The sequence below is a fragment of the Methylotetracoccus oryzae genome (assembly GCF_006175985.1).
Lineage (GTDB): Bacteria > Pseudomonadota > Gammaproteobacteria > Methylococcales > Methylococcaceae > Methylotetracoccus > Methylotetracoccus oryzae.
Genome location: NZ_SRSH01000004.1, coordinates 57,672 through 173,014, shown reverse-complemented (window position 1 = coordinate 173,014; position 115,343 = coordinate 57,672). Strand labels below are relative to the sequence as shown.

Sequence of the window (115,343 nt, the reverse complement as noted above, 5' to 3'; positions counted from 1 at the left end):
GGTCAAGGCCAATTTCGAATCCGCACAGCTTCATGAGGGTTGACCTGTCTGGGAAAGGAACGCTTCGACGGCGGGGGTCCGCTGCTCCGCCTGGTCCGCCGCAGCGCGGACGAAGCCCGAGAACAGCGGGTGGCCGCCACGCGGCGTCGAAGTGAATTCCGGATGAAATTGGCAGGCGAGAAACCACGGGTGCTCGGGAATCTCGATGAACTCCGCTAGGCGCCCGTCGAGCGACTTGCCGCAGATGGTCAGGCCGGCGGCCTCCAGCGTCTTGAGATAGTGGTTATTCAGCTCGTAGCGGTGGCGATGCCGTTCCGTGATGACGTCCTTGCCATAGAGTTTGTGCGCCAGACTGCCGGGACTCAGGCGGCACTTCTGGCCGCCTAGGCGCATCGATCCGCCGAGCTCCGATTCCGCGCTGCGATGCTCGATCGCACCCGAGTCGTCCTGCCATTCGGTGATCAGCGCGATCACCGGGTGGGGTGTCTTGGGCAGGAACTCGGTGCTGTGCGCGCCTTCGAGCCCGGCGACATTGCGTGCGAATTCGATCACGGCGACCTGCATGCCGAGGCAAATGCCGAGATAGGGGATACGGTTTTCGCGGGCATATTTCACGGTCGCGATCTTGCCCTCGATGCCGCGTTCGCCGAACCCGCCGGGCACGAGAATCGCGTCGACACCCTCCAGGGCTCCGGTGCCGTGGTCCTCGATCTGTTCGGAATCGATGCAGCGGATCGTGACTTTCGTTTTGGTATGAATCCCGGCGTGCACCAGCGCTTCCGTCAGCGACTTGTAGGCGTCGGAATGATTGACGTACTTGCCGACCATGGCAATGGTCGCCCGGCGCAGTGGATGTTCCAGCGCGAATACCACGCGTTCCCACTCATACAGGTCCGCCGGCGGCGCATCGAGCCGGAGCTTCCGCACGACGATGTCGTCGAAGCCCTGGGCATGGAACAGCAAGGGAATACGATAGATCGTGTCGGCATCGATCGCCGAGATGACGGCGTCTTCAGTCACATTGGTAAAGAGCGCGATCTTGCGCCGCTCGCTCTTGGGGATCGGGCGTTCGGACCGGCAGATCAGGATGTCCGGCTGGATACCGATGGAGCGCAATTCCTTGACCGAATGCTGCGTGGGTTTGGTCTTTACCTCGCCGGCGGTGGCGATATACGGCACCAGCGTCAGATGCACGAACAAGGACCGGTCCTCGCCGAGTTCGATCCGCATCTGACGGATTGCCTCCAGAAAGGGAAGGGACTCGATGTCGCCGACGGTCCCGCCGATCTCGATCAGCGCAACGTCATAGCCTTCGGCACTGAGGCGGATGCCGCGCTTGATCTCGTCGGTGATATGGGGGATGACCTGCACGGTGGCGCCGAGGTATTCGCCCCTGCGCTCGCGGCGGATCACGTTCTCGTAGATCTGGCCGGTGGTGAAGTTGTTGCGCTTCCCCATCGTCGTGCGCAGGAAGCGCTCGTAGTGGCCGAGGTCCAGATCCGTCTCCGCACCGTCTTCGGTAACGAACACCTCGCCATGCTGGAATGGGCTCATCGTGCCCGGGTCCACGTTGATGTAGGGGTCGAGCTTGGTCAGCGTGACCTTCAGACCGCGCGCTTCGAGAATGGCCGCGAGCGACGAGGCTGCAATGCCCTTGCCGAGCGACGAAACCACACCGCCGGTGATGAAAATGAACTTGGTCATGGAATCTAAGGCTTGGTCGTGCGGGGGCATGGGGGTCTGGAGGGCATCGTATGCCGCGCGCTTTCGGGCTCTTCGTGCTGCTAAGCCGCGAATTTTACTCGAAAGCTGGCGCCACGTCACGGCGGTTGCGCCATCACCGGCTATGCAATTGCCGTAGTCAGCCGAGTCGGTTCGCAGCGTGCCTCCGCAGTGATGGCCTGCCGGACGCCGGTCTTTCCCTCATCTGGTGCGCACGCCTTCGGGTGGTGCGTGCCCGTGCCTTGGTGCTCGCGCCGCGCTCGATTCAGGGAATCGGTGCACCGACTTTGGGAGGGTGCAGGAAGCCGACTTCGCCGGCCCAGTTGCGATGGGCAGGAAAGCTATCCCGATGCCGAGCGATCCCACCGGATGCGGATGCTTTCCGTCGCCGGATTCCCGGCAAACGTTTCGTCGACCCAGCGGTCTGCCACCGCCGCCAATGCCGCGTCGATGTAGATGAGCGGGATCCGGTTTCTCTCCCAGTAGGGAACGCCGGCCTCATTGAGTAGCTTCTTGAGTTCGCGCGAGCCGCCGCGGTCAGGCAGGCGCAGACTTTCGCCGCCTCGTCGGTAGCGGACGGTGATGCGGCCTTCATGCCACTGGGCAGGATCCAGCCCCGGCCCCAGCCATCGCTCCGCGAGCAGTCGGCCGTTGTTCGGCGGTAGAAGCAAGGGGCTCCGGCCATCCCACTCGGTTTCCCATGACGGGTCTGGGTTGGGCGTCGCCTGGCAGAGGTGAAGCTGTCCCCGGAATCGCCGGACTTCCACATCGCTCCAGGCCACGACGGGCTGCCGGTCGCGACCTGCTCGGCAGACCTCGGTCCTGATACGTTCCAGAAGCACTGTCGAGGGTAGGGTGCAGCCTCTCGCACTCAACCAATGGCGCAGAACCAGTCGTTGTTGCGCAGGCGCAAGCTCCGCGAGGCGCGCCACGACGAGTGTGTCGCGGCTATCGTCGGCGATGCGATGCAGGAGTTCGGCAGCAAGCTCATCCAGCAAATCCTTTGTCTCGGCGCAGTGCGCCGAGCTACGCGCCAGCGCCTGGTCGGCGCCCGGCCAGCGCGCGCGCAGCATGGGCATGATCTCCCGGCGCAGATAGTTGCGGGCAAACCGAATATCGCTGTTGCTCGGATCCTCGACCCAGCGCAGCTGGTGTTCCTCGGCGTAGGCGGTCAGCTCGGCTCGACCGACCTGAAGCAGGGGCCGAGCCAGAAATCCGGGTCCGAATGCCGCTCGCTCGGGCATGGCGGCCAGGCCGGCAACGCCCGCACCGCGCAGCAATTGCAGCAGCAGCGTCTCTGCCTGGTCGTCCCGGTGTTGGGCGGTCAGCAGCGTGTCGCCGGTCCCGAGCAAGCCGCTGAGTGCGGTATAGCGCGCGTCGCGTGCCGCGGCTTCAGGACTTTCCCCGCGCTTCGGTCGCGCGTCCACGTGGCAAATCGTGAGCGGGATGTCCAGTGCGCGGCAGGCTTCCGCGCAGGATGCGACCCAGTCATCGGCATGGTGCTGGAGGCCATGATGGATGTGGGCCGCGGTCAATGGCAGATCGGGTTGCGTGCTTCTCAGCGCATGGCAGAGATGCAGCAGTACGGTCGAGTCCAGGCCGCCGCTGAGCGCCACCCAATACCGCGGGCTGGACGGGTGACGGTTCAGAAACGCGGCCAGCGAGGCGGAGGAGACCGGGTTCCGCACCGCGGGTCGCGCTTCAGTTCGCCCCTTCCTCGTACACGCCGTAGCGCATGAGTCGGTCGTAGCGTTGATCCATCAGGCAGTCGATCGATTCGCGTTCGACATCATACAAGTGCCGTAACAGGGCATCGCGCAACAGTGTCGCCATCTGCGGCGGATTGCGATGGGCGCCGCCCAGGGGCTCCGGAATGAGTTCGTCGATCAGGCCGAGTTCAAGCAGGCGAGGTGCGGTAATGCCCATGGCTTCGGCCGCCAATTCCGCCTTTTCCGCGCTCTTCCACAGAATGGATGCGCAACCCTCGGGAGAGATTACGGAGTAGGTACTGTATTGCAGCATCAACAGGCGATCGCCTACGCCTATCGCGAGTGCGCCGCCCGAGCCGCCCTCACCGATCACCGTACAAATGATCGGAACGCGGAGTCGCGACATCTCGAACAGGTTGCGCGCGATGGCCTCGCTTTGGCCCCTTTCCTCGGCGCCGATACCGGGGTAGGCCCCCGGCGTGTCGATGAAGCAGAAAATTGGCAAGCGGAACCGCTCGGCCAAGCGCATCAGGCGAAGTGCCTTGCGATAACCCTCGGGACGCGGCATGCCGAAGTTACGCAGGATCTTTTCTTTGGTGTCGCGGCCCTTCTGATGGCCGAGGATCAATACCGGTCGGTCGTCTATGCGCGCCACGCCGCCGACGATCGCCGGGTCGTCGGCGAAGCTGCGGTCGCCGTGTAGTTCCTCGAAATCGTCGAACAGCATCTCGACGTAGTCCAGTGTGAACGGCCGCAACGGGTGCCGGGACAGACGCGAGATCTGCCAGGCGGTCAGCGACGTGAACACGGATTCGGTCAGCTTACGGCTCTTCTCCTCGAGCCGCGCGATTTCCTCGGAAATATTGATCTCGTTGTCGAAACCGACGCGCTTCAATTCCTCGATCTTGGCGACGAGTTCGGCGATTGGCTGCTCGAAATCCAGGAAGTTCAGGTCCATGCCGTTTTATTCTTGACGTAGCGGGAAGGTGGCGAAAAACAGCCTATGTTAACACCTCGCGCAGGAAGCTCTGCAGGCTTTGCCATGACCGTTCGTCCGCCGTTGCGTCGTACACCGTGCCAAAGGCCGGGTCGTTGGCCGCCGGGTTGGTGAAGGCATGAGCGGTGTGACCGTACATGTGGATCTGCCAGTCGGCGCCGGCCTCGGTCAATTCCTGCGCCAGTGCCGTGACCTGGTCCGGCGGAACCATCGGGTCGTCGTAACCGTGCAGCGCAAGCACCTTGGCGCGAATCGGCTGGTTCGGAACCTCGGTCGGCGGCATGAACAGGCCATGAAAGCTGATGACGCCGCGAAGGTCGGCCCCGCTCCGCGCGAGATCGAGCACGCACAGGCCGCCGAAACAGAACCCCATGGCCGCGACGCGCTCCGGATCGACCTGCGGCAGGGCCTTGACGGTTTCCAGCGCCTGCTTCATGCGTCCCTGCAGTAGTGCCCGGTCGGCCATGAAGGGCTGCATCAGTTGCGCGTTCTGCTCCGGGCCAGTGCCGAGTACCCCCTTGCCATACATGTCCAGTGCGAACGCGGCATAGCCGAGCTCCGCGAGCCGGCGCGCTTTGCCGCAGACGAATTCATCGCGACCGCCCCAGGCGTGGGCAATCAGTACAGCCGGCAGCGGGCCGGGCACGCTTTCGTCGTAGGCGAGAAAGCCTTCGAGTGGCTGCGTGCCATGGCGGTAGTCGATGGTTCGGGTCACGTGCGGCATGGGGTCTGCTCTCCTGCGGGGGCTCATTCATCATGGCGCATTTTCGATGATGAGCCGTGATGCTCTCAAGCCTCGAATGGGCGCAGGTTCGAGCTTTCCTGACGCGGTCCTGGCGCCCACCTCTGGAGGGGCCGGTTTAGTCTTGCGATAATCCGGGGCGAGTACCACCGCAAGCGCGCCGCGTCAGAGCGGCGTCGCATCAGTCCAAACATAAGGAACCGAGCACCGTGAGTGAGCGCCTGGAAAAGGCTCTGGCCCTGATCGATGAAGCGAACCGAGAAGATCCGAACCGGGATGCCGTCAGTCCCGATCTGCCGAAAGCGCTCGTTTACGGGTGGCGCATGAGCGAATGGCTGGCCCGTATTTGTGACCAGCCCTCCGAAGCCCTCGCACTGGCCGTACGCGGTCAGCACATCCGGCGTTGGCAGGTGCCGCGCGACCGCTATGCGGCCGATCGGGCGGGTTACCTTGCCTGGCGAACCTATCTGTATGGGTTTCACGCGGAACAACTGGCTGGGATCCTGCGCCGCGTGGATTATGACCCCGAGACGATTGCACGCGCCACCGACATCGTCGCCAAGCGGCGCCTGAAGCGGGATGCCGAGGCGCAGGCCCTCGAGGATGCCGCCTGCCTCGTGTTCCTCAATTACGAATTCGCTGACTTCGCCGATAGCCACGACGCGGAGAAGCTCGTCGCTATCGTGCGCAAGACCTGGGGCAAGATGTCGGAGCGCGCTCACACCGCAGCGCTGGCTCTGGAACTGCCGGAACGCCTGGCCGGGTTGGTAGCGGCGGCGCTCGCGCCCGTCGAAGCCGATGGCGTCAGTGGCTAGAGCCGGGCGGCTCGGGTGCGGGGATCCTCCTTACTGATGACCAACCGTTTTGGCGCGTATGACTGATGGGCCATTTTCGGCCGGCCGCAAGGACTGGCTTGCGACGCTGGTGCCCTGGCTGATGCTGCTTGCCGGCACGGCCGCGAGCTTTCTGCTGCCCGGCCTTGTGGCCGAGGTGGGCATGCTCATGGCACTGATTGGCTTCATCATGGTGCTGATCCGACTGCATCGGGCGGGTGACGCATGAGTTCCCGGCATCGATCGAAGAACAGGCCGCTCGCGTCGATCTGCTGCTGAGCTAGCCGAACGCGTCGCGTGCGAAGTGGCGTTGCCAGGCCCGCGCGCTCCTGGCTTCCAGCCGTCGGTCGGCGTCCATCGGCGTTTCGCCCGTGGCAGTGGCCGTAAGGCCGTGTTCGCTTTCCGAGTAGCGATAAACGCCCGTAACGGAGATCGCATAATCGGGTGCCAGGAAGCTGTAGCAATGATTGATCAGTGTGGGGGTCCCGGCATCGCGGCCCTCGGCTGCGTCCGCGATCGCCGCGGCCGCAACCTTGGCTTGCGTGTTCGCGGCAAAGGCCGATTTCGGCATCGGCGGTGCCGAGCATGCGTCTCCGATGACGTGGATGAACGGATCCCGGCTCGAAAGAAAGTGTCGCGCATCGATGGGGCACCAGCCGGATTCATCCGTGAGTCCGGACCGCTCCGCGAGAGTGCCCGCCTTTTGCGGAGGAATCACGTTGAGAACGTCGGCAACGTGCTGACCGAAGTCGAGATGAACGGTGCGCCGGGTTACGTCAATGCGGTCGATTGCGCCTTCGGCCGACATCGGCACCCACTCGATCATGCCCGGGTAAAGGTCTTCCCATCCCTTGAGAAACAAGGCCTGCTTGGAGAACTGGGTTTTCGGATCGATGATCAGAATCTTGGCGCGCGGATTGCGCTGTTTCAGATAGTAGGCAGCCAGGCTGGCGCGTTCATAGGGCCCTGGCGGGCAGCGATACGGGTTGGGAGGGGCTACGATGACCATCACGCCACCGCGCCGCATGGCGGCCAGTTCCTCCCGCAACTCCAGTGTCTGTGGGCCGCCTTGCCAGGCATGAGGGATCCGTCGCGAAGCGGCCTCGTCATAGCCAGCCCAGGCGTCCCAGCGAAAGGCGACACCCGGCGACAGAACCACGCGGTCGTAGGGCAGGCGGGTGCCGGTATCGAGGATGACCTGACGCCGCGATCGTTCCAACTCCTTCACCTCATCGCAAACGATGCGGATGCCGGAGTTTCGTCTGAGGTTTTCGTAGCGGCGCTCGAGCCAGCTTGCCGGGTGCAGGCCGCCAATCACTTCATTCGACCCCGGGCATGAAACGTACCGCTGTGTCCTTTCGACCAGCGTGACGTCCAGATCGGGCTTGATCAGTTTCAAGTAGCGGGCGGCGGTGGCACCTCCGTATCCGCCCCCGATTACGACCACCCTGAAGGGCGCGCCGGCGGGCTTCGCCGCCGCTAAGGACCCCGGGCTGAGTGTGGTCGCCCCGAGTGCCGCGGCGTGAAGCAGGAATCGTCGGCGGTCCATCCCGCTCATTTCCCGCGCGTGCCGGAGTGCGCCAGAAAACGGGCCATGTCCCGGATCTCTTCCTCCGTGAAGCCGGCCGCGATCCGGTTCATTACCGAGCCCCGTCGCTGCCCGCTCCGGAACGCTCCCATCGCAGCCACAAACCGGGACTCAGGCATGGTCAGTGCGGGCGGGCCGTCGCCGGGCTTCCCGGTCAGCAGATGGCAGGCCAGGCAAGCACGCACCGAGATTTCGGCCCGTGGCAGTTCCTTTTCGGCGGCGGCGCTCAGCGTGGTGGTTACCAGCAATGGGATGACCTGCCAGAGCGAGCGTTCCATGGTGGCGAGTCGACGTGTGTCGGGCCGGCCGCCCGCTTCTTGACCACTTCGTATCGGGTCCTGCGGCGCGCGTTGCGGAGGGAGCCAGGAAGAATGCACGTCTGGATCAGGCCCCTTGGGCGAGAGCGAACGACACTGGGTGGAAGGATAGCGTTGGAGGGGGCGCCCCGTGAAGCCGGGGAAGGCGCGTGATTGGCCCCCCGTGCGCGAGTCTGTCGTGTTCACGACCCGGACGCTGCGCCCACGCGCGACGCGGTAGCGACGGTGTCGCGCGTTCCCAGGGCCGACCTGCGTGCCCGCTGCCGGGAACTTCCGCAGGGCTTTCGGGGTCTCGACATCCGTGTGCAGTCAACGGCTTCTCTGTGTTCGCAAGGGGAGTGCGACTTTTTGTCGCAGTTTTTCTTGACACCCACGGGGGTGCTGACTAGACTGCGCTCCACCCGAAGGATCGGGGGGCCTTGGGAATGGCGCGAGCCGGACCTGAGCACACAAGAAGCAGGAGGCTGAGGTAAGGGTGGCCTGGTGCGAGCCGGGCGACTTTGAAACATCCATTTGGAGGTAAATCAATGGCAGCAACAACTCTTGGCGGCGTCGCAGAGCGCGATCGTCCGTTGTTGGACATGAAGTGGCTGACGTTTGCGTTGGCTATTTACACGGTGTTTTACATGTGGGTTCGCTGGTACGAAGGCGTCTACGGCTGGTCGGCCGGTCTGGACTCTTTTGCACCGGAGTTCGAGACGTACTGGATGAACTTCCTGTACACCGAGATCGTGTTGGAGATCACCACGGCGTCGATCCTGTGGGGTTACCTGTGGAAGACGCGTGACCGCAATTTGGCGGCACTGGCGCCGCGCGAAGAGCTGCGTCGCAACTTCACCCACCTGGTGTGGCTGGTTGCTTACGCATGGGCGATCTACTGGGGTGCTTCCTACTTCACCGAGCAGGACGGCACGTGGCATCAGACGATCGTGCGCGACACCGACTTCACGCCGTCGCACATCATCGAGTTCTACCTGAGCTACCCGATCTACATCATCACCGGTTTTGCGGCGTTCCTGTACGCGAAGACCCGTCTGCCGTACTTCAGCGAAGGTGTTTCGCTGCCGTACCTGATTCTGGTCGTCGGTCCGTTCATGATTCTGCCGAACGTCGGTCTGAACGAGTGGGGTCACACCTTCTGGTTCATGGAAGAGCTGTTCGTCGCGCCGTTGCACTACGGCTTCGTGATCTTCGGCTGGTTGGCGCTGGCGGTGATGGGTACGTTGACCCAGACCTTCTACAGCTTCACCAAGCTGATTGGTCGTGACATCTGCGAAGCGGTTGATCAGGGCTTGATCGCCAAATAAGTGGAGCGGTCGGGGCGGGTGGTGCGCGCGAGCGGACCACCTGCCGCCGGCTAGCGCAGGGAAGCGGGAGCGGTGGGCTGGCCTGGGAGGTCGAGCCACCGGGGGAACGAAAAGAAAATGTTCACTCTTTGGAGGTAACGTATGAGCGCTGCGAGTGGTGCAGTTCATTCTCACGCCGAGGCCGTCAAGGTTTCGCGTACGGTCGACTTGATGGCGTTGTTTGTCGTCTTTTTCGTGATCGTGGGTTCCTACCACATTCACGCGATGTTGACGATGGGCGACTGGGACTTCTGGTCGGATTGGAAAGATCGTCGACTGTGGGTCACGGTGACCCCGATCGTGTTGATCACGTTCCCGGCGGCGGTACAGTCGTACCTGTGGGAGCGGTATCGTCAACCGTGGGGCGCGACGGTGTGCGTGCTGGGCCTGTTGCTGGGTGAGTGGATCAACCGCTACTTCAACTTCTGGGGCTGGACCTACTTCCCGGTCAACTTCGTCTTCCCGGCGATTCTGACCCCGGGCGCGATCCTGCTCGACACGATGCTGATGCTGAGCGGCAGCTACCTGTTCACGGCGATCGTGGGCGCGATGGGCTGGGGCCTGATTTTCTATCCGGGCAACTGGCCGATCATTGCACCGATTCACGTGCCGGTGGAATACAGCGGCATGCTGATGTCGATTGCGGACATTCAGGGTTACAACTACGTCCGTACCGGTACGCCGGAATACATCCGTATGGTGGAGAAGGGCACGCTGCGTACGTTCGGTAAGGACGTGGCGCCGGTGTCGGCTTTCTTCTCTGCGTTCATGTCGATCCTGATCTACTTCATGTGGCACTTTGTGGGTCGCTGGTTCGCGACCGAGCGGTTCCTGAAGCAGACCTAATCGGTTTGTTGAGAGTAGCTGAGACAGAGCGCTAGTCCACGGGTTCTGAGAAAACGGAAGCCCGGGACACACCCATCATGCAAAGACTCGAAAGAGGAGGACTCATGAAAAAAATAAAAGACCGGATTGCCAAGTGGTCGGTACTCGGCCTGTTGGCCGGTGTTGCGGCGACGAGCCTGTACGCGCCGACGGCGTCGGCTCATGGTGAGAAGTCGCAGGCGGCCTTCATGCGTATGCGGACGATTCACTGGTTCGACCTGACCTGGTCGAAAGAGAAAGTGAACGTCAACGATTTCGTGGAAATCAAAGGCAAGTTCCACGTGTTCGAAGGTTGGCCGGAATCGGTCGCCGAGCCGGACGTATCGTTCCTGAACATTGGTATTCCGGGCCCGGTCTTCATTCGTAAGGAATCGTACATCGGTGGACAGCTGGTGCCGCGTTCCGTGCGTTTGGAAATCGGCAAGACGTACGAGTTCAAAGTGGTGTTGAAGGCCCGTCGTCCTGGCGACTGGCACGTTCACACGATGATGAACGTACAGGGCGGTGGTCCGATCATCGGACCGGGTAAGTGGATCACGATCGAAGGTTCGATGGGTGATTTCAAGAACCCGATCACCACGTTGACCGGCCAGACGATCGATCTGGAAGACTACAACCTGAGCAACATCTACTTCTGGCACTTCTTCTGGTATGCCATTGGTGCAGCGTGGATGTTGTACTGGTGCCGTCGTCCGATCTTCATGCCGCGTTTGTTGATGACGGATGCGGGTCGTGCGGACGAGCTGATCTCGTCGGGTGACCGCAAGGTGGCGATGGGCTTCACGGCGGCGACGATCCTGATCGTCATCTTCGCGATGTCGAGCGCCAACAGCAAGTACCCGATCACCATTCCGCTGCAGGCTGGTACGATGCGTGGCATCAAGCCGATCGAAGACCACAAGGCGACGGTGGCGGTGAAGGTGGAAGACGCTTCCTACCGCGTGCCGGGTCGTGCGATGCGCATGAAGCTGACGATCACCAACAACGGCAGCTCCGCTGTGCGTCTGGGTGAGTTCTACACCGCTTCGGTGCGGTTCCTGGACAGCGACGTGCTGACCGACAAGACCGGGTATCCGGAAGACTTGTTGGCGGAAGACGGCCTGAGCGTGAGCGACAACAGCGCGATCGCACCGGGTGAGACGCGCACGGTGGAAGTGCAAGCTTCCGACGCGGCGTGGGAAGTGTATCGTCTGTCCGACATCATCTACGATCCGGACAGCCGTTTCGCGGGTCTGCTGTTCTTCTTTGACGCAGCTGGCAACCGTGAGATGGTGCAGATCGACGCACCGTTGATCCCGTCGTTCATGTAAGAACGGCGCACACCGCCCGGCGACGGGCGGGGTGACCTGAACCCCCGGTGGGCGCAAGCCCCCCGGGGGTTTTTTATTGCCGAAAACACGGGGAAGATCCCTCAGTCGGCCGCTAAAGGCTCTGCCGTCCTCTCCCTTGAGGGGCAAGAGTTCTGAAATTACGTGGAAGTACGTATGTAACGCCCATCCTGCGCACAGTACTATCCGCCGTCAGGGTTAGAACGAAGTCGTTCAGCCCATTATGGTTGTGGTAACCCAGGCCGAACCGTCACGCTCTTCTTTCCCTGCGGAACGCATCATGTGAGCTGTTCGGTCGGCAGCCGCCTTCGATACGATCTATCCGGAGAAGACGATGAAACTGTTCAGGAATTTGCTGGTACCCGCACTCAGCCTGGCCGCAGTCGCGTCCGTACGCGCCGCTCCCTTGGATCAGTGGGCAGGCTCCGTTCTCGGCTTCACTTCCGAGTTCAGTGCGACGAATTGGGGATCTATCCAGGCGTTGGGTGCGCCTGACGTCCCGGCGTATGGTGACAATCCCAAGGCGTGGGCGCCCAGCAGCCCAAGCGGCACTAAGGAATCGATCAGTCTCGGCTATGCGACGTCGGTATACGCCTACGGCGCGACCATTCGTGAAACCTTGGGGACCGGATTCGTCTACAAGGTGGATGTGAGGGATACGGGAGGGGTGTGGCACACGGTGTGGACCGGTACGGATCCGAGCAAGCCGGGCACCCTGGCCAACTTCTTTCTTGCTTGGCCAAGCACTACCTATCGGGTAAACGGGGTGCGCGTGCATGTGGATACCGACGCCACTCCTTCCGCTTGGGATGAGATAGACGCGGTACAGCTACACGGCTACGACGTGAATCAGCCAGCGGTCAAGATTTCCGCCCCGGACAATGTGGCTTCCGAGAGCTTCTCCTCGACTGCCGTGTTCGAGATCACCCGGGAACTCGGAGCTATCACTGGCCCCTTGGCGGTGAACTACCAAATAACCGGAACCGCAGGAAACGGCGTCGACTATAACGAAAGTCTGCCCCTGAGCGGATCGGTGACTATTCCGTCGGGGAAAAGATCAGTCGCGCTGGTCATTACGCCGGTTGACGATGCCGTAAAGGAGAAGTCTGAGACCGTCATTGCGACCTTGGTCGCCGGCCCGGGATATCAGATTGCCGGCAAGCTCAAGGCGGCGACTGTGACGATCAACAGTAACGAGTAGCCGTTCAGCGCAGCTCGCAAGTCCCGGCAGCGCGGGGCATGCTCTTGATGCATGCCCCGCGCCTGGAACCCCGCAGTCCCCTATTCAGAGCCATCCGCTCGTTCTGCCACTCCAGGCGGTTCAGCCCTCGGCGGCCGCAGCGCTACGCGAAGCTTTCTTGCGCTCGTGTTCGAGCAGCAGCTTTTTACGGAGACGAATGGTTTTAGGGGTTACCTCGACCAACTCGTCCTCATCGATGAATTCCAGTGCCTGCTCCAGGCTGAAGCGGATCGGCGGAGTTAACAGAATATTCTCGTCGCTGCCCGCGGCGCGGATATTCGTCAGCTGCTTGGCCTTCGTCGGGTTCACGACCAGATCGTTGGATCGCGAGTGAATGCCCACCAGCATCCCTTCATAGACATCCACGCCATGTTCCACGAACAGGCGCCCCCGTTCCTGTAGATTGAACAGCGCGAAAGCCAGGGCCTTGCCTTCGACGTTCGAGATGAGCACGCCGTTCGTCCGGCTGCCGAGGTCGCCCTTCTTCATCGGACCGTAGTGGTCGAAGACGTGATAGAAGAGCCCGCTGCCTGAAGTGGTGCTGAGGAACTCGGTCTGAAAGCCGATGAGTCCGCGTGACGGCACCATATACTCGAGGCGCACGCGGCCTTGGCCGTCGGGAAGCATGCTCAGGAGGTCCGCCTTGCGCGAGCCCAGTTTCTCCATGACGGCGCCCTGATGGGTTTCTTCCACCTCGAGGGTCACGAACTCGTAGGGCTCGCAGGTCTCACCATCGACCTCCTTGAGGATGACCTCGGGACGCGATACGCCGAGTTCATAGCCTTCTCGCCGCATGTTCTCGATCAGGATCGACAGGTGCAGCTCCCCCCGGCCGGAGACCTTGAATTTGTCTGGATCCTCCGTTTCCTCGACCCGCAATGCGACGTTGTGCTTCAACTCGCGCAGGAGGCGCTCCCGAATCTGTCGGGAGGTGAGGAACTTGCCTTCGCGGCCGGCGAAAGGCGACTTGTTGACTTGGAAAGTCATGCTGACTGTGGGCTCGTCGACGGCCAGCGCCGGCAGCGCCTCGGGCGTGTCGGGTGCACACAGCGTGTCGGAGATGTCGAGCGTCTCCACGCCGGTGATCGCGATGATGTCGCCCGCTCCGGCCTCGCCGACCTCGACCCGTTGCAAGCCGCGGAAGGAAAGGATCTGGAGGATCCGGGCATTGCGGGTGCTGCCATCCCGGCTGATCACCGTGATCGGCGTGTTCGACTGAATGCGGCCGCGCTGTACACGGCCGATACCAATGACGCCGACGTAGGTGTTGTAGTCCAGGCTGCTGATCTGCATCTGGAAGGCGCCCTCAGGGTTGACGGCGGGCGGATGGACCTTGTCCACGATGGTCTGGAACAGCGGCGTCAGGTCGCCCTCGCGGATGTCGGGGCTGAAGCCCGCGTAGCCGTGTAATGCCGAGGCGTAGACGATCGGAAAGTCCAGCTGTTCCTCGGTCGCGCCCAGGCGGTCGAACAGGTCGAAGGTCTGGTCCACGACCCAATCGGGGCGCGCGCCCGGGCGGTCGATCTTGTTGATCACGACGATAGGCTTGAGGCCGAGTGAGAAGGCCTTCTGTGTGACGAAGCGGGTCTGCGGCATTGGTCCATCGACCGCGTCGACCAGCAAGAGCACACAATCGACCATCGACAGCACCCGTTCCACTTCGCCGCCAAAGTCGGCATGGCCCGGGGTGTCTACGATATTGATCCGGTAATCCCCCCAGTTAAGCGAGGTGTTCTTGGCCAGAATCGTGATGCCGCGCTCCTTTTCGAGAGCGTTCGAGTCCATGACCCGTTCCTCGAGTCGCTCGTGAGCCGCAAAGGTGCCGGATTGCTGCAGGAGCTTGTCGACCAGCGTAGTCTTGCCGTGATCGACATGTGCGATGATCGCGATATTGCGTAAGTGTTCCAACATGAGGAGGGGTGCCGGGTAGGGAGTCAGGAAAAACTGCTAATCATAACAGCGAGCGTGGGTCAAGAACAAATGCGGGGACGGTCGAGTGTGCGACGGGCGTCTGTTGGGGGAGGTGCTGGGCGCTATCACCCTCAGTACGCCTGACCGCTTGGGTCGCCTCCACGCTTTCGGTTCAGTCGGTCCGCTGGCGCGACCAGTAGCCCCAGTCGCTGGCCCGCCAGGCCGGCGGGAGTAGATCGGCATACAGCAGCATGCAACGCAGGAGCGAGTGGGCGGTCTTGCGCAAACGACCGCGCCGCAGGCGCCGATGGTCCGTCGCATAAACCGGCGTGTCTGCGGCGAAACGGGTCCGGAACCCGGCCCGCTTCACGCGCCACACCAGTTCCGAGTCCTCGTTGCATACCAGTTGCCGATCGAAGCCGCCAACGTGCAGCAGTACGCGCCGGCGCAATGCGAGATTCGAGCCGGTGGCCGAGGGAATCCCGAGGGAGTCCAACAGCCGCTGACCCTGACTGAAGGCACGGTAATAACGCCGATACGTGTCCCTAGAGAGTTTGCTGCCGTAGACGCAATCAGCGTCTCGCAGCTGGCGCGCCAGGCGCAAGAAAAACGTGGGCGGGAACACGACATCGGCGTCGGTGAACAACACCCACTCGGTACGTGCCGCCTCGGCCCCAATCTGCCGGGCTTCCGCGATGGCGCAGCCGCATCTGATCACCAGGGTATGGTCGGGCCGCCGTGCGACCGCAAGCTCCGCCGTCCGGTCGGTGCTCGCGTCGACGACGATCAAGGGCAGTTCCCGCGGCAGCGATGCGAGAAAACGAGGTAGGTTGCGCTCCTCGTTGCGGGTTGGGACGACGACAGTGAGAGCGGCAGCTTGCATCGGGTTTTCCGGGAGTTGTTGGTTTCCCGGATTGATACCCGCCTACCGTTACAGCCGTTCGATGGAGCCCCTCGAATCGACACGATTCCTGAATGTCGGGGCTCAGCTCTGCTCCCAGGGCAGGCCGGCACAGCGCCAGCCTCCCAGTGTACCCCGGTGTCCGTTGGCATCCAGCGGACCTTCGAAGCCTTCCTCGATATTGGTCAGGTTGCGGTAGCCCGACTCGGCCAGTGCCTTCGCGGCGTCCAGCGAGCGCTGACCGCTGCGGCACAGCAGGAACAGGGGCGTATCCGCGCCGCCCAGTTGGCGCACGCGCTCGATGAACTGAGGATTGGGGCGCCAGTCGGGCGCCATTTTCCACGGAACATTGACCGCACCCACAGGGTGACCCACAAAGGCGAATTCCACCGGGTCACGAACGTCGATCAAAACACTGCCGGCTTCGGCCTGAATCTGTCGCCAGGCGCTTCCGGGATTCAGGGAACGAATCGTGGTCATGCATCCTCCGCAGGCGCGGCACGGTCCGCCGCCGCCTTTTGTCCAACGAAATAGGCTTCGTTGCGGAGCCCGACCGCCAGGTCTCCGCAGCGACTGTCCTCCCGGTAATACCGCACTTTCAGACTCCCGAACAGCGCCAACAGTTCGTTGTCGTCCAGCAGGAAAGCCGGGTTCCGCGGTCCGGCTGCGTCCAGCTTGGCCGCCGTGAAGGTCTGGTAGAACAGCAGCCCGCCAGGCCGGAGGCTGTCGCACAAGTGCGGCGCCAGCGCCCGGTCCAGATAACGGGAGACCACGATGACGTCGAAGCGGTCAGCTGACCAGGCCACCGTATCGATATCGCAGGCCTGGGCATGGATCGCCGACGCCTCGAGCCTGGCTGCGCTGCGCAATGCGTTCACCGCATTCAGTGCAAGGTCCCAGGCATACACCGTCAGACCGCGTCGCGCGAGGAACAGCGCGTTGCCCCCGGTCCCGCAGGCCAGATCGAGCGCCTCACCGCCAGGCGGGAGCAAATGCGCATTGTCCACCAACACGCGGCAGGCTTCCGAAGGGGAGCCCCCTCGTGCCCGGTAGCGCTCGTTCCACGCGTCGAGCAGCGCTTCGCTCACGCAGTCCGGGCCTGAGCCGAAAGATCGTCGACCTGGAACAGCTGTTCGATGACCGGGATGAGCTTCTTGTCGAGCAGGAAGATGATGACGTGGTCGCCATCCTGTATCACGGTGTCGTGATGCACCTGGATGACTTCATCCCCGCGCACCAGTGCGCCCATCACGACGCCGGGCGGGATCTTGATCCGGTCAATCGGGATGCCGACGACCTTGGAGATGCCCGGTGTGCCGTGGGCGATGGCTTCGATCGCTTCCGCTGCGCCATGGCGCAGCGAGTAGACCCGGGCCGCATCGCAGCGCCGAATGTGGCGCAGCAGGGCGCCGATCGTCGATTGCTGCGGCGAGATCACCAGATCGACCAGTTGCGAATCGATGATGTCGGCATACGCCGTCTTGTTGATCAGCGCGATCACCCGCCGCGCCCCCAGCCGCTTGGCCAGCATCGCGGACAGGATGTTCGCCTCGTCGTCGTTTGTGATCGCGCAGAAGACATCGGTATTCTCGATGTTCTCACTGAGGAGCAACTCCTTGTCCGACGCGTCACCCAGCAGTACCACGGTGTTGGTCAGCTCGCTGGCGATCTTCTTCGCGCGTTTGGGATCCTTCTCGATGACCTTGACCTGATAGTCGTTCTCCAGCGCCAGCGCCACGCGCTTTCCGATATGACCGCCGCCGGCGAACATCAGTCGCTTGTAAGGCTTCTCCAATTCGCGCAGTTCGCTCATGACGTCCTTGATCTCTTCGCTCGATGCGATGAAGAACACCTCGTCATTGACTTCGATCGTGACGCGTCCGTTGGGAATGATCGGCTTTCCTTGGCGGAAGATGGCCGTGATCCGCGCATGCACGTTCGGCATATGCTGGTGCAGCTCGCGGATTTCGCGCCCCACCAATGGCCCACCGCGCAGGGCCCGCACCGAGCCGAGGCGCACCTTGCCGTCGGCGAAATCGAGAATTTGGGACGCGCCGGGATATTCCAGAAGACGTTCGATGAACTCCGTGATGATCTTTTCGGGACTGATGACAACGTCGATGGGGATCGCGTCGCCGGCGAACAGCTCCGGATAGCTCAGGTACTCGATGGCACGGACGCGCGCGATCTTCTTCGGGATCTTGAACAGCGCGTCGGCGATCTGGCAGGCGAGCATGTTGGTTTCGTCGTCGCTGGTGACGGCGATCAGCATGTCGGTTTCCTCGCCGCCCGCGCGTTTGAGCACCGTCGGATGCGCGGCATTGCCCTGGACGATGCCGATGTCGTAGCGGTCCTGGAGATCGCGCAGCAGATGCGACTGGGTGTCGACCACCGTAATGTCGTTGCGTTCGCTGGCCAGGCTGGCGAGCACGCTGGTGCCGACCTGGCCGGCACCCAAGATTATGATTTTCATGAATGAGTGATGAAGGCCAGCGGCCCCTGGCAAGGTGCCGGATGCCGGGTCATCGCCGATCCTTGAAGTTGACGCCGAGCGAGTTCAGTTTACGGTACAGATGCGTCCGTTCGAGACCGATCGCCTGAGACAGGCGCGCTACATTGCCGCTGTATTTCTCGAGATGGTATTCCAGATAGGCCTTCTCGAATTTGTCGCGTGCCTCCTTGAGCGGCAGTCCGAAAAAGTCCGGTTGCCCCTGGATGTTGGCGACGTTCAGGGATTCGCCCAGCGCAGAGCGGACTTCGTCGAGAGAGACTTCCTCGCCTGCCCCGAGGATCATGAGCCGCTGCACCAGATTCTTGAGTTCCCGGATGTTGCCGGGCCAGGGGTAGTTGCGCAGGAAGTTCTGCACCGCCACCGGAAAGCGCCGAAAGGGAATCTTTTCGCGGCTGACAAAGTAGTCGACATACCAGCTCAGCAGTTCCGGGATATCCTCGGTGTGCTCCCGCAGCGGCGGGATCTTCAGCGTGACCACATTCAACTGATACAGCAGGTCGCGCCGGAACACGCCATTCCGCACCTCTTCCTCAAGCATTTTCCGCGTCGAGGCGATCACGCGCACGTCGACGTTGATCGGGTCGCTCCCGCCGATGCGCGAAAATGCGCGCGATTCGAGTGCGCTCAGAAGCCGCAACTGGGTGTCGCCATCCATGTCGGCCACTTCGTCGAGGAACAGCGAGCCGCCGTGCGCCTGTTCCAGCAAGCCGCGGTGGATATGCCCGCCGGATTCCCGCCCGAAGAACTCGACGGCCGAATGATCCGGGGCGAAGGCACCCACGCCGACATCGATGAAGGGCCCTTCGCGCCGTGGACTCATCTGGTGGAGATACCGGGCAAAGGTTTCCTTGCCGCTGCCGGGCTCCCCGACCAACAAGACCCGCGCATCGTGCTGCGCCAGTTTCTTGATCTGCTCCCTCAAGCGTTCCATCGCGGCGCTCTTGCCGATCGGTTCCAGGACCGGTTCGACGCGTCGCTTCAGGCCGATGTTTTCCTTGCGCAGCCGCGCGGCCTCCAGTGCCCGCTCCACCGTCACGAGCAGTTTTGCCATGGACAGCGGCTTCTCGAGGAAATCGTGCGCACCCAGGCGCGTGGCCTCGACCGCGGTCTCGATCGTCGCATGCCCCGACATCATGATGACCGGGCAGTCGAGGTAGCCATTCTTAAGCCAGTCCTTCAGCAGGCTGATGCCGTCCTCGTCAGGCATCCAGATGTCGAGCAGGATCAGATCCGGGCGCTGTTCGTTGAGTCGCTTGCGCGCCTCGCTGCCGCTCTCCGCGATGCTGACGAGATAACCCTCGTCTTCGAGGATTTCCGATAGCAACTGACGGATATCCGGTTCGTCGTCGACGATCAGAATCTTCGATTTAATCATGGCGGGCCTCAAGGGCAGAGCGCGGTGGATGGGGCGGAGCGGGAGCGGCGGAGGGCAGCCGAATCAGGAAGGCGGCACCGCCGGCTTCGGCGCTTTCGAGCCGGATCTGGCCGCCATGCTCTTCGATGATCTTCTTGACTATGGCTAGACCCAAACCGGTTCCCTTCGATTTCGTAGTGACATACGGTTCAAAAATGCGGTCGGCCTGATCCGGCGGTATACCCGGGCCGTTGTCGCCGATCAGCAGTTCCGCATAACGGTTGCCGTCGCCCTCCACGCTGCGGGTGGCGATCGTGATCAGACCGGGCTTCCCGGAACTGGCTTCCTGTGCATTCTTGATCAAATTGTGCAGCACCTGCCGGATGCGTCCCGGGTCAGCGAGCGTTGCCGGGAGCCGCGATTCCAGTTCAAGATGAAATTCTAAACCACTCTGCGGCGGATACAGTGCAACGACCTCTTCGATCAGTGCATTCAGCTCGACACGCTGGATCTGGGCGACGGCCGGTCGGGCGTACTCCGCGAAGGCATTCACCATCGTCTTCATGGCCTCCACCTGTTGCACGATAGTGCGTGTCGAACGTTCGAGAAATGCCGCTTCCGCTTCGCCGAGCGTGGGACCGAGCTTCAGTTTCAGCCGTTCGGCGGACAACTGGATCGGCGTCAGCGGATTCTTGATCTCGTGCGCCAGGCGCCGGGCCACCTCGCTCCAGGCGGCTTGCCGCTGTGCCTGGATCAGGGCAGTCACGTCGTCGAGTACGACGACCGCGCCCTGCCAGGCCCCATCCGGGCTGAACAGCTGCGTGCCCCGGCACAGCAGTTCCTGCGCTCCCTGCGGTCCCGGCAGGCTGACCTCGACTTGCCAGACCCCGCTGCGGGTGGCTTGCAGGTGCTTCTCGATCACCCGCAGCAGGTCGGCCAGATGCGGGTGGTGACGCTCGATCGAGCCCATCGACAGGCCGACGGAACGGCTCAGCGTGGCGTGCAGTATCGAATCGGTCGCGTGATTGGCGGTCAGGATGCGCAGGCGTGCATCGAAGCTCATGACCCCGGACGACAGATTTGCCAAGACGGTTTCCAGATAGGCGCGCTGCCGTTCGACCTCCATGCGCGAGCGGTGCGCTTCGTCGCGGGCCTGGGACAGCGAGGCCGTCATGCTGTTGAACGATTCCACCAGGAAACCGAGTTCGTCGCGCTGTTTGACCGGCAGGCGCTGTTCGTAACGCCCTTCGGCCACCGCGCGCGTGCCTTGCGCGAGATGACGGACCGGCGCGACGAGACGGCGGATGCTGATGAAGGCCACCCAGATCGCGGCGAGCAGACTCAGCAGCAGTACCAGCGACAAGGTCAGCGAAAAACTCCGCTTGAGCGAATTGCGCAGGAACCCCAGTTCCTTGATCTGGATGTAGGCCGACTCGACCGTCTCGGCCAGTTGCGACAGGCGCAGCGGAAGAGGGTGCACGGCCTGCAGGTAGTAAGCGGAATCGTCGGCCAGCAGGGCGAGTGCCCGCACCTGAAGGTGTCCGTCAGGCCCCGGCTCCAGCGCGGTGAAGGTCTTGCCGGGCTTGACCTGGAGCAGTACGACGGCGTCGGGCAGGTCGGGAATCATCAGGCTGGGCTGAGGGCTGCTCGAGGCGATGATGCGGCCCTGTTTCGAGAAGATCGTCAGGTCGCTCTCCTCGCTGCTGCGGATCTCGTCGAGCAGCAGTGCCATCTCCGGCAAGGGGGCGTGCTCCAGTTGCTTGGCACCCTGTTCGGTCTGCTTGGCAATGGCGCGGATGCGCTCGTCGACGGCGGCCTGCCCCAGTTTCAGTGCATCGTCCATGGCCTGGTCGATGCGCACGTCGAACCAGCTGTCGATGCTGCGTTGCAGGAACATCATCGAGTAGTAGAAGACGATCGATGCCGGCGTCAGCGTCAGCAGCAGGAACAGGAACACCATCCGTGCGGTCAGCGCCGAACCCGCCGCGCGCCGCCGCAACTGCTTGACCAGCCAGACGACATTCGCCACGACGAGCGCCAGCAGCAGGATCGAGCCGAGCGTATTGATCAGCAGCAGCTTCGAGTAGATCTCGCCGAGCTGCGACGAGTCCTGGGTCGCGTTGCTCATCAGGTGCAGCGACGCGAGTATCGCGCCAAACAGCACGACGACGATCAGGCTCAGCGGGGGCTTCAGTCGGATTTTGCGAAAGACCATCGGTATGTCGGGCTACTGAGGTACCAGCTCGGTGACAGGTAGGCCGTCGGACGGAGTGGCAGCGGTAATGTCTCGATGTCCAGACGGACCGACAGTTCGGCCACGTAACGCTCGCCGGCCAGAATCCGGTCGGTGGCGATGACCGGGAGACGACGGATCGAGCCCATGGCGTCCAGCAGTGATGCCAGGGTCGTGAAACTCTGCCGGTTGCCTCTATCGTCGACGTTCAGCTGGAACAGCTGTCCCAGCGGGTGATAGCGGATCTCGAGCTGGTGGCGACGGTCCAGAATCGTTTCATTCCACCAGTGCGGACGCACGCGCTCCACGCGCAGATTCATGGCCAGCGTCAGCGGTACGCTGTTGTCCAGCGCTTCGAGTGCGCTGGCGGAGAAGGCGTAGTGGATGTCGGCGTTCAAAACGTAGTCGGACCCGACCGGCACCAGTTCTGCGCTCCGGATCACAAAGCTTTCCGCGGCGGGCGCCGGGCCGCTCAGCAAGGCGCACCCCAGCACGAATCCCGCGAGCCGGAGCGCGGATGTCATCAACCGAGCTTGAGGAGGCAGGCGTAATAGAACCCGTCCATGCCGCGATCGCCCGGCAGGATCTGGGCTCCATGGATCACCGGGCGATCGCTCAGCCCGGACAGCGGGAGTTCCCGCACGTCGGTGTGTTCTTGCAGGAAGGCAGCGACATTCTGTTCGTTCTCCTCCCGCAACACCGAGCAGGTGGCATACAGCAGACGGCCGCCAACGGTGAGCATCGGCCAGACGCGCTGCAGGATGCGGCGCTGCCGCGCGGCAGCTTGGGCCACGTCGTCCGGCTTACGGAGAAGCTTGATGTCCGGATGGCGCCGGATCACACCGGTGGCGGTGCACGGTGCGTCGAGCAGGATCCTGTCGAATGCCTGGCCGTCCCACCAGGCAGGTTTCGTTTCGGCGTCGGCAACGACGACGCGCGCTTCGCAGCGGCTGCGTGACAGATTTTCCCGGATCAGCGTCGCACGCTCGGCCGAAACATCGAGCGCGACGACCTCGGCCAGCCCCGGGCAGGTTTCCAGCATGTGCACGGTCTTGCCGCCGGGCGCCGCGCAGACGTCGAGCACTCGCTGGCCGGGCTGCAGGTCCATCAGGCCGGCGACGAGCTGGGGCGCTTCGTCCTGCACCGATACCCGGCCATCGGCAAAACCCGGCAGTCGTTCGACGGGGACCGGTCTTTCCAGGATGATGGCATCGGGAGCCGCCAAACCCGCTTCGCAACCGATCTCCGCGCTCCGCAACGCCTCGCAGTAGTCCTCGCGGGTCGTGAGGCGCCGATCGGCCCTCAGCGTCATCGGCGCCGGCAGGTTGTTTTGACGCAGGATTTCGGCACAGTCCTGCGGCCAGTCGCGTTCCAGGCGCTCGATCAACCAGTGGGGATGCGCGGTGCGTGCGAGCAGGTTCTCGGCGACGGCCGCATCCAGCGCCGCTTGCTGCCGCAGGTAATTGCGGAGCACCGCATTCAGCAGCGGCTTGGCCCAAGCGGCCCGCCGCTGCGCTCCCGCAACGGTCTCGGCGACCGCGGCGTGGGGCTTGATCCGCATGTGGCGGAGTTGAAACAGTCCGGCCAGGGCCAAAGCGCGCACATAGGGTTCCCGGATCGGTCTGGAGACGAGCCGCTCCAGCAGGAAATCGAGTTGGCCGTACCAGCGGCAAACGCCGTAGGACACGGCCTGGACGAAGGCCCGGTCTTTCGGATCCGGAAGCCTGGGCAGGTGCTCGGCGAGGGCCGCGGACAGCGATTCGCCGTGGGCGAAAACCCGCAGCGTGACTTCGGCCGCCAGTGCGCGCGTATTCAACCGCGTCAGGTACCGAGCGGCGCCGGCTCGGGCGCCGCATTCAGGAAATCCGGCCCGGGGACGCGTCGGCGTCCGGCGAGCTGGACTTCGAGCAGGCGCAGCACGCCGTCCCCGGTTGCGACATCCCAGGTCTTGCGGTCGGTCAGCGTCGTGCCCGGGGCCGCGTCGGGTCGTTCGCCCAGTGCTTCGGCGCGCCAGATCCGCAAGACCTGGCCTTGGAGCCGGGTTTCGGCGACCGGCCAGGGATTGAACGCCCGCACCTGGCGCTCGAGCGTCAGCGCGGGTTGCTGCCAGTCGATCAGCGCCTCGTGCTTGCTGAGTTTCTCGGCATAGGTAACCAGCGCTTCGTCCTGGGGTTCCGGGACCGGCGGCGCGGCTTCGAATGTGGCCAGTGCCGCGGACAGCGCCTCGGCGCCGAGGCATGCCAGTCGCGGGTAGAGCTCGGCCGCGGTCTCCAGCGGCTCGATCGAGCAACTGCGCTTCAGCAGCATCGGGCCGCTGTCCAGCCGGGGTTCGATGACCATGATCGTGACGCCGGTCGTCGCGTCGCCGGCCAGTATCGCGCGCTGGATCGGAGCGGCCCCGCGCCAGCGCGGCAACAGCGAGGCATGCACGTTGATGCAGCCCAGGCGGGGTGTCGCCAGAACGGGCGTAGGCAGGATCAGGCCGTATGCGGCAACCACCATCAGGTCCGCGCCCAGCGCCGCGAGGGCTTCCTGTGCCTCCGCGGGTCGCAGGGATTCGGGCTGGAACACCGGGAGGCCATGCGCGAGCGCGAGCGTCTTGACCGGGCTGGGCGTCAGCTTCCGCCCGCGGCCGGCGGGCCGGTCGGGCTGGGTATACACGGCGCACACCGCGTGGCCGGAAGCGATGCAGGCCTCCAGGGACGGGACGGCGAATTCCGGCGTCCCGGCAAAAATGATCTTCATCGATTGAATCCCTGATCGCGGTAGCGGCCCGGCGCTGGCCTGGAACGTTTCGGCCAGTCCGGATCGGGCCGCGGCGGCTTACAGCGAGGCCGAGGTGGCCGCCAGCGGTTTCGTCGCGCGCTGCCGTTGTTCCTTCCTGATGCGTTTGCGGACCAATTGCCGCTTCAGCGGCGACAGGCGGTCGACGAACAGCCGGCCCTCCAGATGATCGATCTCGTGCTGGATGCAAACCGCGAGCAGGCCATCGGCGTCGAACTCGGTGATGCTGCCGCTGACGTCCGAGGTCCGTACGCGGATCCGTTCGGCACGCTGCACTTTCTCGTAGACGCCGGGGACGGACAGGCAGCCTTCTTCCATTTCCTCCTGACCGGTGCGCGCGACGATCTCAGGATTGATCAAGATCAGCGGACTATTCTTCTCTTCCGAGATGTCGATTACGATGACCTGCTGCTGTACATTGACCTGTGTGGCGGCCAGACCGATTCCCGGCGCCGCATACATCGTGGCCAGCATGTCTTCCACGAGCCGGGTAAGCGATTCATCGAACACGTCGACCGGCAACGCCTTCTTGCGAAGTCGTTCGTCGGGAAACTCCAAAATGGTCAGGATAGCCATGGTTTTGGTCTGGTGTCTGGAACAGTCGGGCGGTAGGCAGCGGAACACGCAGTTGACCTCGAACGTTAACCGCAAAGACTGCGGCGATCAAGAAAAGTTGCCGTCCGGGCCGCACTTCGGCCTGACCCGGGATTCCCGTGTTCCGGCCGGATGACTTAAACAAAGAGTCGAGACCCGTCGCAAGCCCGGGAGTTAAGGTATGAACTGGCATCGGATGTGGGTTCTGTGCGTGTCGCTGCTCGGGGCGGCCGGTGTATCGACGAGCGCGCGATCGGTTGAATTGCTGGCTTCGGCCCCGACACAGTATCGGGTCGTCGAGGGTGACACGGTATGGGACGTTGCGTCGCGCTTTCTGGTGCATCCCTGGGAATGGCCCGAACTCTGGCGGCGCAATCCCGCGCTGGCCGATCCTGATCTGATCTATCCGGGCGATGTACTCGAACTGACCCGGTTCGACGGTGAAGCCGAACTCCGCATTGCGGCGGCGTCCGAGGTCCGGCTGCAGCCGCAGGTGAGGGTGAGCGCTCCGCGCCGAGCGATTCCGACGATTCTCATCGAAACGATACGCCCGTTCCTGAGCAGTCCCCGCCCCCTGTCGGAGGACGAAAAGGACGCCGGTCCCTTCATCGTCGCGTTGCCGGACCGGCGGATCGCCGGCGGTGCGCAGGATCGCATCTATGTGCGCGGCCTGCCCCAGGCGCCGGCGCGGGATTTCACCGTGTTCCGCGTCGGTCAGCCGCTGACCGAGGGTGATACCGGCGAGACCCTGGGCTATGAAGGGATCTTCGTCGCGGATGCGACCCTGGTTGCCCCCGGCGATCCCGCAACCCTGGTGATGCTCCGGAACCAGCGCGAGGCGGTCATCGGCGATCGCATCCTGGCACGCAATGCGGGCGAGACCGGGCTTTACGTGCACCCGCATGCCATCAAGAAGCCGCTGCGCGGCCATATCATCGGCGTACTCGATGGCGTGTCACAGATCGGCCAGTACCAGGTCGTGACGCTGGATCGGGGGGCGCGCGACGGTATCGAGTCGGGTCATGTGTTCGAGATCGTGCAACGCGGTATCGAGTTGCGCGATCCCTATGCCGGATTCGGGACGCGGGTCTTCGCTCCGGAACAGTCGGCCGGTGCGCTGCTGGTCTTTCGCGTGTTCGAACGCGTCAGTTATGCGCTGATCCTGCGCGCTTCCCGACCGGTCCATGTGCTCGACATCATCCAGCCCCCCGGTTGATACGGTGTCCGACACCGATCCGAACAGCCTGCGCTACTGGCTCGCCCTGTTGCGGGCGCCACTGTCTGGGGCGCGCCAGTGGCGCCAACTGCTGGAGCTTCACGCCGGTCCGCGTTTCCTGTTCCAGGAATCGCGGGCGGCGCTGGCCGGGCTTGGATTCAAGGCGCCGCTGCTCGATTACCTGAAGGCGCCCGACTGGGGCGGCGTCGAGCGGGATCTCGCCTGGCTGTCCGCGCAGTCCGGGCGCAGTATCCTGACCTTGGCGGATCCCGGGTATCCGCCGTTGCTGCGGGAGATTCCGGCGCCGCCGCCCGTGCTGTTCGTGCTCGGGGACGTTGCGGCGCTGGGCTCGCTGCAGGTCGCCATCGTCGGTAGCCGGAACCCGACACCGCCGGGTCAGCGGACTTCCCGTGAGTTTGCCGCGGCGCTGGCGGCCAGCGGCATTACCGTTACCAGCGGACTCGCGCTCGGCATCGACGCCGCGAGTCATCGCGGCGCGATCGACGGCGGCGGGCGAACCGTCGCGGTGGTCGGTACCGGCCTGGACCAGGTCTATCCGCGGCGCCATGCCGACCTGATGGCCGAAGTGGTCGAGGCAGGGGCGGTAGTGTCCGAGTTTCCGGTCGGCACGCCGCCGCTGCCGGCCCACTTTCCGCGCCGGAACCGCATCATCAGCGGTCTGAGCACCGGCACGCTGGTCGTCGAGGCAAGCCTGCGCTCCGGTTCGCTGATCACGGCCAAGGCGGCCCTGGAGCAGGGGCGGGAGGTGTTCGCGATTCCCGGGTCCATCCACAATCCGATGGCGCGGGGCTGCCATGCGTTGATCAAGGATGGCGCCAAACTGGTCGAAAACGTCGCCGACATTCTGGAGGAACTGGCGGGCTTTGCGGTTGCATGGCAGCCCTCCGACGGCTCTCGTCCGGCTGCCGATCGTCCCGAATCTGCGGCCGCACTCCTGTTGAAATATGTTGCGTGGGAACCCACCTCTGTGGATACTCTAGTAACAGCTAGCGGGATGAGTGCCGAAGAAGTGGCCTATCTGCTGCTAGATCTCGAGCTGAAGGGATACGTCGCGTCAACGCCGACAGGCTGTTACTGCAGAATCACCTACGATGAGTAGGGAGACCCGCATCGCGTGGTCGTCCCCGCTCGAGGCCCGGAATGAAAGAAAACGTCTTCGATGTGCTGATCTATCTGTTTCAAAACTACATGGACGGAGACGAAGAGCATTCGCCAGATCCGGATGCACTTCGGGATGAGTTGCTGGAGGCGGGATTTCCCGGGAAGGAAGTGAGCAGGGCATTCGAGTGGCTCGAGTCATTGGCCGAGCAACCGCCCATTCGATCGCTCTCCTCGCCGTCGTTCCGCGTCTTCTCCCATCAGGAAAAGTCGAGGCTCGATACCGAATGCCGAGGCTTTTTGATGTTTCTCGAACAGTCGGGGATCCTGACGTCCACGAGCCGCGAGTTGGTCATCGACCGGCTGATGGCCTTGCACGAGGACCCCATCACTCTGGAGAACCTGAAATGGGTGGTCCTGATGATCCTGTTCAGTCAGCCGAGTGAGGAAGCGGCCTATGCCAGGATGGAAAACCTGGTCTACGACGCCGTTCCGGAATATCTTCACTGACCCCGCGTCGCCAGTCCTCCGTCCGCAGCGCAGTTGACCCTGCCGCCGCCTGAGGCGGTGGCGACGGCGCGGTGTGTGAATCGCCCCATCTTTCGGACTTCATCCTAAGGCTCCATGAACCAGAATCTGGTCATCGTCGAATCGCCGGCCAAGGCGCGGACCATCGAGAAATACCTGGGCAAGGATTTCCGCGTGTTCGCGTCGTACGGTCATGTCCGCGATCTCGTGCCCAAGGAAGGCGCGGTCGATACGGATCACGACTTCAAGATGAAGTACGACCTCATCGAGAAGAACGAGAAACACGTACAGGCCATCGTCAAGGCGCTGGCCAAGGCCGACGCTCTGTATCTCGCGACCGACCCGGATCGCGAGGGTGAGGCGATCTCCTGGCATCTCTATGAAATTCTGAAGGAAAAGAAGGCGCTGAAGGATCAGCCGGTGCACCGGGTGGTATTCCACGAGATCACGAAGCGCGCGATCACCGAGGCCATCGAGCACCCGAAGGCGCTGTCGCTCGACCTCATCAACGCGCAGCAGGCGCGCCGCGCGCTCGATTATCTGGTCGGTTTCAAGCTCTCCCCCCTGTTGTGGAAGAAAATCCGCCGCGGCTTGTCGGCGGGCCGCGTGCAGAGCCCGGCCTTGCGGATGATCGTCGAGCGCGAACTCGAGATCGAGGCGTTCAAGTCGCAGGAATACTGGACCATCGAGGCCGCGCTGTTGGCCGAGGCGCAGCCTCTCGGTGCGCGCCTCACGCATTACCGTGGCGAGAAGCAGGAACAATTCAGCATCACCAATGCCGAGCAGGCCGCTGCCGTACGCACCGATCTGCTGGCTCAGGCGCAGGGCTTCCTGACGGTCGCCAAGGTCGAAGAGCGGGAGCGCAAGCGTAACCCGGCAGCGCCGTTCACGACCTCGACCCTGCAGCAGGAGGCAGCCCGCAAGCTCGGTTTCACTACCCGGCGCACCATGACGGTTGCGCAGCAACTCTACGAGGGTATCGACCTCGGCGGGGAAAGCGTCGGCCTGATCAGCTACATGCGTACCGACTCGGTCACGCTCGCCGCCGAGGCGATCCAGGAGTTCCGCAAACTGATCGCCGAGCGCTACGGCGCCGACAACGTGCCCGATCAGCCACGCATCTACAAGACCAAGAGCAAGAACGCGCAGGAAGCCCACGAGGCAATCCGCCCGACCTCGGTCTACCGCACGCCGGAAGCCGTCAAGGCGCGTCTGACGCCCGACCAGTTCAAACTGTACAGCCTGATCTGGAAGCGCAGCGTCGCCTGTCAGATGGTCCATGCGACGATCAACACGGTGGCCGTCGATTTCGCCTGCGGCGAAGGCAACACCTTTCGCGCCACCGGTTCGACCGTGACCAATCCGGGCTTCATGGCCGTATACCTGGAAGGCAAGGACGACGCGCCCAGTGAAGAGGACGAGAATTTTCTGCCGGCCCTCAAGGTCGGGCAGACCTTGCCGCTGACCGACATCGTCAACGAGCAGCACTTTACCGAGCCACCGCCGCGGTACACCGAGGCGAGTCTGGTCAAGGCGCTGGAAGAGTACGGGATCGGCCGGCCCTCGACTTACGCCGCCATCATTTCGACCTTGCAACAGCGCCATTACGTGACGCTGGAGTCGAAGCGCTTCACGCCGACCGACGTCGGGCGCATCGTCAACAAGTTCCTGACCGAGCATTTCACCCAGTACGTCGACTACAACTTCACCGCCAATCTCGAGGACGCCCTCGACGCGGTGTCGCGCGGCGAAAAGAACTGGGTTCCGCTGATGCGGGAGTTCTGGGACCCGTTCAAGGCCCTGATCGAGGACAAGGACGAGAACCTGCGTCGGGCGGATGTGACGCATGAGTCGCTGGACGAGGCCTGTCCCGAATGCGGCGGCCAGTTGTCCATTCGGCTCGGCCGGAATGGCCGATTCATCGGTTGCAACAACTACCCGACCTGCAAGTACACGCGGAACATGCAGGGTGAGGAAACCGGGCCCGCGGCCGCCGAGGTCATCGAGGGCCGAACCTGCCCTAAATGTGATTCCGCGCTGATCGTCAAGTCCGGACGTTACGGCAAATTCATCGGTTGCAGCGCCTACCCGAAATGCAAGCACATCGAGCCGATCGAAAAGCCGGCCGACACCGGCGTGCAATGTCCGCAATGCAAGGTGGGTACGCTGAATACGCGCAAGTCGCGATTCGGCAAGTTGTTCTATTCGTGCTCGACGTATCCGACCTGCAGTTATGCCGTCTGGAATCCGCCGCTCGCCGAGCCCTGCCCGCAATGCGGCTGGCCGATACTGACCATCAAGACCGGCAAGCGCCGCGGCACCGAAAAAGTCTGTCCGCAAAAGGAATGCGGCTACGCCGCCCCCGTCGCGGAAGGCGAAGTGGCGGATTCGGCGGCCTAGCCCATCCGGGCTGGCGGCGACGCGCTGTTTCGATGCGGTTGGCTATCGGCGCAGCGCCCGCCCTCCGTTCCCTGGCCTCGGAAACGGCGTCCGGCATGGCCACGACGCGCTTTGTCCGTTAATCTACGCGGCTAAGTCCGGCTCCGACGGCCCGGTGTGGCCCTCCGGCATTTCGCCTTAAGGCGTTCTATCGTTTAACCCCTTAATCGGAAGACCTTGCCATGAACAAACCCAAGAAAGTCGCCATCCTGACCGCCGGCGGTCTGGCTCCGTGCCTCAGCTCCGCTGTCGGCAGCCTGATCGAGCGTTACAGCGAGATCGATCCGTCGATCGAGATCATCTGCTATCGCGGCGGGTACAAGGGCTTGTTGCTGGGCGATTCGTACAAAGTGACCCCGGAGATCCGTGAAAAGGCCGGCCTGTTGCACCGTTTCGGCGGCTCGCCGATCGGCAACAGCCGCGTCAAGCTAACTAACGTCAAGGACTGCATCAAGCGCGGCCTGGTCAAGGAAGGCGAGGATCCGCAGAAGGTCGCGGCCGATCAGCTGGTCAAGGACGGCGTCGACGTGCTGCACACCATCGGCGGCGACGACACCAACACCGCTGCGGCCGACCTCGCCGCTTTTCTCGGACGCAACAACTACGGCCTGACCGTAATCGGCCTGCCGAAGACCGTCGACAACGACGTGTTCCCGATCAAGCAGTCGCTGGGCGCCTGGACGGCGGCCGAGCAGGGTGCCCGCTACTTCTGGAACGTGGTTGCGGAAAACAACTCCAATCCGCGCATGCTGATCGTCCACGAAGTCATGGGCCGCAACTGCGGCTGGCTGACCGCGGCGACCGCGCTCGAATATCGCAAGCTGCTCGACCGCGCCGAATGGTTGCCGGGCATCGGCCTCGATCGTGCCGCCTTTGAAGTGCACGGGGTCTTCATCCCGGAGATGGAAATCAATCTGGCGGCCGAGGCCGACCGCTTGCGCGCCGTCATGGACAAGGTCGACTGCGTCAACATCTTCATTTCGGAAGGCGCCGGCGTCGAAGCGATCGTTGCCGAGATGCAGGCCAAGGGTCAGGAAGTGCCGCGCGATGCCTTCGGCCACATCAAGCTGGATGCGGTCAATCCGGGCAAATGGTTTGGCGAGCAGTTCGCCGCGATGATCGGCGCCGAGAAAACGCTGGTGCAGAAATCCGGTTACTTTGCGCGCGCTGCCGCTGCGAATGTCGAGGACATCCGGTTGATCAAGTCCTGTGCCGATCTCGCCGTCGAGTGCGCGTTCCGCCGCGAGTCCGGCGTGATGGGCCATGACGAGGACCACGGCAATGTGCTGCGCGCGATCGAGTTTCCGCGCATCAAGGGCGGCAAGCCGTTCGACATCGATACACCCTGGTTCACCGAGACTCTGTCGGCGATCGGCCAGACCAAGGGCGCCAAAGTCGCGGTCAGCCATTGACCGGAAGGCCCCTAGGGTAAGTGATGCGGGAGCTTCGGGCTCCCGCTTTCGCATTCACCTGCGTTCACAGCTATCCCGGGTCCTGCAGGATGTCCACCGGCTTCCCTTCGTTGGAGCCGCTCCGGCGGCGTATTCCGGGATGCCCGGTCACGGCCCGCCGGCGGGCTGTCGTGGTGGCCGTGGTCGGCACAATGTACGCCGTCTCCTTGCGGGCTGACGACGACTTTTCGCTGCAGTCGCTGGCTGCGGCATCGAAGTTCGGCGCGCTGGCGACCTTCACGACCAATTACTTCTACCGCGGTTATTCGAAGAGCGATAACCGGCCCACGCTGAGGGGCAATCTCGATTATGAGCACGACAGCGGCTTTTTCGGCGGTGCGTGGCTGTCCTGGGTGGACTTCGGTGATGGGGACTTTCCCGGTCACTCCGACCTGGAGTTTTACCCCTACCTCGGCTACAGCCACGAGATCGACGAGAGCTTTCGCGCGGAGCTCATGGTGTCGCGGTACATCTTCAACGACCGCATCTTCGGCCGCTACTCGGACTACAACGACTACAGCTTGGCCCTGCATTACCGCGATGTGGCCAGTGCCAGGGTCTACTACGCCGACAATGCCTATCATCGCGGCGCGCCGTTCACCACCGTCGAGGTATCGGGCCGCTATCCGGTCATGGAGTCCCTGGAGTTCTCGGCCGGGGCCGGGTACAACGCCGCGAGACAGGTTCTCGAATACGATTCAGCGTACTGGCACGCCGGCCTGACCTGGTACTGGAGCCACCTCGCTTTCGATTTCCGATACATTGATGGCAAGTGGACCAGCGACCTGCCATCCCCGGCAAGCATCGTTGAACACCACGAGTTCGAATTGCCGCTTCCGGATCCCAAGTTCATGTTTTCGCTGACGGCAGGCTACTGAGTACGAGCGTGCGCCCGACGCGCCTCGGCCGCGGCACGGCAGGTTGGCAGAGCGGTGCGGCGAAAGCGAAGCAGTCCGTGGGTTTCTTGGCGACAGATTGAACCTTTCCTGATTTCAGGGGAACCTATAGTCATAAGATGTAGCGGAGATGCTTTTTTGGCACGCTGCCGATTCAGGCAAGCGCCTCCCGCGCATCCATGAAGTTCGCGCCGAGTGACGATATGCTTGCTTGGTTCGAACGCTCCATGTGCACTGAATCTGGGGTGAAGCATGAGTCAGAACGACAGCTCTGTTCCTGAAGTTGACCGTCATGAGGAGGCCAGCATACTGCTGCCGTGGTACGCAAACGGCACGCTGGCTCCGTCCGAACACCGAAAGGTGTCATCCCACCTTGCCTCGTGCGCGGGATGTCGCAAGGCCCTGGCCGAGTTCCAGAAGGTGCAGACGCTCTGGCAGCACGAAAATTCGGCGCCGTTCGACGTGGAGTCGGGCCTGGCGCGGTTGCTGAGCACGATCGACCAGAACGAGCATTGCTAAGTCACCGCGGGGGAATGTCCGCCGGAATCGGTCCCGAATGGTCCCGCGAAACGGTCGCGACGTTCCGGACTCGGCACCCGGTTGCTCGTCTGGCTGCATGGCCACGGGGACCCTCACCATCGCGGCCTCACGCTGGCCTCGGTGGCCGGAGCGGCGCTCGTCGCGCTGGTTACCTTTCGGCCGTGGGGCGGGCTGGAAACCGGGGCATTTCGTACCCTGGGGTTTCCCGAGTCGGCCGACTCCCCTGCACGAAAGGATGTGCGGGTGGTGTTTGCGCCATCCACCAATATGCAGCGCGTCATTGAGAGCCTCGCCTCGGTGAATGGGCGCATCATCGACGGGCCGACACAACTCGGCGTGTTCACGGTAAGACTCGAAGCGACAACGGGCGACGAGGAGCCGCTTGCCGCACTGGTCGCACGCCTCCGCGAAGACGCGGCCATCGTGCTGGCCGAGCCCGCGGTGCCATACCCAGTGAAAGACCATTGATCCATGGTCCGATTCGGCTTCCCCAAGCGCTGCGATCCAGCGCCCGATCCCTACAGGAACTCACCGGATCATTGAGCGCACGCTGCGTCTCGCGCTGAACCGAGTGTCTGCCGGGCCCAGCGCGTAGCGAATCCCAGGTAGCCCCGGTCTTCCTCGCGGGCATTACCCACCCCGCGCACGCCCGCCTGATACGGTCTGGGGTGATCCACGCCCTGCCCTGGGCGACCGCATCAAGGCCTCGGTCGTGGCGATCCACTCGGGATTGGCGTGCCCGCAGCCCAAGGCGATGCGGTCGCTGAAGTCGGCTGCGGGCTGCCATGCGCGTTGTCATCGCACGAATGTTCTGTGCTTGCCCGGAAAGAGTCACCGCTACCGCCGGCCTCGCCACGCTCCCCGGCGGGAGACAGAATAATCGCGGATCTATGGCTACCGGCCATCCGCTCACAGGATGGCCAGCATGAACAGTACAGGGCGCTTGCCGCTCGCACGGCATCGAACGTGTCGTGATCTACGCCGAGACCGCCGGCAACAAGGCGATTGCCCTGGCACCGTGTCCTGGCGGGGCGTCCCGCGCCATTGGGGGGCAACCCTTCCTTGTCCTCGTCTCCCCGCCCGCCCAGTTCCGATCGGAATCGAAGTCGCCGGTCCGTAACCCCGGTGGAAGCGCTTTCTCTGGCGCCATGCGCCGGCACCTGAGACTCCTCGTCAGCTATGGTCGCTAACAGCGCCAAGGTCCTTCCATCAGTGGCCTCGCACGGTCCGCGCCGGTTCAGATATGTCGCGCTATCCGCTCGACATGAGTTCTGATTGGCCCCGTCGTCGAGCCGAGCGTTATCCCTCCGAGAGGGAGATCGGTGAGAGGATGAGAGGAGAGGACGGGCCCCGCAACGTGGAGGCATGCTTGGGGCCGGCGTGACGGACACCGATCAACCCACGCTTCGGTGATGTGAAAGTGTGCCTGTGCCGTGAGCTCCTTGCCACGCCACCGCATCGTCTCACGACATTTAGGTGCCGCTGGGGAGGGATCTGCTGCTATATGGATATATCGCTGTGCCTATCGAAACGTCTCGCCGCGATTGCTTTGTCTTCGTTCAAGAAAAAGCCCCGGGACCTTACGGCCTCGGGGCTTTGCAGTGCGCTACGCAGCGCGGATTGGATACACGGTGCTACCGAAGGGTGACCGTGAGGTTGTTCCGGCTCGTCCCCGTTGCCGAGGTGCGCAGGCTGATCGGCGTGACGCATGCCGGTCCGTTAGAGGTCGCATAACGCCAGGTGCCGTTGGTGCTCACGGTGCGCGGCGTGCCCAGCCGGTTGCTGGCAAGGTTGGCGGGTACGGTTGGCGTCGTGTAGAGCTGGACCGTATTGTTGGTTCTCATCGAGCTCGTGCCCGCAACCGTCCACTGCCCCTGCGTCGCGGAAACCCGAGTGCATACGGCCTGGGTAATGGCGATCGTCTCGGTCGCAGCGGCATTGACCGTTACCTGCTGTACGCAGGTGGCGCTCAAGCCGGCCTGGTCCGTTGCGCGCCAGTTTACCGTGGTCGTGCCGAGCGGCAGACTGGCCGGTGCCCCGGTTACGACCGGTGTCCCCAGATTGTCGCTCGCCGCCGGCTGCGGCAAGGCTTGGCCCTGCGTTAGCGTGACGGTTGCCGGGCAGCTCAGGAAGCTGGGAGACTGCAGGTCGACATTGACCGATACATTGGTCGTGGCCGTACCGCCAGCGCTGGTCGAGGAACACGAGAACGCTTGACCGAGGCCGCTGAGGCTGGTCGAGCCTGGTGCGCAGGCGGACGCGGTTGATTCTGCATCCGTTACTGTCCACGAAACCGTGACCGCTCCGACGTACCACCCGTTGGCGCCCAGGGTCCCGCTGATCACCGGAGTGATCACGGGCGGCGTGTTGTCGCCCACGCGGACGGTGAAGCTGGCCGTCGAGCGATTGCCGGCATTATCGGTGGCAGCGCAGTTGACGGTGGTCGTGCCGACCGGGAAGGTGGCACCCGACAGCGGGACGCAGCTCGCCGCTCCGGCCAGCCCGGAACCCGTGTCGCTGGCCGTCGGGCTGGCGTAGGTCACGACCGACCCGGCCGGGCTGGTGGCGGCGACGCTCAGTGGTGCGGGGACGCCGGCGAGTGTCGGTGCCACGGTATCAACATTGACGGGCGTGGATGTGCGTGTGGCCGTACCGCCGGCACTGGTCGCCGAGCAGCTCGCGGTCAGAGCCGTGCCGTTCCCCAGCGTGGTTGCCGTACACGCCGGCGAGGTGATCGCCGACTCGCCATCGGTGACGGTCCACGCGACGTTGACGGCGCTGCGGTACCAGCCATTGCTGCCCAGCGTGCCGGTCACGGCCGGGGTGATTACCGGCGCGCTCGTATCGGCCACCGTGACTGCAAAGCTGGCAGTCTGCGCGTTGCCCGCATTGTCGCTGGCGCTACAGGTGACGTTCGTCGTGCCCATCGGGAAGTTGGCTCCGGATGCCGGCAAACAGCTCACCGTGCCGGCCAGGCCGGAGGTCGCGTCGGTTGCGGTCGGTGCCGTGTAGCTCACGAATGCGCCGGTGCTGCCGGTCGCACTGACGGTCATCGCTGCCGGAACGCCGGTGAACACCGGTTTCACGGTATCGATCTTGACCGCCGTTGTCGTGCGGTTGGTGGTGCCGCCGGTGCTGGTCGCAGCACAGCTGGCCGTTTTCGCGGCCCCGTCCGTGAGCGTTGCGGCCGCACAGGCGGGACTGGTCACCGTCGTCTCCGGGTCGGAAACCTGCCAGGTGACCGCGACCGCGGTCGTGTACCAACCGGCGAGACCGTTCGGTGCGGCCGGCGACACCGTGTAGTTGACGACCGGCGGCGTGGTGTCTGCTTGGCCAATCTGTACGGTCTGCGCGCAGGTGGCGCGGTTGCCGTTGGCATCGGTGGCTGCCCAGGTCACGGTGTTCTTCCCGGCCGGAAAGGTCGCCGGGCGGTTGTTGGTGATGACCGGTGCCGAGTCCAGGTTGTCGATGGCGGTCGCCGTGCCGAGGCCCGCCGGCTGAGTGCCGTTGGTGGTCACATTGGCCGGGCACGTGATCGTCGGTAGCGTAGTGTCCGGGTTCAGCAGGAAGGCATGGCGTTCGACCGTGATAGTGTTGGCCAGGGTGTTGGTCCGGGTCAGCGTGCCGAGTCCGACGATTTGCCCGATATCGTTGATGCCGTAGGCTTCGGTCAGCACCCATCCGGTGTTGGGCAGCACCAGCCCGTTCAGGTCGGCCATCGCGGTCGCGGCGGCCTTGCGGATGATCGCGCGGCGCGCGCCGTCGCCAGCCGTGGTCGAGTAGCCGACCACGTCGCCGGCGAGGTTGATGTCGTAGCCTTCGCTGAAATTGCTGGTGGTGGTCAGGCGGCCCAGGTCGGTCATGCCCTGCCCGGCTCGCCACAGAAACGCGCGATGGCCGGTGTCGCCGGTGATGTTGGCGTAGCCGGTGACCTGGCCGTTGGCGTTGATGGCATAGGCCTCGCTATGGGTGCCGCCGAGCGTGCCGAGGTCGGTCGGCAGCGCGGTATAGGGCGGCGACCATAATGCGGCATGAAAACTTCGCGGGGCATTGTCGGCAAAACCGACGACCTGACCGGCCTCGTTGATGTCGCTGCCCTGGCTGCGGACGCCGGTGGCATTGAAGGTGCGCAGCGTCGCGAAGGTATCGACCGCCGGGGCGGGCAGATCCTGCCAGACAAAACCCAGTTCGTTGCCATTGGCCTGCGCTGAAGCGCCGGTCACGACCGCACTGTTGTTGATCGCTAGGGCGCGGCCGGTGCCGCCGCCCAAAGTGGGCAGGGCCAGCGGGGCCGCGCCCGCGCGCCAGACGAACCCGCGTGTCGCGGTCTCATCGGCCAGGAACGAGAGTCCGACCACCTGGCCGACGTCGTTCAAATTGATGGCCTGGGCGTGCGTGCCGCCGAGGGTCGGCAGTTCCTGCAAGCCGAGGCCGTCCTGCCACAGCAGCGGCTTCAGCGCGGTGGCGCCAGCGCTCGCCGAGAAACCGGCGACATCGCCGGCCTCGTTGATCCGGGGGGCCTGGCTAAGTTTGCCGCCGAAGGTGCCGAGATCGGTGATGGTGTACTGGGGCGCGGCCAGTGCCGCGCCGAAGGGCAGGGCGCAGGCTAGCGGAGCCGCCAGCAAGGCTCTGATGTTCATCCTTAGGTTCATGGTATGCGATGCCTCAGAAATTGCTCAGCGGAAGGACGGTGTAGCGATCGCCCTGGATGGAGCCGCCACCGGTCGCGATGACCGTCACTTCGGTAAAGCCGTGGGGGTCTTCGACCCCGACGAAGGGGGTGTTGCCGCGCAGTTCCTGGGTCAGATCATGGACGGGCGTGACCTGGCCATTGACGACGAACTGGACCCCATCGACCAGACGGCCTTCGGTCAGGTCGGGGGTGTCGGTCTGTATGTAGGGATCCACATGGAAGCCGAATTGCGCAACCCGTCGGTTGAACCGGACCTGGAACACGCGTGTACTCTCGGTCGGTTGACCCACTAGCGTGACGCTACGAGCATTTACGCCGTACTCCACCGTGGTCTTGTCCAGGCCGCTGTCGGCGTCGGCGGCCGTCCAGGGAAGAGTCGGGACCGGGTGATGGGTGATGTTGTGGTACGAGAAGTAGTCGGGACCCAGATTCATAAGGCCATTGCCGCAGTTGATATTGCTGGCGTTCAGGTCGGCGGTCAGGAAGCAGGCGGTGATGCCCTCGCCGGCAGCATTCAGACGGGTCTGCAGCGTGCTGCGGGCGGTGGCCGTGGCCAGGCTGACCTTGGCCGGGTCGATGTAGAAGAAGGAAAAGGTGGTCTTGCCGGCCTTCACGGCGTTCGCCGCGATCAGCCGCGGCGCTGCGTGCCCTGGCAATGCCAGGGTCACGCCCAACAACAGCGCGAGGGTTCCAGTGAGTCGTCTAATGGTCATTTTCATGCCTTGATTTTTGGTCGGTTGCTTTCTATGCCCGCCGCTCTCGGCAGGCCAAGGCTTGCAGGTACTAATCAGTGCGGTGCTTGGCTGGCAACATGGAAGGGGTCCAAATCGCTTGGAACACCCATGTGTCATGCCGTGGCAGTCTCGCGGCAAAAAAAAAAAGGGCTCCGGGCCGGCCGGTTATGGCTGGCCCCAAACCCTCGATAATCCCCTTAGGAAGACCGCCGGCATCCCGTGACGCCGGCGGAGCGCTTCGCTTTTCGAGAGGGGCTGCGTTACAGCGTGCCGGTGCGCGAGCCGCGACCGCCGCTGGTCGTGGTGCAACCCATGACCCAGGTGTTGCCGGCCGGAACCGGCGATCCACCCGTCACGACATAGGCATTGGTGCCTGCACCGGGCGTTGCGCTGCCGACGGTACCGAGCGGGGTGCCCGTGCCGTTGGCGTAGGCCGCGGTGCTGGCGTAGAGCCGGCAAGTTGCCGCGGGCGCCAGTGTCACTGCTCCTGCGGCGCCTGCGTAGGTGCTGGTGAAGCGGATATCCCAGGCGTTGCCGAAGCGGACGCGCTGGAAGGCGATCGCTTCAGTCGCGGACTTCAACACGATGGTTACAGTGGTCGGAGCCGACCGGCGGCCATTGCCGGAAGTGTTGCCCACGGTGTACTGCACGGTGAATGCCGTATTGTTGGCGGTCCCGCCCTGGCCTGCCGGCACGTAGCGCAGCGAGCCGTCAGACTGAACTGTCACAGTACCCCGTGGGCCAGTGAGCGATTTGCCGCCGGCGCCCAGCGTGTAGCCGGCGAGCGGGGCGAGTTCCACGCTGGTACGGTCGATCGGTGTCGTCGTCACGCCGGTGACGTCATTGTTGAGGATGTTGATCGTCGCGCCGGTGCTGGTGCGGAACACGCCCTGCGCATCGGCCACGCCGACCGGCGGTGCCACGCTCTGGGTCACGTTCAACAAGGCTTCGGCCACGTTCGATACGACGCCGCTCGAAGCGTCCTGAAACGCATAGAAGAACTTCTGTACCGACGTTTGCATGCCTTCCACGGCCGCATAGCTGACGACGCCGGTCGCGGGGTCGCGGTAGACGCTGCCAATCTCCGGCTGGCTGACGATGACCACGCGCTGGTTCGGATCGCCAGTCAACGGAAGGACGGTTGCCCCCGTGCCGAGGATATCGATCGCACTACCCGAAGCCGTCTGGGAAACTTGCGCTTCCGAGCTGTTGCCGGTGGCCAGGACGACCGGCTGGCTGCGCTCGCTGCCGCCCTTGCTGGACGAAACCAGAATGCCTTCCGGTGCGAAACGCTGGTCCGGAGCGAAATCGCTCAGGTTCCTCTCCAATACCACGTCGCCCGGTCCGCCGGCACAGGAGCCCGTCGCCGGTCCGAAGGCGCCATAGGCGGGTGCTTCCAGGCTCAGCGGATTCGGGCTCAGCGGGTTGGTGCTGTCTTCGTCACCGGAGTGGGCGGCGATGCATAGCGTGTTCGTTTGCGGATTGAACTCCGACTTGGTGACGACGACGGCATCGACGACGGCGGCGAGGTCGCGGGACTGGGGGTTGCTGGTCAGGTTTGTCACGGCGACCTGCGCGGGCAAGGTGCCGCCGCGCGGGAATTCCAGATGGGCATGGTAGGTGCCGGTCTTGGCCCCCGCCTTGGTTTCTTCCTTTAGCGTGATGCTGGGGACCTGCTGCGTCTGGTTGTCCGCCGCGGTGAGCACCAGATTCTGGTTCTTGGGGCCGGAGACCCAGACATCCAGACCCACGGCCGTCGGATTGCGCGTGTAGGCCGCCTTCGTGATCTGCACCGGATCCGCGATGGGAGCATCCCAGATTAGGCCTGAAACGGCCGCATTTTCCTCGAACATCGGCACGCCGACACCGGCGCCCAGGTCGCAGTAACTCGGCGGAATGACTTCGACGTAGTTGTTGAATCCCTTGTCCTCATGTCCCGGACCCGCCGGCAGGGTGCTTCCAACGAAGGTGTGCGGGATGTTGGGGTCGCCGACGTACTTGCGCGCCGGACCGGCCGGCTGAGGCATCGTGATGGCCGGGTTGGCCGCGCTGGCCGGGGCGTCGTTCGCGCCCACGTGATCCCAAACCAGGAACGGGCCCGTATGGCCCTTCAGCGCGCCTTCGAAATCACCCGAGATGGGCGCGATGTCGTCAGTGTAGAACAGGGCGCGGCGGCCGACGTCCAGATCGAACTCATGCACCTTGAAGGGCGTGCGGACGGTGTAGTGGCCCGCGCAGCCGGCCGGCACGTCGAATATCATGCGCTCGCGGGAGAAGACGACTTCATTGGCCGCGCTCGCCGCGGTGCGTGTGGCCGGCGGTGCGCCGTTGGCGGTCAGATAGGCCATTTCCAGATGGCCCATCCAGTGGAAATTGCCGCCGGTCAGCGGGATCGTGACGTCGGCGGTGGCGTAGAAGCCTTCCTCGCCAAAGTTGCCCGGAAACCCGTTCGGGTCGACGCCTGCCAGCAGGCACAGCGGCCCGTTGCCGGCATCGTCGGTGTTGATGCACTGACCCATCGCCAGGCCGTCGGCATCACGGTACCAGTCGGGGAAGAAATTGGTCCGGTTGACCGGGCCGTGATCGCGCAGTTCGGCGCAGGCCAGCCCGCTGGCCAGTGCCAGCGAGACCGACACGGCCAATTTGGACAATTCGAAGGTCTTCATGTATTCGTTCTCTCCGCTACATCAATTGCTGCTTGAACCGGCTCATCTGCTTGGCAGGTTCGGGTTGTTCACCTGACGATCATGGCCGCCACGGCCCCTCTCGTTCACTCATCCGCTCATCGATAATCCAGCGTTATCGAAACCATGTATTCGCGACTTGGCGCTTCAGGTTCATGGTTGCGAAAAATAATTTTTTCGAACGCCGGAAAACGCGGCGGCAGAGTGGCTGCGATAGGGGGAGGTGGTGGCTTGCACATCCGGAGCTGTAGGGCGGATAAGGCGTCAGCCGCATCCGCGCGTTGGGCTGTGCGCCCGGCCGCGATGGTGCTTGGTGGATGCGCTGCGCTTATCCACCCTACCGATTGGTGATTTGTAGGACGGATAAGGCGTTAGCCGCATCCGCGGCAAGCTCCGGCAGGCGGGGATGAATCCGCCCTAACGGGTGCTGTTCCATCAGAATGCGCTGCGCTTATCCACCCTACCGATTGGTGATTTGTAGGACGGATAAGGCGTTAGCCGCATCCGCGCGCTCGGGGTCGGGCTTACTCGCAATCGAGATCGGCGATGTCGGTCGGCTCGCTGGCGCCCCACGAGGGCTCATACCAGCCCTGTGCAACGGCCCGTTTGAAACTGGACCACCGCCAGTCGGCCGGCCGCGCGGCCAAACCATGCTTGACCGGGTTGTAATGGATGTAATCGAGGTGCCGGCGCCAGTCGGCTTCGTCACGGATCGCATGTTCCCAATAGCGTCGCTGCCAAACCTGACGTTCGCGGCGGGCGTCGGACACGGGATCGATGCGTGCCGATGCGGCTTTTTTGATTTCCCGCCAACGCGCGGGGTAGTCGGCGTCGCCATCGGGCAGGCGCCAGATGCAATGCAGGTGATCGGGCAACACGACGATGCCGTGGATAGCGAAGGGATGGGATTGGCGCACGCGCCGGAAGGCGTCACGCAGAGACGCAATGTGGATGTCATCCGCGAACCATGGGTGCCGCCCATGTGTCACGACGGTGAAGAAGTACGTGCCGCCCGGCACGAACACGCGGCGGTAACGGCTCATGGCGATCGCCCCGTTTTTCAAAGGTGGTGGATGCGCTGCGCTTATCCACCCTACGGCTCAATCGTAGGGCACTGTCGGTGGATGCGCTGCGCCCTTCGGCTTCGCCCAGGGCTGGCTTATCCACCCTACCGATGATGCAAATTTGTAGGGCGGATAAGGCGTCTGCCGCATCCGCGGTAAGCTACGGCAGGTGGGGATGAATCCGCCCTTATGGGTGCTGTTCCATCAGCGCGATCAGCGTGTCGATCTCGCGGTCGCTGAGCTTCAGATTCGGCATCGGCACCTGTCGATACTGATCGTACAAGGCCAGCGCGGTCGGGTCCTTCCCTGCGATCATCCGGTCCGGTTCCTTGAGCCAGCGTTTGAGCCAGCCGCGGTCGCGCCGCTGGACCACGCCGGCCAGGCCCGGCCCCAGGTTATCGTCGGCGCCGAGGCTGTGGCAGTTCGCGCACTGCGACTGGAACAGTTCTTCACCGGGAGAGGCGGGCATGACCGCCGCCGCGTGGGCCGTGACCTCCGACTTGCCGGACGTCCCGCGGCGGGCCAGCATGCGGGTGTCGAGGATGCGCGCCAGCGCCTCGGGGTTGTCGAACGGCGAGCGCTTGATCCATTGTCCGCCCCGCTCGTTGCCCATCAGGATCACGATGCTGTGCTCGCCGAGTTCCTTCTCGGGTTTGCCGTCTTCGCGGTACATACCAAGCTTTTCGCGGATCCGCGTCACGTCCTCCTTACGCCCAGTCAGGAAAGTCCAGCCCGGTCCGGTATTGAAGCGGCTCGCGTACTCCTTCAGCACCTGTGGGTTATCCCGGTTCCCGTCAATACTGATGGTGTAAAAGAAGATATCGCGACCCATCCGTTCGCCCAGCGCCTTCGCCACCTTGCGCAGCGCGGCGGTTTCTATCGGGCAACTGGCGGTGCACCGGGTGTAGATGAAGTTGATCGCGAACACCTTGTCCTTGATCAGGTCGTCGTAGAACCGCACGGTGTGGCCGTCCTGATCGACCAGTTCCACGTTCGGAAAATAGTTTGCGCCCCAGGGAGAGCCCGCAGGGACAGCCCAGACCGGGCTGCCCCCCAGGTTCGCCGCGAGACCCGCCAGCAGGATCAGGCCGGCTTTCGCCGCCCGACCCGCCGCCTTGATACGCGCGTTGATGGTCATGAGCGTGTGGCCCTTCCCATCACTTCGGCGCGACGCCGGTGTTGGCTCGCGGCTTGCCGAACGCGGCCGGCAGCGCGAAGTTCTTTGCTTCGGTCGTGGTCTTGCTGCCGGTGTCGGCCGTGGGCAGCTTGTAGGTCGACCCGGGCAGGCCGTTGTGCACCTCGTCGTAGTGCGGGCCGTCCCATTCCGGGTGAGGCGTGCGCACCCACGAGGCATGGTCGGCATTCTCGCTGTCCCAGCGCAGCAGCATCGCGTTGTCCTCATGCTGGGTGTTGTGACAGTGTTCCACGTAACTTCCGGTGAAGTCGCGGACCCGGATCGCAATATCGATGCGCCCCGCCGAGTTCACTTCGGCCCCCAAACGATACATGTCCTTGCGGCCGAAGCGCTCCCAACTCGGTACTGCAATGTTCCCCGTATCGGCCGCATTGCGCTTGTTGATGATCTGGCCTTCCTCGAAGTGGATGTGCGCCGGGTGCGACCAGCCGCCGGAGGTGCCTTTCAGATGCCAGATTTCGACCGAGTTCTTGACCGGCGCAGCCGATATTCGGGCCAGATCGGCGTTGAGGCCCACGCCGCCGTCGGTGGCCAGCGTCCACGGCTTCGTGCCGTCGTTGAGCGCGTCCGGCTTCTTGCCGTAGACGAAGGTCCGGTGCTTGGCCGCGGCCAGTTCCGCTGCCGTGAAGGTCGGCATCGGCAGCATGACCCTGCCCGGTACGGTTTTCTTGGTCACCGCGTCCACCACCGTCTCGGTGTACAGCGCCGGGTTCATGCTCTTGTCGGTAAGACCGGCCGGCATCGGGCGCAGGCGGAACTCCATGAACTTGCCGATCGCCAAGTCCGCGCCGTTGTAGCCCGTCTTGTTGTTGCCGTTGAAGGCATTCCAGGCCTGGGCGAGCGTGACCGGCGCCTTCGGCCCGTCGCCAACCGCGTGCTCCATCAGGTTGACCAGGTAGACTTTGCGGATGCCCTTGGCGTACAGCGGCGCGAAGTCGACGATGATGTCGTAGCGCTCGGCAATGGACTGCGTCGGCAAGCCGGTGCCGGCTTCGGTGTTCGGGAAGGCGACCGAATGCTCCATGATGTTGCCGTCGTTGGCGATCAGGTGGAACGGCACTTGCACGCCATTCTGGTCGACGACCGCGATCTTCTGGTAGCGCGACACACTGCCGTTCAGGATGCGGAAACGGTAACGCCGGGATCGCACGTCCATGTAGGGCTTGTAGACCATGTTCACGGTCATCACGTCGCCGAGGAAGCCGCCCTTGTTCAGCGGGTTGAACCAGAGCTGACCGTTGGCATCGAAGGCCTTGTCGGCAACTACCAGATTCACGTCGTAGTCGCGGTTGCCCCAGCTTTTCGCGGTACCGCTCGGCAAGCACAGGTTCAGATTGGTCTCACTGAGGGTCGGCTCGGCGGTCGTGCGGCAGTTGAAGTCCTCGTTCCCGCGATCGATACCGCTGTAGATGTTCATGACCGCGGCGTTGCCCTTATAGACGTTCTGCGCGGTGTAGTCCTCCATGTGGTCGTGGAACCACAGCGTGCTCTGGATCTCCCGGAAATCGCCGGGCACCTTAATGATGCCGGTCGCCGGGCAAGTCACGCCGTTGAAGGCTTCGCCCGGCGTGCACGGTGTCGATGCCCGTGGGTCGGTCGCGTCCGTGTTGATGGAGTCGTGACCGGCCAGAACCAGCGGCCAGTGGTAGTCGTAGAACTGACCGGGATAGAACCATGCCCCCGCGAAGCCGTCGCTCTCGGCCGGGTTGTGCATGTTGTGGGCATGGGTCGAAATGGTGTGGGTGCCGAAACCCATGTTCGAGCTAACATCGTTGACGATGGGCAGCGCGTTATGGTGGCGGAACAGGATCGGCTCGGCGTAGCGCGCCATCAACAGATGCAGCGGTATCGTCCCGTCGAAGGTCCAGACCGAGTTGGGGTCCTGGATCGGCCAGTTCGGATTCAAGGGATTGACTCTGACCGGAATGCCCTTGGTCGTGCCCTCGAAGGCCTTGATATAGGTGCCCTCGACGGTCGCCGGGGCATCCTTGGGTGTTGCCCAGAGAGGGCTGTCCACACCGGGCGCGTAGGGCGAGGTTACGGTGTTGTGGTACAAGCCATTCGGACCGAACTCGCTGAAGCCGATGAGGTCCTTGCCATACCCATGTGACTGATAGCGGTCGCGGGCACCACCGCTGGTGCGGGCGCCGGCCATGATGGCCTGAAAGAACTTCTTCGGTGCAAACTCGCTCCAGCGCTGATGTTTGAAGTCCTCACCCCAAGGACGGCCGTCCATCGGCATGTCCATTTCGGCGATGAGCGGGTCATCGCCGCCGAGGCAGTCCTTGATCAGAGCTTGCCAAGGGTTGCCATGTTTGAAGCCGCCCCCCGCCTGCAGTTCCTCGTTGGCCAGTTCTCCCGGCAGCGGGTACAACCCGGTCATCTTGATGATGTCGTCCAGGGCGCTGGGTCGCGGAGTACCATGACACGGGTCCAGGTCAAAGCCGAAGGTGGCCACGGCTTCCGGCAGGCCCAGCGTGGCGGGTGCGCCGCTTTTCGGGTCGATCGCCGGTGCCTCGATGCCGGTGTAGTCGCTGGTGCCGAACTCCTCGACTAGCACGATACGCGCCTTGAACGGTGTTGCCCCGAACAACGGGCTGCGCTGCTCCGCGCCGGTCGGCACACTGAGAATGGCGGCGTCCGTTGGGCCTGCCATCATCGTGAGCGCACCCGCCAGTCCCGCCAGCGCTGCCGACACGGCGCGCCTGTTTGCGGTTTTCAGGATGTATCCCTTGCCCAGCAAGCGTTCGGGCGCTTCATTGACGTCGCGCAGGACGTGTTCGGCGGGGGGTCGGTTGCTGGTAAGCAGCCCGACTCTGTTGATCTTCATTACTTACGTTCTCCAGGTTGCGTCTCAAAGGGATTGCGGCTTCCCCCTACACGCTCTCTATCCCGCTGGCATCAGTAATGGTTCAACACAGCCGAAAAAAAATCGGGTGCAGAGCGCCTATGGGGCGACCCGGTGCGGGCTGGTGCGGCCACGTGGCGTCCTGGCTTCGGGCGACTTTAGGCGCCCACATTGCCGCCTGTGCCCATGGAACTCTCGAGCGGCCTGGCTTTGGCGGAGCCACGGTGCCTTTTCAGCGGGTTTTCGTTCGCCCAGGGCGCTGATGAACTCCAGATGCGCACGCCCGCTCTGACTCGAGCGAGGTGTCTGATCGCTTTACACGCGGGGGCCGTTCCGATCCGATAATATGAATTAAAGATATTGAAAGGTAACGAAAAATTTCTTATATGGTCGGTATGGCGCACCATTTGCTTTCTGCGTCCCAGAGGTGTTGAAAGGCGGTATGACCCCTCATCGGTGTTTGATTGCCAACCTTCACAGAAAATTGAAGATGAGAGAAACACAAATCCCTGAGCGTGTGTCGGTCTGTGGTGAGTCGCCGCCGTTGGCGGGTGGCAAAGTGTGTCCTGTTGCCGATTTGGGGGTCAGGCCGGCGTCGACGCGCATGCATGCAATGCAGCGCTCCCGTTGTCACCTGCCAACCCACCAAGGTCCCACATGAGCCAAGGCAGACCAAAGGATCCGAGCGATGAAGAACTCATTCGCAGCGTCGCGCAGGGTGACAAACAGGCGTTCGGCGTCCTGTATGGCCGCTACGCTGACTATGTTTCCCGTTTCGTGTACCGCATTGCGCGTGGCGCCGAGAACGCCGAAGAGATCGTCAACGACGTAATGATGGTCGTGTGGCAGAAGGCTGGCACTTTCAACGGAACCTCGAAGGTATCCACGTGGATCCTCGGCATCGCGTACAACAAGGGGCTGAAACTGGCCGGAGCCCGGGGGGGCGAAGCGCAGCACATCGATCTCGACGAAGCGGAGCCCTTTCTGCCGTGCGAGCACTGCGCCGGGCTTCGTGATTATGAACTTCAGGAGTGGCTGGATCGCGCGCTGGAACTGCTTTCCCCGGAACAGCGCGCGGTCATGGAACTGACCTGCGTGCAGGGTTTGGGTTACGAGGAGATCGGGGAGATCCTGGGTTGCCCGCAAAACACCGTGAAAACCCGGATGTTTCATGCGCGCCGGAAGCTGAAGTCGCTGTTCCCCGAATTGGCCGAAAGCCGGAGCCTTTCCGAATGTGTGTCCACCGCGTAATTCAGCGATTCTTCGGTTCCAGCATACGGCACGACGAGGCGGTCCTGCTGCTGCCCTGGTATGCAAACGGCAGTCTGAAGTCCCCAGAACAACGCCGAGTGCATCAGCACGTATGCCGGTGCGAAGCCTGTCGCGCGGAACTCGCCCGTCTCGAGGTCTTGCGGCATAGCTTGCGCAACATGCCGGTGCCGGTCATCCGCCGCGCGGCGCTCGACAGCCTGATGGCGTCGATCGAGCGATTGGAGCAGGAACAGGCCGAGGTGTGTGCCGATCATGTCCGCGCGAGTGCCAGGCCGGTCCAAGAACCTCGCTTCGGGTGGATTTCGTTCGCCTGGTTGCCACATGCACCGATGGCAGCGGCTGCGGGCCTGTTCCTGGCGATCGCGCTGTTGGGGTGGAACGGGGTCGCAATGCGCTCCGCCGACTACCGGACCCTTGGGAGCAGGGAGGCGGTCGTGTCCGGGTCCGATCGCAACCTCCACGTGGTATTCGAACCCGGGTCCGATCCGGGCCGGATAGACGCGCTGGTGAATTCGGTGCGCGGGCAGATCGTCGATGGGCCCTCGGAGTTGGGCGTCTACACGATAAGAATCGATGGCGACGCCAGCGCGGTGACGCAGGCGGCGGCTCGGCTGCGAATGAATCCACAGGTTGCATTTGCCGAACCCGCGGCGCCGCCGCTGCCCTAACCGCGTGTGGTGAGTGTCGCGATGATTTCCAGAACGACAACGTCAGCTATCCGGGGCGCGCTCGCCCTGGGTTTCGCGCTCGGGTGGTCGTTCGCCTGCGCGGATTCGTTGTCGGGGCCCGCGGCTCCTCGTCCGCCCGCGGATGAGGAACGACGGATCCTGGTGGCATTCCCCGATGGCAGCATCGGCCGCATCCCCAGTGGGGACAGCACCAACGGCTACCGCCGCCGCGGCCACTACGGCAGTTCCACCTGGGGCGTGCGTGAGGCGGGCGATCTGCGGGATAGGCATGCCCTAGCGGAGATGGATCAATGGCCTATTCCCGTTTTGGGCATGCATTGTGTGGTCTATCGTGTCCCTGAGGGCCGTTCGGTCGAAGTGGCCATCGAGGGTCTGCAGCGGGAGGACGGTGTCGCACTGGTGGAGCGGATGCGCACCTTCCGGACGCTGGCGGAGGTCGCGTCCGATCCATATTCCCGCCTGCAGCCGGCATTGAAGACGATGCGCGTGGCGGACGTACACCCCTTTGCCACCGGCGCGAACGTGCAGGTCGCCGTGATCGATACCGGGGTCGATGTCAGTCATCCTGATCTGGTGGAGCAGATCGCCGATTCGAAGAATTTCACGGCGCATGAGGACACCTCGGTCGCAGATATCCACGGCACAGCCGTCGCCGGGATCATCGCGGCACAGGACCATAACCGGACCGGGATCGTTGGCATTGCCCCTGACGCCAAGGTCTTGTCGCTGAAAGCCTGTTGGCCTGAACAGGCGAACCGTCCCGCCTCCGTCTGCGACACCTTCACGCTGGCTCAAGCGCTGAATACCGCAATCCAGAAAAACGTGCGCATCGTCAACATGAGTCTCGCCGGTCCCGGCGATCCGCTGTTGGAACTGCTGATCAAGAAGGGCTTGGCGCAGGGAATCACGTTCGTCGCATCCGTGCCGCCGGATGGCTCTCGGGATGACTTCCCCGCGTCAGTCGATGGCGTGATCGCGGTGCGCTCCGCTGGAAGCGTACCCCCCGCCGCTGCCGTGGCGCCGCACTCCGTGGCGGCGCCGGGAACAGAGATCCTGACGACCTTACCGAACCACACTTATAGCTTCGTAACCGGCAGCTCGTATGCCACCGCCCATGTCTCGGGGCTGATCGCCCTGATGCTGCAGGCGAGGCGTGATCTGGACAATCATGCGGTCCTCGAGATCCTGAAGGGGAGTATCGTGGCGGGGGATGCGAATGCATCCGGTCGCGAGCCCATCGTCGATGCCTGTCGTGTCTTCCATAGCATCGATTCGCGCCTCAGTTGCCCGTCCGCCCTTTGACCTCGCGCTAAATTGGCGACAGGCCGCGCTGATGCAGCATACGGGTCTCGGAATGGAGGGTGCGGGCTACGCCGTCTTGTGGCGCCCGGCGGATCGGTGCCCGAGAGGGGGCAGTCAGCGCAGTTGAAGCTGATCGGCAAACGCGGAAGCGTCCACGGCGAAGCTGCCGGCGGCTTTGGCCGACGCTTCCGTGGCGGCAGAAAAGACGCCGACCACCCGGACGGTGTCGCCGTCCCGCCACAGCAGCGGGGCGCCGGAGTCGCCGCGGGTGCTGTCGCAGTCGGTCACGAGCACCTTCCCACCGAACGCCCGCTCGCGTATCCGGCAACCGTCGTCCAGGGACAGCAGATAGGGCCGGTCCTGGGCATAGCCGGCCGTCTCCAGCGCGACCGTCCCATCTTTGGCGGGAGAGAGCGTACGAACCTCGACCGGCCGGACCGGTAGCGGGGTTTCGAGGGTGATCAGCGCCCAGTCATGCGCGATGCTGTCGGCGGTGACCGCCGTCGGATCGGCCTGCGGCGAGCGCCGGATGGTCTTGCCGCGGGAATAGCCCGCATCCGTATCGCGGCGGAAACCGGCCACGAACACGATCTCCCCGGGTTCCAGCCAGCGGCTGGCCAGCCGGCTATAGACGCAGTGCGCGGCAGTCAGGACGGTGTCGGGTGCCACGAGCGTGCCGGTGCAATGACTACGGCCGCCGGCCTGATTGACGCGACCGACCGCCTGCCAGGGCCAGGCCGTGGAATCGAGCGGGACGCGGTCGTCGTGCCCGACGATGCCGGGCAGCGCGCGCGCCGACGGAGTGGCGGGTATCGCGAGTTCCTCCGCGGCCCAGGTGGCGAAGGTGGCGGCGAGTGCGATGGCGGCGAGCCCGGCGCGCCGGCGCGTTGTGCGGACGGATCTCAAGACTTGTCCGGCTTGCCGGCCGGGGCGGCTTGCGGTTTGCTGACGAACCAGTTGCCGATGGCCTCGATTTCCGGGTCATGCAGGCTGCCCGACCACATGCGCAGCGCGATCAGTGCGCGGACGAAATCGTAACGGGCGCGCGCCTGCTCCACCCGTCCGCGCAGCAGCAAGCGCCGCGTCTCGAGCACGTCGACGATGGTCGTGGTGCCGAGGTCATAGGCCTTGTACTGCGCGTCGACGGCCTTGGCGCGGGCGATGACCTCCTGGTTGGTCGATTCGATCCGCGCATGGCTGGCCATCACATCGAGAAACGCGGTCCGCGTTTCCTTCTCGATCTCGCGCCGCTGCTGCTCGTACTGTTCCTTCATCTGATTCCAGCGCGCCACCGATTCCTGAACGCGCGCCTGCGTGCCGCCGCCGGAATAGATCGGGACCTGGATCTGCACGCCGACGGATGCCGAGGTATAGGGCGGGAAGCGGCGATCCTGAAAACCCAGGTTCGAGTAGGTCTGGGAAGCGACCAGATTCGCGCTGGGCAAGTGCTCGGCCTGACTGCCCGAGACCATTTTCGACGAGCCCTCGATCGCGTGAGAGAGCGCCGTCAGTTTGGGGTTGAAATGCAGCGCATCGCGGACCCAGTCGTCGATCTGGCCGGACATCAGCGTGAAGCGCTCCTGCACCAGCGGCGAAACGTTCCTGACACCGACACCAGTGGTCTCGCGGAGCTTTTCGAGCGCGACGGCCTTGGCGTTGTTGACCTCGATTTCGCGCGTGATCAGGGCCGAGAAATAGGCTTCCACCTGATACAGGTCGGTCACGGTGGCCATCTGCCGTTCCTGCATGTAGCGCATCTGCTCCAGCTTTTCCTTGACCGATTCCTTCTCGGCGACCACGTAGTTGATGTCCGCGTCGGCCAGCAGCGCGTTCAGATAACGGTCCGCCAGATCGTAGGCGACCGCCATGCGCACCGCGTCGACCTCGTTCTCGCTCTGCAGTGTGAAGGCTTCCGCGCCCTGCAGCCGCAGGTAGGACGGCAGATCGAACAAGGCCTGCCGTGCCTGAATCGAGCCCTGGTTACCCCAGTATTGTTCGCTGAAATCGCGGTTGTCGGGCAGGTTCTGGGGGCCTCGCTGCAGGCTCTGCCGGAAGTCGACCTTCTGGTAACTGCCGGTCGCCATCAACTGCGGCAGCAGCTTGCTGAGTGCCTGGTCCTGCTGCGCCTTGGCCTGGTCCAGCGCGAATTCCTTGCCCTTCAGGATCGGGTTGCTGTCCAGCGTGATGCGGTACAGTTCGAGCAGGGATTCCGCCCGGGCCCCGGTCGCGGCGGCGCCCAGCAGGCACAGGACCGGAATCAGACGTCGCGCGCCGACCATGGCTCAGTCCTCGATCAGCGAGCGCGCGAAGGTATCCCGGATCGGGTCGATCAGGTATTCCATCAGGGTCCGTTCGCCGGTGTTGATCAGCACTTCCGCGGGCATGCCGGGCAGCAGGTCGAGATTCTGCCGCGCCAGATCCTGCAGCCCCTCGGGTGTGATCTCGACACGGGCCAGGTAGTAGCCGGCGCGGTCCTGTTCCGTGGCACCGTTCTCGTCCGCCAGACGGTCGGCCGAGACGGCGATCAGCTTGCCCTCGATCTTGGGCGTGTTGCGCGACTTGAAGGCGCTGAACCGCACTTCCGCCATCTGTCCGACCCGCACCCGGTCGATGTCCAGCGGTGACAGCCGCGCCTCGACGATCAGCTTCTCGTTCTGCGGCACGATGTCCAGCAGCCGCCCGCCGGGTGGAATCACCGCGCCTATCGTGTGCACCGCGAGCCCCAGCACCATGCCCGGCTCGGGCGCCTTGATGATGGTGCGTGCCACCGTGTCCTGCAGCGACTGCAGCTTTTCCTTCAGTTCGAACAAGGCCGCCTGCACCTCGCTGAGTTCCTTGGCGACCTCGCGCTGGAATTCCTTCTTGAGCTGCAAAATCTTCAGCTCGGTCTCGCTGATCTGCAGTTCGGTCGCGGCCAGGTCGGACATCAGTTCGCCGCGCTGGCCTTCGGTGTTCGCGAGATTCCGCTCGAGGTCGCGGACCTTCTGCTTCTCCGCGTAACCCTCTTTGAGCAGGGACTGGAAATCCTTCAGCTCTTCCTCATAGGAGCGCACCAGCCGCTCGTGGCTGCCGATCTGTGACTCGAGTCCGTGGGCCTTGTGTCGCAGCTGGCCGATCTGGCGTTCATAAAGGCTGATCTCGCCTTCGTGGGCCGATTTGCGGACATTGAATGTCTGCGTCTGCACGCGTATCGATTCCTCGGCGCGTGGGTCGTGCGCGTTCTGCATCAGTTCGGACGGATACTTGACCTGCTTGAGTCCGTCCCGCTGCGCCAGCAGCCGCGCCTCACGCGCCAGCGAGATCAGGTACTGCCCCCGCACGACTTCCAGCTGGGCTTTGGCCTGGGTGCTGTCCAGCGTGACCAGTACCTGATCTTGCGTGACGATGTCGCCGTCGCGGACGTCGATCGTCTTGACGATGCCGCCTTCCAGATGCTGGACGGTCTTGCGGTAGCGCTCGACCGCAATCAGGCCGGGCGCCAGCGCCGCGCTGCTGAGCGGGGCGAGCACGGCCCAGCCGCCCAGGCCGCCGAACATGATCAATACGGCCCCGATGCCCCAGCGCCGCAGTCGGCGGTCATCGGTGCGAACGGCCGGTACGGTGGGAGTCGGAGAGGGGGAAGACATCGGTAGCGACAAGTGTTGGGGCGCGGGGGAGTCCTAGCCCGCCGGAGCGGTCTGCGTGGCCAGCGTCGGGGCCGGAGCCGCGGGCGTTGGAGCCGCGGGCGTTGGAGCCTTCTGCTGGAGCGCGGCCAGCACCTGATCGCGCGGTCCGTACATCGCGCTCTGGCCGTCGACCAGCAGCAGGATCTTGTCGACGATGCCGAGGATGTTGGGGCGGTGGGTGACCAGCACGATCGTGCTGCCGCGCTGCCGCATCTGGACCACGGCCTTGACGAGCGCATTCTCGCCGTCCTGATCGAGGTTGGAATTCGGCTCGTCCAGCACCAGCAGTTTCGGGCTCCCGTACAAGGCTCGCGCCAGCCCAAGGCGCTGCTGTTGACCGGCCGACAACATCTTGCCCTGGCCTATGATCTTGGTTTCATAGCCCTCGGGCAGCCGCAGGATCATGTCGTGCACCCCGGCCGCCTGCGCCGCGGCGACCACCTGCGTGGGGTCGATCGTCCCGAAGCGGGCGATGTTCTCGCTGATGCTGCCATCGAGCAGTTCCACATCCTGCGGCAGGTAACCAATGTGCTGACCGAGCGCCTCGCGATCCCACTGGTCGAGTTCCGCACCGTCCAGGCGCACGCTACCGGATACCGGTTTGTAGAGGCCCAGCATCGCCCGGACCAGCGTCGACTTTCCGGCTGCGCTGGGACCGATGATGCCGACCGCCTGTCCCGGCTCTATGGTCAGCGTGATCCCCTTGAGCACCGCGCCGGCCGCGCCGGGCGGGGTGATGACGGTCTTGTCGAAGGCAATTTCACCGCGGGGCTCGGGAAGGGGCATCGGCGGGGCGCGTTCGGGCACGGTTTTCAACAGGCCGTCCAGGCGCCGATAGGCTTCGCGGGCCTGCAGGAAACCCCGCCAGTTGGCGATCATCAGGTCGAGCGGCGCCAGGGCGCGCCCGAGCAGGATCGAGCCGGCGATCATCAGGCCGGGGGTGATTTCCCGGTGGATGGCGAGGTAGGCGCCGAGGGCCAGGATCAGCGACTGCAGCGTCAGCCGGTAGGTCTTCGACAGCGACGTGATCAGGCCCGATTTCGAACTGGCCTGGCTTTGCAGGCCGAGCAACGCGACCTGGCGGTCCTGCCAGCGGCTGCGCATCCGCGGCAGCATGCCCATCGCCTCGATCACTTCGGCATTGCGCAGGTTGCGCTGCGTGAACTGGTTGGACTCGATGGACTCCTGATTGGCCCGGCCGAGATTGTCGCGGGTGGCGATTTCGTTCCAGACCGCGATTCCGCCGAGCACGACCATCGAGATGACGGCCAGATACCCGAACCAGGAGTGGAACATGAACATCAGCACCAGGTAAAAGGGCATCCAGGGTGCATCGAAGAAGGCAAACAGGCCCGGGCCCGTCAGGAACTGGCGCAACTGCAGCAGATCGTTCAGCGGCTGGACGGTGGACATCCTGCCGCCGCTGGCCAGCGCCTGCGTGAACATGGCATCGAACACGCGACCATTGAGGACCTGGTCGAGGCGATTGCTGGTGACGATCAGGACTTGGGCGCGCAGCCATTCCAGGCCACCCATGACGACATACAGGAACACCGCGATCAGCGTCAGCATCATCAGCGTGGACTCGCTGCTGCTGGCCAGCACCCGGTCGTAGACCTGCATCATGTAGATCGACGGCAGCAGCAGCAGCAGATTGATGAACAGGCTGAAGAAGCCTGCCGTCACGAACGAGCTGCGGCACAGATCGAGCGCTCGCCTCAGATCCGGTTCCGGACCGGAGCGCAGCGCGGCCGTTCGGGATGTCATCGTTGCGAAGTCCTTGCTGTTGACGATAGGTGGGCGACTCGGACAGTGCGCTGTCGGGCCCCACTGGATTCGTCGAGCGGTACCGCCGATCAGTGGACGAAGGTGTTATTACCGCGATTGACTACCATGAGTCTACCGCACCGACGAGTTCCTAGCATAGCGCAGAAACCTGGACCTCTGCCTCGTGTTTTCGGATAGTCTATCGCGGCGCGCCACAGAGCCATCGGTATAGCGGAGTAAGCAATCGTGTCTATGAAATTTGGATGGAGAAAGCCTGAGGAGGTTGAGTCCGTCGTTTGCCACGCAAAAACGTTTGACGCGCTTCGGGTATTGGCGGTGGTCATCGCCGGTGCGGCGCTGACGGCGTGCGCGAGTATCGAACAGCGCGGTCTGGCCGCGTTCGATCCGCCCCGGGCCGAGCCCTGGACGATCTATCCTGGCACGTTGCAGGATGCACGGACCATCCGAGCGGCGTTTGCCGGTGATCACCTCGGAGGCAATGCCTGGCTGAAGGCGCCGGTCGCATTGCTGGATCTTCCGCTGTCGATCACTGCCGATACGATCTGCCTACCTTACGATGCGGTGGTCGTCGCAAATGCCGCCCCCGCGGTATCTGATAGTGGCCGAAACAGCCCCCCGTAAGGGTTGCTGCCATTGATTCGGGTCCACTTGGGTCCGGATCTGCCCCGCCTGTTTGCTTTGGATTCAAGGTACAGCCGACCCTTGCAAGTCGGCTGAATTTTTCACGTTTGACCTAGAGGCAGGCAGTGTCTGCCGACACTCTCTGTCCTGCACATTAAAGATCTCTGACCGGGGCCGATGCCGGCGAGGCGTTGAGCAGTTGGCTGCGCACGCGCCTCGTCGACAACCCCCGTACGGGCTATGCCGTGATCGTCAGATCGCCCCCGGCGAGGTTGATTGACGCGACCGTGGTCACGCCCACCAGTTCGACATGGACATCGTTCGCACCGACCCCGGCCACGCCATCCGAGACGAACAGGTGGTAATTGCCGGCGCCACCGACACGGAACAGCGCGAACTCGCCCGCTGCATCGGTCGCCGCGGTGAACCGCGCGGCAATGTCACCAATGGCGTCCGCCAAGGTCCCTCCGGACCCGGCTGCAAAGGTGGCGACTCCGGTCGTCTGGTTAATGGAGGCCTGCGTGGCGGTTGCTGCGGCGGCAGAACCGCCGCGCGTCAGCGCCGCGCTGAAGTCGATCAGGTCGCCGATACCCGCGCCGCCTTTGGCGTAATCGGTGATCGAGTCGAAGGTCGCCGCCGATGCGCTGCTGTCGCCCGCCGCGAACGCGAACGTATCTCGACCGGCGCCGCCGGTCAGGGCATCGACGCCGACACCACCGATCAGGCGATCGGCGCCACCGCCACCGTTCAGCACGTTGTTGCCGGCATTGCCGGTCAGGATGTTTGCGCCCCCGTTGCCCGTGCCGTTGATGTTGCCCAGGCCAAGAAGCGTGAGGTTCTCTACGTTGGTGGCTAGGGTATGAGTGACCGAAGCCTGCACGGTGTCGGTACCGCCGCCCGCGGCCTCGACCACGACATCGCCGGCATCCTGGACCTGGTAGGTATCGTTGCCCGCACCGCCGGTCAGACGGTTGCTCACTCCAGCGCTGCCGATCAGCAGATCGTTACCCGAACCGCCAACCACACGCTCAATGCTGGTCAGTGTATCGTTGCCGGTCTGCGCGCTGGATGCCGTGCCGACCCCGAGATCGACCGTCGCATCCGCAGAGGTGCCTCCCAACGAATAGGTGTCGGTGCCGGCCCCACCGCGATAGTCGTCATCCCCATCGTTGATGCTGGCGAAGAGCGTATCGCCACCACCACCGCCATCGACGATGTCGTTGCCGGCCGCGCCGGTCAGCAAGTCGTTCCCGGTCAGACCGAGGATCAGATCGTCGGCGGCGGTACCGACGACCGTATTGTTGGTCGTCGTGCCGGTAATCACCGCCAGTGCGCTGGACGCCACCGTCTTGAGGCCGAAGCCGTCGTCGTAGCTGGCCGTCACCCGCACCGTGGCGTTGCTGAGGCCGGTTACGGTCGCTGCCGTTGCTCCGGCGATGTTCTGCCAGATCCCGCCTACCTGCCGCTGCCACTGGTACTGGATGCCACCAACGATACCGTCGGGGTCGGCCAGATCATTGGTTGCCGTCAGGCTCGCCGTCGCGCCGGTGTTTACGTACGAGGCAATACCGACGGTGCCGGAACCGGCCTCGTCGACATTGTTCAGCGTGACGATGAGGTCCTGCGTGACGGTGACCGAGCCATCGTCGACCGCGACCGTGACGTCATACAGGTTGTCGCCATCGGCATCGCCCGGCGTCTCGAAGTCCGGCGCGTCGATGAAGCTCAGGTCACCTGTGGTCGCATCGATCTGGAACAACGCCGCATCCGCGCCGCCGGCGATCGCATAGCTGAGTGTCTGCGCCGGCACGTCGGTGTCCACGGCCGTCACCGTCGTCACGAAGGTCGTGTTTTCGTCCAGGGCGGGTGCAGGGTCCGACGAGAACGTCGGCGCCGTGTTCTCAACCGCGACATCCAGCACCGTAATCGACAAGGTCTGCGTGTCGGTCGCCGCGCCGTCGCCGACCTCAACCGTGACATCATAGATGTTGTCGCCATCGGCATCCCCCGGCGTTTCGAAATCGGGTGCCGCCAGGAAAGTCAAATCGCCGGTTGTCGCATCGATTTCGAACAACGCCGCATCCGCGCCGCCGGCGATCGCATAGCTGAGTGTCTGCGCCGGAACGTCAGTGTCAAGTGCCGTGACCGTGGTGACGAACGTCGTGTTCTCATCCACGGCTGCGACAGGATCCGACGTAATGGTCGGGGGTTCGTTCACATCGAGCACCGTAACCGACAACGCCTGCGTAGCGGCCACCAGGCCATCACTGACCTCGACGCTCACGTCGTAAACGTTGTCACCGTCGGCATCGCCCGGTAGATCGAAGTCTGGGGCTGCGACGAAGCTCAGATCGCCGGTTGTCGCATCGATCTGGAACAGGGCGGCGTCGGCGCCGCCGGCAATCCCATAACTGATTGTCTGGGCCGGAACATCGCTGTCCAGGGCCGTTACCGTCGTGACGAAGGTCGTGTTTTCATCCACGGTGGCAACAGGGTCCGAGGTGATCGTCGGAGCTTCGTTCACGTCGAGCACCGTGACCGACAGGGTCTGCGTGTCGGTCGCCGAGCCGTCGCCGACTTGCACGGTGACCTCGTAGACGCCATCCCCGTCGGCATCCGCCGGCAGTTCGAAATCCGGCGCCGTGATGAAGCTCAAGCCGTTCTCGAATGGGGTCGCCGTCGGCAGCAGTTCGAACAAGGCCGCATCGGCACCGCCGACGATTTCGAAGATCGGGTCGGACGGCCCATCGACGTCGAGCACGCTGATCGTCGTCGCCAGCGTCGTGTTCTCTTCGATCGCCACCGCTGCGGTTGCCAACGCGCCGTCACTGATGATTTCCGGCGGGGTGTTGAAGAGATTCGCCACGGCGAACTGGAAGCCGCCGAACTCGAGGTACTCGCAGTTGAACACCCGGTCGATGCCGTCACGAATCTGTGCGCCACCGCCACCGCCGCCGCCACCCAGGCCGAGTGCCGTGATGTGCGCGACGGTGATGCTGCCGTCGGCGTTGAGCGTCAGCGTGTAATTGGTCATGACGTCGCCAAACACCGCTGTGTCGACGCCGGTGTCGAATTCGTCCCCATCGACGATTTCGCGCTCCGTGACCAGTTGCCCCGGGTTCAGGGTGCGATCGAGCATCAAGGCGCTCAAAGCGCGTCCGCCGTAGAGCGCGCTGCCCGCGGCGTCGCGGACCGCGCTGCTCATGTCATCGGCCCAGCCGAGCGCATTGCCGGCCCCGTCATTGACACGAATCTTCACATTCAGCCAGCGATCGCCGTCGATGATGTCGTCACCGCTCATGCCCCACAGCCGATCGCTGCCGCCACCGCCCAGCAGGATATCGGACGGCGTGTCGATCATCGTCAGATTGCCGGCGACATCGGGCACGAGGGCGCCCGGGTCCAGCACGACGACATTGATGGTTTCCGCGCCGACCGTCAGCGTGGCCCGTCCTAGATGGGCCACCAGGGTGTCGAGCCCGGCGATGCGCGCGACCCCTTCTTCCGTCAGCACATTGGCATAGGATAGGAACGGGGCGGCGGGATCCGGCTGCAGGCCGCCGGGCTCGCCGACCCCCAGAAAGCCGCCGGTCAGCACGTCGCGCCCGGTCAGCGTGTCGTCGTGAATCCAGCCGGACAGGCCCTCGACCTGATCGAAGCGATCGAGCAGCAGCAGTTCCGGCGCGGTCACGAAAATCGGGATGCCCAGGTCGGTATTGGCAGCGGCGGAATCGCCCTTGTGGATGGCCCAGTCGAAGCCGGCCAGGCCGTTGTTGGTCTGGACGCCGGGACCCTGGAACATGATGTCGTCGCCCGACTCGGCGTTATAAACGCCGTCGTTGCCGCGGCCGTTCAACACATCGTGCCCGATCAGCGTGCTGTTGAAGAGCGGCGCCCCGTTGTCGCCGAACAGCGTGTCGACCCCGGCACCGCCCTCGAGCCAGTCGTCACCCTCGCTACCGTGGATCAGGCTGCCGCCGGTCGCTCCGGCAAGGAAATCGTTGTCGAGGCCGCCGGTAATGGTATTGGTGTCCGTGCCACCGAAAACGAAATCCTGACCGCTGCCCCCAAGGATCACATCCAGACCGCCACCGCCGTTGATGACGTCATGGCCCGCGTCACCGTGGATCGTGTCGAAGAGCGTCGAGCCGGAATCGGTGATGATGTCGTTGCCGTCGCCCCCGAAGATACGGTCGTTGCCCGCCCCCCCTTCGAGGCGGTCGTCACCCTCGTCGCCCCACAGGGTGTCGTCATCGAGACCGCCGATCAGGGTGTCGTCTTCGCTGGTGCCGCCCAGCACGACCTGATCGTTGCCGGTGTAGCGCAGATAGTCGCCGTCGCCGTCGTTGTCGAGATCCCGTCGCACGACCATCGGATTCATGGCCTGCAGCACCGGATTGGCATGGACCGGATCGGGCACGTTCTGCCGCGTCTGATCCAGTTCGAGGATGTAGTCGGGCTGCAGGAACATCGCGCCGGGCAGGTGGGTGGCCCCGGGCTGACCGAGATCGGTGTTCCGCATGACCAGTTCCGCGAACGAGTCGGCTTCCAGTTCGTTCAGCAGGTTAAGGCCCGCGGCGCGGCTCAGATAGTAGAAGCGGTCGCCGGTTTGCAGTTTCTCCATCTGCACTTCGAACACGAAATTGAACGTCGTGCCCAGCATGCCGCCGAACGGCATCTTCTGTTCGGCCAGACCGCCGATCCAGAAATCGACGTCGTTCAAGCCGCCGAGCGCACCACCGGCGTACGCGCCCTCGGCATTCAGGAAGTCCAGGCGATCCGCGGGTTCCCCGGCGCCCCCGAACACCAGCAGCGTGGCGGCGTCACGCTTGGCTTCCAGCGTGGGCGCCGAGGTGATCGAATCGTGCGTGCCGTAGGCTGCAATGAAATTGATGATCGAGGCCGGATGCTTCAGGTGCAGCGCGAAATCGGCCCAACTGGCGTAAGGCGCCAGGGCACTGTCACCGGTTTGCTCGAAGAATTGCGCGCGCGCCACATTCAGCGATGGCACGCCGGCTTCACGCGCGCGGGTCATGTTCAAGGTCGCCAGGTCCAGCGGCAGGCCGACGAGATTGTTGCGCAGCGCGCCGGTCACGAACTCGTCGATCTCGTTGCCGACCTGACGCGTCATGCCGCGGATGATGGCACCCGCCGCCGCATCGGGGTCGAGGCCGCTCGCCGAAAACTCGACCGGGTTCAGGAAGGCCTCGATCAACCCGATCGGGTCGGCCGTCTGGCCGTCGGCACTGAGGCGATCGACGGTCTCGGTCAGCATCGAGTGTCCGAAACGGTACACGACGTTCGCGAATTCGGAGACGATCGCCGGATCGATATCCACACTGGTGGTACCACCGAAAGCATCGATCGTCGGCGAGACGGTGCGGACGAACTCCTCGAATACCAGATGCTGGTAGACCATCTCGGTACTGAAGCGCGCCGCCTGGAACAGCCGCTCGCCATCCCACTGCAGTGTGCTGGTATCCGCAGGGATCGTATCCACTGCGGTTAGCAGCCATTCGTTCAGGAAGGCGACATCGCCCGAGGACAGCAGCACGTCCTTGATCTGGGCGACGCGCTGGTTATGCTCCGAATGGAACACATGATGCACCGCCGTCAGGCCGATGTTCTCGTTGCCGCGACCGTCGCCGACGACGAAATGCTGGTCGAGCAGTTCGTCATCGTAAGTCCCGGTGGGCTGAACGTCGGCGGCCGTGCTGACGTCGAAGTTTGCGTCGGGCTCTTCTCCCTCACCCGGATCGGCATTGTGCGCGATGTCGACCAGGAAGGCATGACCGGTCGCCAGCGCGCTGGACGCCAGTACCGGCGCCAGCGGATTGCCTTCGACCAGCACCGGGGCATCGGGCGTGCCGGTGACCAGTTGCGGGAAGCCGTTGGCACCCGGGATGAAGTTGCCGTAGAGGTCGGTCGCGACCAGCGGCACCCGGTGCACGTCATGATCCGACAACTGGATACCCAAGATATTCGCCGCCTGCGCCTTGACATCCGCCCAGGTGGCCAGTCCCCCATCGGCGCCCGTCAGCAACCGGCCGGTCGCGACCGGCACGCCGTCGGCGTTCAGCACGTACTCGCGCAGGAAGACCTGGTGTGACTCGTGCGAGGTATAAGTCTGATTCTGATCGATGAACGGAGTCGTCCGGTTGATCTGCGTATCGTCCGCGGTGCCCAGCACGCCATCCGCACCCGGGCCGCGCGTGGCACGCGTCAGCACCATGAAATTGGTCGGACTTTCCGGGTCGTAGAGCGGATCGTCCGGCTGCAGCGGCACGAACACCAGGCCGTTGCCGCCCTTGTCGGTCAGGTCCAGGCCGTGGTCGAAGAACTGCCCGAACAGCGTCATGAAGCCGCTGAAGGGAGGGCCCTGCCCGACGTCGGTCGCGACGTTCGGAATCACGACGCTGCCGTTGTCGACGACGACACCGTACTGATCCAGCTTCGCCTGCAAGACGTCCTGCAAGCCCGCATCCGCAGGGTCCGCGGCGGCGGCATCCCGAGCCGCCACGATCTCGGCCAGGGCCTGTTGCGAATTGTTGGTTTTATTGGCTTCCAGCGCCGCCAGGATCGCCGAGTCATTGTTCAGCGACTGGTCGACCACGAGATTGCTGACCGTCCGTGGCTGGGAATCGATCACGACCCCGGCGGTCTGCGTGTAAGAAGTCCCGCCTTCCGCGTCCCGATAGTAGGGGTCCAGCAGGCGCGGCATCGGCTGATCGGCCGATCCGGCCAGCGGATTCACCAGATTGTTGTATTGCCCGCTGACGGTCCGCAGGCCCCAGGGCAGCAGGCTGGGGATCGGGACACCCTGCGCGTCGACGTACTCGGTGTAGTTCGTCGCGACGTGATTCTCGGCAATCTTGATCTGCTTCAGGATGAAGTTCAGATCGTCTTTATTGAGCATGACCATGGTGAAGAATTCCTACAGTGCTAAAGGATTGTGGCTATGACGAAAACACCCGATAGGCGGAGCGGCCGGCCGTGTCGCGGCTTGCAAGACCCGGCGCAACTCGCGGCTCCCCGGCCACCCGTCTGTTTGGGCGGTGTGTGGCCGGGGCCGATCGAATGGTGTCTGGCGTCGTCTAGGTCGTTATCCGAGCGGGAACGCTCCCGGTCATCTCGGGGAGCGTCGGCCGTCGACCCTTCGGCTCCATCCACTCCACATAGCGCGCGATGTATTTCGGCTTGGTCATCGCGCTGCACATCCCCCAGCGTTCCAGGTGCTCGATGCCGAATTTGACGGCGCCGACGTGGTTGTCCGCCTGACGATCGAGCACGGGATCCGTCCGGTACAGGCCGAATTTCCGGCGAATCAGGTCGAGGTTTTCCTGGGTGCCGGTAATGAAACGCCAGCCGGGCGCGACCTTGAACAACTCGGCGTAAGCCTTCAAGCGGTCGACGGTGTCGTATTCGGCGTCCAGGGAGACCGAATAAAGGAATACGTCACGACCCATGCGGTCACCGAATTCCGCCTGGACCTTTTTCAAATTGGCGGTCGTGCCGGGGCAGGTCCCGTTGCAGCGGGTGAACATGAAATTGACCAGGACGATCTTGTCCTTGATCAGATCATCGTAGAACCGGTACAGCTTGCCCTCGTGGTCGACCACCGGCACGTTCGGGAACCGGTTGCGGCGGCGCTCGTCGGCGCTGAGCCGCTCGCCCCGATGCGACGGCTCGGATGGTGCTGTGCCAGTGGCCTGGGCAAGGGCGAGGGGCGCGGCGGTCGCTGCCGCTATGCCGGCCGAGACGCCCGCCAACCGGGTCAGGAATGCACGTTTACTGATCTCGTTCATGAAGCTTCCTATCGCGTTAGGTGGGGCGCTGTTTAATTGCCGGCGTTGGGATCGGTCGGGGGCACGATCTGGAACCGGAACATCATGGCGTGGTCCTCGTGCACGACGTTATGGCAATGGACCGGGTAGTCACCGAACCAGTCGCGGAACTGGATTCTGAAGGTGATGCTCCCGGTATTGCCGACGCCCATCCCGCCATTGCCGATGCGCACGACGTCCTTGCGGCTGTAATCCTCAGACCCGGGGGCGACGGGCACGGCGCCGCGGGTAATGAGCTGGAACTCCTCGTGATGGATGTGGACCGGGTGGCCCCACCCGCCGCCGGAAGTCCAGGTCCATTCCTCGCACGTCCCTTCGATCGGAAACGCGCTGATGACATCCGGATCGAACAACTGCCCGTTGACGACCCATTGGGCACCGGCTGCAGCGAAGGAGAAGGAACGCGTCCGGGCAGGCGGCGGTAGCACCGGCAGCGGCAGCAGGCTCGGCATCGCCAGCAACTTGGCCTTGCTGGTGCTGATGTCGGCGCCGCCAGACAGTCCGCCGACGCGGATCTGCAGGATCTGGGTCGCATCACGCTGCTTGGGGTCGAAGGTGCTGGCCCTCAAGGTGCCCGCGGGCCCTGCTGGCGTGACCTGGTCCAGCCGGTTCTCCATGTAGATGATCGTGCCCTGCGGCACCTCGGCGAAGTCGAGAATGATGTCGGCGCGTTCCGCGACACCCAGGCGCACGCTGCCCAGGCCCAGCGCCTTCGGGAGCAGGTTCCCGTCGTTGGCGATGCGGACGAAGCCGAGTGGGGTATTCGTCGTGGCGCCCGGCTTGCGGTACGAGAACGACAACTCGTAATAGCGCGAGGGTCCGCTGTTGAGCAGACGGAAGCGGTAACGACGGCGCTGGACGTTGAGATACGGCTTGATCTTGAAGTTGCAGGTCACCAGATCCCCGAGGAAGCCATCGAAGTTCTGGGTATCCATGTACAGCTCGCCGCCGTTGTTCGGATCGAAGCGCTTGTCCGCCAACAGAATCGGGATGTCGTACTCGCCACTGGGCAGTCCGAGACCCCGTTCGGCCAGCTTCGAGCTATTGCCCTTGCCGGTATCGAGGTTGATGTCGTCACTGAACAGCGTGTAGAACGACGCCATGCCCTTGTAGGTGTTCTGGGCCGTGAAATCCATCCGGTGGTCGTGGAACCAAAGGGTGCTTTGCGTCTCCCGGTAGTCCCCGGGGCACTGGCGGGCGACCTTGTCCGGTCCGATGTAGGTCGTGCCGTTCCTGTGTGTGCTGGCAAAGCCGGCACGCACGTTCGGGTACCAGTAATCGAAGAATTCGCCCGAGATGCTCCAGCGCAGCGGCCCGCCATCCGATTCCGGCGGGTTGTGCGCGTTGTGCAAGTGCATCGTGCAGTTGTCGATGCCGAAGCCCCGATTGTCGACCGGGCAGCTGTTGTACAGACGGACCAGGGCCGGTTCGCCGTAGCGGGCGTTGATGCGCACGACGCCGGCGGCGTTGGAGTTCAGGTCGTGGTAGATCCAGACCTTGGACGGCAGGATCGGTTGTCCGTTTACTTTCGCGCCGGGGGGATAGAAGTCCCAATCGGCCTCGCGACACTCCAGTTCATACATCTTCCCGTTGAACTGACCGGAGCTGACCAGTTGCCCGTTTTCGTAGACCGGATCGACATTGCCGAATTCGGCCCAGCGCTGGTGGGGCTCCAACCGCGCTTCGTAGTACTCCTCGTCCTGCCCGTGGCCCGGATTGTTGCGTACATGGGGTGTCAAGCCGTTGGCGGTGACGAAGTCGCGGGTCCACGGCTGATTCTGTGCAGGGGGGCCATGCAGCGTCGAGGTCGGCTGACATACCCCGGGGATCGGCATCGGTTGCACGAAGGCCCAGGCCGTGTTCCACGGACTGACGACGATCGGCGCGGGCACCACTTGAGCGTCGGCGCTGCGCGGGGCCAGTAGTGCGCCACCGCCCAGCGTCGCTGCAGCGGCCCCGGCACCGGCCGTTGCGCCCAGCTTCAGCAGGTCCCGGCGGGCAGTATTCACGCCTTCGTCGTTCATGGGGGCCCGTTCATCCGCTATGCGGATATCGGGGCCTTGGTTGTCTGCCAATGCCTGAACCTCTTTGCACTGTGTCATTACGCTTGCCTCTTCTTGTGCTGTGTCATTACGTTCTTTTGGATACGAAATCGTTCGTTGTGCCTCGATGCGCGATCTGCTCACGGGCCAGGAAAAGGACCACCGAGACAGTTGTTCCTGTCTGTACGGGATCCGTTTCTATCAACGCACTGTGAACGCCCTCAGCCGCGCGACGCCTTGATCATTGCCGCGTAGCCATAAAGCAATAGCGGGGCCAACCTTATGGCATACGTCCATAAGGTATTGAACCTAAAGCGTTATTCTGGGATTTTGAGCTTATTCCGAGCGGGGGGCTCGGAGTCAGGTTCCGGTGATGTAAAGAATCCTGACCGCCCGTTCAGGGCCAAGGCTCTGGCTGGAAAGTGGGAAGACGTGGAAGGGGGGGCTATCACGGAGGAGTACTCGAAACGCTGTTGATTGGAAGCTTTCGACGGCACATACCCCCCCGGCTATGTGCGTATCTGATCGCACATGCGCCCCCCCGATGGCTATGTGCATATTAGGAATTCTATATATATGGTAGGGTCAAGGCAACCAACAAAAGTGGTAAGTGCCTGGGTGTAGGGGGTTGTCTTAATTGTTTCGATGACATCCTAAGCTCCTGAATTGTAGTGGTGTGGGCCACTCGCTCGCGACCGGCATGCGCTTACCAGGAACGTAGTGCTTTCGGCTTATAAGGGGAAATCTGAAGTCAAGTTGGTGGGTGTCCAAGGTGCGGAAAGTGTCTTCGGCTGGGTGCGGAGTGTGGATGTGCTTTACAGGAATGCCGGGCGCGAGGGAATCCGGTTTGCCGTCGCTGATCACGATGCGCCGGGGGTGTAGCCCTTGAGCCCAGCAATCCGAACGGCTCGAGGGCTTTTGTGGGATAGGTCAATACCGTCACGGTGTTTCACAGCGTTTCGAGAAGCCGCCAGTGCTTCGGTGTACCCGCCTTGCCGTTCCGGTCTTTGTCGGCGATTGAAGCAGCCGAGCGGTAGGCTGAAAAAATGAGCACGTAAATCCCGACGCTAGGCTCTGCGCCAAGGCCTACGCTATCCCGCGTGACGGCTAGGTGCCGGTCGTACCGGAGGCGATGTCAATGGGCGTTCAGCTCGCTGCAGTGGGGGCGGAGCAAGACGGTCGGAGGTACGTGCGGGCGCGAGTTGCTGCGGACCTCGCGGGCTCAGCAGCAGGCCGGATTGAATGGGTCCTGATGGATCGAGAACAGGCCGTCAGGCACTACGAAGATGCCCTGGTCGTTTTCGGTGGCTGGCTCGCATTGTGAGATGGGCGGTCGTCCGGGCAATCCGGAGATGGGACGTTCCCCGGTTGCGCGGAGCAGTTCTGGTGATTGCCGTCATTGAGCGACAGCATCGTGAGTCGGAGGACAGTGCCGGCGAGGCGTTGAGCAGTTGGCTGCGCACGCGCCTCGTCGGCAACCGCCGTACGGGCTACGCCGTGATCGTCAGATCGCCCCCGGCGAGGTTGATCGATGCGACCGTGGTCACGCCCACCAGTTCGACATGGACATCGTTCGCACCGACCCCGGCCACGCCATCCGAGATGAACAGGTGGTAATTGCCGGCGCCACCCACGCGGAACAGCGCGAACTCTCCAGCCGCATCGGTCGCGGCGGTGAACCGCGCGGCAATGTCACTGACGGCGTCCGCCACGGTACCCCCGGACCCGGCCGCAAAGGTCGCCACTCCGGTCGTCTGGTTGATAGAGGCCTGCGTGGCCGTAGCCGCGGCGCCCGAGCCGCCGCGCGTCATCGCCACGGTGAAGTCGATCAAATCCCCGACACCCGCGCCGCCTTTGGCGTAATCGGTGATCGAGTCGAAGCTTGCGGCCAAGGCACTGCTGTCGCCCGCCGCAAATGCAAACGTATCCCGGCCACCTCCGCCGGTCAGCACATCGACTCCGGCCCCCCCATTCAGGCGATCGGCGCCACCGAAGCCCGACAGGGTGTCGTTGCCGAGGCCACCCGACAAGCTGTTGCTGCCCGCGTTCCCCGACAGGCTATTGGCGAGATCATTGCCCGTGAGATTGAGCAGCGTGCTACCGGTGTTGGCGATCGTGGCGTTTTCCAGACCGAGGCCCAGGGTGATCGTGGCGGCCGAGGCCAACGCCGCCGATCCATTGACCTGCAAGGTGTCGATCCCGTCCCCGACGACGACGGTGTCTTCCAGCGCCCCGGCTGCGGTCAGCGTCGTGACATAGGTGTCGTTGCCGCCCCCGCCGATCAGCGTATCGATCCCCGCCAGGCCGTTTAGCACGTTGTTGCCGCTGTTGCCGGTGATGACGTTGTCTGCTGCGTTGCCGGTGCCGTTGATGGCCCCGGTCCCCAGCAGCGTCAGGTTTTCGACTTCCGCGGCCAGCGTCCACGAGATCGTGCTTTGCACGCTGTCGTTACCCTCACCGGCCAACTCAGTAGTGATTTCGCCTCCCGTGTCGACCACGTAGGTATCGTTCCCATTGCCCCCGACCATGGTGTCGATGCCGCCGGCACCGTTCAGTACGTTGTTGCCGATGTTACCCGTCAGGATGTTTGCGCCCCCGTTGCCCGTGCCGTTGATGTCGCCGATGCCGATCAGCGTGAGGTTCTCGACGTTGGCGGCCAGGGTATACGTGATCGAGGCCTGCACGGTGTCGGTACCGCCGCCCGCGGCCTCGACCACGATATCGCCGGCATCCTGGATTTGGAACGTATCGTTGCCCACGCCGCCGGTCAGACGGTTGTTGACCCCTGCCCGGCCGATCAGCAGATCGTTGCCCGAACCGCCGACGGCGTTCTCGATCGCCAGCAAGGTGTCCGAGCCCGTCTGTACGCTCGTCGCGGTACCCGTACCGAGATCGATCGTCGCATCCGCCGTGGTGTTGGCCAGCGAATAGGTGTCGGTGCCGGCGCCGCCCCGATAGTCGTCATCCCCGTCGTTCACGCTGGCGAGGAGCGTATCGCCACCACCGCCGCCATCGACGATGTCGTTGCCGGCCGCGCCGGTCAGCGTATCGTTGCCGGTCAGACCCAGAATCAGATCGTCGTTGGCGGTGCCAACCACCGTGTTGTTGGCCGTCGTGCCGGTGATCACCGCCAGTGCGCCCGAAACCACGGTCTTGATCCCGAAACCATCATCGTAGCGGGCCGTCACCCGCACCGTGGCGTTGCTGAGGCCGGTTACGGTCGCTGCCGTGGCGGTGGGGATGTCCTGCCAGTTGCCGGCCACCAGTTGCTGCCACTGGTACTGGATGCCGCCGACGATGCCGTCGGGGTCGGCCAGATCATTGGTTGCGGTCAGGCTCGCCGTCGCGCCGGTGTTCGTGTACGAGGCAATACCGACGGTGCCGGAACCGGCTTCATCGACATTGTTCAACGTGACGATGAGGTCCTGCGTCACGGTGACCGAGCCATCGTCGACCGCTACCGTGACCTCATACAGGTTGTCGCCATCGGCATCGCCCGGCGTCTCGAAGTCCGGCGCGTCGATGAAGCTGAGGTCACCCGTCGTCGCATCGATCTGGAACAATCCCGCATCCGCACCGCCGGCGATCACGTAGCTGAGTGTCTGCGCCGGCACGTCGGTGTCCACGGCCGTCACCGTCGTGACGAAGGTCGTGTTTTCGTCCAGCGCGGGTGCAGGGTCCGACGTGAACGTCGGCGCGCTGTTCTCGACCGCGACATCCAGCACCGTAACCGATAGCGTCTGCGTATCCGTCAGGGCACCATCGCTGACCTCTACGGTGACCTCGTAGACGCCATCCCCGTCGGCGTCCGCCGGCAGTTCGAAATCCGGCGCCGTGATGAAGCTCAAGCCGTTCTCGAACGGCGTTGCGGTCGGCAGCAACTCGAACAAGTCCGCGTCGGCACCACCGATGATCGAGAAGACCGGATCGAGGGGGCCATCGACGTCGAGCACGCTGATCGTCGTCGCCAGCGTCGTGTTCTCGTCGATCGCCACCGCGGCGGTCTCCAGCGCGCCGTCACTGATGATCTCAGGCGCGGTGTTGGCGCCGAAAAGCTCCGCGACAGCAAATTGGAAGCCGCCGAACTCGAGATACTCGCAGTTGAACACGCGGTCGATGCCGTCACGAATCGCCGCACCACCACCACCGCCGCCCCCGCCACCCACACCGAGTGCGTTATTGTTCGCAACCGTGATGCTGCCGTCGTCGTTGAGCGTCAGGGTGTAATTGGTAATGACGTCGGCGAACACCGCGGTATCGACGCCAGTATCCGACGGATCCCCATCGATGATTTCGCGCTCCGTGACCAGTTGCCCCGGGTTCAGGGTGCGATCGAGCATCAAGGCATTCAGTGCCCGTCCGCCATAGAGCGCGTTGCCCGCCGCGTCCCGCACCGCGCTGGTCATGTTGTTGGCCCAGCCGAGCGCATTGCCGGCTCCGTCATTGACACGAATCTTCACATTCAGCCAGCGATCGCCGTCGATGATGTCGTCACCGCTCATGCCGAACAGCCGGTCGCTGCCGCCGCCACCCAGCAGGATATCGGACGGCGTGTCGATCATCGTCAGATTGCCGGCGACATCGGGCACGAGGGCGCCCGGATCGAGCACGACGACAGTGATGGTTTCCGTGCCCACCGTCAGCACCGCCCGGTCCAGATGGGCGACCAGGGTGTCGAGCCCGGCGATACGCGCCACGCCCTCTTCGGTCAGCACATTGGCATAGGACAGGAACGGGGCGGCGGGATCCGGCTGCAGGCCGCCCGGCTCGCCGACGCCCAGAAAACCGCCGGTCAGCACATCGCGGCCGGTCAGCGTGTCGTCGTGGATCCAGCCGGACAGCCCCTCGACCTGATCGAAGCGATCGAGCAGCAGCAGTTCCGGTGCGGTCACGAAGATCGGGATGCCCAGGTCGGTATTGGCAGCGGCGGAATCGCCCTTGTGGATGGCCCAGTCGAAGCCGGCCAGACCGTTGTTGGTCTGGACGCCGGGACCCTGGAACATGATGTCGTCGCCCGACTCGGCGGTGTAGGTGCTGTCGTTGCCGCGCCCGTTCAGCACATCGTGACCGATGATGGTGCTGTTGAACAGCGGCGCCCCATTGTCGCCGATGAGCGTGTCGACCCCAACGCTGCCCTCGAGCCAGTCGTCGCCCTCGTTACCATTGGCCAGGCTGCCGCCGGTCGCGCCGGCAATGAAATCATTGTCGAGGCCGCCGGTCAGCGTATTGGTATCCGTGCCCCCGAAAATGAAATCCTGACCGCTGCCGCCAATGATCACGTCCAGACCGTTGCCGCCGTTGATGACGTCATGACCGGCATCACCATGGATCACGTCGAAGAGCGTCGAGCCGGAATCCGTGATGATGTCGTTGCCGTCGCCCCCGAAAATATGGTCGTTGCCTGCCCCCCCTTCGAGGCGATCGTTACCTTCGTCGCCCCACAGGGTATCGTCATCGAGACCGCCGATCAGGGTGTCCGCTTCGCTGGTGCCACCCAGCACGACCTGGTCGTTGCCGTTGTAGCGCAGATAGTCGCCGTCGCCGTCGCCGTCGTTATCGCGTCGCACGACCATCGGATTCGTGGCCTGCAGGACCGGATTGGCATGGACCGGATCGGCGACGTTCTGCAATGCCTGATTCATTTCGAGGATGTAATCAGGCTGCAGGAACATGGCACCGGGCAGATGGGTTGCCCCGGATTTTCCGAGATCGGTGTTGCGCATGACCAGTTCCGCGAACGAGTCGGCTTCCAGTTCGTTCAGCAGGTTAAGGCCCGCGGCGCGGCTCAGATAGTAGAAGCGGTCGCCGGTTTGCAGTTTCTCCATCTGCACTTCGAACACGAAATTGAACGTCGTGCCCAGCATGCCGCCGAACGGCATCTTCTGTTCGGCCAGACCGCCGATCCAGAAATCGACGTCGTTCAAGCCGCCGAGCGCACCACCGGCGTACGCGCCCTCGGCATTCAGGAAGTCCAGGCGATCCGACGGTGCCCCGGCGCCGCCGAACACCAGCAGCGTGGCGGCGTCACGCTTGGCTTCCAGCGTCGTCGCCCCGGTGATCGACGCATGCGTGCCGTAGGCAGCGATGAAATTGACGATCGAGGCCGGATGCTTCAGGTGCAGCGCGAAATCGGCCCAACTGGCATAGGGCGCCAGGGTGCTGTCGCCCGTCTGCTCGAAGAATTGCGCGCGCGCCACGTTCAGTGCCGGCACGCCGGTTTCGCGTGCCCGGACCATGTTCAGCGTCGCCAGATCCAGCGGCAGGCCGACCAGGTTGTTGCGCAGCGCGCCGGTCACGAACTCGTCGATCTCGTTGCCGACCTGACGCGTCATGCCGCGGATGATGGCACCCGCCGCCGCATCGGGGTCGAGGCCGCTCGCCGAAAACTCGACCGGGTTCAGAAAGGCTTCGATCAGACCGATATCGTTGGACGTCTTGCCGTCGGCACCGAGCCGATCGATGGTCTCGGTCAGCATCGAATGGCCGAAGCGGTACACAACGTTCGCGAATTCGGAGACGATCGCCGGATCGATATCGACACTGGTATTCCCACCGAAGGCATCGATGGTCGGTGAGACGAGCCGCGCAAACTCCTCGAACACCAGATGCTGATAGACCATTTCGGTGCTGAAGCGCGCCGCCTGGAACAGTCGCTCGCCATCCCATTGCAGCGTGCTGGTATCCGCAGGGATCGTGTCGACTGCGGTTAGCAGCCATTCGTTCAGGAAGGCGATGTCGCCCGAGGACAGCAGCACGTCCTTGATCTGGTCGACGCGCTGGTTGTGCTCCGAATGGAACACGTGGTGTATCGACGTCAGGCCGATGTTCTCGTTGCCCCGGCCGTCGCCGACGATGAAATGCTGGTCGAGCAGTTCATCGTCGTAGGTGGTCGCGACACCGAACTCGTTCAGCGGTATCGCGTTGCCGGTCTCGGTGTCTGCATCGGCCGTGCGCGCGATGTCCGGCGTGGCCGGATTCCGGTCGTGATCGACCATGCCCGGCGCCGCGGTGTGCGCGATGTCGACCAGGAAGGCATGGCCGGTCGCCAGCGCGCTGGACGCGAGAACGGGCGCGAGCGGATTGCCTTCGACCAGCACCGGCGACCCAGGCGTGCCGGTCACCAGTTGCGGGAAGCCGTTGGCACCCGGGATGAAGTTGCCGTAGAGGTCGGTCGCGACCAGCGGCACTCGCTCCACGTCCTGGTCGGACAACTGGATACCCAAGATATTCGCCGCCTGTGCCTTGACGTCCGCCCACGTCGCCAGTCCGCCATCCGCACCCGTCAGCAACCGTCCGGTAGCGACCGGCGCGCCGTTGGCGTCCAGCACATATTCCCGCAGGAAGACCTGGTGGGACTCGTGCGAGGTGTAGGTCTGATTCTGGTCGATGAAGGGTGTCGTCCGATTGATCTGGGCATCGTCCGCGGTGCCCAGCACGCCATCGGCCCCGGGGCTGCGCGTCGCGCGCGTCAGCACCATGAAATTCGGCGCGCCCGGAGTCGGATCGTACAGCGGGTCATCCGGTTGCAGCGGCACGAACACCAGGCCGTTGCCGCCCTTGTCGATCAGGTCGAGGCCGTGGTCGAAGAACTGTCCGAACAGCGTGAAAAAACCGCTGAACGGAGGGCCCTGCCCGACGTCGGTCGCGACGTTCGGAATCACGACGCTGCCGTTGTCGACGACGACACCGTATTGATCCAGCTTCGCCTGCAGGGCGCTCTGCAAGTCCGCATCCGCAGGGTCCGCGGCGGCGGCATCGCGAGCCGCGACGATCTCGGCCAGGGCTTGTTGCGGATTATTGGTGTTGTTGGCTTCCAGCGCCGCCAGGATCGCCGAGTCATTGTTCAATGACTGATCGACTACGAGGTTGCTGATCGTCCGCGGCTGGGAATCGATCACGTTGCCGGTGGACTGTGTATACGAAGTCCCGCCTTCCGCGTCCCGATAGTAGGGGTCCAGCAGGCGGGGCATCGGCTGATCGGCCGACCCGTTGAGCGGGTTCACCAGGTTGTTGTACTGCCCGCTGACAGTCCGCAGGCCCCAGGGTAGCAGGCTGGGAATCGGTACACCCTGCGCGTCGACGTACTCGGTGTAGTTCGTCGCGACGTGATTCTCGGCAATCTTGATCTGCTTCAGGATGAAGTTCAGATCGTCTTTATTCAGCATGACCATGGTGAAGAATTCCTACAGTGCTAAAGGATTGTGGCAATGGCGAAAATGCCCCATACGCGGGGCCGCTGGCCTGCCTGGAATCGTCGAGGCGTTCCCCGCATCGGCCGCGTCGCCGTGTGCAAGACCCAGCGCAATTCAGGGCTGCCCCGGCCGCGATGCCGTTTGCACGGTGTGCGGTCGGGGCAGACCAGAATGATGTCTGGCGTTCTCTAGGTCGCTTTCCGAGCGGGAACGCTCCCGGTCATCTCGGGGAGCGTCGGCCGTCTGCCGTTCGGTTCCATCCACTCCACATAGCGCGCGATGTATTTCGGCTTGGTCATCGCGCTGCACATCCCCCAGCGTTCCAGGCGCTCGATGCCGAATTTGACGGCACCGACATGGTTGTCCGCCTGACGGTCGAGCACGGGATCCGTTCGGTAAAGGCCGAATTTCCGGCGAATCAGGCCGAGGTCTTCCTGGGTGCCGGTAATGAACCGCCAGCCGGGACCGACCTTGAACAACTCGGCGTAGGCCTTGAGCCGTTCGACGGTGTCGTACTCGGCGTCCAGGGAGACCGAATACAGGAACACGTCGCGCCCCATGCGGTCACCGAATTCCGCCTGGACCTTTTTCAGATTGGCGGTCGTGCCGGGGCAGGTCCCGTTGCAGCGGGTGAACATGAAATTGACCAGGACGATCTTGTCCTTGATCAGATCGTCGTAAAAGCGGTGAGTGTTGCCCTCGTGGTCGACCACCGGCACGTTCGGGAACCGGTTGCGGCGGCGCTCGTCGGCGCTCAGCCGCTTGGCGGGGTGTGACAGTTCGGGTTGCAATGCGTCAGCCGTCTTGGCAAGCGCCAGTGGCACGGCGGTCACCGCGGCGACGCCGGCCGAGACGCCCGCCAACCGGGTCAGGAATGCACGTTTACTGATCTCGTTCATGAAGCTTCCTATCGTGTTAGGTGGGGCGCTGTTTAGTTGCCGGCGTTGGGGTCGGTCGGGGGCACGATCTGGAACCGGAACATCATGGCGTGATCCTCGTGCACGACGTTATGGCAGTGGACCGGATAGTCGCCGTACCAGTCGCGGAACTGGATCCGAAAGGTGATGCTCCCGCTATTGAGGATGCCGACCGAGCCGTTGCCGATGCGCACGACGTCCTTGCGGCTGTAGTCCTCGGAGGAAACGGCGACCGGTACGGCGTTCCGGGTGGTGAGCTGGAACTCCTCGTGATGGATGTGGATCGGATGACTCCAGCCGCCGCCGGATGTGTAGGTCCATTCCTCGCACGTCCCTTCGATCGGAAAGGCGCTGATGACATCCGGATCGAACAACTGCCCGTTGACGACCCACTGCGCACCGGCTGCGGTGAAAGAGAAGGCGCGCGTCCGCGTGACCGGGGGTAGCACCGGAAGCGGTAACAAGGTTGGCATCGCCAGCAACTTGGCCTTGCTGGTGCTGATGTCGGTGCTGCCCGAGAGTCCGCCGACCCGTATCTGCAGGATTTGCGTCGCGTCACGCTGCTTGGGGTCGATGCTGCTGGCCCTCAGGACGCCCGCGTTGCCCTCCGGCGTGACCTGATCCAGCCGGTTCTCCATGTAGACGATCGTGCCCTGTGGCACCTCGGCGAAGTCGAGAATGATGTCGGCGCGTTCCGCGACACCCAGGCGCACGCTGCCCAGGCCCAGCGCCTTCGGGAGCAAGTTCCCGTCGTTGGCGATGCGGACGAAGCCGAGTGGGGTATTCGTCCTGGCGCCCGGTTTGCGGTAATAGAACGACAGCTCGTAGTAGCGCGAGGGTCCGCTGTTGAGCAGACGGAAGCGGTAACGACGGCGCTGGACGTTGAGATACGGCTTGATCTTGAAGTTGCAGGTCACCAGATCGCCCAGGAAGCCGTTGAAGTCCTGGACGTCCATGTACAACTCGCCGCCATTGGTCGGGTCGAAGCGCTTGTCCGCCAACAGGATCGGAATGTCGTATTCGCCGCTGGGCAATCCCAGGCCGCGGTCGGCCAGCTTCGAGCTATTGCCTTTGCCGGTATCGAGGTTGATGTCGTCGCTGAACAGCGTGTAGAACGACGCCATGCCCTTGTAGGTGTTCTGGGCCGTGAAGTCCATCCGGTGGTCGTGGAACCACAGCGTGCTTTGGGTTTCCTTATAGTCCCCGGGGCACTGGCGGGCGACCTTGTCCGGCCCGATATAGGTCGTGCCGTTGCGGTAATTGCTGGCAAAGCCGGCGCGCACGTTCGGGTACCAGTAATCGAAGAATTCGCCCGAGATGCTCCAGCGCAGCGGCCCGCCATCCGATTCCGGCGGATTGTGGGCGTTGTGCAAGTGCATCGTGCAGTTGTCGATGCCGAAACCCCGATTGTCGACCGGACAGCTGTTGTACAGACGGACCAGGGCCGGTTCGCCGTAACGGGCGTTGATGCGCACGACGCCGGCGGCGTTGGAGTTCAGGTCATGGTAGATCCAGAGCTTGGACGGCAGGATCGGTTGCCCGTTTGGTTGTCCGTTTACTGTCGCGCCGGGCGGATAGAAGTCCCAATCGGCCTCGCGACACTCCAGTTCATACATCTTGCCGTTGAACTGACCGGAGCTGACCAGTTGCCCGTTTTCGTAGACCGGATCGACATTGCCGAATTCGGCCCAGCGCTGGTGGAGCTCCGCCCGCGCCTCGTAGTACTCCTCGTCCTGCCCGTGGCCTGGATTGTTGCGCACGTGGGGTGTCAAGCCGTTGGCGGTGACGAAGTCGCGGGTCCACGGCTGATTCTGTGCAGGGGGGCCATGCAGCGTCGAGGTCGGCTGACATACCCCGGGGATCGGCATCGGTTGCACGAAGGCCCAGGCCGTGTTCCACGGACTGACGACGATCGGCGCGGGCACCACTTGAGCGTCGGCGCTGCGCGGTGCCAGCAGTGCGCCACCCCCCAGCGTGGCTGCGGCAGCCCCGGCGCCCGCCGTGGCTCCGAGCTTCAACAGATCGCGCCGGGCAGTATTCACGTTTTCGTCGTTGATGGGTGCCCGTTCATCCGCCACGCGTATGTCGGGCTCTTGGGGATGATCCGATGCCTGATCCGGATTGCACTGTGTCATTTCGCTCGCCTCTTCTTGCACTTTGTCATTACGTTCTTTTGAATACGAATTCGTTCGTTGCGCCTCGATGCGCGATCTGCTGACGGTCCGGAAAGACCGGGAAGCATCCTTAGAGATAAGCCCTCACGCAGCGGGGGTGATTGGGGCCTGGCAACTTCGCAAAAGCAGCCTCTACCGCGCGACGCCTTGATCAGCGCTACGCTGGCCTAGAGCAATAGCTGATCTGGCCCTGTCCTGGCGGGGCTTAAGTTACGGACTTTCGAGGATATCTTGATGTCGGCGGAGGTTTCCCGAACGCAGGTTCGGAGTCAGCATCCAGTGACGCAAAGGATCCTGACGGTCTGGTCGGAGGGACTCTGCCTGAGGGGCGGAAAGGAGTGAGGGGGACTATCACCACGTATGCGGCCTCTGAAATGCTTGAACGAAATCGTCCGGTAGCGCATCAGCCCCCACAAACTGAGTACGCTTTAGGGAGAATACGCAGCATATTAGGTAACCGCAATACGTAAAATTACGTATACGAAGAGGGGAAAATCTGATTCGGCGCCAGGGGTTAGCTGGTTTCCCCCGGTTGATGTCGCCCGTTGGGATCCTGGTTCAAAGACTGCGAGTGCCTTGGATTCAATGGCCTGCCAAGTCCCGCCGCATCGTACCGCTTGAGGAGATCTTTGATGGCGGGTTGGTCGGATTTTTCCGTTTCATCCCTGGCAAAACCGGGAAGGCCTTAAGGCGTCAGGGATCGCCTTATTCTCTGCTCGGGGCGCTACCCGTGCCGCACTCGTGTTGCTGTTGCGGCACGCTGAACGCCTGCGGTCCCTAACGACGTTCGGGATCGCGACTGAGAGAGGGCGCTGATATCCTGATCGATGGTGTCATTGCCAAGGCAGGCAGCGGATGGAGACCGCAGTTACCGCGTCGAGGTGTGGGGTGCCACCGCCTCCGACCTGGCTACTGAGACCCCGGGAGATGTCATCGCTCCGACAGTGGGTAGGGACACCATCCAGGTGAACCCAGCGGCTACCAAGACCGTTTCAACGCGACCCCTCGCATCTCGTGCCGGATTGCGCTGACGCTGCAGGCCAGCAGTGAAATCGGCGGTGCATCGGTGCTGACTGGCCTGCAGCAGAGCAGCCCCAAATCACCAGCGAGTCGCGCACGAAGCGAGCCAGTCGTGGACGCCTGCCTCGCGATTAACCGTCTCGGCCCTGCGTCGGCTTGCTCCGAGTCGCTGCCAGGGCGGGACAACCAATGACCATGACCGATCAACTCTCGATCCACTCCTTATATAGCGTGTAGCTGACCGCCAGCAGCGTGGCACCGAGGAAGGCTCCGATGAGGCCCCAGGTCAGCACGCCGCCGATGACTCCGATAAAGATCACGATCAGTGGCAGGCCCAGTTCCTTGCTGATATAGACGGGCTTGACGAAGTGATCGACCGTGTTCAATGCCGTGCCCCACGCCACAATGGCCAGCGCCCACGGCAGCTGACCGTGGTAGAAAAGCCACAGGGCGGCCGGTATCCACACCAGGGAGGTGCCGAGTTGGGCCAGGGACAGCACGAAACCGGCGAAACCCAGCAGTGGCGCGCCCGGCACGCCGGCCAGGGCCAGTCCCAGGCTGAGCAGCATGGCCTGGATCACGGCCATCCCGACGATGCCGAACATGACGGCACGTATCGTGCGCGCCACGGCGCCGACGAGTCGCGGGCCGTTGGCAGCGCCAAGGCGTTCCACGGTCGTCCGTACCCAATGCGCGGCCGTCTCGGCATGCAGGTAGAGGAGGCCCGTCACGATGACCGCGAGCAGAATCTCGACCATGGCCGTCAGAAGGTGGACGCCCTGCGACAGCAGCCAATGACTGGTCTGCCCGATCCAGGGTTGCACCGTGCCCGCGATGCTGGTGGTGTCGGCCGTCATGTCGCTCCAGCTCTGATGCAGCAATGGACCGATCATCGGGATGGCATCCAGCCACAAGGGAATCTTCTGCGGCAGAATCGTTGCCAGGTCGTTGGCGACCCTGGCCAATTCGTGCACGTGCCGGGCGAGCGATCCTCCGAGCAACCCGAGGGGCACTACGAACACCGTCAGCAGCAGCGTGCTCATTAGCAGGGCGAGCACTTTCCGCGATAGCCCGGAGCGCATTTCCAGTCGGCGAAAGAGCTCCCACGTCGAAACGCACAGCACGCCGGCCCACAGGAGCGCGCCCAGAAATGGCCGCACGACCTCGAACGAGGCCAGCGCGACCAGACCGATGGCCACATAGCGTAAAACGACCGCGAAGTTTTCTTTTGAAGTCATGGCAGGGAGGGGTTCGGAATGGCTGAGGCGCGTGGCCGCGCTGCGGGGGCTCGGGACACATCGAAGCCGCCTTACGATAGGCCCTTAGTGTAACGGTTTGGCGATCCGCGGTGCGCGCCATCCCGAACATCCGGGACCGGCCGCGGGAGCGGAGGTAGAAATCGAGAGGTAAGGGGCAGTTCATGAACTGTCCCTACGACGCGGAATCGACGGGCTGGCAGCATTTACCCGATCGCGTCGGGTCGTGCCGCCTCTTTCGTCGCGGTGCGGAATGAGGCACGATGCGCCCGTCGATCGCTGCCTGCGATCCATCAGCGGAGAGTCGCAAATGGCTGCAAACACGGTGACCGGAGCCGGTCGAAACGCATCCAAGGCCGCCGTCGCGGTTGCTTCGCAGCGGCCCGTCACCGGCCTTCGTTGTACCGCGCAGGTCTTCCTTGCCCGGTTTCTCCGGCTTGTGGCGACGGCGGCGCTCGCCGCGCTGTGGGTCAATGGCGCCAGGGCCCTCGATTTGCCGGCACCGGAGCAACTGGTGCGGGAGTCGGGCCTCGTGCCGCAGGCGATCGCCGTGATCGAGCCACACGAGTCGCGGGCGGGGCGCGAGGTTCAGGCAAGCTACACCGGCTTGCCGCTGACACCACTCCTCGACCGGTGGTTCGGTAGCCGCTGGTCGGCGCCGGAGGCCGAAGTACTCTTCACGGCGCGGGACGGTTACCGCTCCGCGATCGCGGCGGAGGCGCTGCGCAAGGAAAGAACCTTGCTTGCGTTCGCGCGCAGTGACGGCGCCCCGTTCGTCGTCGACAACGCCGAGCAGAACCAGACCGCCGTGCCCCTCGGTCCCTATTACCTGGTCTGGGACAATCTGAATGCGCCCGATCGAGCGACCCGCGGCACTTATGGCTGGGCGTATCAGGTCGTGGCGATCGACGTCCGCTCGGCGCAGGACGACCGTGCGTTATTGCCCCGGGAAGCCGGTGCGGAGATAGTCCAGGGGTTTGCGCACGCCAAGAAACACTGCCTCAGCTGCCATGCGGTCCGCGGCGTCGGGGGGCGGAAGTATCCTGTCGATCTGGGTCGGGCCGCGTGCCGCTGGGATGACGCGGCATTGAAAGACTGGTTGCGCGAGCCCTCGGCGCTGCGTCCCGGAACGACGATGCCGGCGCTGAACCGCGAACTGCCGGCCGCCGAGCGCGAGCGGGTCAGCGACGGCATCGTGCGCTATCTGCGCGCGGTCGAACAGGAAGACGGGTCCTGTTCGACGACCGTCACGCCGCGCTGAGGCGCCATCACAAGGCGTGATCTGCCGCGCCAATCCGGCGGGTAAACAAGGGGTTTAGCGGCCGGCGCCTTGTTCGAGCCCCGCCAAGGTGAAATGATGCCGCGTTGGTGGCAAAGCACTCGATAGTGGCGGTGATCCAAATGCAAGAACTGACAGGGCAGGGACAGGCAATTCTCCAGGAACTCGCGCAGCGTTACGGGGTCAGCCTGGACGCAGCGCTGACCATGCTGCGGGCCGTCGCCCAGGGGCACGGCACCATGGCCCAGTTCAGTCATCCGGAGTTCGGTGGCAGCGGCCAATGGATGCAGGGCGGCATGACGATGGTCGGCGACATGTTCAACAATGCGTTGAAGGCGCGCGTCGACGGGCTGTGCAGCGAGTTGTCGGGCTTGTTGGCAAGCCAGCCGCTATTCGCCCCGCCGCCGGTGAGTCAGTCGCAGCAACAGGGCGGCAGCGGAGTGAGCCTGTTCGTCACGGCTGCGGACGCGGGCGTCTGGTGGCCGGCCGAGTTCGGTTCGCCCAGCAGTGTCGGCGCACAGAACGACGTTCGATATGCCGTGTTTCCCGGTGCCCGGCGCCTGGTCGTGGACCTCGGCGGCCGGGTTACGATCTACGACACGCTCGATCACCAGATCGGGGGTGTTTCGCAGCAACAGGGTGGGGTCGCGTCCCTGACCTTCACCAGCCAGTACGGCACCGTGCGCCTGGCCGACCTGCCGATCGTGTCCGGCGAACGCGCCGAGTCTGCCGTCCCGGCCGCTGCGATGGCGCCGGAGCCCGCACCGGAAGCAGGTTTGGGAGCGAGCGGCGATATCTTCGGACAGATCGAGAAGCTGGCCGCGTTGCACGACCGGGGCTTCATCTCCGACCAGGAGTTCGCCCAGAAAAAAGCCGAATTGCTCAGCCGTATCTGAAGTCGTTCCCGGTATCGCCGCGGTGCGAGTCGCGCCTCGTTGGGTAGGCGGGGTTCCGGCGTCGCCCGCAGGCGTCCGCCCCGTCGCCGTGCTGCACCGGAGTTCCGTTCCCGAGACATCAAACGCATGACGTCCTCTCTTTATATCAGCACCACCGGCGCCGGGTCGGGTAAGGCGCTGGTCGCCCTCGGCATACTCGATGTGGCGCAGCGCCGCACGCCCCGGATCGCTTTCTTCCGCCCCATCGCGGAGGGAGACCCCGGCCAGGAACGGGATGAGGACATCGATCTGATCCTGGGGCATTTCGGATTGCCGCAGACTTACGAGGCCTCGTTCGGGCTTTCGGCGGCCGCCGCGATCGGTCTGCTCGGCGAACACAAACCGGACGAGATCATCGAGCGGATCATCGCGAAGTACAAGGCGCTGGAGGATACCTGCGACTTCGTGCTGATCGAAGGGACCGATTTCCTGATCGAGACGACATCGGCCTTCGAGTTCAACTTCAACCGGGAGATCGCCAAGAACCTCGCCAGCCCGGTGCTGGTCGTCGGCAGTGCCGAAGGGCGGTCGGTCGAGGAAGCGCTGGGTTCGGTGGGGATCGCGCTCGACTCGCACCGTTTCCGCGGCTGCGAAATCTTCGGCGCGGTCGTCACCAAAGCCGATCCGGCCGACGTCGAAGCCTTGGAAGCGGGACTGCGTCAACGCTACGGGCACGAGAACTGGGCGCTCGGCGTGGTGCCCTTCGACCGGACGCTGGGCAGTCCGCGGGTCTCGGAAGTGGCGGAGCAACTGGGGGCCGAGGTGCTCTACGGTGCAAACCGGCTCGATGCGCTCGTCTATGACTACCTGGTCGCGGCGATGCAGTCCCAGCATGCCATCGAATGGTTGCGCGACAATCATCTGGTCATCACGCCAGGCGATCGCGCCGACATGATCCTGTCGATGCTGCAGGCCAATCAGTCGGCCAATTACCCGCAACTCTCCGGGCTGGTGTTGTCGACCGGTTTCAAACCGGAGCCGTCAGTCGCGCGCCTGCTCGACGGTCTGCCCGATCCCTTGCCGATCCTGTCGGTGAAGACCGATACCTATGTGACGGCGATGCACCTGCAGTCGGTCCGGGCGCATCTGCGCCCCGGCGACCATGCCAAGATACGGCGCAGCATCGAGCTGTTCGATCGGTCGGTGGACCTGGATCGACTGGTTTCCGCGCTGAAGGCGACTCGCCCGCAGGGCTTGACGCCGAAGATGTTCACCTATCTGCTGCTCCGCAAGGCTCGAGCCGATCGGCGCCATATCGTGCTGCCGGAGGGGGATGAACCGCGGATCCTCGAAGCGGCCGGCCACCTGCTCGCGAAGGATGCCGCGGCGCTGACTCTGCTCGGGTCCAGGGAAAAAATCGCGCAGGCGATCAAGAAGCACCGGATCGCTGTCGACATCGACCAGTTGAACATCATCGACCCGGCGACCAGCGATCGGATCGACGAGTACGCGCAGACCTTCTATGAGCTGCGCAAACACAAGGGTGTGACGCCGGAGCTGGCGCGTGACTGCGTGATGGACGTGTCCTATTTCGGCACGATGATGGTGTACAAGGGGGAGGCCGACGGCATGGTGTCCGGCTCCGTGCACACGACCCAGCACACGGTCCGGCCCGCCCTGCAATTGATCAAGACCAAGCCCGGCTACTCGATCGTTTCGTCCGTGTTCCTGATGTGCCTCGAAGATGGGGTGCTGGTCTATGGGGATTGCGCGGTGAACCCCGATCCCGATGCCGAGCAGTTGGCGGAGATCGCCATCGTTTCGGCCGAGACGGCCCTGGCTTTCGGCATCGAGCCCAAGGTCGCGCTGCTGTCGTATTCGTCCGGGACCTCGGGTGTCGGCGCGGATGTCGAGAAGGTGCGTGCCGCAACGGCGATCGCGCGCCGACGCCGGCCGGATCTGCTGCTCGAGGGGCCGATCCAGTATGACGCCGCGGTCGATCGCTCGGTCGCGGCTCAGAAGATGCCGGGCTCGGAGGTCGCTGGACAGGCGACGGTGCTGGTTTTCCCCGACCTGAACACCGGCAACAACACCTACAAGGCCGTGCAGCGCGAAACGGGCGCGATCGCCATCGGCCCGATCCTGCAGGGTCTCCGGAAACCGGTGAACGACCTCAGCCGGGGCTGTACCGTCGACGACATCGTCAATACCGTCGTCATCACTGCGATCCAGGCCGCCACGGCGGAGCGCTCGCCAGCAGACAAGGCCGGGGAACTGGAAGGCGGTTTCTGATCGGGCAAGTTCCGGCGCCCACGCTGTGGGTCAGGCTCGCTAAGCGGTCCCGCCCACTTGCCGAAAGCCGCCGCGGTTCGTATCTTCGTGTCCTCGCCACACCTCACGGCCCAGCCAAGGAACCCATGATGAATTCACCTGCGCAGCGACTCCGCGACTTGCTGCAATCGCCCGGCATCCTGACGATGCCCGGTTGTCATGACGCGATCAGCGCCAAGCTGATCGAACGCTCGGGTTTCGAGGCCACGTTCATGAGCGGCTTCGCGGTGTCCGCGGCGCGCCTTGGCTTGCCGGACACCGGACTGATCTCGTATGCGGAGATGCTGGACCAGGGGCGGGCGATCTGCGACGCCGTCTCGATCCCGGTTTTCGGCGACGGCGACACGGGCTTCGGCAATCCGATCAACGTGAAGCGAACGGTGCGCGGCTATGCGGCGGCGGGGTTTGCCTGTGTGATGATCGAGGATCAGCTTGCGCCGAAGCGCTGCGGCCATACCCATGGCAAGGCAGTCGTGGGACGGGATGAAGCCTTGATGCGGATTCAGGCCGCGGTCGATGCACGCCAGGCGGGCGCGGACATATTGATCATGGCCCGCACGGACGCCCGCGGCACCGAGGGTCTGGACGAGGCCATCACGCGGTGTCGCCAGTTCCGGGAGATCGGTGCGGACATCACCTTTCTCGAAGCCCCGGAGAGCGAAGAGGAGATGCGCCGATATTGCACCGAGGTGGGCGGTCCCAAGATGGCGAACATGATCGAGTTCGGCCGGACGCCGCTGCTTCCGCCAGCCCAATTGGCGGCCATCGGGTATCGGATCGCCGTTTATCCGCTGACCTTGTTGAATGTGTCGATACTGGCGATGCGTGACGCGCTGGAGGCGCTCCGCAACGGGCGGGCTCCGTCCCGGTTGCTGAACTTCGAGCAGCTCACGTCCTGCGTGGGATTTCCCGAGTACTGCGCCGAGGAAGCCCGCTACAAGCTCACCGAGCGCTGAGGCGCCTCCTCTCCATCCTGACGACTCCGCGCGCTGCGCCCACGCCGCTGAACGCGGCCTCTCTCGCTGTTGAAATATGTCGACCGTCTCCCTGCAGTGTCATCCCGGCGCATCCTGCCCCGCAGTGCGTGCTATCGACGTGACCGTCGCGTCCGACAAGGCGGGCGTCTGGCAACTGAAGTACGCCGTCCATGGCGCGATTGCCGATCTGCAGCTGCCCGAACCGGCGATACCGCGGCGGGCCGACGGCCTGTGGCGTCACACCTGCTTCGAAGTGTTCTGGCGGCATGGCGGACAGCTGCGGTATCACGAGTGGAACTTTTCGCCGTCCGGCGCCTGGGCCGCGTATCGCTTTGACGATTACCGGCGCGGCATGACACCGCTTGAAACCGCCGCAGCGCCCGGCATCGTCACCCGTGCCGAGGCCTCCGAATTCCGGCTCGGGGTCGTGCTGGAACGGCCACCGTTCGCGGCCGATGCCGGAGCGTCCCTCGAGCTGGCCCTGTCCGCCGTCATCGAGCAGCGTGACGGTCGGCTTTCGTACTGGGCTTTGCGGCATGCGCCGGGACAGCCCGATTTTCATCACCCCGACGGGTTTGCGCTCACGCTGCGACCGGATGCCCCGGCTTGCAGCGCCATCACGAGGATCTGACTCATGCGCTTCGGTATCGACCGCCTGCTGGCGGAATCGGATTTGCGTCGCCCGCTGGCGGGGCGGCGGGTCGCCCTGCTGGCCCATCCGGCGTCTGTGACCGAGCGTTTCCAGCATTCGCTCGATGCGCTCGCTGCCACAGACGGCGTTGAGTTGACCGCGGCCTTCGGGCCCCAGCACGGCCTGCGCGGCGACAAGCAGGACAATATGGTCGAATCGCCGGATTTCGCCGATCCGAACCTCGGCATCCCGGTGTTCAGTCTGTACGGAGAGGTCCGCCGGCCGACACCGGCCATGATGGACACCTTCGACGTGCTGCTGATCGACCTGCAGGATCTCGGCTGCCGCATCTACACCTTCATCACGACGCTGCGCTACGTGTTGGAGGCGGCCGCGGAGCATGGGAAGGCCGTCTGGGTTCTGGATCGGCCGAATCCGGCGGGTCGCCCGGTCGAAGGGCTGCGCCTGCGGGAAGGCTGGGAAAGTTTCGTCGGCGCCGGCGCGCTGCCGATGCGACATGGGCTGACCCTGGGCGAACTCGGTCAGTGGTTCGTCGACACGCTGCGCCTCGACGTCGATTATCGCGTCATCGACATGCAGGGCTGGCAGCCCGAGCAGGGCCCCGGTTTCGGTTGGCCGCTCGGGGAGCGCTCGTGGATCAATCCCAGCCCCAATGCCCCCAACCTGTGGATGGCGCGCGCCTATGCCGGCACCGTGATGCTGGAGGGCACGACGCTGTCGGAAGGACGGGGTACCACGCGCCCGCTGGAGTTGTTCGGTGCGCCGGATCTCGATGCCGTGGAGATCCTGGAGACGATGCGGGCTGTCGCGCCGGACTGGCTGGGCGGCTGCCGGTTGCGGCCGTGCTGGTTCGAGCCCACGTTCCACAAGCATGCCGGCGCCCTCTGCTCGGGCCTGCAAATCCATGTCGACGATCCCGCCTACGATCATGCGGCATTTCGCCCGTGGCGTCTGCAGACTCTCGCCTTCAAGGCCATTCGCCGCCTGTATCCGGACTATCCGTTGTGGCGCGACTTCGCCTACGAATACGAGTTCGACCGTTTGCCGATCGACCTGATCAATGGCAGTCCCCTGCTTCGGGAGTGGGTCGACGATCCACGCGCCGAAACCGGCGACTTCGATCGCCTGTCCCTGGCCGACGAGGCTGCGTGGCGCGAGGAGCGCATTTCCTACCTGCGGTACGGCTGAGCGGAACCGTACACGCCTCCCACTCGCGGGAGCGGGCCGGGAGGGGAGAGCCTCGCCGTGTATCCGTCCCTGGCTCGACTGCGGGGTCCTTCGCGCAGACGCTCTCTCCCACCCGGCCTGCTCCGGCCGTCAAGCCACGGGGGTGAATGGTTACCGGCTGGCCGCCCTTCCGTCTCCGCCCTTCCGCCAGCTCGCCACACGCGAGCTGGCGGGTGCCGTGTTTGTCGTCCTTGTCACCATCGGCCGGTTTCCCCTGCCGACCCGCGCGCACCGGCCTTGGGTGCATCACTCGCCCCCTCGCCATGCGTCCACTGAGCATGCGCTCTGATCTTACGCGATCACCCGCCGGCTGAGCCTCCGCGTTCGGCGGCTGGTTCCTGCTTCCTCCAAAGCCGCACTATTTCAGTTAATAACTCGGGTTATTTCCTAGGGGCAATTCATGAATTGCACCTATGTTGTGCGAGTGCTTTCGTGCGCGCAGCGCACGCTACGCGATGCCTTTCCAGTGGCGTGCGCTGAGCGCGCGCAATGCCCCCAACCGCGGACGCAGTTCCCCGGTAATCCCTGCCGTCAAATTGCGCTTCAGCAAGCCCCTTTGGGTCTTCATGCGATCGCTCGGGCGGTAAAACAGATCTGAATCAATTACCCGGGTCATCGCGATGTCTCCGCTGAACTGTGACCCTGGTCACCATTTATTCACTTGGTTGGATAAAAGTCATTACTAGAGTTTGGTCATGCTCGGTTCACTTCGAGTGCGGGTTGAATATAGCCCGCAAAGAAAGAGCAGAAAAGCGTTTCCGATTGATACATCCAGGCTCTATGGTGAATAAAATGAAAACCATGACTATGACCGCGATAGCATCAATGCTGATTGCTGTCGCGCCCATGGCATCGGCCGTCTCTTTATCTGTGACGAAGCTGAATTATTTGGACCAACAGGTCTTTACGACCAGTGCGGCGAAGAGGTTGACTCTGAAGAATGTCGGAACAAAAACTGAAAGCATATGGACGTTTAAGGTAGTGAGTGAAAACTATCGCATGATCACCAATACCTGTGGAACATCACTGGCTGTAGGGCAAAGCTGCTATGCCAATGTGGTGTTCAATCCCTTATCCGTTGGGGCGCTGTCCGCAGATGTCACAGTGCGGACATCGCTGACCAATACCGCGGTCAGCCTGGCTGGGAGTGGTATCAGTCCGCTGGCGGAAAAGGTCGGGCCAAAAAAATGGCATCCCGGTCACTATGCACAGTTACCGAATAAGATTGATTTGGCGGCCGTCAAAAGAATCATGCCGAATATCCCGCCGGTTATCGAGGGTGTCATGGTTCCGGTCGTCTGGAGCAAGATCGAGACCTCGAAAGGTGTTTATGACTTCTCTGCGCTGAAAGCCCAGTTCGACGTGGTCAAGGCGAAGGGAAAACGCATGGTGGTCCTGTTTCAGGATATGTGGTTTGACGACCTGACTCCGCAATGCGTGCCGGCCTACATGCTTGACGATCCCATCTATGAGGGCGGTCAACAGGTTGGTTTGAACGCTGAAGGCGAGCCTGCCGGTTGCGAAACCAAGCGCTGGGTGCCGGCGGTCATGGACCGGATCATCGCGGCCCATCAGGCGCTGGGCAAGGCTTTCGACTCGGATCCGATGTTCGAGGGCGTGACGACCGAGGAAAGCGCCGTGGTCGCTCCGAACGCGCGCGACTACGTCGATCAGCTGAAGCGGTTGGGGAGCGCCCTGCCGCTGGCCTATCCGACCTCGCTGACGAATATGTGGATCAACTGGCGGACCGCGCCCTACACGGCCGAGTTGATCGACCATCTGTATCGCAGCGGCGTTGGCTTCGGCGGGCCGGACACGGTGCCGACCACGCTGTACACCAACGAGGCCTACCCGTTCTTTCCGCAGTACGCCGGCCGGACCTACTCGCTGATGGCGGCGCAGCCGACGCATCTGATCTGGAAAGAGAACCCGATCGGCGAAGGCCTGCTGACCCTGAACGACGTGTTCCACTTCGCGGTCAACGACCCGCAGGGCATCAACGCGACGCATCTGTTCTGGTGGTACTTCAAGAACGATACCAGCCCGTATGACTTCTTCGACACGGTCGACGTGATCAACGCGAACGGTGCCGTCATCAACGATACCTGCCCGGAAAACCTGATCTGCAACACGCAATGATTGAACGATTGATCACCGCACGCTAGGGGCTGCCGGATCGACAGGGCGCAAGCGCCAGTCCGATCCCGCAGCCTCTGCCTTTTCCTGCCACGAGCCACCGGGCCCTACAGTGGCCAATCCTCCGACTTCCGCCACGCCCGCATCAAGCCGTTCGACGGCAAGGTCTCGTCCGTCAGCTTCCGGGCCGTTTCGGCACCGGCGACCGGCAAGCCCGTCGGATCGAGCAGGCCGATCTGCACCAGCACGCTGGCCTGATCCCAATAGATGTGCTCGTTATAGAGCTTGTCGCCACGAAACCGGACGATCGCGACCAGCGGGATTTCCACGTAACGGCCTGTCGGCGGGATGCCCGGCAGCATCCAGTCCATCTCGATATCGTGCGTGAAGCAAAACAGCAGTTCGTCGACCAAGCTCGTTTCGCCAACCGTTCGAGAGATCGGGACCAGACGCGTGTCGGCCGGTGTCTTCGGGATGAAGTGATATTTGTAGAAGCGCTTCAACTGCTCCTGACCGACGCCGCCGGTCATGGTCGGGATGTGATTGACATAGGGGCTCGCAACCATCGTGGCCATGGTCGCGTCGACGTCGCGGGTCGCGAATTCGCAGGCGCAGTGCTGATCCCACAGGGCTGAGAAGTCATGATGCGGTCCCATCTGGCGACGCAGCAACACGACGCTGCGCTGGTGAGCGATCAGGGCCGAGGCAGGGTCATAGCCGGCGTGCCCCTTCCGGAAGAAACCCGCTCCGACGTCCGGATAAACGTAGCGTGTCAGGTGTGGGCTGCCGTCCAGCGCAGACCGCAGCGGTTCCGGCGGATGACCCGGGTTGCCGGCGGTGTGCACGACGACCGGGACGCGCAGGCCGGCAATGTCGGTCGGTGCCAGCGCCAACAGTTCCGGGGTATAAGCCACGGCACAATCCACCCAGCAACGGGCTGCTGCGCGCAGTGCCGGCAGTCCGCCCTCGCCGAAGCCGAGGACGCCGATTCGTCCGATCGTCTCGGGCAGCGCACGGAGTTCGTCCGTCAGCGCGTGTAGCGCATCGGGCGTCGTCGCAGCCGAGTCGACGGCGGCCGGCGACGCGAGCATCACCACGTAGCCTTCCTCGGCGAAGAGCCGAGCGGTGTCGTATGTCCCGCGTTGGTCGTCGGCGCGTCCGGGGCATACCAGGAGGCCCGGTCCCTTGCCGGCATCCGGCAGGAAAACGGTCGCCGTGATCTGCGAGCCGTCGTTCAGTTCGACGTTGAGGCTACGCCCGTTCGTCATCACAGGCTGGCCCGGCTGGCAAGGGAACCGCCGGCCGCGTGGTGCGATGCCCGCTTCATTTCTTGCCTCCGGCCTCGGTGCCGCACTGTTCGGAGGCCTCGGCGTATTTCGTTCCCCGGTCCATTGCATCCAGAACGCACTGCCATTGCGCGATGCTCCTCTCCTTCTGAGAGATGTGGCAGCTGCCGATCAGGCGCTTGCGATCGCGTTCGTAGGTATTCGCCTCGACGATGTATTTCTTCATCACGCTTTCGCACAGCGCAATGCGCTGTTGTGTGTCGGCGTTTTCCGGCGACGGACCCGAACATCCGGCCAACATGCCTGCTGCGATGATCCCTAGTGCCTTTTTGTCCATTTGCGGTCTCCGAGATTGGTGAAAGGCGGGCGCAAAGTCTAACCCACGGGCCTGCCATCCGCGCGACAAATGCCGCGCTGTCTCGCGATTCCCACTCGCCCCTAAGGCTGCGCTCGGCGCGATGAGGTCTCGCCGCCGCGAGGCCGGCGGCCTGTCGTGTCGGTATGCGCCATGCGGTATGATCTGCCGGGGTCGGACGCGGTGATGGAGCAAGGCAAAGCCCGGCGCTCTACCCGATGGCTACCGCGCTCGCCGCACTGCGCCCGGGTTTGCGGCAGATCGACCCACCGCTGCCGGGCGCGAATTTCTTGTCACCGAATGGAACGAGTGATCACCCATGGCCGTTTACCTGTACCTGTCATTGATTCCGGAAGCACTGATCGCTTCCATGCTGCCGCCCGAGGAATTCGGCCAGTACTACGCGACCGGCCATCAGTGCAAGACGAAGGGGCAGGCGGTTTTCTTCGAGGTCGACTCGGAGTTCCGGCATCCTTATTTCCCGATCGAGGCTGGGATTGCCCGCTGTGTGGCCCATCCGGACGGAAAACCCAAGAACTCGGTCTACATCTCGGTTTATCGCGTGCTCGAACACCTCCCCGTCGAGGCTTTGGGCAAGCTGCATCTGAGCACCAGCTACGGTCAGACACTGGCCCTGGAAGCGCAGGAGCCTGTCCCGGAGCCGGAAGCGACGCGCCATCTGTACCAGGATCTTGCGCCGGCGGGTGCGCTGCTCGTCAGTACGCTGGACCCGGTTCGCTACTACCACGCCGTCGCCAACGAACCCACGAAATTCATCCGCTATCCGGCCCTGGCCTTCGTCGAACTCGGCCTGGGCGCGCTGGCCGAGGATCCCGAGTATGGTGCGATGGGCGATCTGCCTTACGACTATATGCACCCCTTGCGCGAAGCGCTGATGGTGCTGGAGCCCGGGGTCAAGGACACGAAGCTCGTCGCGCGGGCCCATTCCGCGGAATTTCCGTACCGGATGGTCAAGACCGGATTTTTCGTCGGCAACGGGCCCAGGCTCAGCTACTACCCGATGCCAAGACCCGAAGTGCTCCGTCGGGACCACGCACGTTGGTGGCGTCTCGCCAATCTCTAGACCGTGCGGCCGGGACCGAGGCCGCGGCGGCCAAGAGCCCGCCGCTGGCTGCATGACCGGGTGAGGGCGGCGCCCGAACCGATCAACCCGTTAATAAGGAGGAACTAGCCATTTCTGCGCAAACCACTTTTTCCGTCGTGATCGCACTGCTGACCGGGCTGGCCGGTGTCGGCTACGTGGTGTGGCAATTCCGTCAGGTGCTCGGACACGGTCAGGGCAACGAACGCATGCAGCAGATCGCCGGTGCGATTCAGGAAGGGGCGTCTGCCTTCCTGGGCCGGGAGTATCGGGTGCTGGCGATTTTCGTCGCCGTCGTTGCGACCGTCATCGCCTCGTTTCTGAGTTGGCAGACGGCGCTTGCCTTCGTTGCCGGATCGATCGCCTCCGCCGGTGCGGGTTACCTCGGCATGTATGTGGCCGTGCGGGCCAATGTCAGGACCGCCGATGCCTGCAGCCATGGCCTGCATGACGGACTGCGCGTCGCCTTCGGCAGCGGCGCCATCATGGGTATGTCCGTGGTCAGTTTCTCGCTGCTCGGGCTCGGTTGCCTCTATCTGCTGTTCCGGGGCGATCCGGGCTACCTGACCTACATCACCGGCTTCGGCTTCGGCGCCAGCAGTATCGCGCTGTTCGCCCGGGTCGGCGGTGGCATCTACACCAAGGCCGCCGATGTGGGCGCCGATCTGGTGGGCAAGGTCGAGAAAGGCATCCCGGAGGACGATCCGCGCAACCCGGCCTCGATTGCCGACAATGTCGGCGACAACGTCGGCGACGTCGCCGGTATGGGCGCCGACCTGTTCGAGAGCTACAGCGGCTCGATCATCGCGGCAGCCACCCTGGGCGCGACATTCGGCGGCGCTGCGTCGCCGGCCTTCATCGGTCTGCCGTTCCTGGTCGCCGCAGTCGGTGTGCTGTCGGCGCTGTTCGGCATCTATATGGTCCTCGGCGACGGATCCGCATCGATGGAAGCTCCCAAAGGCGGCGTCATCGGCGGTTTGCAGCAACGGTTCCACACCGCGTTTCGCCGCCATGTCGCGCGGATCGACGAGAACGCGACGCTGGAGGATCTGCTGAAGGCCTTGCGCCGTTCGGTGTGGGGCGCTTCGGCAGTCGTGCTGGCGTTGTCCCTGGTCGTCGTGCTGGGGTCGGGCGTCAGCTTCAATTACTGGCTGGTGATCCTGGTGGGTCTCGTCGCCGGCAACGCAATTGCTTATGCCACCGAGTATTACACCTCGTACACGGAGAAGCCGACGCAGGGCATCGCGCATGCGACCCAGACCGGCGCGGCGACGACCATCATCCATGGGCTGGCCGTCGGCATGATGAGTACGGTCGCGCCGGTGCTGATCGTCGCCATCGCCATCCTGCTCAGCATCTGGCTCGGCATCAAGGCCGATGGTTCGATGGCGGCCGGACTCTACACCGTCGCACTGTCCGGTGTCGGAATGTTGAGCACGCTGGGCGTGACGCTGGCCACGGATGCGTACGGGCCGGTCGCCGACAACGCCGGCGGTATCGCCGAGATGAGCCACCTGCCGGCCGAGATCCGGTGTCGGACCGATGCGCTGGACAGTCTGGGCAACACCACGGCGGCTACCGGCAAGGGCTTCGCCATCGGTTCCGCGGTGTTGACCGCGCTGGCGTTGATGGCGGCCTATGTGACTGCCGCGAAGATCGATAATCTCAGCCTGCTCGGGCCGACGGTTCTGCCCGGCATCCTGATCGGGGCGATGCTGCCCTACCTCTTCTCGGCGCTGACGATGATGGCCGTGGGCAAGGCGGCCTACCAGATCGTCATCGAAGTCCGCCGGCAGTTCCGGGAAATCCCGGGCCTGATGGACGGCGAGGCCAGTCCGGACTACCGTTCCTGTGTGGGGATCTGCACCGAGACGGCCCTGCGCGAAATGATCATACCGGGTGCGCTGGCGGTGGTCGTGCCGCTCGTGGTCGGCTTCATTCTGGGCAAGGAGGCGCTCGCCGGGCTGTTGATCGGGGTCACCAGTTCGGGGTTTTTGCTGGCCGTGATGATGGCCAATAGCGGCGGGGCCTGGGATAACGCCAAGAAGTGGATCGAGGCGGGTCAATACGGTGGCAAGGGGTCCGATGCGCACAAGGCGGCGGTGGTCGGCGACACGGTTGGCGATCCATTCAAGGATACCAGCGGCCCTTCGCTGAATATCCTGATCAAGCTGATGAGCATCGTCAGCCTGGTTTTCGCGTCGGCCTTCGGCTCTGGCTGGTTCAGTTTCTGAGTCCGGCGCGGCTCGGGCGTTCCGATCGCTTCACTCTGCGAGGGCAAGCCGGGGCCCTGTAGGACTCCGGCTTGTCATCTGCAGCCTCCCCCCTCGGCGGGGAGCGCGGGGCAGTCGCCCCATGCTCCCCTGCAGCAATCAGCGAACGCGGCACTGCTCGGTGTCGGAGATCACCGTGCGGCCCTGGGCGTCCAGAATCTTGCCGATGACCTGGCCATTCACGATGAAGTTGCCGGGGATCCTGATGGCTCCGGCTTCGGTTCCGCTGTCGAAATCGAATGCCACCTCATCGCCGATCGTCGGTTGCAAGCCTGACGTCTTGCGGTTGGTACCCGAGATGATCCGGGCCTTGTATTCGCCGCTGGCGAGGTTGGCGCCGTTGACCGAAACCGATGAGCGGTTTCCGCGCTTTTCGCACGAGATCTTGATGACCGCGGCGCTGGCGTCGCAGGTGGCGAAGGTGAACGCGGCTGCGGTCGACAGCAGGGCGAGGGTACGACTCAGTTTATTCATGCTGTGGGCTCCAAGGAAACGGTTTATTGTGTTGGACCGACGCGACTGCGATTCTTGCGGTCGAGCATCGGTGTCAGTCGGTTAATCCAGGCTTCCGGCCGATTGGTTCAAAGGTGCGTCAGTTTTTTTCCTGGCGACTGCTTAGCCTCTGGTGCGGGAATACCTGATTTCTCGCTCGGGGGGCTGGCTTGATCCGATGCGCTCGGCGCCGGATGGAGTCGTCCGCGGGTGTTTGCCCGGCCCGAACGGCCAGTCGGAAAGCCGATCACGGAGCCTGTTCGCTGGAACCGAGGTTGAAGCGTTTGGCCTTCTGCGTAGGGGCACACATGAATTGCCCCTACAGCGCGGGAAGAACGGCCTCGTCGCGTACAAGTGATCCGAGGTGCATGGGGCCATGAACCTTTTTGACGGAAACCGGCATCTACCCATCATGAACACCGCGCTTGGGGTAGAGGGGCTGCATGGCTGCTGGATTATTGGTCGAAATTGACGAGTTGCCGGGAATGTTGCACGCACGTCCGAATCAACAGGTCAAGGCGAGCGCGAGCGACACGCGTTCGCCGGACGATGTCGCGTTGTTGGCACGTATTGGCCATTCGGACAGTGACGCGATGGAGACGCTGTACCGGCGTTACTTTCCTCGTGTGGCCCGATTCGCCGAACGGATGCTGTCGAGTCCCGAACTGATCGAGGAAGTCGTCAATGATGTCATGTACGTGGTCTGGCGGAAGGCGTCCACTTTCAACGGGCAGGGACAGGTCTCCACATGGATCTTCGGGATCGCCTACCGCATCTGCCTGAAAGCGCGCGGTAATCTTCCCGCGGATGCACACATGCCGCTGGACGAGGCCGAGGACCTGATACCGGGAACCGCCGACCGTGGCCTGGACGCATTCGAACTGGAAGACTGGGTCGAGCATCTGTTTGGTCAACTGCCGCTGGAGCAGCGGGCGGTGCTGGAACTGACCTACCATCACGACCTGAAGTACGGCGAGATTGCCGAGATACTCGGTTGCCCGGAAAATACCGTGAAGACCCGGGTGTTCCACGCCAGAAAGAAGATCCGGGCACTGATGCCCGATGCCAATGGGGAAGCGGCTGCACGATTCGGGGGGACGTCATGAAAATGCCTGAAATGCAAGAACTGGATAGCCACGACGAGATGGGTCTGCTGTTGCCCTGGTATGTCAATGGCACGCTGGACGCAATGGAGTCAGCCCGGGTGCGGGCCCACTTGCGGGGCTGCAGCCGCTGCCGTGACGAAGTCGCAGCGCAGCGAGAGTTGCGCGCGCACCTCAAGGCGATGCCGCCGGTGTCGGAGATCAATACCGATCTCGCGCTCGGCAAGTTCATGGCGCGCATTCGCGAGGAATCGAACGCGACTCCACAAACTTCCGCGGCGGGCGGGAACGACCCCCGCTGGAGTCTGAGCGTTCTGCTGAACTGGTTTGTCCTGCCGGGACAGCGCCCGCTGGTGTGGGCGGGCGCCGCGGCCCTGCTCGCCCTGGCGATACTGCCGCTGGCACCCGAGCTCGGTTCTTCGGGCGGGCCGAACATCTTTCACACGGCGGCGAATCCGGGCAGTTACGCCAGATTCGAGGCAAACGATATCCGCGTCGTGTTCGCACAACCACTGACGGCCGAGGCGATCCAGTCGATCGTGGAGTCGCTGCAGGGCCGCGTCGTGGATGGGCCCGCCGGTCCCGGCGTCTACACGATTCGATTCGACGTGCAGGATCCGTCGCCGGATTTCGTGGCCGAACGACTGGATCGTCTGCGAGCGCGAGCGGATGTTGCCTTCGCGGCACCGGCAATCCCGGTTTCCGATCCACACCGCTGAGGTGGCTGGCGTGCCGATCCTGATCCGTCTGCTGTGCGTGGCCCTGTCTTTCGGGGCGATCGCGGCAAGCGTTGTGCCGGCCAGTGCCGCCGGCAAATCAGACCCTGCTTCCGTGCCGCGACACGAGGCGGCTGCCAACTCATCGCGCGAAATCCTGGTGACTTTCGCTGACGAGCGAGAGGGTCGTGTGGCGATGGGGGATGCGGTCAGCGCCTACCGCCAGCGGGGCCATTACGGGAATTCGACGTGGAGCGAGCGGTATGCCGCAGAACTGGCGGAAGACTATGGGCTGCTGCAGAAAGGGCAGTGGCCGATTACCGCGCTGGGTGTCCATTGTGTCGTTTATGAGGTGCCCACGCCCCAGTCGGTCGACCTGATCCTCCGCAAGCTCGGCGCGGATCGGCGCGTCGAATCCGCCCAGACCATGCGCAGTTTCCACGTGATGTCGGCGAGGAGTGTGCCGCAGCCGGGGGCCGGCGACCCGTTGGCCCGGATGCAGGCCGGGCTGCAATCGATGCGTGTGGAATCCGCCCACCGTTTCGCTACCGGGCGGGACGTGGACATCATCGTGATCGATACGGGGGCGGACGACGGGCATCCCGAACTGCGAGGTCACGTGACCTCGCTGGAAAGCTTCGTGCCTGATTCGCAGGAGACCGCGTCCGATGTCCACGGTACCGCCGTTTCCGGCATCATCGCGGCAGCGGCCGGCAACGGGCAGGGTATCGTCGGCATCGCTCCCGACGCGAAGGTTCGCGTGATGAAGGCCTGCTGGCAGAGCCGCTCCCGCAAGCCGGATGCTCAGTGCAGCACCTTCACGCTGGCGCTGGCCCTGAACACCGCGATCAACGCCAAGCCACGGATCATCAACATGAGCCTGAACGGCCCTGCGGATCCGTTGCTGGGCCGGTTGATCGCGAAGGCGATCAGCGAAGGCATCGTCGTGGTTGCCTCGGAAGCGGACACGCCCGGTCCGGACGACGAGTTCCCGGCTTCGATTCCCGGCGTGATTGCCGTGCGCACCGCTGCGCCCGTGCGCGTGTCATCCGTACCGGCGACGAATTCCCTGGCGGCACCGGGTACGGAGATACTGACCACCGTCCCGCATGATGCGTATGGCTTCATGACCGGTAGTTCGTTCGCCGCGGCGCACGTCTCCGGCTTGGTTGCGCTGTTGTTGGAGTTGAACCCTGCCCTGGGCGGCGAGCAGATTCGGGCCCTGCTGCGCGCGTCGGTCGAGCGCTTTGGCGATGCCGATTCCGGTCGCGTCAGCTGCATCGACGCGTGCAATGCCGTCGCACGGCTGATCGAACGTCCCGGAGTCTGCGCTTCCGTTCATCGCCGGGACCCGGGCGCTGCGAATCGCAATGCTGCCGAGGTCAGTAGTCTCACCCGTGAATTGCCCCCAGCTAGTGGGTCAGACGTTGCAACGCCCATCCTGAGGGTCAGTCTCGCAACCCGCGCCGCCCCTGATCCCCGCCTCCTCCCCTTCGAATTCCCACGCTAATCGGGAGTCCAGGGTCTTCACCGGCGACGCTCGCCCCCGCTCTGCGGTGAACCCGGCGTCGCAGCCGGCGCCTCGTCTGCTTAAGCCCGCGGATTCGGAGCGTCGCCATCCCGGCGCGTTCCCCCGGCTCTGACGTGCGCCTACAATCGCCGGTCGACGGGCCCGTAAGACGGGCAATCCGATCCATCCTCGCCGCAACCCTGCCAGGAGCATCCGATGCCCCACAACACCATCGACAATCTCATGCCCAAGGATGTGGCGCTGCAGGCCGAGAACGCGGGCGTCATCAAGGCGAATCTCGACATTCGTTCGACGCTGTTGCTCGCGGTGCTGGCGGGCGCCTTCATCGGGTTCGGGGCTGTGTTCAGCACCACCGTGATGACCGGGAATGGACTCGATGGCGCAGTCAAACTGCCGTTCGGGCTGATGCGGCTGATCGGCGGTGCATCGTTCTGTCTCGGCCTGATCCTGGTCATCATCGCCGGGGCTGAAATGTTCACGGGCAACGTGCTGCTGGTAATGGCGGCGGCGAGCCGGAAGATCGGCGTCATGCGCGTCCTGCGCAACTGGGGCATCGTGTTCGCCGGGAATTTCGTGGGTGCGACGCTGACGGCCTACCTGATTTTTCAGACCGGCCAGTACGGCCTGATGAAGGGGCAGGTCGGGCTGACTGCCCTGAACATCGCCGAGACGAAGGCGGCCCTGGGCTTCGGCGAGGCGCTGGCCCGCGCCGTCTTCTGCAACGTATTGGTCTGCCTGGCGATCTGGCTCAGCCTTTCCGGACGGTCCGTCATCGACAAGGTGGTCGTGATCCTGTTCCCGGTGACGGCTTTCGTGACCTCCGGCTTCGAGCATAGCGTCGCGAACATGTATTACCTCTCGTTCGGACTGTTCATCAAGCACGGGGCCGCGCCCGAATTCTGGAGCGGACTGGGTACCGCAGCGGGCGCCTTTCCGGACCTGACCGTCCATCGGGCGCTGTTCGGTAACCTGTTGCCCGTGACGTTAGGCAACATCCTCGGCGGCCTGATCATCGGACTGATGTACTGGGGCATCTACTGCCGCCCCTCGCTCGTGATGTCCGGGGATGACCAAACCCTGATCAAGCATCTGATCAGGGCGGGAGGGCTGCCTGAGCACGGGGATGTCGGCGGGCGGGTCAGGCTAACGTGCCGCGGACGCGATTTCCGCGGGCGGCTGCGCGCGATGAGTGAACATGGCCTGATTGCGGAGCTGGACGCGCAGCAGGGGGTGCCAACGGCGGGAGAGCGCCTCTCGCTGCGCATCACGGGGAGTGACGGACGCCTGCAGCTCGACCAGGTCCGAGGTCAGGTCGTGGCATCCAATCCCGCAAAGAATCTGATGGGGCGCAAGCTGTGCCTGCTGTCGATCGATCTTCCGGAGCTCGCAGAGGCCGATCGGCAGCGTATCGCGGAACTGCTGCGAACGTGACGCGAAGGCGGGCACGGGGTGTCGTCTGTCGATGTCCGCGCCCCGGGTTGCTGGCGGCGGGTGCTTAGCCCGGATCTTCGTAGAACACGTAAGGTGTGGAGTAGTCGCTGATTTCGAAGTAGACCTTTTTCTCTCCCGGGTCGGCGCGGCCGTTCAGGTTGGTGTCGAAGACGCCATAGCCGAAACGGTAGGGGCGGCCCCGGGAGCCTCCCGTCGCGGTGGCCGTGCTGATTTTGTCGATCTTCAGGAAGCGTCTGACCAGTTTGTCGCCGGCATAGATTTCGAGCACGCCATTCGTTCCCGTCCAGTTCTGTACCGCGCGCCCAAGCTGATTCTGGGCTTCCTGGGTGCAGCCCGCCAACAGGAGCGGTGCCGCGAGCAATGCCATACGTGCTTTCATCGAGTGTTCCTGGGTTAGACGTTGAGTGGGGTGTCGTCAGGGCTTGCCGCTGCCGGCTGAGACTGGCTGCGCGCGGCGTTGTAGCAAGCGGCTGAATCACGGGGCGTGGCCACCCGACAGACTTTTGTACTTTTTGTCAGTTCCGTGTCGTAGGGGCGATTCATCTGTGCCCATACATGGTGACGCCATCGCCCTGGCCCGAGAGGTGCGGCGAAAGGGGCTGTGGCTGGCTCGACTTGATCATTCACGTGTCAGGATATCGCAATACCCTTGCCGGTATCGAGCATCTGCAGGGTCGGTGCGATCGCAACCGGAGGTACCTGGGGCGGCCGCAGGCTCGGGTTTCTCGGTGGGGTGCGTGATATGCCGCAGTTCCTGCGGGAAATGCCTCACTTTCAGGTGCCAACAGGCGGGAAAGTGTGGACCCGATCCTGCGAAATCTGCATGCGCGTCCAGTCTGAACGCCGGAGTGATGTGCTGCGCTTCGAACCTAAACACCTTAAAGGCATGCCCTTACCGACTCCTCGGCTCGGAAATCCAGGGTTCCTATCCAGGCGCAAACGGCGCGTCGACGCTGCATGGCATAAGCAGTGCATGCGACCTCCGGCGTGAATGCGATCCGATACATTACCGCTGCGGTGCCGGAGTTCCGGTGGGGATGCTGTAGCCACGTCCGCCATTTCGGGGCGATCGTGCTGTGCTGCCTGCCGGCGGCATTGCCTGCCGTGGGAATTTCTCCCGCGAACGGCGGCGATGTTCGCGTGAGCGTGACCAGGGTCGAGGGCCGGGCGCGGTCTATCCAGGTGGATGCCCGTCAGGCTTCGCTGGCCGAGGTGCTGGAGTCGGTCGCACGCGAAACCGGGGTCCGATTGAAGCATTCGGACCTCCCCGAAGCGACGCTCGCTGTGGTTTGTAAGGGCGAGACGGTTGAGACCGTGGTCGAGTGTCTGGTCGGCACCCGCGCCAACCTGATCTACCGCTATGCGGAGGAGAAGGACCGTAAGCGCGTCCCGGAGGAGATCTGGGTCAAGGGGAAAGTCAGCCGGCCGGCAGGGGCGGCGTCCGGGTCTGCGGCTGCCGACCCTGTAAAGGACGATGGCCTGGAAGCAGGGGCCGCACCCGGATCGGACAAGAACGGGCCGTCTGCTCCGCCGCCGGCCAGCCCGCAAGCGACGCAAAAGGCCCTGGAGATGGCTGCCGCCTCGGACGCGGCTCAAAAGCTGGAAGGGCTGTCGCGGCTCGCCGGGCAGGGCGCGGCCGATGATGCGGCCGTGCGCCGGACCCTGGAGCGGGCGTTGTCGGATGAGGATCCGAGCGCCAGGGCTCAGGCCCTTTATGGCTTGTCCCGGCTTGAAGGTCCCGGCGCGATCGGGATGCTTCAGGATGCCCTGCATGACAGCGATGTGTCGGTGCGGTTGATGGCAGTCGACGGCGCCGGCACCGATCCGCAGGGAGCGGCCCTGCTGCAGCAGGCGCTGGGCGACGCCGATGAAACCGTGCGGGAATTCGCTGCCATGCGTTTGCGGGAGCATGCTGCCGGGGCCGCGGCGCAATAACAGGCTTTGTTTGGCGCGACGGCCATGTCGGCCGGATTGGCGCAGTTTCGGCGGATGAGCGTTGGCCGCGCCCGGAGGAGGGTGCGGCCTCGCGGAAGGGAATCGATATCGCGGGCGATGTGACGAGGAAACGGACCCGTCACCGCGGCGGTGGTTGTCGGAGCTTAAGCTCCGGATGTTCAGAATCCCGCCTTCGGACAGTTGGCGGCGTGACCAGGAGTCAACAAGTGAAAGCAACAGTAACTATCGGAAAGCACGCTCTCGCCGCCATTGGCATCGCATTGGCCGGAGCCTACGCCGGCAGCGCGTCTGCCCATTCGCAGAGCGGTTCTCTGGGCGCAGCCGCAGCGGCGCGTGACGTGTACAAGGTGACCTGCGCAGCCGGATCGGATCACTTGTACTTCCGAGTGCTGGACAGCGCGCCGGTCGCGGCGCCTCCCATTCGGATCATCGTCCGGAAAGGCGGCACCACGCTGCGCAGCGTCGACCGTGTCGATGATGGAAATTACAGCGCGGCCAAGCGACTCAAACAGGGAGCCGGTGTCTACACGATGATCATCAACAAGGTGAATACGGCCGGGACGGAAAATTACTTTGCCGAGTTCCACTGCGAAGATGGCGCCAACGGTCACACGGGTACCGGCTGGTACATCACGGTCAATCAATAATGAAAGCCGCACGGAAAAAGCTCGGTCTGGGGCGCAGTCTTCTGCTGGCCCTAGCAGTCAATGCGCCGGTTTGGGCTGCAGAGCGTGGCGAGGCTGCGCCCCAATGCCGCTTGAGCGCTTTCCAGAACGGTCAGGCGATCGATCTGCAGCGTCTGAAGGGCAAGGTGCTTTACGTCGATTTCTGGGCGTCGTGGTGCGGGCCTTGTGCTCAATCCTTCCCGTTCATGAACGCGCTGACCCATGAATTTCATGGGCGTGGCCTCGAGATCATCGGCGTCAATGTCGATGAGGACGTCGCCGATGCGAAGGGCTTCCTGGCGCAGCGGCCGGGCCATTTCACGGTGGCCGTCGACGGCGACAAGAGTTGTGCCGAACGCTTCGGCGTCAAGGCCATGCCGTCGACCTACCTGATCGACCGCAACGGCGTCATTCGCTACGTGCATCTCGGCTTTCGTCCGGGCGAGGCTGAGGAGATGAAGAAGCTGCTCGGCCAATTGCTGGCCGAAAAGCCGGCTGCCGCGTCGATGGATCACGGGATCGTGTCCGCGTCCAAGTGAGGGGCAAGCGCCTATCGTCGATGGGGCTGACCGGCCTGATCTGGCTATTGTCGGCCTGCGCGCCGGTGGCGCCCTGGGAACGAGGGACTCTCGCCAAGCCCCAGATGGCGCTGGAGCCCAATCCCGCGCAGCGTTCGCTGCGCGTCCACGCCTACCGCAGTCGCGAGTCCGCGGCCGGATGGGGCGAAGCCACAGGTCCCGGTGCCGGAGCCGGCTGTGGTTGCTACTGAGTCAGGGAATGTGGCGGCAGTGCACGCTGCGATAGGCGCCGGTTAACGCGATTCCTCCCACCATGTCCAAACGTTTGCGGGCCGCGATGCGCCACCTGCGCGGATCTGTACGGCCGTCGTCGCCCAGCATTTCGCGCGCCGAATCAAGAACGCCGCCTTGCTCTGCGCCGTCGCTGCAGGCGCTGACGGCTGCGGCGCTGGCGCTGCCGGGGCTGGTGCCGTCGGCCGCACAGGGCGCCGAGGGTGATGAGGCGGGTTTTCAGTACGGTCACTACCAGGAAGGTGGCGGGGCCGGCAGCCATTTCCGCGAAACCGGGAACAGCATCCAGGTCGATACGATCCAGGCGTTCGCCGGGGCGCGTCTGATGGACCGCATGCGCGTGCTGTTCAACTACCAGGAAGACACCTGGGCGGGCGCGACGCCGATCGCAGCTGCGCCGGCAGGCTCCTTGACGCGGGTCGACAACATCGTCGGCGCGTCGGCTTTCTGGGAAGTCGCCAATTCTTTGAGCAGCTTCGACCCGGACAAGGGCGTGGCGGTCTTTCTGGATCCGACCACCGGGCAACAGTTCGTGACCCCGGAGACGGTACAAGTCATGGCCTATGCCTCGCCCGAGATCCGCCGTCAGGGCGATTTCAATCTTTCCTACGACTGGGACGAGGCGGCCGTCAGTGGCGGTGGCGGCGTGTCGATCGAAAACGATTTCGACGTCTGGTTTGCCAACCTGGGTGGGCGTCTCGACTTCAACCAGAAGGCGACTACCCTGACCTTCGGCGGCAGCTACACGAACAGTTCCATCAGCGCCCAGCGCTTTGCTTATGGGGTGGTCGGGAGCAAGGCGCCAGAGCAGCCAACCATCGAGGGCACCCGGCAGGATGGCGCGCTCGGGGCCCGACTGGTTCAGGTCCTGGACAAGAGTTCGACGCTGTCGGCCAACGTGGGCTTTACTCACAGTACCGGATATCTGTCGAATCCATACAAGCAATCGCTGTTCTTCGCTCCGGTTGTCGCGAGACAGTTGAACTCGCCCGACCCCACGACCGGTTTGCTCTCATCCGTTGCCGTGGCTGAGTACGACAACCGGCCTCGCTTGCGCGACCAGGTCAACTTGAGCCTTGGCTATGTACGCTACATCGACTGGTTCGATGCCTCGCTGCATGCGGATTACCGCTTTTACTCGGACGACTGGGGCATCAATGCGCATACCTTTGAAGCGGCCTGGGAGCAGCCTGCTGGCCGCGGATGGATGATCACACCGCGCATCCGGTATTACACACAGGGTGCGGCGTATTTCTACAGTCCCTATTTCGTGCTGGATCAGACCCTCGACTACCAGGAGTTCCGCCAGATCGCCCGGGGCGACACCGACATGCTGGACTTTCCGAACAACTGGTCCAGCGACTATCGGCTGTCCGGCTATGGAGCGGTCAGCGGCGGTGTGACCGTTGCCAAGCAGTTCAGCCGCGGCGTCGCGGTGCAGGCGGGTCTGGAATACTACAGCCATGCCGGCTCCATGAAGCTGGGCGGCGGTGGCGAGCAGGCCTTCGCCAATTTCAACTTCTATTTGCTGAATCTGGCCATGAAGGTCGACCTGTCGGCACCGGCCTCGCTGTCGGCCGCGGCGGAGGATCCGCATGCGGGACATATGGGGCATGAAGGGCATCACCTGCACAGCGCCTTTCCCGCTGGCGTCATGTTCGCCCATATGCTGGACGAGCCCGACAAGTTCATGGTGGGCTACCGCTACATGTGGAACCTGCAGAGCGGAAACCTGATCCACGGCTCGCACCCGGTCAGCGACCTTGAAGTGGTTAACAACGGTTGCGTGATCTACAAATGTGGCAGTGCTCCGCGCGAGATGAACATGCACATGCACATGCTCGACATCATGTATGCGCCGACCGACTGGCTGAACCTGATGCTGATGCCGACCTTCATGAACATGAGCATGTCGATGCGGGAACTCGAAGGGGCGCCGCCCGGCGCCGGTGGCGGTCACCACCATGGTCACGGCACGGGTGACCGGCCGACGGCGTCCGGCGGTGTCGGCGATACCGGTTTCTATGCGATGGGCAAGCTGTTCGACATCGACGGCCATCACATGCACCTTACGCTAGGCTTCAGCGCGCCCACCGGCGACATCGGGCAGAAAGTCAGCGGTGACTACTACAACCACTACATGATGCAACTCGGCAGCGGGACCTGGGATTTCCGTCCCAGCCTGACCTACACGGGGCACTACGAAGGCGGTTGGTCGTGGGGCAGCCAGTTCAGCGGCATCAAGCGCCCCAGCGGCGACCGCAACAATGCCGGCTATCGCCTCGGGGACCAGTGGCAGTGGACGGGGTGGACCAGCTATCAGCTACTCGACTGGATGTCAGCCAACGTGCGCGGCGCCTACACCCGCCAGTACGCCATCGTCGGTGGCTACACGGATTCTTTCTTCACGGCGGGTCCCCAGGACTTTCCGCAAAACTACGGTGGTCGCTACTGGGATGTCGGCTTCGGCTTGAATCTCCTCGTCAAGGACGGCCCGTTCAAGGGCAACGGCCTGAGCGTCGAGTGGCTGCAGCCGGTGGAGGCCAACGTCAACGGTTATCAGCTCAAGCCGAACGGCATGCTGTCGGCGACCTGGAGTCTTGAGTTCTAGATTCCGCTGCTGCGGGCGCTTGATGCCCGCCTGTCCCGCGGCTGCCCCGCCTCGTGGGCCTGGGCCGGTTCCGTTCCTGTCGGCGTGAGGGTGTGCTTGAAGAAGACGGCCGCCAAGGGCCTGTATCGCCAACGCTTCAAGGCGATGGGGTCGCCCTGTGACATCCAGCTCTATGCCGCGACCGAGGGCGAGGGGCAGCGCGTTGCGGCGGTCGTCATTGCGGACGTGCAGCGCCTCGAGGCGTTGTATTCGCGTTATCGCCCCGACAGCTTCCTGTCGGAAATCAATCGGGCCGCGGCCGCCGGCGATTCCATCGAGGTCGACGCGGAAACCGCCGGTCTGCTGAACTATGCCGCGACCGCCTACCGCGAGAGCGACGGTCTGTTCGACATCACCTCGGGTCTGCTGCGTCAGGTGTGGCGGTTCGGCGCCGACGCCGGCTTGCCGGACCCGGCGGCGGTAAACGCGCTGCTGGATCGGGTCGGCTGGCACAAGTTGCGCTGGGAGCCGCCACTCCTGGCTTTTCCATGTCCCGGTATGGAGATCGACTTCGGCGGTGTGGTCAAGGAATATGCCGTCGATCGCGCGGCGGCACTGTGCCGCGAGCACGGTTTAGGCCATGGCGTCATCAACCTGGGGGGCGACATCCGGATCATCGGCCCGCATCCGGACGGTAGTCCCTGGCGTATCGGGCTGCGTCATCCGCGGGATCCCGGCGGTGTGCTCGATACCGTGCTGCTGCACCGGGGCGGCCTCGCCAGCAGCGGTGACTACGAGCGCTGCATCGTGCTGGATGGGGTGCGCTACGGGCACGTGCTCAACCCGAAGACCGGTTGGCCCGTCAGGCACCTGGCGGCGGTGAATGTCGTGGCGGATTTTTGCGTCGTCGCCGGCAGCGCGTCGACGATCGCGATGCTCAAGGAGGCGGAGGGTCCTCGCTGGCTGCACCAACTCGGCTTGCCCCATTTATGGGTGGATGTGGACGGACGTGTCGGTGGTTCGCTCTTGCACGGATCCTGAAGATCCCGGCGCTCAGTTGCGGAGTTCGACCGCGGCGCCCGATCTTCCCGCATCGCGGAACGGCGCCTCGCGCACCGGCTATGACAGCCCTGCCGTGGACCGGCGAGTCCGCGCGGGTCCGAGATAGCCGACGGCGGAGCCCGTGCAGCCCGGCCGTCGGCGATGGCCCGTCGGTTCCGGCTTAGCCGCCGGCTGCTTCGGTTGGCCAGAAACCAGAAATCGGCACGTTCTGATCGATGTCTTCGTTCGACGGCCAGACGGTGACGGAAAACCCGGTGCCACCACACGCCGCCGGCAGCGGGTTGTTCGTCAGGTCGCGCTTGACGCGCAGCGTGACGGGTGCTCCCTGTCTGAGTCGTTTGCTGCTGCCATGGACGTTTCCGTCCGGAAAGCGGGGCGTCCGATTGGGTATCCACAGGTTTGCATCGCCGACATGAACCGCGGCTGTCTTCCGGCAGATGTCCGCGCCGGCCACCTTGATCCGGATTTCGTTCGCGCAGCTCTCGCTGTTGAAAAACAGGGCGCCGATCTGGATCGGTACCTGGCCGGGAAAACCGAGCGGGAGCCGGCCGTTCCGGCTATTGAAGCCGATCGTATTGCCTAGCGCATCCTTCTGTAGCCGATGCAGCTTGAACAGGCCCCGATCGTAGAAGGGGATGATGAAATTCTGCAGACCGGCGTTTTGCAGCACATCAGTCAACGCATTGATCGTTCCGCCGTCGCTGCGTTCGAGGAACGGGTTGACGGTCGGCACGACGTAGCTCAGTGCGATGAGGGGAAGCTGGCTCTCCTCGCAGGCGTGCGCCAGCTTGATCATCCCGTTCGTCGTGACGCCTTCGAGGACTTCGGTGGGGACGAACGTGGGGTGGGCGTTGACTGCCGAGGTCCAGCCCAGCGGGGCAAGGACAAGAGCGGAACAACATAGGCGCTTCAGGTTATCGGTAATGGACATGGCTTATTTTTCTCTGGCACAGGAAGATGAGCGCGACCCCGCCGCCAGTGCCCCCGGACCGTGGTCGGGACGTTCGCTCGGGTCATGCCGATTACGTACTGCACAATGCGCGCCAGTGGATCGGCTCTCGGGGTCTGGTGCCCGTCCGCGGTGGGCGGCAGTTTGAACGGTGTTCCGGATTCGGCTCCAGGCGGCCTGACGGATCCGGCGGACGCCTGATAGGGCAGGCGTTTGGGCGTGCCGGCGTGAACCGTTGGTCACTTCCCGGCCGCTTCATGCTGACCGGAGCTCTTCTCTGGTCACGGCCTTGCGGGCACTTGACCCAAGGCCGAGCAAATAACCACGCATTTAGTGTGGTGGCATTTCGCGCACCGGCGAGGCATCTGCCACAGTCGCAATCGCATCGGCGGGAGTGATTAAAGGTAAGTCATTGTAAATAAGGCTTCCGACCATCTGGCATGCTTCCTGCCCTTCTTGCAGGGCGCTGCAGACATGTGGTGCGGCCGGGTCGGGGCGACTCGGTGCACGGGGGAACCTCCCCGGTTCGTGCGGCACGGCTGCTTTGCTGCCGAACGGGAATCGTAAGAAAAATCCGGGAAACCGAAGGAGAACTGAATGTCTTTCCAAATGACCACCAAGAAACTCGCAGCGTACTCCGTTGCGGCGGGATTGATCGCGGCCAGCCAGGGCGCATTCGCCCACACGGGTGTCCGCGACACGGTCGATGTGACCTCGCTGTCCGGCGCGGCAAGCTACAACGCGTTCACGATCACGCACGGTTGCGCGGCGGGTGAAGGCGCTGAGCCCATTCCGGTCATCGGCCAGTCGGCGGTGTTTCCGTACGGCGAAAGCGCTGTATGGGTCAAGCTGGGTGCCGTCAACACCCCGACCACCGCACAGGACGTGATCGGCGCGCCGTCGATCAATCTGGCCGTGGCCGGCATTCAGGATTCGTCCGTCTTTGCCGTGCAGAACGAGGAAGCCGACGAACTGGGTGTGGTGCATGCCATCAACTGGAAGAAGGGCAAGATCGACACCACCCTCTACGGTCTGACGCAGTTCCGCGTCTCCGCGCCGAAGATCGTCGACAAGTGCGTCTCGAAGCTGCGTATCCGGATGGCGGTGGCCAACTGGTGCAAGAAGAGCAACGAGGCGAACGATCCGGACAACAACCGCGCCGACTGGTGGTTCACGGCCGAAACCGGAACGACGAAGTTCACCGATCCGGACGTCATTCAGCCGAGCTACTGGACCACTCTGACCGTGAACAACCTGGAGTTCGATCCGGTTGCCTGCGGCACCGGTTACGAAGTCGCCGTCATGCCGAGTGGCGCCGATATCGACAAGTACCTGCCGCATCCGGCGTTCACGCTGAATCCGGCCCCGTTCTGATCGGGCTGGCCGCGGCATAAGCCGCGGTTTGATCGCGACGATGAAAGACGCCTCGACCCCGCAAGGGTCGGGGCGTTTTTCGTTACAGGGCCCTCTGTGCCAGCGAGCCGCTAGTCGGATGCAGCGCGGGGCACTCCCTCGGTGTGCCCATTCGCGGCTTCACGGTCGCCGCCTCCTATCGGTTGAGTAACGGGTGCCGTTCGTGCTCTCCTGTCTCCCTCACCCCTCTAAAACGAGAGTTCGTATGTCTGCATTGCCTTTGCTTTTCGTCGCGCTGATGATCGCCGCCAACCCGGTTCTGGCCGGAACGGACGCGGCAATCCGCAAGGCGCTGACGGCTGCGATTCCGTCCGCCAAGATCGACTCCATTCGCCCGTCCGCTGTCGCGGGCGTCAAGGAAGTGACGCTTGACGGCAAGATCATCTACGTGTCCGACGATGGGCGGCACCTGTTTCAGGGCCATCTCGTCGAACTGGGTACGCGCAAGGATCTGACCGAGGTCAAGCTGGCGGGTCTGCGCAAGGCGGCTTTGGAGAAACTGGGCAGCGACCGGACGATCGTGTTCAAGCCCAAGATCGGGCGCTACGTCGTATGGGTGTTCACCGACGTCGAGTGTGGCTATTGCCGCAAGCTGCACGGCGAGATCGATCAGTATCTGGCCCAGGGCGTCGAGATCCGTTATCTGTTCTACCCGCGTGCCGGCAAGGAGTCCGAATCCTATGCCAAGTCGGTCTCGGTCTGGTGTGCGGACGACCGGAATGCCGCGCTGACGCAGGCGAAGCGTGGCCAGGATGTCCCGAAAAAGACCTGCGCCAATCCCGTCGACGAACACATGGCCTTGGGTGAGCGCTTCGGTATGCAGGGCACACCGTTGATCGTCACGCAGGAGGGCGTGGCGCTGCCGGGCTACGTGCCCGCGGCGGAACTGGTCAAACTGCTCGCGAAAGGTGCGTCCTGACAGGGCAGTGATGTCGTGCGCATGGCGCACGCCACGAGATGCCTCTGCTGTGGTGATATCGTGCGCACGGCTTCCCCGCAACCCTCCCGGTGATCAGTCGGGGATTCTGCCCCTTGCGAAGCGAAGAATCGAGAGATAAGCGTGCGCCATGCGCACGAAACGCCTGCGCGCGGCCTGGGCCGGAGAACGAATCAGTCGATGCCGTACAGCGGATCGCTCAGTTCGCGATAGCGACCGTCCTTGGCGGACGGATGGCAGGCCTCGCAATTCGCTGCCGATTTGTGCTCGGGCCAGTGGCCGCGTGCCGCGTCGCGATGCGTGGCCTTGAACCAGGACGTGGCAGTGATCCTGGGTTCGGATGCGCCGGACGGAGCGGCCGACGGGCCTTTCCGGGCGTTCTTCAGCAGATAAAGCCGTATCGGCGCGAGGTCCTTGTCGTCCATCGACGCATCGCTGCCGAAATGCTTCGCCAACCCTTTCAGCAGGGTTTTCCAGTCCTCGGCTGGCAGCAGGCCGGCCGCATAGGGGACATGGCAACTGCCACACTCCGCTGCGTAAGCCGGGTCCATGGCAGGTGGGGCGGCCTGCGTTGTCGTTTGCGGTGCGGTCACCGCAATGGTGGCCGCGAGCCACTCAACTCTCGCGCGCAGCCTGATCCTGTCTCGGTCAGCCACTTCGCTCGGTATCCTGGAGGTCGTGGGGCGTGATCAGGCGCGTGACGCCATGAAAGCCGTCAAATCCGTTGTTGAGGAAGCGGCGGAGCCGGGTGACTCTGCCGCCGCTGTACAAGGCCAGGAAAACTCGGTGCCTACTGGTTCTGAGTTTTCGTGATCAACGTTCCCGTGTGGATATAGCCTGACGACACCGGGCCCTCGCAATGGAGTTCCAGATCGTAGATCTCCGCCCCCGTTTTGACGGTGCCGACTTTGTCCACCCACAGGGTGTAATTGCCGTTGCCGCCCTCGACGCGGGCGTAACCGCTGAACTGTGTGTTGCCATCGCCGTTGTTGTCCTGCGCAGCTCTTGCCAGGGTGCCCTTGGTGATTCTCACCCGGATGGTCGGCGCAACGACCGGTGCCTTGTCGCGCACCCGTGCGGACAGGCGGAAGGTCGGCGTATCGCCGCCTTCTTCATTCTCGCAGCTCACGCTGTAGATATCCCGGGCACTGCCGGCGTTGCCCAGTGGCTCGTTGTTGATCGAGTGGGCGCTGGTTGCCGCACCGTAGGTCAGCAGCAGGGCTGCCGTGCTGCCGCAAGCGGCCATCTTGAACATGTCGTATTTCATTTGTCCTCCTGTGTATCGTGCATCGATCTCTGGCGCCCCCAGAACGGCGTCATTTCATGCTGCGCCGCCAGGCCTGGGAGGTGTTTCGCCTTACCTTTACCTCGCGTTCGAGACGGCGAGGCCGGCCGGATCCTCCGGCCTTTTGCTTCGGGGGCGCACAGGCCCCCTTGCGCGGAGGCAGCGGTCTACTGCTGCTCCTCCGTGGCTTCGCCGCGTTCCTCCAGCTTCAGCGCGGCAAGCGTCCTGACAGTTTCGTCCGGGTCGGCCGCTGCGGCGCGCAACAGCGCGGCGCCGGTGTCGTCGTTCCACGCGCTGCTGACTGCCATCAGCCGGACTGAGGGATCCTGATCGCGCAAGGCGTCCTGCAGCAGTGGCGCGGCCTCGGGCCCGACCCTCAGTGCGAGGCCGTAGATGGCCTGGGCCCTGACGTCGCCGCTCTGGTCGGTCAGGGCCCGCTCCAACCCGGCGCGCACCTCGGGATCTCCCCGTGGCGCCTCGGCAATCAACCGCGACAAGGCGCCCGCGCGGGCCTTCGCATCCCGCGCGGAGCTTGCGGTGTCGAGCAGCTTGCTTCTGTTCTCTGCCTTCGCCATCGACTTCGGATCAGCCGTCTCATCGGCGACGGCGCACTCGGCCGAGACGCGACGTATGGCCCGCTCCTGCGCGTAGCTGCTGCCCAGTATCCACAGTTCCTGCCCCGCCTCTGCCTTGGTCCCGCCCGCGACCGGCTTCGGCTCGGCGGTGCGCATCACCAGGCCGACATCGACGCCGAGCAGGCAACGCAAGATCTGCTCCACGGTATCGCCCGCACAGGTCGCCGTCACCGTTGCCTGCGGCAATACCGAAAAGTGGATCTGCATGCCGCTCTTCGTGCCGATTTCGGTCAGCACCTGAGTCAGCGGCGCGCGCTCGACTTCGAGTATCCAGCCCGCCTTCCCGTCATCGCTGTGCTCCACCCGAATCGCCGGCGGCGGCATGGTCGCGGACCCGCCGGCGGGTGCGGTCGGGGGCAGCAACAGCAGCATGCACAAGGCCGCAAGACGAGGTATCCGGCCACGCATTTCGATGATCGGTTCCAAACGCAAACTCCACCTGGCTGCGCCCAAACTGGGCCCAGCGCGCAATCCGGCGAGGCTGTGCCTCAGGCCGACCAAAAAACCTGGGAGAAATACGATGCATAAAGCGGGCCCGGCTATTGCGCTTGGCTTTCGCGCGATGAGGGTCGCTGCCGGTTCGCGCGAAAGGCGGCATCGGGTGTGTGAAATGACACAGCGGAATGAGTGATTTCACGCATTTCAATGCCATCGATAGGGATTTATCGAGGCGTTTGGGGGGGGCGATCGTTCCAGGCGCTGGAACTCTTTTTCCCTTCCATCGACGGGGCAATTCATGGTGCCCCCGCGCCATGCCTCGCACCGCAGGATGCGGCCAGATTCCGTGATGAACGCGGGCATTCCCGAGCGGAATCATGGGAACGAAGAGCGCCCGTGGACCTTTGTGCGACAGTGTCGCGGGGAAGGCCGTTCAGGGCTTCAGCCCGATCAGATAGCTCAGCACATCCCCTTTTTCCTGTGCGCTGCACTCCCGCCCGAGCACGTCGCCGCAATTCCGCTTGAACCACTTGGCCACCTTCTTCGGATCGGTGAACCGCTTGGCATTGGCCGCGGGCGCCAGCGGGTCGATCGGCTTGTCGGTCTTGGCGTGTTTACCCGGCTGCCGGGGATCTTCCGTGTGGCACGATGCGCAACTCCAGTCGCTGTGCTTCGTCTTGAAGAACTGCTCGCCGCGCGCCGCGTCGAAACCAGCGAAACCGGCCGTTTCCGCGGCAGCCTGCTGCTGCAGCGTGGCCAGCACCTCGGCCGGTGTCGTGGCCCGGGCAGCCGGCGCCAGGCAGAGCATCGAGAGCGGCAGGAGAGATAGAACAGCCGAATTTTTCAGCATGCGGGAGCCTCGTATACGGAAGTTGGGTGAGCGCGAAACCTGCGCCGCAAGTCCGGTTTGCGCGGGCGCCACGCCGGCCGCGTAACAGCGAACGCGGCACCGGCGCGGCAGGACCCGCGTCAGCGCACGAGCAAATCGGTGCCCAGCCACTCGACGATCATGTGCCGGTAGTGCTCGGCCTTGCGGGTCTGCAAGTGTTCCAGCGGGTTGAGATTGTCGCTCAGCACGACGCCCCGGCTGCGGTCGACGCTGACCAGACGAGCCCGGAGCCAATCCGATTGCTGCGGGGTCAGCGATGGCGTGGCGACGTTCAGCGGTTTCTCCGAAGCCAGAAAGATGTAATCGCCGAAATCGTCGCCCGGTTCGGCGACGAAGACCGATTGGGAGGGGAACACCCGGCCGATGGTCTGGGCAACCGAAGCCAGTGCGGGATTCTGCCCGCCATCGGCGTAGCCGACGAAATTCAGGGCGACGATGCCGTCCTTGGCCAGCATCCCGCGCAATTGGGTCAAGGTCTCCTGCGTCAGCAGATGGGACGGTTCCGAACCGCCGGTGAAGCAGTCCAGGATGATCAGGTCATAAGGCCCCGTCAGGCGGCGAATTTCGTAGCGCGCATCGCCGACGACGGCCGTGCCGGTGGGGGTGAAGCCGAAAAACTGGCGTGCCGCGTCGTCGACGGCCGGGTCGATCTCGATGGTGTCGGTCACGATCCGGTACTTGTCGCGCAATCCCATCGCCATGTGGCCGGCGCCCTGACCGATCAGCAGCGCCCGGCGGATGTGGGGCGATATCGCCGGGATCAGTTCGACGATGTCCTGATAGGTCAGCGCGTTCGTGCCCTTGGAAATGCTCGCGGCACCGATCACCGAGGCGTCCGACGTCAGCATGCGCAGGTTCCGGGCCGGCTCGTCGATGACGCGGACCCACCCGTACAGGCTCTCCTGTTCGGAACGGATCGCGAACTTGCCGGCGCCGGAATAGGCATGTCCGGCGCCCACCACCGCCGGCAGCAGCATCAGTCCGAGCACGGCCAGCAACAGGCTAGGCAGGGCGGCGATGGTACGGTCGGAAAGGCGCCGTTCGTACAGGGCGATTACGCCGCCGAGTGCGAACAGCACCAGCCCGAGGCCGATCAGGGTCTCGCGGGATCCGACCAGCGGGAACAGGAAGAAGCCGAGCACCAGCGTCCCGATGACGCTGCCGAGGGTGCTGACCGCGTAGATCGATCCGGCGCTGCTGCCGATGCCGTCGAGGCGCGAGGTCGCCAGCTTGATGGCGAAGGGTCCGACCATGCCGAGAAAGGTCAGGCTGGGGGAGAACAGCACCAGCGCACTCACGAAGGCGCCGGCGCGCAGGCCCAGTGGGTCGGTCGCCAGCAGCACGGGTCGCGTGGCCCAGGGAATCACCAATGTCAGCAATGCCGCCAGCGAGATGACCAGCGACAGGCCGGTGCGCGTGGCCCGATCCGCCCAGCGGCCGCCCGTGAAGTAGCCCAGGGCCAGCGCGATCATCGTGACCGAGATCAGCGAGGACCAGACGTAGAGACTGGCGCCGTAGAACGGCGCGATCATGCGGGTGCCGAGCAACTCGATCACCATGACGGCAGCGCCGGTGACGAAGACGGTCAGATAGATGCCGGATTTGGCGAAGGTATGCCGCGCGCCCGAGTGGGGCGCCGAGGTCGTATCGTTCATCGGTTGGGTCGTCGTCTGGGAGTTGGGCAAATACCGCAAGCCGGCGCATTCGATTGTGCGCTGCGGCCGGCGCCTGGGGCGCAGGGGACTATAGCAGCAAGATACCTGCCAGTGTCACGGTGATGCCTGCCGCGTATTCCGATGGCGGGCGCTGAGCTGATCCGTTGTAGTGGGGGTCGTAGGAGTCTGCAGACAAAGCAAGGAGCGATCCATGTCCTTGCGGTGCACGGGTGAAGCGCTCGCAGCCTTCGCGCGATGATCCCGGCGCGGGTGCTCCGACAGCTTGGGGGTGTGATGCTGGCGTTGTATCCGGCGTCGAGTCGCGCGATGCCCGTGTGTGCCTGGGCGGGTTTGGACCCACTGGGGAGGCCGGCGTTGGAGCCGGGGCGTCGCGCTGCTTGAGCAGACGTGGCGCCCCGGGAAGCGAGGATTATTTGATCCGTGCGTGTTCCGTCAGGTTTGAGTTCAAGGTCTCGGCCAGACCTGCTTGCCTTTTGCAACGATCGGTAGATCGCGATTGAGTTGAGCTGCAGACGGCGTGATCTTTATGTCAGAGCCTGCGCCGCAGGATGGATCGAGGGGAGCCGTTGCCGCCCGCGTGATGGTCAGCGTTGCCGGTGAGTTGTAGCCGTGGCCGCCGACCCCATCGAAGTTGGAGCCAACGGCTGGGGTCCACAGCTGAACCGTCTCGTCGTTGAAGCCGCTGATCGGGGTCATTTTGCAAATGTCCGCAATGGCGACAACCAGGGTGACCGACTTGGCGCAGGAGGCGTCTGGGATCCGCACGGCTGTCGTCACGAAGGGCACCAAACCCCGCAGCGTCCCGCTGCCGCTGGTCGGCAAGGAACCCTGCTTTACGTAGAACCCCACTCGGTTGCCCAGTGCGTCGAACTTCTCTTCGCCGTATTTCCAGACGTCACTGCTGACGACCAGACGATTGGCGCCGATCCAGCCTTCGAGGTAATCATCGACGTTGCCCGGGGCCGGCGTTCCGTCGCTGTAAGTGATGGTCGGTTGCATGGCTTCGTCGTCTGCCGTGCTGGTGGGAAACACGGTAGAGTTTGCGATGACCGGTGCGCTGCTGTTGC

The 115,343-nt window shown here is 63.8% G+C and carries 86 protein-coding genes (2 of these 86 cut by a window edge); 39 read left to right on the top strand and 47 right to left on the bottom strand.

What is annotated here, in order from left to right:
* From kdsA to BWR02_RS05950, 5 genes are all read right to left on the bottom strand, one after another.
* On the bottom strand, nucleotides 1–34 hold the 5' end (the start) of the coding sequence (gene kdsA, locus BWR02_RS05970; protein ID WP_129884747.1) for a 3-deoxy-8-phosphooctulonate synthase. Its footprint begins 788 nt before the window's first position; 34 of the gene's 822 nt are visible here — the first part of the coding sequence; its start codon is at nucleotides 32–34; its stop codon lies beyond the left edge, outside the window.
* On the bottom strand, nucleotides 31–1,704 hold the full coding sequence (gene pyrG / locus BWR02_RS05965; RefSeq protein WP_139556837.1) for a CTP synthase: 1,674 nt from the start codon (nucleotides 1,702–1,704) through the stop codon (nucleotides 31–33). Before pyrG ends, kdsA begins: the two co-directional genes overlap by 4 nt.
* A gap of 359 nt (nucleotides 1,705–2,063) precedes the next feature.
* Nucleotides 2,064–3,410 (bottom strand): tRNA lysidine(34) synthetase TilS, encoded by a 1,347-nt coding sequence (tilS, locus tag BWR02_RS05960; RefSeq protein WP_236101965.1) that lies wholly within the window; start codon nucleotides 3,408–3,410, stop codon nucleotides 2,064–2,066.
* Between the two features lie 13 nt (nucleotides 3,411–3,423).
* Complete coding sequence (gene accA / locus BWR02_RS05955; RefSeq protein ID WP_139556836.1) at nucleotides 3,424–4,389, bottom strand: acetyl-CoA carboxylase carboxyl transferase subunit alpha; 966 nt, start codon at nucleotides 4,387–4,389, stop codon at nucleotides 3,424–3,426.
* Nucleotides 4,390–4,432: 43 nt separating this feature from the next.
* The gene (locus BWR02_RS05950; RefSeq protein ID WP_139556835.1) at nucleotides 4,433–5,152 is read right to left on the bottom strand and encodes a dienelactone hydrolase family protein; all 720 of its coding nucleotides are present in this window, start codon (nucleotides 5,150–5,152) and stop codon (nucleotides 4,433–4,435) included.
* Nucleotides 5,153–5,379: 227 nt separating this feature from the next.
* On the opposite strand from BWR02_RS05950, the gene BWR02_RS05945 reads away from it, so the two are divergent.
* Entirely contained in the window at nucleotides 5,380–5,985 is a 606-nt protein-coding gene (locus BWR02_RS05945; RefSeq protein WP_139556834.1) for a DUF4202 domain-containing protein, read from the top strand.
* A 58-nt stretch (nucleotides 5,986–6,043) separates the two neighbouring features.
* The gene (locus BWR02_RS05940; protein ID WP_139556833.1) at nucleotides 6,044–6,232 is read left to right on the top strand and encodes a hypothetical protein; all 189 of its coding nucleotides are present in this window, start codon (nucleotides 6,044–6,046) and stop codon (nucleotides 6,230–6,232) included.
* Between the two features lie 51 nt (nucleotides 6,233–6,283).
* Here BWR02_RS05940 and BWR02_RS05935 read toward each other — a convergent pair whose 3' ends face one another.
* Both BWR02_RS05935 and BWR02_RS05930 read right to left on the bottom strand, forming a co-directional pair.
* Nucleotides 6,284–7,552: an NAD(P)/FAD-dependent oxidoreductase gene (locus BWR02_RS05935; RefSeq protein WP_201276176.1), complete on the bottom strand. Its 1,269-nt coding sequence runs from the start codon at nucleotides 7,550–7,552 to the stop codon at nucleotides 6,284–6,286.
* 5 nt (nucleotides 7,553–7,557) lie between these two features.
* Nucleotides 7,558–7,869 carry a c-type cytochrome gene (locus BWR02_RS05930; protein ID WP_139556831.1) on the bottom strand — a complete coding sequence of 104 codons (312 nt, stop codon included), beginning with the start codon at nucleotides 7,867–7,869 and terminating at the stop codon, nucleotides 7,558–7,560.
* 566 nt (nucleotides 7,870–8,435) lie between these two features.
* Between BWR02_RS05930 and amoC the strand changes: the two genes are divergently transcribed.
* From amoC to BWR02_RS05910, 4 genes are all read left to right on the top strand, one after another.
* Nucleotides 8,436–9,215, top strand: coding sequence for a bacterial ammonia monooxygenase, subunit AmoC (gene amoC / locus BWR02_RS05925; protein ID WP_139556830.1), 780 nt, complete (start codon nucleotides 8,436–8,438; stop codon nucleotides 9,213–9,215).
* A 141-nt stretch (nucleotides 9,216–9,356) separates the two neighbouring features.
* Nucleotides 9,357–10,100 carry an ammonia monooxygenase, bacterial type, subunit AmoA gene (amoA, locus tag BWR02_RS05920; RefSeq protein ID WP_129883941.1) on the top strand — a complete coding sequence of 248 codons (744 nt, stop codon included), beginning with the start codon at nucleotides 9,357–9,359 and terminating at the stop codon, nucleotides 10,098–10,100.
* A 104-nt stretch (nucleotides 10,101–10,204) separates the two neighbouring features.
* On the top strand, nucleotides 10,205–11,449 hold the full coding sequence (gene amoB, locus BWR02_RS05915; RefSeq protein ID WP_129884071.1) for a bacterial ammonia monooxygenase, subunit AmoB: 1,245 nt from the start codon (nucleotides 10,205–10,207) through the stop codon (nucleotides 11,447–11,449).
* Nucleotides 11,450–11,801: 352 nt separating this feature from the next.
* Nucleotides 11,802–12,668: a hypothetical protein gene (locus BWR02_RS05910; protein ID WP_139556829.1), complete on the top strand. Its 867-nt coding sequence runs from the start codon at nucleotides 11,802–11,804 to the stop codon at nucleotides 12,666–12,668.
* A gap of 120 nt (nucleotides 12,669–12,788) precedes the next feature.
* Here BWR02_RS05910 and typA read toward each other — a convergent pair whose 3' ends face one another.
* From typA to def, 11 genes are all read right to left on the bottom strand, one after another.
* Entirely contained in the window at nucleotides 12,789–14,618 is a 1,830-nt protein-coding gene (gene typA, locus BWR02_RS05905) for a translational GTPase TypA (RefSeq protein ID WP_139556828.1), read from the bottom strand.
* Nucleotides 14,619–14,790: 172 nt separating this feature from the next.
* Complete coding sequence (locus BWR02_RS05900; RefSeq protein ID WP_139556827.1) at nucleotides 14,791–15,501, bottom strand: glycosyltransferase; 711 nt, start codon at nucleotides 15,499–15,501, stop codon at nucleotides 14,791–14,793.
* Between the two features lie 102 nt (nucleotides 15,502–15,603).
* On the bottom strand, nucleotides 15,604–15,999 hold the full coding sequence (locus BWR02_RS05895) for a rhodanese-like domain-containing protein (protein WP_139556826.1): 396 nt from the start codon (nucleotides 15,997–15,999) through the stop codon (nucleotides 15,604–15,606).
* The gene (locus BWR02_RS05890) at nucleotides 15,996–16,607 is read right to left on the bottom strand and encodes a class I SAM-dependent methyltransferase (RefSeq protein WP_139556825.1); all 612 of its coding nucleotides are present in this window, start codon (nucleotides 16,605–16,607) and stop codon (nucleotides 15,996–15,998) included. The genes BWR02_RS05895 and BWR02_RS05890 overlap by 4 nt, the downstream gene beginning before the upstream one ends.
* Nucleotides 16,604–17,992, bottom strand: a complete 1,389-nt coding sequence (gene trkA, locus BWR02_RS05885) for a Trk system potassium transporter TrkA (protein WP_139556824.1) — start codon at nucleotides 17,990–17,992, stop codon at nucleotides 16,604–16,606. The genes BWR02_RS05890 and trkA overlap by 4 nt, the downstream gene beginning before the upstream one ends.
* 49 nt (nucleotides 17,993–18,041) lie before the next feature.
* Nucleotides 18,042–19,406, bottom strand: a complete 1,365-nt coding sequence (locus BWR02_RS05880) for a sigma-54-dependent transcriptional regulator (RefSeq protein ID WP_139556823.1) — start codon at nucleotides 19,404–19,406, stop codon at nucleotides 18,042–18,044.
* Nucleotides 19,399–21,600 carry a sensor histidine kinase gene (locus BWR02_RS05875; protein ID WP_139556822.1) on the bottom strand — a complete coding sequence of 734 codons (2,202 nt, stop codon included), beginning with the start codon at nucleotides 21,598–21,600 and terminating at the stop codon, nucleotides 19,399–19,401. The genes BWR02_RS05880 and BWR02_RS05875 overlap by 8 nt, the downstream gene beginning before the upstream one ends.
* Entirely contained in the window at nucleotides 21,576–22,142 is a 567-nt protein-coding gene (locus BWR02_RS05870; RefSeq protein ID WP_139556821.1) for a DUF4390 domain-containing protein, read from the bottom strand. The genes BWR02_RS05875 and BWR02_RS05870 overlap by 25 nt, the downstream gene beginning before the upstream one ends.
* Nucleotides 22,142–23,434: a 16S rRNA (cytosine(967)-C(5))-methyltransferase RsmB gene (gene rsmB, locus BWR02_RS05865; RefSeq protein ID WP_139556820.1), complete on the bottom strand. Its 1,293-nt coding sequence runs from the start codon at nucleotides 23,432–23,434 to the stop codon at nucleotides 22,142–22,144. Before rsmB ends, BWR02_RS05870 begins: the two co-directional genes overlap by 1 nt.
* Nucleotides 23,435–23,439: 5 nt before the next feature.
* A complete protein-coding gene (gene fmt / locus BWR02_RS05860; protein ID WP_139556819.1) occupies nucleotides 23,440–24,363 on the bottom strand; it encodes a methionyl-tRNA formyltransferase in 924 nt (307 codons plus the stop codon).
* A gap of 78 nt (nucleotides 24,364–24,441) precedes the next feature.
* Nucleotides 24,442–24,978 (bottom strand): peptide deformylase, encoded by a 537-nt coding sequence (gene def, locus BWR02_RS05855; RefSeq protein WP_139556818.1) that lies wholly within the window; start codon nucleotides 24,976–24,978, stop codon nucleotides 24,442–24,444.
* A gap of 199 nt (nucleotides 24,979–25,177) precedes the next feature.
* Here def and BWR02_RS05850 point away from each other — a divergent pair, with 199 nt between their 5' ends.
* The 8 genes from BWR02_RS05850 (at nucleotide 25,178) to BWR02_RS05815 (ending at nucleotide 33,653) form a co-directional block, all read left to right on the top strand.
* Nucleotides 25,178–26,212, top strand: a complete 1,035-nt coding sequence (locus BWR02_RS05850) for a LysM peptidoglycan-binding domain-containing protein (protein ID WP_139556817.1) — start codon at nucleotides 25,178–25,180, stop codon at nucleotides 26,210–26,212.
* A gap of 4 nt (nucleotides 26,213–26,216) precedes the next feature.
* Nucleotides 26,217–27,332 carry a DNA-processing protein DprA gene (gene dprA, locus BWR02_RS05845; protein WP_236101963.1) on the top strand — a complete coding sequence of 372 codons (1,116 nt, stop codon included), beginning with the start codon at nucleotides 26,217–26,219 and terminating at the stop codon, nucleotides 27,330–27,332.
* 41 nt (nucleotides 27,333–27,373) lie between these two features.
* On the top strand, nucleotides 27,374–27,841 hold the full coding sequence (locus BWR02_RS05840; protein ID WP_129884975.1) for a Smg family protein: 468 nt from the start codon (nucleotides 27,374–27,376) through the stop codon (nucleotides 27,839–27,841).
* A gap of 114 nt (nucleotides 27,842–27,955) precedes the next feature.
* Nucleotides 27,956–30,259, top strand: coding sequence for a type I DNA topoisomerase (gene topA, locus BWR02_RS05835; RefSeq protein WP_139556815.1), 2,304 nt, complete (start codon nucleotides 27,956–27,958; stop codon nucleotides 30,257–30,259).
* Between the two features lie 221 nt (nucleotides 30,260–30,480).
* Entirely contained in the window at nucleotides 30,481–31,710 is a 1,230-nt protein-coding gene (locus BWR02_RS05830) for a pyrophosphate--fructose-6-phosphate 1-phosphotransferase (protein ID WP_139556814.1), read from the top strand.
* Nucleotides 31,711–31,799: 89 nt separating this feature from the next.
* Nucleotides 31,800–32,627, top strand: coding sequence for a TorF family putative porin (locus tag BWR02_RS05825; RefSeq protein ID WP_162560042.1), 828 nt, complete (start codon nucleotides 31,800–31,802; stop codon nucleotides 32,625–32,627).
* 270 nt (nucleotides 32,628–32,897) lie between these two features.
* A complete protein-coding gene (locus tag BWR02_RS05820) occupies nucleotides 32,898–33,164 on the top strand; it encodes a zf-HC2 domain-containing protein (protein WP_139556812.1) in 267 nt (88 codons plus the stop codon).
* Between the two features lie 81 nt (nucleotides 33,165–33,245).
* Nucleotides 33,246–33,653: a hypothetical protein gene (locus BWR02_RS05815; protein ID WP_139556811.1), complete on the top strand. Its 408-nt coding sequence runs from the start codon at nucleotides 33,246–33,248 to the stop codon at nucleotides 33,651–33,653.
* Between the two features lie 1,166 nt (nucleotides 33,654–34,819).
* Here BWR02_RS05815 and BWR02_RS05810 read toward each other — a convergent pair.
* The 6 genes from BWR02_RS05810 to BWR02_RS05785 form a co-directional block, all read right to left on the bottom strand.
* On the bottom strand, nucleotides 34,820–37,825 hold the full coding sequence (locus tag BWR02_RS05810; RefSeq protein ID WP_162560041.1) for an HYR domain-containing protein: 3,006 nt from the start codon (nucleotides 37,823–37,825) through the stop codon (nucleotides 34,820–34,822).
* A gap of 25 nt (nucleotides 37,826–37,850) precedes the next feature.
* Nucleotides 37,851–38,591, bottom strand: coding sequence for a hypothetical protein (locus tag BWR02_RS05805; protein WP_139556809.1), 741 nt, complete (start codon nucleotides 38,589–38,591; stop codon nucleotides 37,851–37,853).
* Between the two features lie 281 nt (nucleotides 38,592–38,872).
* Nucleotides 38,873–41,278, bottom strand: a complete 2,406-nt coding sequence (locus tag BWR02_RS05800; RefSeq protein WP_139556808.1) for a hypothetical protein — start codon at nucleotides 41,276–41,278, stop codon at nucleotides 38,873–38,875.
* A 542-nt stretch (nucleotides 41,279–41,820) separates the two neighbouring features.
* Complete coding sequence (locus BWR02_RS05795; RefSeq protein WP_139556807.1) at nucleotides 41,821–42,339, bottom strand: REP-associated tyrosine transposase; 519 nt, start codon at nucleotides 42,337–42,339, stop codon at nucleotides 41,821–41,823.
* Nucleotides 42,340–42,547: 208 nt separating this feature from the next.
* The gene (locus tag BWR02_RS05790) at nucleotides 42,548–43,498 is read right to left on the bottom strand and encodes an SCO family protein (protein ID WP_162560040.1); all 951 of its coding nucleotides are present in this window, start codon (nucleotides 43,496–43,498) and stop codon (nucleotides 42,548–42,550) included.
* Nucleotides 43,499–43,517: 19 nt separating this feature from the next.
* Nucleotides 43,518–46,385 carry a multicopper oxidase domain-containing protein gene (locus tag BWR02_RS05785; RefSeq protein WP_139556805.1) on the bottom strand — a complete coding sequence of 956 codons (2,868 nt, stop codon included), beginning with the start codon at nucleotides 46,383–46,385 and terminating at the stop codon, nucleotides 43,518–43,520.
* 675 nt (nucleotides 46,386–47,060) lie between these two features.
* Between BWR02_RS05785 and BWR02_RS05780 the strand changes: the two genes are divergently transcribed.
* Genes BWR02_RS05780 through BWR02_RS05770 form a run of 3 tightly spaced genes read left to right on the top strand, consistent with a single transcriptional unit; the run spans nucleotide 47,061 to nucleotide 49,666 of the window.
* On the top strand, nucleotides 47,061–47,654 hold the full coding sequence (locus BWR02_RS05780) for an RNA polymerase sigma factor (protein WP_139556804.1): 594 nt from the start codon (nucleotides 47,061–47,063) through the stop codon (nucleotides 47,652–47,654).
* Nucleotides 47,636–48,343: an anti-sigma factor gene (locus tag BWR02_RS05775; RefSeq protein WP_139556803.1), complete on the top strand. Its 708-nt coding sequence runs from the start codon at nucleotides 47,636–47,638 to the stop codon at nucleotides 48,341–48,343. Before BWR02_RS05780 ends, BWR02_RS05775 begins: the two co-directional genes overlap by 19 nt.
* Nucleotides 48,344–48,364: 21 nt before the next feature.
* Nucleotides 48,365–49,666, top strand: a complete 1,302-nt coding sequence (locus BWR02_RS05770; protein WP_139556802.1) for a S8 family serine peptidase — start codon at nucleotides 48,365–48,367, stop codon at nucleotides 49,664–49,666.
* Between the two features lie 114 nt (nucleotides 49,667–49,780).
* Here the strand turns inward: BWR02_RS05770 and BWR02_RS05765 are convergent, their stop codons facing one another.
* Genes BWR02_RS05765 through BWR02_RS05750 form a run of 4 tightly spaced genes read right to left on the bottom strand, consistent with a single transcriptional unit; the run spans nucleotide 49,781 to nucleotide 55,098 of the window.
* Nucleotides 49,781–50,572, bottom strand: a complete 792-nt coding sequence (locus tag BWR02_RS05765; RefSeq protein WP_162560039.1) for a trypsin-like serine peptidase — start codon at nucleotides 50,570–50,572, stop codon at nucleotides 49,781–49,783.
* The gene (locus BWR02_RS05760) at nucleotides 50,569–51,945 is read right to left on the bottom strand and encodes a TolC family protein (protein WP_139556800.1); all 1,377 of its coding nucleotides are present in this window, start codon (nucleotides 51,943–51,945) and stop codon (nucleotides 50,569–50,571) included. The genes BWR02_RS05765 and BWR02_RS05760 overlap by 4 nt, the downstream gene beginning before the upstream one ends.
* A 3-nt stretch (nucleotides 51,946–51,948) precedes the next feature.
* Nucleotides 51,949–53,292: an HlyD family type I secretion periplasmic adaptor subunit gene (locus BWR02_RS05755; protein WP_139556799.1), complete on the bottom strand. Its 1,344-nt coding sequence runs from the start codon at nucleotides 53,290–53,292 to the stop codon at nucleotides 51,949–51,951.
* Nucleotides 53,293–53,325: 33 nt separating this feature from the next.
* Nucleotides 53,326–55,098 (bottom strand): type I secretion system permease/ATPase, encoded by a 1,773-nt coding sequence (locus BWR02_RS05750; protein ID WP_139556798.1) that lies wholly within the window; start codon nucleotides 55,096–55,098, stop codon nucleotides 53,326–53,328.
* Between the two features lie 252 nt (nucleotides 55,099–55,350).
* Between BWR02_RS05750 and BWR02_RS05745 the strand changes: the two genes are divergently transcribed.
* On the top strand, nucleotides 55,351–55,740 hold the full coding sequence (locus BWR02_RS05745; RefSeq protein WP_236101985.1) for a YceK/YidQ family lipoprotein: 390 nt from the start codon (nucleotides 55,351–55,353) through the stop codon (nucleotides 55,738–55,740).
* Nucleotides 55,741–55,978: 238 nt separating this feature from the next.
* Here BWR02_RS05745 and BWR02_RS05740 read toward each other — a convergent pair whose 3' ends face one another.
* The 7 genes from BWR02_RS05740 to BWR02_RS05710 form a co-directional block, all read right to left on the bottom strand.
* Entirely contained in the window at nucleotides 55,979–62,656 is a 6,678-nt protein-coding gene (locus BWR02_RS05740) for a peroxidase family protein (protein WP_201276175.1), read from the bottom strand.
* Nucleotides 62,657–62,834: 178 nt separating this feature from the next.
* Nucleotides 62,835–63,545, bottom strand: a complete 711-nt coding sequence (locus tag BWR02_RS05735; RefSeq protein WP_139556795.1) for an SCO family protein — start codon at nucleotides 63,543–63,545, stop codon at nucleotides 62,835–62,837.
* Nucleotides 63,546–63,577: 32 nt separating this feature from the next.
* Nucleotides 63,578–65,686, bottom strand: coding sequence for a multicopper oxidase family protein (locus BWR02_RS05730; RefSeq protein WP_139556794.1), 2,109 nt, complete (start codon nucleotides 65,684–65,686; stop codon nucleotides 63,578–63,580).
* Between the two features lie 1,430 nt (nucleotides 65,687–67,116).
* Nucleotides 67,117–73,791, bottom strand: a complete 6,675-nt coding sequence (locus BWR02_RS05725; protein WP_162560038.1) for a peroxidase family protein — start codon at nucleotides 73,789–73,791, stop codon at nucleotides 67,117–67,119.
* A gap of 215 nt (nucleotides 73,792–74,006) precedes the next feature.
* The gene (locus tag BWR02_RS05720) at nucleotides 74,007–74,717 is read right to left on the bottom strand and encodes an SCO family protein (RefSeq protein ID WP_139556792.1); all 711 of its coding nucleotides are present in this window, start codon (nucleotides 74,715–74,717) and stop codon (nucleotides 74,007–74,009) included.
* Between the two features lie 32 nt (nucleotides 74,718–74,749).
* Nucleotides 74,750–76,870 (bottom strand): multicopper oxidase family protein, encoded by a 2,121-nt coding sequence (locus tag BWR02_RS05715; RefSeq protein WP_139556791.1) that lies wholly within the window; start codon nucleotides 76,868–76,870, stop codon nucleotides 74,750–74,752.
* A 1,262-nt stretch (nucleotides 76,871–78,132) separates the two neighbouring features.
* Complete coding sequence (locus BWR02_RS05710; RefSeq protein WP_139556790.1) at nucleotides 78,133–79,167, bottom strand: AI-2E family transporter; 1,035 nt, start codon at nucleotides 79,165–79,167, stop codon at nucleotides 78,133–78,135.
* Between the two features lie 328 nt (nucleotides 79,168–79,495).
* Here BWR02_RS05710 and BWR02_RS05705 point away from each other — a divergent pair, with 328 nt between their 5' ends.
* The 6 genes from BWR02_RS05705 to BWR02_RS05680 all read left to right on the top strand — a co-directional run bounded on the left by BWR02_RS05705 (nucleotide 79,496) and on the right by BWR02_RS05680 (nucleotide 86,487).
* Nucleotides 79,496–80,446 (top strand): c-type cytochrome, encoded by a 951-nt coding sequence (locus tag BWR02_RS05705; protein WP_139556789.1) that lies wholly within the window; start codon nucleotides 79,496–79,498, stop codon nucleotides 80,444–80,446.
* Between the two features lie 140 nt (nucleotides 80,447–80,586).
* Entirely contained in the window at nucleotides 80,587–81,360 is a 774-nt protein-coding gene (locus BWR02_RS05700) for an SHOCT domain-containing protein (protein WP_139556788.1), read from the top strand.
* 126 nt (nucleotides 81,361–81,486) lie between these two features.
* The gene (gene pta / locus BWR02_RS05695; protein WP_139556787.1) at nucleotides 81,487–83,631 is read left to right on the top strand and encodes a phosphate acetyltransferase; all 2,145 of its coding nucleotides are present in this window, start codon (nucleotides 81,487–81,489) and stop codon (nucleotides 83,629–83,631) included.
* Nucleotides 83,632–83,759: 128 nt separating this feature from the next.
* Complete coding sequence (locus tag BWR02_RS05690) at nucleotides 83,760–84,626, top strand: isocitrate lyase/PEP mutase family protein (RefSeq protein ID WP_139556786.1); 867 nt, start codon at nucleotides 83,760–83,762, stop codon at nucleotides 84,624–84,626.
* Nucleotides 84,627–84,702: 76 nt separating this feature from the next.
* Entirely contained in the window at nucleotides 84,703–85,278 is a 576-nt protein-coding gene (locus BWR02_RS05685) for a DOMON-like domain-containing protein (RefSeq protein WP_139556785.1), read from the top strand.
* A 3-nt stretch (nucleotides 85,279–85,281) separates the two neighbouring features.
* Nucleotides 85,282–86,487 carry an exo-beta-N-acetylmuramidase NamZ family protein gene (locus BWR02_RS05680; protein WP_139556784.1) on the top strand — a complete coding sequence of 402 codons (1,206 nt, stop codon included), beginning with the start codon at nucleotides 85,282–85,284 and terminating at the stop codon, nucleotides 86,485–86,487.
* Between the two features lie 487 nt (nucleotides 86,488–86,974).
* On the opposite strand, the gene BWR02_RS20810 is transcribed toward BWR02_RS05680, so the two are convergent.
* Nucleotides 86,975–87,142 (bottom strand): hypothetical protein, encoded by a 168-nt coding sequence (locus tag BWR02_RS20810; protein ID WP_162560037.1) that lies wholly within the window; start codon nucleotides 87,140–87,142, stop codon nucleotides 86,975–86,977.
* Between the two features lie 164 nt (nucleotides 87,143–87,306).
* On the opposite strand from BWR02_RS20810, the gene BWR02_RS05675 reads away from it, so the two are divergent.
* A complete protein-coding gene (locus BWR02_RS05675; RefSeq protein WP_139556783.1) occupies nucleotides 87,307–88,665 on the top strand; it encodes a hypothetical protein in 1,359 nt (452 codons plus the stop codon).
* A gap of 104 nt (nucleotides 88,666–88,769) precedes the next feature.
* Here the strand turns inward: BWR02_RS05675 and BWR02_RS05670 are convergent, their stop codons facing one another.
* Nucleotides 88,770–89,930, bottom strand: coding sequence for a dienelactone hydrolase family protein (locus BWR02_RS05670; RefSeq protein ID WP_139556782.1), 1,161 nt, complete (start codon nucleotides 89,928–89,930; stop codon nucleotides 88,770–88,772).
* Between the two features lie 55 nt (nucleotides 89,931–89,985).
* On the bottom strand, nucleotides 89,986–90,285 hold the full coding sequence (locus tag BWR02_RS05665; RefSeq protein WP_139556781.1) for a hypothetical protein: 300 nt from the start codon (nucleotides 90,283–90,285) through the stop codon (nucleotides 89,986–89,988).
* Nucleotides 90,286–90,622: 337 nt separating this feature from the next.
* Here BWR02_RS05665 and BWR02_RS05660 point away from each other — a divergent pair, with 337 nt between their 5' ends.
* Nucleotides 90,623–91,387 carry a hypothetical protein gene (locus BWR02_RS05660; RefSeq protein WP_139556780.1) on the top strand — a complete coding sequence of 255 codons (765 nt, stop codon included), beginning with the start codon at nucleotides 90,623–90,625 and terminating at the stop codon, nucleotides 91,385–91,387.
* A 137-nt stretch (nucleotides 91,388–91,524) separates the two neighbouring features.
* Nucleotides 91,525–93,639: a sodium-translocating pyrophosphatase gene (locus tag BWR02_RS05655; RefSeq protein ID WP_236101961.1), complete on the top strand. Its 2,115-nt coding sequence runs from the start codon at nucleotides 91,525–91,527 to the stop codon at nucleotides 93,637–93,639.
* 138 nt (nucleotides 93,640–93,777) lie between these two features.
* On the opposite strand, the gene BWR02_RS05650 is transcribed toward BWR02_RS05655, so the two are convergent.
* Nucleotides 93,778–94,152, bottom strand: a complete 375-nt coding sequence (locus BWR02_RS05650; protein WP_139556779.1) for a hypothetical protein — start codon at nucleotides 94,150–94,152, stop codon at nucleotides 93,778–93,780.
* A 461-nt stretch (nucleotides 94,153–94,613) separates the two neighbouring features.
* Between BWR02_RS05650 and BWR02_RS05645 the strand changes: the two genes are divergently transcribed.
* The 4 genes from BWR02_RS05645 (at nucleotide 94,614) to BWR02_RS05630 (ending at nucleotide 98,951) form a co-directional block, all read left to right on the top strand.
* On the top strand, nucleotides 94,614–95,276 hold the full coding sequence (locus BWR02_RS05645; protein ID WP_236101959.1) for an RNA polymerase sigma factor: 663 nt from the start codon (nucleotides 94,614–94,616) through the stop codon (nucleotides 95,274–95,276).
* Nucleotides 95,273–95,992, top strand: coding sequence for a zf-HC2 domain-containing protein (locus BWR02_RS05640; protein WP_139556778.1), 720 nt, complete (start codon nucleotides 95,273–95,275; stop codon nucleotides 95,990–95,992). The genes BWR02_RS05645 and BWR02_RS05640 overlap by 4 nt, the downstream gene beginning before the upstream one ends.
* A 10-nt stretch (nucleotides 95,993–96,002) precedes the next feature.
* Nucleotides 96,003–97,499, top strand: coding sequence for a S8 family serine peptidase (locus BWR02_RS05635; RefSeq protein WP_162560036.1), 1,497 nt, complete (start codon nucleotides 96,003–96,005; stop codon nucleotides 97,497–97,499).
* Nucleotides 97,500–97,715: 216 nt separating this feature from the next.
* Entirely contained in the window at nucleotides 97,716–98,951 is a 1,236-nt protein-coding gene (locus BWR02_RS05630) for a formate/nitrite family transporter (RefSeq protein ID WP_139556776.1), read from the top strand.
* 64 nt (nucleotides 98,952–99,015) lie between these two features.
* Here BWR02_RS05630 and BWR02_RS05625 read toward each other — a convergent pair whose 3' ends face one another.
* Entirely contained in the window at nucleotides 99,016–99,351 is a 336-nt protein-coding gene (locus tag BWR02_RS05625) for a hypothetical protein (protein WP_139556775.1), read from the bottom strand.
* Between the two features lie 608 nt (nucleotides 99,352–99,959).
* Here BWR02_RS05625 and BWR02_RS05620 point away from each other — a divergent pair.
* From BWR02_RS05620 to BWR02_RS05595, 6 genes are all read left to right on the top strand, one after another.
* A complete protein-coding gene (locus BWR02_RS05620) occupies nucleotides 99,960–100,907 on the top strand; it encodes a HEAT repeat domain-containing protein (RefSeq protein ID WP_139556774.1) in 948 nt (315 codons plus the stop codon).
* A gap of 227 nt (nucleotides 100,908–101,134) precedes the next feature.
* Nucleotides 101,135–101,575 carry a hypothetical protein gene (locus BWR02_RS05615; RefSeq protein ID WP_139556773.1) on the top strand — a complete coding sequence of 147 codons (441 nt, stop codon included), beginning with the start codon at nucleotides 101,135–101,137 and terminating at the stop codon, nucleotides 101,573–101,575.
* Nucleotides 101,575–102,132: a TlpA family protein disulfide reductase gene (locus tag BWR02_RS05610; RefSeq protein ID WP_139556772.1), complete on the top strand. Its 558-nt coding sequence runs from the start codon at nucleotides 101,575–101,577 to the stop codon at nucleotides 102,130–102,132. Before BWR02_RS05615 ends, BWR02_RS05610 begins: the two co-directional genes overlap by 1 nt.
* On the top strand, nucleotides 102,129–102,362 hold the full coding sequence (locus tag BWR02_RS05605; RefSeq protein WP_236101957.1) for a DUF4266 domain-containing protein: 234 nt from the start codon (nucleotides 102,129–102,131) through the stop codon (nucleotides 102,360–102,362). The genes BWR02_RS05610 and BWR02_RS05605 overlap by 4 nt, the downstream gene beginning before the upstream one ends.
* Nucleotides 102,363–102,424: 62 nt before the next feature.
* Nucleotides 102,425–105,013 (top strand): DUF3570 domain-containing protein, encoded by a 2,589-nt coding sequence (locus BWR02_RS05600; protein WP_236101955.1) that lies wholly within the window; start codon nucleotides 102,425–102,427, stop codon nucleotides 105,011–105,013.
* A gap of 144 nt (nucleotides 105,014–105,157) precedes the next feature.
* Complete coding sequence (locus BWR02_RS05595; protein WP_139556916.1) at nucleotides 105,158–106,033, top strand: FAD:protein FMN transferase; 876 nt, start codon at nucleotides 105,158–105,160, stop codon at nucleotides 106,031–106,033.
* Nucleotides 106,034–106,214: 181 nt separating this feature from the next.
* On the opposite strand, the gene BWR02_RS05590 is transcribed toward BWR02_RS05595, so the two are convergent.
* Nucleotides 106,215–106,985, bottom strand: a complete 771-nt coding sequence (locus tag BWR02_RS05590; RefSeq protein WP_139556771.1) for a hypothetical protein — start codon at nucleotides 106,983–106,985, stop codon at nucleotides 106,215–106,217.
* A 615-nt stretch (nucleotides 106,986–107,600) separates the two neighbouring features.
* Between BWR02_RS05590 and BWR02_RS05585 the strand changes: the two genes are divergently transcribed.
* The gene (locus tag BWR02_RS05585; protein ID WP_139556770.1) at nucleotides 107,601–108,377 is read left to right on the top strand and encodes a hypothetical protein; all 777 of its coding nucleotides are present in this window, start codon (nucleotides 107,601–107,603) and stop codon (nucleotides 108,375–108,377) included.
* A gap of 244 nt (nucleotides 108,378–108,621) precedes the next feature.
* Nucleotides 108,622–109,335, top strand: a complete 714-nt coding sequence (locus BWR02_RS05580; RefSeq protein ID WP_139556769.1) for a DsbC family protein — start codon at nucleotides 108,622–108,624, stop codon at nucleotides 109,333–109,335.
* A gap of 191 nt (nucleotides 109,336–109,526) precedes the next feature.
* Here the strand turns inward: BWR02_RS05580 and BWR02_RS05575 are convergent, their stop codons facing one another.
* From BWR02_RS05575 to BWR02_RS05550, 6 genes are all read right to left on the bottom strand, one after another.
* Nucleotides 109,527–109,946: a cytochrome C gene (locus BWR02_RS05575; RefSeq protein WP_162560035.1), complete on the bottom strand. Its 420-nt coding sequence runs from the start codon at nucleotides 109,944–109,946 to the stop codon at nucleotides 109,527–109,529.
* Between the two features lie 197 nt (nucleotides 109,947–110,143).
* On the bottom strand, nucleotides 110,144–110,620 hold the full coding sequence (locus BWR02_RS05570; protein ID WP_139556767.1) for a hypothetical protein: 477 nt from the start codon (nucleotides 110,618–110,620) through the stop codon (nucleotides 110,144–110,146).
* Nucleotides 110,621–110,805: 185 nt separating this feature from the next.
* Entirely contained in the window at nucleotides 110,806–111,699 is an 894-nt protein-coding gene (locus tag BWR02_RS05565; RefSeq protein WP_139556766.1) for a HEAT repeat domain-containing protein, read from the bottom strand.
* Nucleotides 111,700–112,144: 445 nt separating this feature from the next.
* Nucleotides 112,145–112,561 carry a DUF1924 domain-containing protein gene (locus BWR02_RS05560; protein WP_139556765.1) on the bottom strand — a complete coding sequence of 139 codons (417 nt, stop codon included), beginning with the start codon at nucleotides 112,559–112,561 and terminating at the stop codon, nucleotides 112,145–112,147.
* A gap of 119 nt (nucleotides 112,562–112,680) precedes the next feature.
* Complete coding sequence (locus BWR02_RS05555) at nucleotides 112,681–114,255, bottom strand: fused MFS/spermidine synthase (protein WP_139556764.1); 1,575 nt, start codon at nucleotides 114,253–114,255, stop codon at nucleotides 112,681–112,683.
* Nucleotides 114,256–114,720: 465 nt separating this feature from the next.
* Nucleotides 114,721–115,343 carry the 3' portion of a thiamine pyrophosphate-dependent enzyme gene (locus BWR02_RS05550; protein ID WP_162560034.1) on the bottom strand. Its footprint extends 181 nt past the window's final position, so the window shows 623 of its 804 coding nt (coding positions 182–804); its start codon lies beyond the right edge, outside the window; its stop codon occupies nucleotides 114,721–114,723.

What these genes read in the sequence shown, in the direction of transcription:
- pyrG (WP_139556837.1), bottom strand. Translation starts at nt 1,704, where the DNA reads ATGACCAAGTTCATTTTCATCACCGGCGGTGTGGTTTCGTCGCTCGGC.
- BWR02_RS05685 (WP_139556785.1), top strand. Translation starts at nt 84,703, where the DNA reads ATGTCGACCGTCTCCCTGCAGTGTCATCCCGGCGCATCCTGCCCCGCA.
- BWR02_RS05790 (WP_162560040.1), bottom strand. Translation starts at nt 43,498, where the DNA reads ATGACCATCAACGCGCGTATCAAGGCGGCGGGTCGGGCGGCGAAAGCC.
- BWR02_RS05585 (WP_139556770.1), top strand. Translation starts at nt 107,601, where the DNA reads ATGTCTTTCCAAATGACCACCAAGAAACTCGCAGCGTACTCCGTTGCG.
- BWR02_RS05780 (WP_139556804.1), top strand. Translation starts at nt 47,061, where the DNA reads ATGAGCCAAGGCAGACCAAAGGATCCGAGCGATGAAGAACTCATTCGC.
- BWR02_RS05625 (WP_139556775.1), bottom strand. Translation starts at nt 99,351, where the DNA reads ATGAAAGCACGTATGGCATTGCTCGCGGCACCGCTCCTGTTGGCGGGC.
- BWR02_RS05870 (WP_139556821.1), bottom strand. Translation starts at nt 22,142, where the DNA reads ATGACATCCGCGCTCCGGCTCGCGGGATTCGTGCTGGGGTGCGCCTTG.
- BWR02_RS05725 (WP_162560038.1), bottom strand. Translation starts at nt 73,791, where the DNA reads ATGCTGAATAAAGACGATCTGAACTTCATCCTGAAGCAGATCAAGATT.
- BWR02_RS05785 (WP_139556805.1), bottom strand. Translation starts at nt 46,385, where the DNA reads ATGAAGATCAACAGAGTCGGGCTGCTTACCAGCAACCGACCCCCCGCC.
- BWR02_RS05705 (WP_139556789.1), top strand. Translation starts at nt 79,496, where the DNA reads ATGGCTGCAAACACGGTGACCGGAGCCGGTCGAAACGCATCCAAGGCC.
- BWR02_RS05740 (WP_201276175.1), bottom strand. Translation starts at nt 62,656, where the DNA reads ATGCTCAATAAAGACGATCTGAACTTCATCCTGAAGCAGATCAAGATT.
- def (WP_139556818.1), bottom strand. Translation starts at nt 24,978, where the DNA reads ATGGCTATCCTGACCATTTTGGAGTTTCCCGACGAACGACTTCGCAAG.
- BWR02_RS05930 (WP_139556831.1), bottom strand. Translation starts at nt 7,869, where the DNA reads ATGGAACGCTCGCTCTGGCAGGTCATCCCATTGCTGGTAACCACCACG.
- BWR02_RS20810 (WP_162560037.1), bottom strand. Translation starts at nt 87,142, where the DNA reads ATGACCCGGGTAATTGATTCAGATCTGTTTTACCGCCCGAGCGATCGC.
- trkA (WP_139556824.1), bottom strand. Translation starts at nt 17,992, where the DNA reads ATGAAAATCATAATCTTGGGTGCCGGCCAGGTCGGCACCAGCGTGCTC.
- amoA (WP_129883941.1), top strand. Translation starts at nt 9,357, where the DNA reads ATGAGCGCTGCGAGTGGTGCAGTTCATTCTCACGCCGAGGCCGTCAAG.
- BWR02_RS05800 (WP_139556808.1), bottom strand. Translation starts at nt 41,278, where the DNA reads ATGAAGACCTTCGAATTGTCCAAATTGGCCGTGTCGGTCTCGCTGGCA.
- BWR02_RS05850 (WP_139556817.1), top strand. Translation starts at nt 25,178, where the DNA reads ATGAACTGGCATCGGATGTGGGTTCTGTGCGTGTCGCTGCTCGGGGCG.
- BWR02_RS05690 (WP_139556786.1), top strand. Translation starts at nt 83,760, where the DNA reads ATGAATTCACCTGCGCAGCGACTCCGCGACTTGCTGCAATCGCCCGGC.
- BWR02_RS05775 (WP_139556803.1), top strand. Translation starts at nt 47,636, where the DNA reads ATGTGTGTCCACCGCGTAATTCAGCGATTCTTCGGTTCCAGCATACGG.
- typA (WP_139556828.1), bottom strand. Translation starts at nt 14,618, where the DNA reads ATGTTGGAACACTTACGCAATATCGCGATCATCGCACATGTCGATCAC.
- BWR02_RS05770 (WP_139556802.1), top strand. Translation starts at nt 48,365, where the DNA reads ATGATTTCCAGAACGACAACGTCAGCTATCCGGGGCGCGCTCGCCCTG.
- BWR02_RS05875 (WP_139556822.1), bottom strand. Translation starts at nt 21,600, where the DNA reads ATGGTCTTTCGCAAAATCCGACTGAAGCCCCCGCTGAGCCTGATCGTC.
- accA (WP_139556836.1), bottom strand. Translation starts at nt 4,389, where the DNA reads ATGGACCTGAACTTCCTGGATTTCGAGCAGCCAATCGCCGAACTCGTC.
- BWR02_RS05755 (WP_139556799.1), bottom strand. Translation starts at nt 53,292, where the DNA reads ATGTCTTCCCCCTCTCCGACTCCCACCGTACCGGCCGTTCGCACCGAT.
- BWR02_RS05950 (WP_139556835.1), bottom strand. Translation starts at nt 5,152, where the DNA reads ATGCCGCACGTGACCCGAACCATCGACTACCGCCATGGCACGCAGCCA.
- BWR02_RS05630 (WP_139556776.1), top strand. Translation starts at nt 97,716, where the DNA reads ATGCCCCACAACACCATCGACAATCTCATGCCCAAGGATGTGGCGCTG.
- BWR02_RS05750 (WP_139556798.1), bottom strand. Translation starts at nt 55,098, where the DNA reads ATGACATCCCGAACGGCCGCGCTGCGCTCCGGTCCGGAACCGGATCTG.
- BWR02_RS05820 (WP_139556812.1), top strand. Translation starts at nt 32,898, where the DNA reads ATGAGTCAGAACGACAGCTCTGTTCCTGAAGTTGACCGTCATGAGGAG.
- BWR02_RS05680 (WP_139556784.1), top strand. Translation starts at nt 85,282, where the DNA reads ATGCGCTTCGGTATCGACCGCCTGCTGGCGGAATCGGATTTGCGTCGC.
- BWR02_RS05900 (WP_139556827.1), bottom strand. Translation starts at nt 15,501, where the DNA reads ATGCAAGCTGCCGCTCTCACTGTCGTCGTCCCAACCCGCAACGAGGAG.
- BWR02_RS05665 (WP_139556781.1), bottom strand. Translation starts at nt 90,285, where the DNA reads ATGGACAAAAAGGCACTAGGGATCATCGCAGCAGGCATGTTGGCCGGA.
- BWR02_RS05830 (WP_139556814.1), top strand. Translation starts at nt 30,481, where the DNA reads ATGAACAAACCCAAGAAAGTCGCCATCCTGACCGCCGGCGGTCTGGCT.
- BWR02_RS05760 (WP_139556800.1), bottom strand. Translation starts at nt 51,945, where the DNA reads ATGGTCGGCGCGCGACGTCTGATTCCGGTCCTGTGCCTGCTGGGCGCC.
- topA (WP_139556815.1), top strand. Translation starts at nt 27,956, where the DNA reads ATGAACCAGAATCTGGTCATCGTCGAATCGCCGGCCAAGGCGCGGACC.
- BWR02_RS05650 (WP_139556779.1), bottom strand. Translation starts at nt 94,152, where the DNA reads ATGAATAAACTGAGTCGTACCCTCGCCCTGCTGTCGACCGCAGCCGCG.
- BWR02_RS05730 (WP_139556794.1), bottom strand. Translation starts at nt 65,686, where the DNA reads ATGACACAGTGCAAAGAGGTTCAGGCATTGGCAGACAACCAAGGCCCC.
- BWR02_RS05840 (WP_129884975.1), top strand. Translation starts at nt 27,374, where the DNA reads ATGAAAGAAAACGTCTTCGATGTGCTGATCTATCTGTTTCAAAACTAC.
- BWR02_RS05810 (WP_162560041.1), bottom strand. Translation starts at nt 37,825, where the DNA reads ATGAACATCAGAGCCTTGCTGGCGGCTCCGCTAGCCTGCGCCCTGCCC.
- BWR02_RS05600 (WP_236101955.1), top strand. Translation starts at nt 102,425, where the DNA reads ATGTCCAAACGTTTGCGGGCCGCGATGCGCCACCTGCGCGGATCTGTA.
- BWR02_RS05715 (WP_139556791.1), bottom strand. Translation starts at nt 76,870, where the DNA reads ATGACACAGTGCAATCCGGATCAGGCATCGGATCATCCCCAAGAGCCC.
- BWR02_RS05595 (WP_139556916.1), top strand. Translation starts at nt 105,158, where the DNA reads ATGGGGTCGCCCTGTGACATCCAGCTCTATGCCGCGACCGAGGGCGAG.
- BWR02_RS05735 (WP_139556795.1), bottom strand. Translation starts at nt 63,545, where the DNA reads ATGAACGAGATCAGTAAACGTGCATTCCTGACCCGGTTGGCGGGCGTC.
- BWR02_RS05700 (WP_139556788.1), top strand. Translation starts at nt 80,587, where the DNA reads ATGCAAGAACTGACAGGGCAGGGACAGGCAATTCTCCAGGAACTCGCG.
- BWR02_RS05940 (WP_139556833.1), top strand. Translation starts at nt 6,044, where the DNA reads ATGACTGATGGGCCATTTTCGGCCGGCCGCAAGGACTGGCTTGCGACG.
- BWR02_RS05795 (WP_139556807.1), bottom strand. Translation starts at nt 42,339, where the DNA reads ATGAGCCGTTACCGCCGCGTGTTCGTGCCGGGCGGCACGTACTTCTTC.
- pta (WP_139556787.1), top strand. Translation starts at nt 81,487, where the DNA reads ATGACGTCCTCTCTTTATATCAGCACCACCGGCGCCGGGTCGGGTAAG.
- BWR02_RS05675 (WP_139556783.1), top strand. Translation starts at nt 87,307, where the DNA reads ATGGTGAATAAAATGAAAACCATGACTATGACCGCGATAGCATCAATG.
- BWR02_RS05745 (WP_236101985.1), top strand. Translation starts at nt 55,351, where the DNA reads ATGAAATTTGGATGGAGAAAGCCTGAGGAGGTTGAGTCCGTCGTTTGC.
- BWR02_RS05805 (WP_139556809.1), bottom strand. Translation starts at nt 38,591, where the DNA reads ATGACCATTAGACGACTCACTGGAACCCTCGCGCTGTTGTTGGGCGTG.
- BWR02_RS05935 (WP_201276176.1), bottom strand. Translation starts at nt 7,552, where the DNA reads ATGGACCGCCGACGATTCCTGCTTCACGCCGCGGCACTCGGGGCGACC.
- BWR02_RS05555 (WP_139556764.1), bottom strand. Translation starts at nt 114,255, where the DNA reads ATGAACGATACGACCTCGGCGCCCCACTCGGGCGCGCGGCATACCTTC.
- BWR02_RS05640 (WP_139556778.1), top strand. Translation starts at nt 95,273, where the DNA reads ATGAAAATGCCTGAAATGCAAGAACTGGATAGCCACGACGAGATGGGT.
- fmt (WP_139556819.1), bottom strand. Translation starts at nt 24,363, where the DNA reads ATGAAGATCATTTTTGCCGGGACGCCGGAATTCGCCGTCCCGTCCCTG.
- BWR02_RS05895 (WP_139556826.1), bottom strand. Translation starts at nt 15,999, where the DNA reads ATGACCACGATTCGTTCCCTGAATCCCGGAAGCGCCTGGCGACAGATT.
- BWR02_RS05590 (WP_139556771.1), bottom strand. Translation starts at nt 106,985, where the DNA reads ATGTCCATTACCGATAACCTGAAGCGCCTATGTTGTTCCGCTCTTGTC.
- amoB (WP_129884071.1), top strand. Translation starts at nt 10,205, where the DNA reads ATGAAAAAAATAAAAGACCGGATTGCCAAGTGGTCGGTACTCGGCCTG.
- BWR02_RS05580 (WP_139556769.1), top strand. Translation starts at nt 108,622, where the DNA reads ATGTCTGCATTGCCTTTGCTTTTCGTCGCGCTGATGATCGCCGCCAAC.
- BWR02_RS05610 (WP_139556772.1), top strand. Translation starts at nt 101,575, where the DNA reads ATGAAAGCCGCACGGAAAAAGCTCGGTCTGGGGCGCAGTCTTCTGCTG.
- amoC (WP_139556830.1), top strand. Translation starts at nt 8,436, where the DNA reads ATGGCAGCAACAACTCTTGGCGGCGTCGCAGAGCGCGATCGTCCGTTG.
- BWR02_RS05645 (WP_236101959.1), top strand. Translation starts at nt 94,614, where the DNA reads ATGGCTGCTGGATTATTGGTCGAAATTGACGAGTTGCCGGGAATGTTG.
- BWR02_RS05825 (WP_162560042.1), top strand. Translation starts at nt 31,800, where the DNA reads ATGTCCACCGGCTTCCCTTCGTTGGAGCCGCTCCGGCGGCGTATTCCG.
- BWR02_RS05560 (WP_139556765.1), bottom strand. Translation starts at nt 112,561, where the DNA reads ATGCTGAAAAATTCGGCTGTTCTATCTCTCCTGCCGCTCTCGATGCTC.
- BWR02_RS05880 (WP_139556823.1), bottom strand. Translation starts at nt 19,406, where the DNA reads ATGATTAAATCGAAGATTCTGATCGTCGACGACGAACCGGATATCCGT.
- BWR02_RS05660 (WP_139556780.1), top strand. Translation starts at nt 90,623, where the DNA reads ATGGCCGTTTACCTGTACCTGTCATTGATTCCGGAAGCACTGATCGCT.
- BWR02_RS05710 (WP_139556790.1), bottom strand. Translation starts at nt 79,167, where the DNA reads ATGACTTCAAAAGAAAACTTCGCGGTCGTTTTACGCTATGTGGCCATC.
- BWR02_RS05670 (WP_139556782.1), bottom strand. Translation starts at nt 89,930, where the DNA reads ATGACGAACGGGCGTAGCCTCAACGTCGAACTGAACGACGGCTCGCAG.
- BWR02_RS05570 (WP_139556767.1), bottom strand. Translation starts at nt 110,620, where the DNA reads ATGAAATACGACATGTTCAAGATGGCCGCTTGCGGCAGCACGGCAGCC.
- BWR02_RS05720 (WP_139556792.1), bottom strand. Translation starts at nt 74,717, where the DNA reads ATGAACGAGATCAGTAAACGTGCATTCCTGACCCGGTTGGCGGGCGTC.
- BWR02_RS05910 (WP_139556829.1), top strand. Translation starts at nt 11,802, where the DNA reads ATGAAACTGTTCAGGAATTTGCTGGTACCCGCACTCAGCCTGGCCGCA.